Below are 109,648 nucleotides of genomic sequence, written 5' to 3'. Positions count from 1 at the left end.
CCTATCGGCCCGAAGATCTGGATATGCGACGGCCCCGACATCGTGGCCGCGGCGGGATTTCACTATCCGACGCGCATGGTGGTGATCGCCTTAAAGTCGGGCCTGTTCGTCTGGTCCCCCATCGCGCCGACATCGGGGCTGCTGGAAGCGATGCGCGAGCTGGGCGATGTGCGCTACCTGATCGCGCCGAACCATCTGCACCACATGGCGATGCCCGCGTGGGCGCGGGCGTTCCCGGAAGCTGCTGTTTATGGCGCGCCGGGCGTCGGCGCCAAGCGGCCGGAACTCGACATAACGGAAATGACCGACCGACCGGGGCCGTGGCAAAGCGACCTCGCGCAGGTTCTGTTGCCGAACCGGATCAGTGACGAGATTGCCTTCTTCCACCGCGAAAGCGGGACGGTGCTGATCTGCGATCTGCTCCAGCAGATGCCGAAAGGCTGGTTCTCGGGCTGGCGTGCGCTGGTGGCGCGGCTTGATCTGATGACGGCGGACGCGCCGCAGGTGCCGCGCAAATTCCGGCTGGCCCTGGGCCGCGGCGTGGTGATCCGCGAGGCGGTCGGACGGATGTTGGACTGGCCCGCAGAGCGGGTGGTGATGGCCCATGGACCGGTGATCGAGCGCGATGGGCAGGCGTTTCTGAAACGCAGCTTCAAATGGCTGACCGGCTAGGCTAGCCGCGGGCGCGGGGAAAGAATTCGCGCATCTTGGCGTCGTAATAGGCCCTTGTCAGCGTCGCGCGATTGCCGGCGTAGCCGTCGTAATAGCTTTTACCGGAGCCGGTCGGCAGGCCCGCCCAGATACGGGCGAGATTGTCCATGAACCGCGCGCGCGACAGGCGGCCCGCCTGAAACTTGGCAAGGCCCGCATCGGCGAGCAGCAAATCGGCAAGGCGGTCCTGCACCTGCGGCGAGAAGCGCGTGCCTTGCGACAGCTTCGCGCGGCGCATCAGCACTTTCAGGGTGGAGGGGATGAACTGGTAGCGCCCGATGGCATGGGGCTGGCCCGGGGTTGCGCGGATCCATGTCAGGATTTGGCCGAGCGTCAGCTGCGTCGGGCGTCCCGGCGGCTTGATACGTGCGCCGACATGGACCGCGTCGTAGCCTTTGGGTCCTGCCTCGGCCAAGGCGATCAGCGACTTCAGGCGCGCCACCGGGGTCGAGCCGCCAACGCGGGACAGTTCGATCGTGCGCAGCTGGGGGCGTCCGGAACGGGCGCGCTCAATCGGGTCGCCTGTCAGCCAGTCCTTATTGCCAAAGCTGCGCCACTTGGCGCGGTCGGTCAGCGAATTCTCCAGCTCGTAGCGCGCGGATTGCGCGTGCGCGCTTGTGGCGGCCAGAACGCCCAAGAGAAAGGCGCGCCGCTTCATGCCTTGGTGCTGGATTTCTTCTTGAGCGGGGCGGGGCGGACGCGCAGCTCGATCTGATCAAAGAGCATGCCCGCGACATCCTTCTTGGACGCCTTCTCGATTCCCTCCAAACCGGGGGAGGAATTGACCTCAAGCACCTTGGGCCCCTCTGACGATCGCAACAGGTCCACGCCCGCAAGCCCCAGCTTGAACGCCTTGGCGGCGCGGGTAGCGACGTCGCGCTCTTCCTTGGAGATGCGCACGACCTTGGCGGTGCCGCCGCGATGCAGGTTAGAACGGAAGTCGTCACCGTCGGACGTGCGCTTCATCGAGGCCACGACCTTGCCGCCTATGACGAGGCAGCGAATGTCCTCGCCCGCAGCTTCTTTGACGAAATCCTGCACGAGGAAGTTCGCCTTGAGGCCCCGGAAGGCGTCGATCACGGATTCGGCGGCTTTCTTGGTTTCGGCCAGCACGACGCCCTTGCCTTGGGTGGATTCGAGCAGCTTGACGATCAGGGGTGCGGTGCCGACGAGATCCATCAGGTTTTTGGTGTCCTTGGGTGAGGCGGCGAAGGCGGTCGTCGGCATGCCGATGCGGTGGCGGGCGAGCACCTGGTGGGCGTGGAGCTTGTCGCGGGACGCGGCGATGCCGTCGGAGCCGTTGACGCAATAGGTGCCGAGCGTTTCGAACTGGCGCAGGATCGAGCAGCCATAGGTGGTGATCGAGGCGCCGATGCGCGGGATCACGGCATCAAAGCGGGGCAGGCGCTTGCCGTCGTAGTAGACTTCGGGCGCGCGGGCGTTGATCGCCATGTAGCAGCGGGTGGTGTCGATCACCTCGACCACGTGGCCGCGGTTCTCGCCCTCGGAAACCAGCCGCGCGGTGGAATAGCTGCCGGGCTCGCGCGAGAGCACCGCGACCCGCAACGCGCGCGCCCTGGTGACGCGGCGCAGCTTGGCGGCGGTGTAGACGTCATAGCTGAGCTCGGGCTGGCAGAACTTCTCGGCGGGCGAGACAAGCGTGTTCTCGCGCAGGGCCTGACGACCCAGAAGCATCCGGTAGGCCATGGACGAGCGGTCGGTCAGCGTGACCTCGATGGGCCAGCTCTGGCCGCCGACGGCCAGCGTCGTCTCGATCACATAGCGCAGCTCGCTCTCGCCGTTGGACGAGATCACCTCGCGCCGGTCGATGATGTTGGCGGAACAGGGGATGGTCATGTCGTCATTGCCGGGGATCGGGTGCACCGCGAAGCGCACCTTGGGCCGGGAGGCGGAGCCGAAAGGCTCGATATCGAAGGCGTGGAGCGCGGAGGTCTTGGCCCCGGTGTCGATCTTGGCGCGGATCGTGGGCAGCGACAGGTCGGGCAGGCTCAGCCACTCCTCCCATCCCAGGGTCAATTGGGTGTCGTCTGTCATAGGCGTGGCCTCCACTTGATTAGTCCTCTGGTTTAGCCGTATTGCCCGCGACATGACACAGAGATTTGAATTTGAGCTGCACGGGACAGATGATCGTGCGCGCACCGGCACAATCAAGACCCCGCGAGGAGATATTCGCACGCCGGCCTTCATGCCGGTGGGCACGGCGGCCACCGTGAAGGCGATGATGCCCGAAAGCGTGCGCGCGACGGGGGCCGATATTCTGCTGGGCAACACGTATCACCTGATGCTGCGGCCCACGGCGGAGCGGATCGCGAAGCTTGGCGGGTTGCACAAGTTCATGAACTGGGAGCGGCCGATCCTGACGGACAGTGGCGGGTTTCAGGTGATGAGCCTGGCCGATCTGCGCAAGCTGACCGAGGAGGGGGTGACGTTTCGCAGCCATATCGACGGCTCAAAACACATGCTGAGCCCGGAGCGGTCGATGGAGATCCAGCGGCTTCTGGGCTCTGACATCGTGATGTGCTTTGACGAATGCCCCGCGCTACCTGCCGATCGCGCGCGCATCAAGGAAAGCATGGAGCTGTCCATGCGCTGGGCCGCGCGGTCGCGCGAGGCCTTTGGCGACCGTCCAGGCCACGCGCTGTTTGGCATCCAGCAGGGCGGGCTGGAGCAGGATTTCCGCGAAGAGAGCGCCGAGGCGCTGCGCGCCATCGGGTTCGAGGGCTACGCGGTGGGCGGTCTGGCCGTGGGCGAGGGGCAGGAGGCGATGTTTGGCTGTCTCGATTATGCGCCGGAGCAGCTGCCCGTGGACCGCCCGCGCTACCTGATGGGCGTGGGCAAGCCCGACGACATCGTGGGCGCGGTGGAGCGGGGCATCGACATGTTCGACTGCGTGCTGCCGTCGCGGTCGGGGCGCACGGGGCAGGCGTTCACCCGGCGCGGGGTGGTCAACATCAAGAATGCGCGTCACCAGGAAGACCCGCGCCCGCTGGACGAGGCATGCAGCTGCCCGTGCTGTTCGAACTACTCGCGAGCGTATCTGCACCATGTCTTCAAGGCGCAAGAGATGATTTCTGGCATGCTTTTGACCTGGCACAACCTGCATTACTACCAAGAGCTGATGGCCGGGCTGCATGGCGCGATTGCGGCAGGCGATTTGGCGGCGTTCGTGCGGGGCTTTCACGCCACCCGCGCCGACGGGGATATCGAGCCCGTGTAGCGTCGGGCGAGGCGACGCTCCTGTCCCTTACGGGCCAGTTCGCCCCGCCCGCCCTCCCGTATTTTCAGGTCCAGCGCATTTTTGCGCGCGGCAGGTTGGCGGCCATCAGGTCGCGCAGCTCTTCGATTTGCATCGGATCCTGGGCGGCGGATTTGGGAATAACCGAAAAATCGCGGCGGCTGAGAAAGAGGAAGACGTAATTCGGCGTCTCGGCGTAGCTTTGAAACTTCTTCCAAGGCAGCGTGCTTTCGCCCTGAGCGGAGACGGTGTGGACGCCGTCCGGGCTGAAGGTCGCGGTGATCGGCGCGGTGTATTTCACCATTTTCGGGAAGGCGCGTCGCCAGATGCGATTGCGCGCCCATGTGATCGTGGCAAAGATCGCGGCCGCCCCCAGAAACAGCCACCCTGTCCAGAGACCGTTGAGTAACAGCGCGGGGCCTGCGATCAGGCTGAGGCCCACCAGCACCCAGTTTCCGACATCGCCGATGCCGCGATAGGACCAAAGCACGCGGGCGGCGCGCATGAATTCGTCCTCGGTGAAGCTGTAGGTCAGGGTGATCGCCATATCGGCCTTCTAGACCAGATCGCCGATCCGCGCGAGCGGGTCTACTCGGTCGCCAGCATGGACGGTTTGCGCGCGCCGTATTTCTCGCCGTAGAGCGTGTCGAGCTTGTCGACGAGACGGTCGTGCTGGAAGCCCAGAGCATCGTCAAACCAGCGCTCCAACAGGGAGCCGAGGCTGAGACCGCAACGCTCTTCCACGCAGGAGACAAAGCAGCTGTCGCGGTCGAGCACGGTGATGCGCAGCGAGAAGATGCCATCGACGAGTGTGCCGTCGGCCTCATTGCCCTGGAAGAAGAAGCGGCAGGAATTGGGCTGGTCGCGCTCGAGGAAGGTCAGCGTGTAGGCGGCGGCGCGGTCGTTGCGGCCCTTGAAGGTTACATGCACCGTGTCCGGGTCATCGGGATCGACATCGTAGCGTTCCATCATGCCGGTGCAGTGATCGCCGGGCTCTGCGGCGCCAGGGACCACATGACGCCACACCAGCCGGGCGGGGTAGCTCACCTGCCCGGAATAGCGGTCACGCCATGTCGTCTGGTTGCCGATGCGATGCGACATATCGGAGCGCAGGAACATGAAAAGCCCGACGCTGGATGCAACGAATACCACGAGGCCGAGCGCCATGGCGATCAGCCCAGTGCCGGGCATCAGCAAGGCGAAGGTTCCGGCCCAAGCGCCAAGGCCCACGATTTCGAGCAGACCGCGATAGCGCGGCGCGACCTTGTAGAGCGCGAGTGTCAGCGCCGCGAACAGGCCCAAAAGCAACAGGAAGCCGCCGATATAGACCGGCGTGCCGTATTGCAGGCCGGCCTGGGCCACGAGCATTGCGCAAAACAGCGCCAGACCGCCCGCAAAGACGGCTATTCGGCGATAGTGGCGCAAGAGAATGCTGAGCATAAGCGGGGTACCTGCATGCTTGAATTAACGAACTACACGCTAACTCTCACTCAGCAATTGGGCAGCAGTGAGGCTGCATTGGGTGCAATCGGGGGCCTTCTGACGGCCAAAACTGGCTAAAATTGCACTAAAATGCCTGCCCGATCCGCTTGTATCTCAAGGCGCGGAGGGCCAAACTGGAGCCAAGCCACACGGCGGCGCGTTGAAAGAGTCGCGGGCAATGCCCACCTTTCAATTCCAAGCCGGAGATCACCCCATGGTTGCTGCAAATGCGGGACCCGGGCGATCTTGCCAAAAAGGATAAAATATGACCGAGCAACAGACCCTGTCCTACCCTGTGCTGCCGCTGCGAGATATCGTGGTGTTCCCGCACATGATCGTGCCTCTCTTCGTGGGCCGCGAGAAGTCGGTGCGCGCGCTTGAAGAGGTGATGAAGGACGACAAGCAGATCCTGCTGTCCAGCCAGATCGACCCCTCTGTCGACGACCCGTCCTCAGACGGCATCTACGAGGTGGGTGTGCTGGCAAACGTGCTGCAGCTGCTGAAACTGCCTGATGGCACCGTGAAGGTGCTGGTGGAAGGCCGCTCGCGCGTTCAAATCGTCAAATACGTTGAAAACGATAGCTTTTTCGAGGCGCAGGCCATCGAGCTTCACGAGGTCGACGGCGACGACACGACCATCGAGGCGCTTGTGCGCTCCGTGGGTGAAGAATTCGAGCGCTACGCAAAAGTGAAGAAGAACATCCCCGAGGAGGCGCTGGCCTCCGTGGCGGAGACCGAAGTACCCAACAAGCTGGCCGACCTTGTGGGCGGGCATCTGGGCGTCGAGGTGCACCAGAAGCAAGAGCTGCTGGAGACCCTGTCGGTCGCCGAGCGGCTCGAGAAGGTCTACGGCCTGATGCAGGGTGAGATGTCGGTGCTGCAGGTCGAAAAGAAGATCAAGACGCGCGTCAAATCCCAGATGGAGCGCACCCAGCGCGAGTACTATTTGAATGAGCAGATGAAGGCCATTCAGAAGGAGCTGGGGGACGGCGAAGAAGGCCAGAACGAAGTGGCCGAGCTGGAAGCGAAGGTCGCGGAGACCAAGCTGAGCAAGGAGGCGCGCGAGAAGGTCGAGGCCGAGATCAAGAAGCTCAAGAATATGAGCCCGATGTCGGCGGAAGCGACTGTTGTGCGTAACTATCTCGACTGGATTCTCGGCATCCCGTGGGGCGTCAAATCCCGCGTGAAAAAGGACCTGACGCGCGCGCAAAAAGTGCTCGACGATGATCACTATGGCCTTGAAAAGGTTAAGGAACGGATCGTTGAATACCTGGCCGTGCAGCAGCGCTCAAAGAAGCTCAAGGGGCCGATCATGTGCCTTGTGGGCCCGCCGGGCGTGGGCAAGACGTCACTGGGCAAATCCGTCGCCAAGGCCACGGGACGCGAGTTCATTCGCATCTCGCTAGGCGGCGTGCGCGATGAAAGCGAGATTCGCGGCCACCGTCGGACCTATATCGGCTCGATGCCGGGCAAGATCATTCAGGCGCTGAAGAAGGCGAAGACGACCAATCCGCTGATCCTGCTCGATGAAATCGACAAGATGGGGCAGGATTTCCGGGGCGATCCGGCGTCTGCCATGCTTGAAGTGCTTGATCCGGAGCAAAACGGCACCTTCGTCGATCACTATCTGGAGGTCGAATATGACCTCTCGAACGTGATGTTCCTGACGACGGCGAACTCCTACAACATGCCCGGGCCGCTTCTGGACCGCATGGAGATCATCCCGCTGGCGGGCTACACCGAGGATGAGAAGTCCGAGATTGCCAAGCAGCACCTGATCTCCAAGCAGATCAAGAACCATGGCCTGAAGAAGGGCGAGTTCGAGCTGACGGATGAAGCGCTGCTGGAGATGATCCGCACCTATACTCGCGAGGCGGGGGTGCGGAATCTGGAGCGCGAGATTGGCAAGCTGGCCCGTAAGGCGGTGACGAAGATCGTGCGCAAGGAAGATGAGAAAGTCGTGATAACCCCTGATAATCTCGACGATTTCTTGGGCGTGAAGAAGTTCCGCTACGGTCTTGCCGAAGAAGAGGACCAGATCGGTGTGGTCACCGGGCTGGCCTATACCTCTGTCGGTGGGGAGCTCTTGTCGATCGAGGCGCTGCGCCTGCCGGGCAAGGGCCGGATGAAAACGACCGGCAAGCTGGGCGACGTGATGAAGGAGTCGATTGATGCGGCGTCTTCCTATGTGCGCTCAATCTCGCCCGAGATCGGGGTGAAGCCGCCGGCCTTCGACAAGATGGACATCCACGTGCACGTGCCCGATGGCGCGACGCCAAAGGATGGCCCGTCGGCCGGTTTGGCGATGGTAACCTCGATCGTGTCGGTGCTGACCCGCATCCCGGTGCGTCGCGATATCGCCATGACGGGTGAGGTATCGTTGCGCGGCAACGCGATGCCCATTGGTGGGTTGAAGGAGAAACTGCTCGCAGCCCTGCGTGGCGGCATCAAGACGGTGCTGATCCCGCAGGAAAACGAGAAGGATTTGGCCGAGATCCCCGACAACGTCAAAGAGGGGCTGGAGATCATCCCCGTGACCCATGTATCGGAAGTGCTAAAGCACGCGCTGACCTCGACGCCCGAGCCTGTCGAGTGGGACGAGGCGGCTGAAGAGGCCGCCGCAGCTGCTGCATTGGCCGCCAAGAGTGACGGCGGCGATACGGCCACGGCGCACTAAGCCACGCATCATTGCAATTGAAAAAAGGCGGCCTGTTACGGCCGCCTTTTTTATGTGTCGTCCGTGTCGTCGGGCGTGATCAGCGTCATCTCGCCCTTGTCGACCAGATCGCGGATCGCGGCGGTGAGCTTGCCCATCGCGGCTTCGGCGGGCTTGCCCTTGAGGTCCGGGGCCTCTGCCAGTTCTTCACGCATCTGGTCGGCCATGCGTTTGGACAGGTTTTCGAGGATAAACTCGACCACCTCGCCATGTTCCGCCTCGCCCGCCTTGAGCGCCGCGGTCAGCTCCTCGCCGGGCAGGACGCGCACAACATTGGGCAGATCGGTAGGCGCGACGCGGCTGGTGATATCGGCGAAGGTGAAGATCGCCTTGCGCACTTGTGCGGCGAACGCCTCGTCCAGCGTGTCGAGGGCGGCCAGCACCTGATCGCGCTGGGCGCTGCCTGCGGCGTTGAGCAGTTCTGCCGCCCGAGCCGCGGCACCGGTGGAGAATACTGTGCCGGAGCCAGCATCCCCTGCATCCCCGCCCAGCATGGTTTGTGCGATGACATCAACGGTTTCCGACCGGACCGCTTCGGTTTCGGAAATTGCGTAAGTGACCGCGTTGGCGGTGTCTTGATCGAGCAGCTCAAGCACTTCGGAAGCCCGGGCGGAGGGGAGCTTGGACAGAATGATGGCGCCCACGCGCGGGCTTTCCGTCTTGAGCCGCTCCGCGAGGTCTTCGGCGGGCAGGTCGGCGATCGTCTCCCATGTGTTCTTCGGCAGGGAGGGGTTGTGGACCTGTTTCATCCGCTCGAGCAGATCGTCGCTTAGATGGCCTTGCAGCGCCTCCAGCGCGGCGGCGGTGTCGACGGGAAAGCTGAGGCCATGCGCTTCCAGATGGGTCGCGAACTCGTCCAGCACGGAAGATACGGTGGCCTTGTTGATCGGCCCCATCGAGGCATAGACGCGGGCGAGATGGACCTGCGTGGCCTCCGACATGACGGAGAGAGGGATCTTGCCGCCCGCATCGACGATCATCTGCACGATCACCGCGGCCTTCTGGGCGCCCGCAAGCTTCATCGGCGTGTCAGAGCCGTCGAAGCGGAAGGCCGGATCGGCCAGCTTGCCGCCCATGCCAAGCCTCGTCAGCGCGGTCCCGCCGCGCGGCATTGTGCCGGTTTCCATGATGATCCCCATCCCAATTACAGTCTCGCACCCCCGAATAGATGCGCGAGATGTTAAGGAAGCGTAGCAAATGCCCCCGAAAACCGGGGGCATTTTAGGCAGATTCAGTAGTTGAAGGTCGCGCCGGTGGCGATGGCCTTGCTCAAAGAGGCCTCTGCCCAGGTGCCGTCGCCGCCGCGGCTGCGAATTTCGGCCAGTTGCGCGCGGGCGGCACCGATCTGGCCCAGCTGCACCATGGCCTGACCCATGTAGGAGCGCGCGAGGATGTTGTCGGCGTCGGCCTCAAGCGCGGCGGTGTAGTAGGCAAACCCGCCCGCCATGTCGCCTTGTTTGCGGGTGATGAAGCCGTAATAGGTCAGAACGCGGCTCTCGGATTGGTCGCTCATCGACGCGAGCACCTTGAGCGCGCGGTCGTATTGCCCGTCATAGGCCAACTCGCGCACGGCCTCGTAGCGGGCGTCGTCGTCGATCAGGTCGGACTTGCTGTCGAGGCAGCTTTTCGTCCGCTGGTCGAAGACCTGGCCCGCTTTGCAATCCGAGGCGGTCTTGGTCGAGGTGGGCGCGGCGCTGCTGCCGGACCCGGCGGCGAAGGCAAGGGCGGGCAGGCAGATGAGGGCGGTGGCGAAGAGGATCGTTCTGGGCATCGTGTGGCTCCTTTGGGTGTGATGTAGGGGAGATACGCGTCGGGCCCATGGATTATTCACACCCTGATTTGAATTTGCGGAAAAGCATTGCTTTGGCGCGCTATTGATCCGCCGCGCTCCGGTCGAAGAAGAAACCATCCGCTCAACGAAAAACCCCACCGCGAGGGTGTCGCGGCGGGGCTCGAAACTGTCATTATGAGCGAAGGCTCAGCCGGTGGTGGCCACGCATTTGCCTGCATCTGCATCCCAGACGGCGCCCGTGGCGCAGGTCGAGGCTTGCTGTTGTTTGCCGTAGCTGCATTCGGCAGCGGCAAGCGTTGGGGTCAGGGCCAGGGCCGCGACGGCGAGGAGTGTCTTCGTCTTGGTCATAGTCAGGGTCTCCCGTTAATGGATACCGGGGAAGCTAGCATGGCGCGCCGAAAAGGCAAAACGCCCGAGGGGACCCGGGCGCTGGATTAGAGTATTTTGGCCAAAACGAAGCGGGGACGTGCCGGATATTTAGGCACCGAAGACCCGCTTGAAGATCGTGTCCACATGTTTGGTGTGGTAGCCCATGTCGAATTTCTCGTTGATCTCCTCGACCGAGAGAGCCTTGCAGACCTCTTCGTCGGCCAGCAATTCTTCGCGGAAATCGGTGCGGTGCTCCCAGACCTTGAGCGCGTTGCGCTGTACCATCGCGTAGGCATCCTCGCGCGACACGCCCGCTTGCGTGAGCGCCAGCAGGACGCGCTGGCTCATCACCAACCCGGGGAATTTGTTCATGTTGTCGAGCATATTGTCGGGGAAGATCAGCATCTTGCCGATGACGCTGGTCAGGCGGGCCAGCGCGAAGTCCAGCGTGATCGTGGTGTCGGGGCCAATGTTGCGCTCGACCGAGCTGTGGGAGATGTCGCGCTCGTGCCAGAGCGCCACGTTCTCCATCGCGGGGACCACGGCCATGCGCACAAGGCGGGCGAGGCCGGTCAGGTTCTCAGTCAGCACCGGGTTCTTCTTGTGGGGCATGGCCGACGAGCCTTTCTGGCCCATGGAGAAGAATTCCGCGCCTTCCAGCACCTCGGTGCGCTGCATGTGGCGGATTTCCGTCGCGATATTCTCGATCGAGCTGCCGACGACGCCAAGCGCCGCGAAGAAGGCCGCGTGGCGGTCGCGGGGGATGACTTGGGTCGAGATCGGCTCTGGGCTGAGGCCAAGCTTTTCGCAGACATGCTCTTCGACGCGCGGGTCTATATTGGCAAACGTGCCGACCGCTCCGGAAATCGCGCCGGTGGCGATCTCGTCGCGGGCGGTGTGCAGGCGGGCGAGATTGCGGTCCATCTCGGCGTAGAAGCGCGCGAAGGTCAGGCCCATGGTGGTGGGCTCTGCGTGGATGCCGTGGGAGCGGCCAACGCGCAGGGTGTCTTTATGCTCCATCGCGCGGCGCTTGAGGGCGGCGAGCAGGGCTTCGACATCCGCGATCAGGATATCGGCGGCGCGCACGAGCTGCACGTTGAAACAGGTATCCAGCACATCGGAGCTGGTCATGCCCTGATGCACGAAGCGCGCCTCGTCGCTGCCCACATGTTCGGCCAAATGGGTCAGGAAGGCGATGACGTCATGCTTGGTCACGGCTTCGATCTCGTCGATGCGGGCCACGTCAAACTCCACATCTTTGGCCTTCCACACCGCTTGCGCGTTTTCGCGCGGGATCACCCCCAGATCGGCCATGGCATCGCAGGCATGGGCCTCGATCTCGAACCAGATGCGGAACTTGGTCTCGGGCGACCAGATGGCGACCATCTCGGGGCGGGAGTAACGGGGGATCATGAAGCAGCGCTCTTTCGTGAATTGTGTGGGCGTTGAGGGCCTCTTAAACTGCGCCGCTCAAGGGAACAACCAAGGAGCGGGCCATGCGCAGAGGATGGGCTGCCGTTTTTGCCGCAATTGTGCTATGCTGGAGCGCAGAGGCGGAGCAGGAGTGGGTGGCGCTGAGCGGTGCGCAGATCGGCACGGCGCTGACGGATCGCGGCTTGGTCTATGAGCGCGCCCGGCAGCATTTCTACGCGTCGGGGCGCACATCCTACGACAGCGGGCGCACGGAATGGGGCTATTGGCGGGTCGAGGGAAACCGCTATTGCAGCCAGTGGCCGCCCTCAGATACATGGGCCTGCTTCGGTGTGGCCCGGCATGGCGGCAATGGAAGCTTAAAGTTTATCGGCGAGGGTGGCGCCGCAACAGTGGGTGTTTACGCGGAGTAACGGATGCGGCACGTGCGCAAGCTTGAAGAGTTCGAAGGGGCGTGGCAGCTCAGCCGCCAGATCGCCGACCGCCGCAATGGCGAAGAGGGCACGCTGGAGGGGGTCGCCCGGTTCACACCAGATGGCGAAGGCCGGATGCGCTACGAGGAAGAGGGCCAGCTGAGCTACGCGGGGCAGGCGCCGATGACGGCGACCCGCGCCTATATCTGGGAGGCATCAGAGGACGGCATCGCGGTGTCCTTCGCCGACGGGCGGCCGTTCCACCACATCGCGCTGGACCGGTTGATGCCCGACGACAATCACCACTGCGATCCGGATTTCTACCATGTGAGCTATGATTTCAGCGCCTGGCCCGTCTGGCGGGCCGCGTGGCGGGTCGTGGGGCCGGAGAAGGACTACCGGATGATCTCGGAGTACCGCCGCGCGTCAGGCGCGTAGCATCCGCTTGTAAGCGCCCGGCGAGTTGCCGGTCTCGCGCTTGAAGGCGCGGTTGAAGGCGTTGGTGTCAGAATAGCCCGATTTGAACGCGATTTCGTCGATGGTCATCTGGCTTTCCTCGAGCATGGTGCAGGCAAGGCGGATGCGCCAGCGCCGCACGTAATTGATCGGGGTCAGGCCGGTGGCCTCCTTGAAATGCTCGGCGAAGGCGGTGCGCGACTGGCCGTAGACCCGCGCGAGGCTCTCAACGGTCCAGTCCTGCGTCGGGTCCGCATGGATGCTGTCGAGCACGAGCTTGGTGCGCGGATCGGCCAGCGCCTGCAGATGCGTGTCGCGGGCAAGCGCGTCCTCCAGCCAGGTGGAGACCGCTTTGACGCACAGGATTTCCGTCAGACGGTTCAGCACGATATGCGAGCTGGGCCCGCGGGTCAGAAGCTCTTCGCGGATCAGGTCGATTACCATATCGACCTTACTGCGCGCGTCACTGGCGCGCTCAACAATCATATCGGGCAGCCGCGACAGGATGGCGGGCGGTGTACGCTCTGACAGGCGGAAGTAGCCGCACAGCATGTTGGTGCGCCCGGGCTCGCCGCTTGGGGCGTGAAAATAGGGGCCTGCGTCGAAATCCGGCAGGAAACGCGTCTCGGGCGGGGCGGTGTTGCCGGGGTTGCGATACTCGTGAGCCCTGCCCGCGGGGAAGATCGCCAGATCGCCCGGCCCAAGGATCACGCCGTCGTTGCCGCCGGGCAGGCCGATCCAGGTCTCTCCCTCGACCACGAGGTGAAACCGGGCGAGCGCGTCGTGCTCGTCGATCAGGATGCTCCAGGGTTCAGACATGTTCTTGCCCACATATGCGGTGCTGCGCACACGCATCAGATCGAGCAAATCCTTGAACACGTCCTTCATCCCGCAAAGTAAAAGAGGCAAGTTTTTGCCATGCCAAGACAATGGCAGGTAAATTGGACGATCTGCAAGAAAAACCGGGTTTTCGGCCCTGCTGCGCACCCGGCAACTACGTAATTAATTCATGCAGGCCCTTGTAAAATTTGCGTTTTGCAATGGGAGTGTGCCCCGCACAGCTGTTTAAGCCTGTGGTCGGGGTTCTTTACGTAAAGAATTGGAGAGACCAAATGAAGACCATCCTTGCGACCGCTGCGGCCAGCCTTGTCTTCGCTGCCCCCGCTTTTGCCCAATCCGCCGCTGAACTCTTCGCGATGAGCAACAGCTCCGCCGCAGAGACCATCGTGCGCGAGGGCTCCATGGGCAACGTGACCGCCGCCCGCCTGCGTCTTGCCCTGGGCAACATGAGCGCAGCCGAGCGTCAGGCATTCTTCGAAGCTGACACCGTCGGCAAGCAGAAGATCCTCGAAGCACAAGAATTCTTCGACAACAGCGACTCCGCCGCGGAAATGGCAGCAGAGCTGGAAAACATCTCGCGCGGCAACTAAGCCCGTCCGCGACAGGCTTGCGTCTGTGACCATGAAAGGGCCGCCCACCAGCGGCCCTTTTTTTGCGCCCATCCCATTCCCTGTCCCGGAGGACACCGCCATGCCAAGCCCGACATCCGATCAAACGCATCTCAGCCGCCGCGCCTTGCTGGCCTGCGGCGCGGCCTCGGTCTCGACCCTGGGCCTGTCCGCGCCCGCCAAGGCGCGCGTGGCCGCGGGGGCGAATATCGATTACGTCTACGAGGTCACCAAGTCAGACGCGGAATGGCGCGCGCAGCTCAGCGAGCGCGAATACGAGATCCTGCGCGAGGGCTACACCGAGGGCCAGCGGACCGGCACCCTGTGGGAGGAGAAGCGCGAAGGCAGCTACCACTGCAAGGGCTGCGAGCTGAAGGTTTTTGACGGCCGCTGGAAGACCTTCGTCGAGGGCAAGGGCTGGGTGTTCTTCATTCATCCGGAGCCCGCGTCCGTGATGACCAATATCGACGGGCCGACCCCGGAATACGGCGCCATGGGGACCGGCAAGACCCCGTTGACCGAGATTCACTGCCGCCGCTGCGGCTGCCATCTGGGGCATTACCTGCTGGTCGAGGGCAAGATGACCCATTGCATCAACGGCACATCGCTTACATTCCAGCCTGCGTCGGCATAGGCCCATGCTGCGCCTTCTCGCGGGCCATGAGGTCCGCGAGTGACTTGCCCTGCTCGTCGACAAAAAGCTCGGCGAGCGGCTTGAGCGCGCGGATGCGGTCGGTGCGGAACACCCGGAAATCGGCGCGCAGCTCGCACCAGGCGGACACCGTCCAAACCCGCCCCCAATATTCCATCTGCAGCGGACGGATCACCCGGTCCTCCGGCGCGCCTTCGGCGGTGGCGTAGGTGATCTTGAGCTTCTGGCGGGTCCGGATCGCCGTGCGCAGCTGCGGCATGAAGCGGAAGCCCCCCGCGGCGTCCTTGAACGGGTAGACGGCGAAACCCCAGCCCGTGGGCGGGGTCGCGCGGTCCTCGGGCAGCACCGCGTCGATCTTGGCCGACAGGGAGGCCGCGGCGGATTGCAGCTCTTCATCCGCCGCCTCCCCGACGATGGCCATGCCCAGATGCAGCGCCTCCAGCTCGGTCAACGTCAGGTTCAGTGGGGGCAGGGTGATCGGCGCGGTCATCATATAGCCCATACCTCGCTCCCCCTCGACGGGAACCCCGCTGAGCTGCAGGGTTTCCATGTCGCGGTAGATCGTGCGCACCGACACCTCCAGCCGCCGCGCCAGATCCTCGGCGCGGTGCAACCTGCCATCCCTGAGCAACAGGATCAGGTCAAAGAGGCGGTCGGTGCGCCGCACCGACTAGCCCGGGGCCCAGAGCACCTGCTGGTGCTCCATGCGCATCGTGTCGCCGTCAATTGCGCCGACCATGGCGGGGGCGAAATCCTGCGCCATGAAGTCCGCCTGGGCGGCCTTGGCGTCGTCGAGGCTTTGCCAGATCGTGTAGTCGGTCCAGGTGCCGTCCGCCCCCTTGGAGAGCCTGCGTGTCACGAAGCCGCGTGCGTAGCTCACAAAGGCGTGGCTGGGGTGGGTCAGCGCCAGGTAATCGGTGTCGCTGACACCGTCTTTGAGGCGGAAGGTCACGATTTCGGCCACCTGGCCGTCAGATGTGTGCGTGGTCATTCGATTTGATCCTGTGATTCTGTTTCGATATGGCCTTTGTGGCACCCCACAACTGACATAAACCTGTCAGGAGGCTTCCGTAAACCCGGAGCTTTGGCAAAAAATCCCGCCGAATGGTCGCGAATTGGGGTTTCGCGCTTCCTTCCGGCAGGGCGCGCGCCTAGATAGAAGCAAGAGACACCCATTCCCAATCGGAGGCCAATCCCGTGCTCACCCCAATGTTCATCAACAACATGCCGCCGCTCGGCTGGCTGCTGCTTGCCGTCGTCGTTCTTGTCCTGTTTGGCCGGGGCAAGATCTCGTCCATGATGGGCGAGGTTGGTAAGGGCATCAGCTCCTTCAAGAAGGGCGTCAAGGACGGCACCAAGGAGCTCGAAGACCAGGATGCCGAGGTCGCGCGCGACGTGACGCCGGAAACCGAAGACGAAAAAGACAAGACCTGAAGACGCCCCAGCCGCAAGGAGCTCTTTCATGAGTTGGAGCGAAATCCTCATCGTCGCCGTTGTGGCGCTGATTGTCGTGGGTCCCAAGGACCTGCCCGGCATGTTCCGCGAGCTTGGCAAGTTCACCGCCAAGGCCAAGCGCATGGCGCGCGATTTCAGCCGCGCGATGGAAGATGCAGCCGATGGGGCAGGGGTGGCCGATGTGCAGAAGACCTTTCAGGCCGCGGTGAACCCGGCTAAGGCCGCCGCCGACAGCGCCTCCAAGGCGGTGAAGGACGCGGTGGATTTCGATGCCTTCGATGACGACACCGAGACCGGCAAGCTGGCGCAGAAGCGCAAGGCCGAGACAGAGGCCGCCCGCGCCCGTGTCGAAGCCGTGAAGGCCGCCAATGCGGCTGCCGCGGCGCAAGGACAGGCCTTTGCCAAGGCGGCCGAGGAGCCAGCCGCGCCCGAGGCAGATGAGACCGCAGCGCCTGCCGCCGCGCCCGAGCCAGAGACGCCCCCGAAGAAAGCCAGTGACGCATGAGCGACGCGCGCCCCGACGAGATCGAAGACAGCTCCGCCCCGCTCATCGAGCATCTGGCCGAGCTGCGCACCCGCCTGATCCGCTCCGTGCTGGCCTTTGTGGTCGGCATGGTGATCTGCTTCTCCTTCGGCTCGATGCTACTGGACTTCCTGCTGGTGCCGATCGAGACCACGATGCGCGAGCTGGGCAACCCGAACCCGGTGATGCAGTACACCGCGCCGCAGGAATATTTCTTCACCCTTGTGCGTATCTCCATCGTGGGCGGCCTTATGGTTTCCTTCCCGGTGATCGCGCATCAGCTGTGGCGCTTCGTGGCGCCGGGGCTCTACAAGAACGAGAAATCGGCCTTCCTGCCGTTCCTTCTGGCCTCGCCGCTGATGTTCCTGCTTGGCGCGGCCTTTGCGCATTTCATCGTCGTGCCGCTGGCGATGCGCTTCTTCCTAGGCTTTGCCGATATCCCGTCCTTTGTGGCCGCGTTGGTCGCCACGCAGGATGTGGCGCAGGCGACGACGGATACGGGCATCGACATTGTCTTTAACGGCAAGGTGAACGAGAGCCTCGACATCACGTTGAAGATGATCGTGGCCTTCGGGCTGTGCTTCCAGCTTCCGGTTCTTCTGACGCTCATGGGCAAGGCCGGGCTGGTCTCTGCCGAGGGGCTGAAGCATGTGCGCAAATACGCCATCGTTGGCATCCTGGCCGTGGCGGGTCTGGTGACGCCGCCCGATGTACTGACGCAGATCATCCTGTTTGTGGTGGTCTACGGGCTCTACGAGGTGTCGATCTTCCTTGTGCGCCGCGTGGAGAAAGAGCGCGAAGTCAAGCTGCGCGAAGAGGGCCTGTGGGACGACGAGGATGACGATCTGAGCGAGGACCACGTCGAGGATCGTGGTCCGTAAGATGAGCATGATCGACGACCCGATGGACCGCATCGCGGCCGCCTTGGAGCGTATCTCGCCGCCGCCCGGTGCGGCCCCTGATTTCGACGGTGCGTCGGCTTTCCTGTGGCATGTGGAGCCGGACCGGCTGGCCCCGGTGGCCGATGTGAACGGCGTGGCGTTGGAGCTGCTGGTGGGCATTGAGCGCGCGCGCGACACGCTGCACGCCAATACGCTGCAATTTGCCAAGGGTTTTGCGGCGAACAATGCGCTGCTGTGGGGCGCGCGTGGGATGGGCAAGTCGTCGCTGGTGAAGGCCGTGCATGGTGACATCGTCGCCTCAGGCCTGCCGCTGAAACTGGTCGAAGTTCAGCGCGAGGACCTGCCGTCCATCGGGCGGCTGTTGAACCTGCTGCGCGGGGCGGAGCATCGCTTCGTGCTCTATTGCGACGATCTGAGCTTTTCCCATGACGATCAGCATTACAAATCTCTGAAAGCGGTGCTCGATGGTGGGATCGAGGGGCGGCCGGAGAATGTGATCTTCTACGCCACATCGAACCGCCGCCACCTGATGCCGCGTGACATGATCGAGAATGAGCGCGGTTCTGCCATTAACCCATCCGAAGCCGTGGAAGAGAAAGTGTCGCTGTCCGACCGGTTCGGGCTGTGGCTGGGCTTTCATGCCTGTGATCAGGATGAATACCTCGCCATGATCGACGGCTACTGCGCGGCCTACGGCGTCGAGATCGATGCGGACACGCTGCGGGCCGAGGCCATCGAGTGGCAGCAGACCCGCGGCGGCCGCTCGGGCCGCGTGGCGTGGCAGTATTTCACCGATCTGGCCGGGCGGCGCGGCTTGCAAGTCTAGGCGCGGGGAAGGCCGTTCGAACGGCCTTCATGGATGCGAGGTCGACCTCGCGTTCCAAACCGCCTTCGAAGGCGGTTTTTTCCAAGGCGCGTCGACGCGCCTTACGACAGGTGATGCACCTCCTGTAGCCCGTAAACGGGCGTGGGGAGGCCCTCCATCCGGGCCTTCAGCTGCAGCGCGAGAAATTGCGAGTAATGCCGCGACTGGTGCAGGTTGCCACCATGCATCCACAGGTTGGGCACTTGGGTGGGCTTCCACATGTTGCGCTGCTCGCCCTCCCACGGACCGGGATCCTTGGTCGTGTCAGAGCCCAGCCCCCAGACCTTGCCCAGCTTGTCAGCCATGTCCTGGCCCATCAGATCGGCGACCCAGCCGTTCATTGAGTTGTAGCCGGTGGCATAGACCACCAGATCGGCGTCCAGATGCGTTCCGTCATCGAGGATCACCCCCGTCTCGTCCAGCTCGACCACCTGGCCGCGCTTCAGCTTCACCTCGCCGTCGATGATCAACTGGCTCGCGCCCACGTCGATGTAATAGCCCGAGCCGCGGCGCAGGTATTTCATGAACAACCCGCTGTCATCGTCGCCCCAGTCAAGCCAGAAGCCGGCCTTCTCGAGCCCATCATAGAAGTCCTTGTCCTGCTCCTTCATCGCTGCGTAGGCGGGGATCTGAAACTCATGCAGGATCGCGTAGGGCAGGGAGGCAAAGATCAGGTCGGCCTTCTCGGTGGTCATGCCGGATTTCACTGCCCGCTCCGAATACAAATCGCCCAGCCCGATCTCCATCAGCGTGTCTGAGCGCACGATATGGGTGGAGCTGCGCTGCACCATCGTCACATCGGCGTCATGCTCCCAAAGGGCCGCACAGATGTCATGGGCGGAGTTGTTTGAGCCGACGACGACCACCTTCTTGCCGGACCACTGGTCGGGCCCGTCATGCTCGGACGAGTGCTGTTGCACGCCCTTGAACTTGTCCATGCCGGGGAAGTCCGGCATGCGCTTCTTTCCCGACATACCGGTGGCCATGACCAGCTGCTTGGGCTTCAGGACCACCTCTTCGCCGTCGCGGTCGACCACGACCGTCCATTCGCCGCTGGCCGCGTCATACTCCGCCGACTTGGCGGTGGTGCGGGTCCAGTAGTTCAGCTCCATCACCTTGGTGTACATCTCCAGCCAGTCGCCGATCTTGTCCTTGGGCGCGAAGACGGGCCAGGTGTCGGGGAACTTCATGTACGGCAGGTGGTCGTACCAGACCGGGTCATGCAGACAGAGCGACTTGTAGCGGTTGCGCCAGCTGTCGCCGGGGCGCTCGTTCTTCTCGACAATGATCGTAGGCACGCCAAGCTGGCGCAGCCGCGCGCCAAGGGCGATGCCGCCTTGCCCGCCGCCGATGATCAGGCAGTAGGGCTGGGTATCATAGCCCAGCTCGGAGGCTTCCTTCTCCAGCTCTTCCTTCCAGGTCATCCGGGCCTTGCCCGCGCCGTGCTTTGCGCCCAGAGGTCTGGCGAAGCCCGCAGGCTCCTCATGGCCCTTGAGCTCGGCCATGGTGGTCAGCAGGGTCCAGATCTTGCCGTCTTTTAGGCGGATCAGGCCGTAGCCTCGGGCCACATCCGTCTCGAAGCTGATCCAGGCGGTGGTGATGCCACCATCCTCCGTTGGCATTTCGTCCTCGGCGATCTTCCAGTTGCGCGGCTTTGTCGTGGACAGTTGATGCTTGAGCATGTCCTCGACCTGATCCTTGCCCTCTACCGTTTTGATATTCCATGTGAAGGTGACCAGATCGCGCCAATAGCAATCCTCCTGAAACATCTCTTTTGCGGCGGCGATATCGCCCGCCTCAAGGGCCGCGCCGAACGTGTCGAGGAAGGTCTGGGTCTCGTCGGTGACGGTCGTGTCAAGCATGTGTCTCTCCCTGAATTCTTGTCTCTTAGGAGACGGAGCATGCCAGAGGGTTTGCGTTGACGCTAGGTAATCTATTCCTGACGCCAATCGCGCGCAGAAAAAAAGGCGCATCGCTGCGCCTTTTCTGGTGTTTGAATGGCGAGCGGTCTACTTCAGGAATGGCGCCGGATTGACGCTTTCAAAGCCTTCGCGAACCTCGAAATGCAGGAAGCTGGGATCGCCCTTGCCGACCTTGGCGATGGACTTTCCGCGGCTGACCTTGTCGCCCTTCTTCACCGTGATGTCGGAGATATTGGCATAGACCGTCAGCAGATTGCCGGGGTGGCGCAGCACGAGGATCGGTACCTGATCGGTATCGCGGGTGATCGCGGCGACCTCGCCATCGGCGGCGGCCTTCACGGGCGTTCCGGCAGAGGCCGCGATGTCGATGCCCTCATTGCTGCGCTTCTTGTAGGGGCGCAGAACTTCGCCTGACACGGGCGTTAGCAGCTTCGGCGCAGCCGTGGCTTTCGGGGCCGCAGCCGCAGGGGCGGCGGTCTGCTTGGGTTCGATCTTCTCGTCGGGCAGGGGTTTCACGGCAGAGGGCGGAGGCGGCGTGGGCGTGCCCGCGCCCGGTGTGATCACCGCGGCAGTTTCGACCGGGGCGGCCTTGACGGTTTGCGTGCCGTCGAGCGCCACCGGGATCAGCAGATACTGGCCTTCGCGCACCTCAAGATCGGCGCCAAGCCCGTTCCAGTCCGCCAGCGAGCGGGCCGAGACATTGTAGAGCCGGGCGATCGAATAGGCAGTCTCGCCGCGCGCGACCTGATGGCGGATCGGCTCTGGCCCGTCGACCCGCGGCGCGGCGTCGGCGCCCGGCGTCTGGGGCGCGCGACCGATGGCTGTCGTGGCGATCTGAGTGATATCGAGCGGGCGGGTCTCGTCGCCCGGCGCAGGGGCCGCAGTGACCGGGCTGCGCAGCGCGAGCACCTCGCCCTTGTTGAGCTTGTCGGTAGGGCGCAGGCCATTGTAGCTCGCCAGATCCTGCGGGTTCACCCCGATCCGGGTGGCCACATCAGCGACCGTGTCGCCGCGCTCTGCCACCGCCACCTGGTAGTTCGGGTACGAAATGATGCCGCGCGCATCCGGGCGCGGGCGGTTCTGGGTGGCGGTGCGCGCCGCGCTGGAGGTATCAAGCCCCCCGGCGGTGCCGCGCAGGTCCAAATCCAGGTTCGCAAGCCGCGTGCCGACATTGCTGTCACAGGCCGCCAGCCCAAATCCGAGCGCTACCATAGGCAACAACTTGCTGAAACGGGGGTTCCGCATCTTCCTCATCCTCAATCCACGGCCCTTATATCTGGGCTTTTATGGTTTCAGTCCTGCCCCAAACCTTCCAATAAAGGTACAAAGCGGACGGGCATTAGTTCTTCGTAATCAAACCCTTGGGCCGTGCGGCTCACCTTGATAAGGCTCTGCACCGCGTCGGACTGGCCCACGGGCACCACCATGATACCCCCCTCGCGCAATTGCGCCAAGAGGGGACCGGGCGGATCTTCGGCGGCTGCGGTGACCAGGATACGGTCGAACGGAGCCTGCTCGGGCAGCCCGAAGCTGCCGTCGCCGGTGACGATGGTCACATTGGTGATGTCGAGCTCTTGAAAGAGCTTGCGCACCAGGCGCGTCAGGGCCGCGTGGCGGTCGACGGAATAGACCCGGCGGGCGAGGTGGCTGAGCACCGCCGCCTGGTAACCGGAGCCCGTTCCGACCTCCAGCACCTTGTCGCGCGGCTGCACGTCCAGCGCCTGGGTCATCAGGCCGACGACGGAGGGCTGCGAGATCGTCTGCCCGCAGGAGATCGGCAGGGGCATGTCCTCGTAGGCGCGGTCGGCGAAGGTGCCGGTGACGAAGCGGCCGCGGTCGACCTTCTCCATCGCCGTCAACACGCGCGGGTCCATCACACCCTTGGAGCGCAGGGCGTAGAGGAACTGCATCTTGCGCTCCGCCTCTGCGTCGGCCTCGGTCATCCCAAGCTGGCCTCCAGCTCCGCCAGCAGATCGTGGGCGGTCAGGTCGCAGCGCATGGGGGTGACCGAGATCCAGCCCTCGAGGTTGACAGTGGCATCCGTATTCTCGCCCGAGTCCACATTTTGCGGGTTGCCCTTGATCCAGAGGTATTTGCGCCCGTTCGGTGGCAGGTGGCTTTCCACGCCGAACCCGCCCGAAGGCCGCAGGCCCTGCGCCACGACACGGTGGCCTTTGACGTCCGCTCCGGCGACAGGCGGAAAGTTGATATTGTAGAAGGTCTGGTAGGTCTCACCACCCCAGGAGCCGTGATCGAGCAGCTTTTGTATAAGTGCCGCGCCGTGCTGCGCCGCCGCTTCGAACGGGTTGTCGAGGCTCAGGTTGGCGGGCCCGTAGAATTGCGACAGCGCGATCGATTTCACGCCTTGCAGCGCACCCTCCATGGCCGCGCCGATGGTGCCGGAATAGACGGTGTTCTCGGCGGAATTGTTGCCCTTGTTCACGCCCGACAGGATCAGGTCCGGCCGGGCGAGGCCCATGACCTCGTGCACGCCCGCCAGCACGCAATCGGCCGGTGCGCCTTCGGCGGCGAAGCGGCGCTCGTCCATCTGCACGATCATGGTGGGGTGGGCGTAGTTGATGCAATGGGCCACGCCCGATTTCTCGAAAGCGGGGGCCACGACCCAGACCTCGCCACCCGGGCCCGCGACCTCTGCCGCGATGTCTTCGAGGACTTTCAGCCCCGGCGCGTTGATACCGTCGTCATTGGTGATGAGAATGCGCATGGTGCGGACCGCCCTTTTTGGCGCAGTGTTAGGCGGATCGGGGCAAGCCGTAAAGCGTGCTCAGGCCGCCGGGCGCAACTGCCTCAACGTCAGTGCTGCAATCACCACAGCGCCGCCAAGGGCCAGTCCGCCTACCACGCTCATCCCGTTGGCGACAAGAATGCCGATCAGCGCCCATGCAAGCGCCACGCCGTAGGTCCAGATGCCCGATGCGCGCAGCACGGTGACGCCCAGAACGAGGGCGACAAGGATCATGGCGATGGCCCAGCTCTGTGCAGGGCCAAAGCCGTATCCCGCACCCAAAAGCCCGATGGAGACGCAGGAAGCCGCCGTCAGCCAGCCTGCATATAATCCCGTGGGCCAGGAGAATTCCCAGCCGGGGGTGATGGTGCGGCCCGCGATCAGCGCCCAGAGCGCCCCCAGCAGCATGACCCATATCAGCACCGTTGCCCAGATCACCGACAGGGTCGCGACCTTGATCCAGAACGCGCCGACGCACAGCGAGACAATCATCGGCACCCGCGCCGCGTCCCAGGCTGCATCGTCGCGGTGCCGCCACACGCCGACCACGGCAGAGAGAAGCAGCCACACATAGATCACCGACCAGATCGAGAAGGCGTAGCCCGCAGGCTGCACCGGCGCGTCATCCTGGGGGACCGGGAACTGGTCGGGGCGGAAGCCCGCAAAACCTTCGGTCACGAAGGGCGCAATGCCGAAGGCAATGGCGGCGACAAGCAGCAGAATGGCTTTCATGGGGGCAGGGCTCCTTTGACAAGGCCGGGCTGGGTCTGCCAGATTTAAGGCGGGACGGACCTGCTTCAACCGCATCGATCGGAGACAGATATGAAATATCTTCTACTGGCAGGGGTTTGCGCGTGCCTGACGCAAACGGCCCAGGCCGATATCCGCATTCAGATGGCAGAGATCGCGCCGGGCTCATCCGTCACATATCTTGTCTCCGACGGCACGCGGCGCACCCACCATTTCGAAGGAGAGCAGGACGGCGTCTATGTCGTCACGTACTGGAACGGGCGGGGCAAGGGGCTTGATGGCGGGCTCTACGGCACCGCGCGCTATGACAGCGACGGCCGCATGCTGTCGCTCACGCGCCCGGGCGGCAAGGTCACGACCTACACGCCGCATAATTGCTTCCGCGTTGTCGGCGAATGCCGCTACACGGCAAAGAACGAAAAGGGCCGCGTCTGGCAATACGGGCGCCGGATTACTGAGACCGAGACCGGCTTCACCTTCGAGAATTTCCGTCTGACCGCGACGGGGCAGGAAGCATTCGTCACGAAGGGCGCGGTTACGCTCGACGAGATGGGTATGATGGATGAGCTGACGCTCGAGAGAAGCGCCGATGCGAAGCTGAGCGCCATGACCCAGGAGCGCGCTGACTACCGCTGAGCCGACCGCCCTGGTCCATCGACCTTGCGCTTACACCGGGATCAGCGCGGCGCCGATGCGGCGACCCTCGGACAGCAGCACGTTGTAGGTGCGGCAGGCGGTGGGGGTGGCCATGATCTCGACCCCGATGCCGGCACCCTCCAGCGCGTCTCGCAGGGCGGGTGGGATATGCGCGATCTCCGCCCCGGTGCCGATGAAAAGAACGTCGAGCTTTTCGGCACGGCTGATGATCGTCGCGCTGTCCTCAAACCCGGCCCACGAAAAGCGCTCGGATGGCAGCAGCAAAACCCCACCTTCGACCACCTCGCCGCCGATCCGGAAGAAGCCGGGCCCGTAGCCTTCGACGGGCGGCGCGTTGTCATAGCTGATCTCGGTCAGTCGCATGGTCGTCTCTCTTCAGTCCCACAAAGGCAGCCCCGACAGGGCGGAGGCCGCGATGATCACATAGGCCACGCGGCGGTAGAGCACCGCACGGTCGGGGTTGAACATAGCGGCGCCAGCGATGTTTGCCAGCAGGTAGGGGCCCATGACCGCCAGCCCTAGGGCGATGGCGCTGGATCGCAGCTCGCCGGTGAGCGCCAGCAGGCCCAGAACGATCGCATCGGCGCAGACTAGCACCAGCAGCAGGTTGGCGCGGATCACTTTGGTTATCTCCAGCGAGGCCATGTAGAGCATGATCACCGGCGGCCCGGCGAGACCCGTCGCCCCACCAAAGAGCCCACCCACACCGCCCGTGACGTATAGCAGCCGCGGCGTCAGCGCGCCGCGGTAGCGCAGCCCGCCCACCAGCAGCACCAGCAGGCCAAGCGTCACAACGGAGACCGTGTAGCGAAACGCCTCCGGCGGCATGGTGCGCAGCGCATAGAGCCCCACGGGGGTCATCACCAGCATGCCAAGTGCAATCCGTGCGACATCGCGCGGCTTGCCGTCGCGCAGGGCGCGCGGGACATTGGGCAGCGGGCCTATGGCATCCATCACGACCATGGTGGTAACCGCCCAGACCGGCGGCAGCACCTGACCCGCCACGGGCATGTAGACCATCGCGGTGCCGAACCCGGAAAAGCCGCGCACGAGCCCCGCCATGATCGCGGCTGCCATGAGGGCCGCCAGCTCCGGCACAGAGGTCTCGGGGGCGAAGCGGGCGAGAAGCGTTTCCATGGCGCCGAAAGGATCACCTCACGGCGCGTCGCGCAACTGTGCTTTGCGTGTGATCGGCGTCCTGGTGCATCCAGACTCCATGAAACACTTCATTGCTCTGGCCATGTTTGCCACCCTGACCGCTGGTCCCGCTGCTTTCGCGGAGACGGGATCAAATACCCTGACGCTGCAAAACGGCTCCAGCTTTCAGCTGCAAGGCTGGACGCGGCTGAATGGCACGACGGCTTTCAAGTCCGCTGAGACGCCAAAGGTATCGGAGCCCGCTCCCCGCACCGACCTGTCCGAGCGGCAACGCCGCCTGGCGCTTGAAGCGCAATATCAGCGCGAGAAAGCGAAGAAAGCCAAGACCGGCGCCTGGGGCTCCAACTACTAAGTGTCTTCGCGCTCTGCGTCCTTTGCGGCGTCTTTCTCGGCCTGTCGTTCGACGTGGTCGTAGCGCCCGCCGGTGGTGACCGCCTTCTTCGACCAGTCACGCTTCACGCCCAGCCACAGCAGGATGGTCGAGGCCACGAAGATCGACGAGTAGGTGCCGACAATGATGCCCCAGATCATCGCGAAGACGAAGCCGCGGATCACATCGCCGCCAAGAATGAACAGGGCAATCAGCGCCAGCAGGGTCGTGACAGAGGTCATCATCGTCCGCGACAGCGTCTCGTTGATCGAGAGGTTCAGGACCTCTGACAGATCCTTCGTCTTGTACTTGCGCAAGTTCTCGCGGACCCGGTCGAACACCACCACGGTGTCGTTGATCGAGTAGCCCACGATAGTCAGCAGCGCCGCGATAATGGCGAGGTCGAACTTGATCTGCAGCTCCGAGAAGATGCCCAGTGTCAGCACCACGTCATGGACCAGCGCCGCGACGGCGCCGAGTGCGAATTGCCACTCGAAGCGCAGCCAGATGTAGATCAGCACCGCCGCGATGGCGAGGATCACGGCGATGGCCGCGGTCTGGATCAGCTCGCCGGAGACTTTGGGGCCGACGGATTCCACCGATGGAAATTTCATGTCGGGGTCCACGGTGCGCAGCGCGTTTTCGACGGCTTGGATGGTCGCAGGCGTCACCGCTTCGTCACCTTCCTGCGCCTCGATACGGACCATGGCCACGTTTTGCTCCGGCCCGAAGGTCGGATCGAACACCTCGGTGATCGAGATGTCGCCGAGCCCCGCGGGCTCAAGCGCCGCACGGTAAGCGCCGATATCGACGGCTTGCGTGCTTTCCGTGCGGATCGTTGTACCACCACGGAAGTCGATGCCGTAGTTCAGGCCCTGAATGATGAAGGACGCGAAGCCGATCACGATCAGCAGGGCAGAGATACCCAGCCACAGCTTCCATTTCCCGAAGAAGTCGAACGAGGTTTGTTGGGGGACAAGTTTCAAACGCATGTCTCAGACCTCGATCGTTTTGGGGCGTCGGCGCTCGAACCAGATCACGATCATCAACCGCGTCACGTAGAGCGCGGTGAAGACCGAGGTCATGATCCCGAGGCCAAGGGTGATGGAGAAGCCGCGCACCGGGCCGGAGCCCATCACGAACAGGATTACCGCCACGATAAAGGTGGTGATGTTGGCGTCCAGAATGGCTGACAGGGCCTTCTCGTAGCCGAGCTCGATGGCCCGCGCGGGGCCTTTGGAGGTCTTGAGTTCCTCGCGGATACGCTCGAAGACAAGCACGTTGGCGTCCACGGCCATACCCACGGTCAGCACGATGCCCGCGATACCGGGTAGGGTCAGCGTGGCCCCGATGAGCGACAGCAGACCGAAGATCAGCCCGATGTTGATGATCAGCGCCACATTGGCAAACAGCCCGAACGTGCCGTAGCTGAGGAACATGAAGATCAGCACGGCAATGAATGCCACAACAGTGGCGATCTTGCCCGCGTCGATGCTGTCCTGGCCCAGCTCGGGTCCGATGGTGCGTTCTTCAAGGAAGGTCATCTCGGCGGGCAGGGCACCGGCGCGCAGCAGCACGGCAAGGTTCGTCGATTCCGGCACCGTGAAGTTGCCGCTGATCTGGCCGGAGCCACCAAGGATCGGCTCTCGGATCACGGGGGCGGAGATCACTTCGTTATCCAGCACGATCGCGAAAGGCGCGCCGACATTTTCCGCCGTAAACAAGCCGAAGGCGCGCCCGCCCGATGGGTTGAAGCGGAAGGTCACCGCCGGGAAGCCGTTCTGGTCAAACGCAGGCTGCGCGTCGGCCAGATCCTCGCCGGTTACGACCGGGGTCTGCTCGAGAATGTAGAAGGTGCCTTGCTCCTGCGGGTCAATCGACGGGACCAGAAGCTGGCGCCCGGTCGTGCGCTCGTTGGGGTTCTGGGTGCGGCCAATAACAGGATGGAAGGTCAGCTTGGCAGTGGTTCCGATGATCTCTTTCAGCTCGGTGGCAGAGCCGATGCCCGGCACCTGGATCAGGATGCGGCGCTCGCCCTGGCGCTGGATCGTCGGCTCGCGGGTGCCGACCTCGTCGACGCGGCGGCGGATGATCTCCAGCGATTGCTGCATGGTGCGATCATTGGTGGCGAGCTGTTCGGCCTCGCTGAGCCGCACGGTCAGGATGTCGCCCGCGCCCTCGACCTCGATGTCATTGTCAAACGAGCCGGTCAGGTTGACCACCGGCGTCGCAATGGCGCGGACCAGTCGCACGGCCTCTGCCATCCCGGCGGGGTTGGAGATCTTGACCTTCAGCTCGTCACCGGCAGAGGGCTGGCGGCGGATTGTGCCGACCGTGTCGCGTGCATCACGCAGCGCGTCGCGCACCTGCAGCCAGTAGCCGTCCATGCGGCTCTCGTAGACGTCCTCGACCTGCACCTCGGCCAGCAGATGCGCGCCGCCGCGCAGGTCCAGGCCAAGATTGACCAGCGACGAGGGCAGGGCGCCTGGCCACCCGGCGGCATCCGCGGTCAGCTCTGGCGTGGCGGGCGCGCCGCCCTCCATGGCCGCGACGGCGTCATTGTGGCGCTCGACGGTGGTGTAGAACCCGTTGGGCATGGCGAGCGTCAGCCCCACCAGCACCGTCAGCACAACGACGATGCGCTGCCAGGTGGACATCTGGATCATGGTGCTACTTCGCCGGTTCGGTCTTGGACATAACGGTGGCGATGGTGGACTTGATCACGCGGACCTTGACGCCATCGGCGATCTCCACTTCGACCTCGCCGTCTTCCTTCACTTTGACGACTTTGCCCACGATCCCGCCTTGGGTGATGATCTGGTCGCCGCGGCGCACGGCCTCGACCATGGCGGCGTGTTCCTTGAGCTTCTTTTGCTGAGGGCGGATCAGCAGGAAGTACATGATCGCGAAGATCAGGATCAGCGGGATAAACTGTGCGAGCGTGCTGCCCCCGCCACCGGCGGCCTGAGCGTAAGCAGGTGTGACGAACATCTGCGGTCCTTTTCGTTTCTGGGCCTCTGATGGGCCTTTTCGGGTTGCCGCGCACCCTATCCGCGGCCCATGGGGGCCGCAAGGCGGCAAGCGGTCGATTTTAGTGGTTCAATTGGACTTTGTGATGGGGCATATGGGGCCTCACGTTCAACATGTAAACAAGGACACCAGACAGATGCATGACATCCGCATGATCCGCGAGACCCCAGAGGTCTTTGACGCCGCCATGAAAGCGCGGAACGCGGATGTGTCCTCTGCCGATGTGTTGGCTATCGACACCGCCCGGCGCGCCAAGATCCAGGCCGCCGAAGAGGCCAAGGCCGCGCAGAACGCGGCCTCCAAGGAGGTCGGCGCGGCCAAGGCCAAGGGCGATGAGGCCGAGTTTGAGCGCCTGCGCGCCCTTGTGGGCGAGAAGAAGGCCGAGGTGGCGCGGCTGGGCGAAGAGGCCCAGGCCGAAGACGTGCGCCTCAATAACCTGTTGATGTCGCTTCCAAATATTCCGTTCGACGATGTGCCCCCCGGCGCGGATGAGGACGACAATGTCGAGATCCACCGCTGGGGCACGCCCCGGCGCTTCCCCTTTGTGCCCAAGGAGCATTACGAGCTGCCCGGCGTTCAGGCGGGGATGAATTTCGAGCTGGGCGCGAAACTGTCGGGCGCGCGGTTCGTTGTGCTGCAGAGCTCGGTTGCGCGGCTGCACCGGGCCCTGGCGCAGTTCATGCTCGACACCCATATCGCCAATGGCCTGACCGAGACCTGGACCCCGGTGCTGGTACGCGAAGACATGATGTATGGCACGGGGCAGCTGCCGAAATTTGGCGAGGACAGCTATAAGACCACCGACGGGCAGTGGCTGATCCCCACCTCCGAGGTGACGCTGACCAATATCGTCAACGGCGAGACATTGGAGGCGGGGCAACTACCGATGCGTCTGACGGCTCATTCGCAATGCTTCCGCTCGGAGGCAGGCTCGGCCGGGCGCGACACGGCGGGGATGCTGCGCCAGCACCAGTTCGAGAAGGTCGAAATGGTCTCGATCACCCACCCGGACGAGAGCCGGGCCGAGCTGGACCGGATGACCGGCTTTGCGCAGGCGATCCTGGAGGAGCTGTTGCTGCCCTACCGCACCGTTGTGCTTTGCGTGGGCGACATGGGCTTCGGCGCGCGCCGGACCCATGACATCGAAGTCTGGTTACCCGGACAGCAGACATATCGCGAGATCAGCTCTGTCTCTGTCTGCGGCGACTTCCAGGCCCGCCGGATGAACGCGCGCTTCAAGCCCGAGGGCGGCGGCAAGCCGGAGTTTGTGCATACGCTTAACGGTTCCGGCCTTGCGGTGGGGCGCTGCCTGATCGCGGTACTGGAGAACGGCCAGCAGGCCGATGGCTCGGTCGAGCTGCCGGTGGCGTTGCACCCGTATCTCGGCGGCAACACCGTTCTCGACCCGCTTGGCACCCTGATCTGAGGGATTGCGCCGCGGCTTTGCCGCGTCGCCACGCGGGGGCTCCGCCCCCGCACCCCCGATTTGTCGGTGGGGGCGCTGCCCCCACACCCCCACCGTATTTGCGGAACAAAGAAAGAGCCTAGTCGAGCTGGCCCACGACGAGACCCTCCAGTTCGCGCAGCAGCTTGCGCTCCATCGCGCGGGCGTAGTCGGCGAAGCCCAGTGCGACTTCGATGAAGGCGCCGGGGCCGTGGATTACGCGGCGACGGTAATAGGCTGACAGCTCCATCAGCTCCATCTGCCGCTCGTCGCGACCGCGCGAGACATCGGAGCCGATCACCAGGCCGTTGATTGTGATATTGTTGAAGCGGGGCTGCTGGCGCACCAGCTCCGGGAAATTGCCGTCGTTGTTTTTGCCGTCGCCGGACAGATCCAGCGTGCGGGTCCAACAATCGGGGCCCTGGCGGAACTGGTATTCGGCGTAGTCCATCGCCCGGCCAATGGCGGTGGCCCCCTTGCGGGAGATGCGCCGGGTGCTCAGCAGCGTGTTGGCGATCCTATCGATCGCGGCCTCAGACGTCAGTGGCGTCCAGTCGACGAGCACGCGTTGCAGGCTGACGCCCGACCACTCGAAGACCAGCAGGTGCACCGGGACCTCGGGCGCGGCCAGCGCCATCTCCTTGACTGCAGGCGAGGTCAGCGCGGAGGCGAGGCCGTGCAGCTGCAGGTTATATTCCGCGCCATCCACAGAGCCCGAAATATCGAGCCCGAGGATCAGCGCCTGCCGGCAGACGGCCTGCGCCGCGCCGGCCGTCATGGCCAGCGCGAGCGCGGCGGCGCGGATCACCAATGTCCGGTGTTCTCCATCGACGCCCAGGGCTCTTGCGGCGGCAGGGCGTCGCCCATCTGCAAGAGCTCCACCGAGATGTTGTCGGGCGAGCGCACGAAAGCCATGTGGCCGTCGCGCGGCGGGCGGTTGATCGTCACGCCCGCATCCATCAGCTGCTGGCACATCTCGTAGATATTCTCGACCCGGTAGGCGAGGTGGCCGAAATGGCGGCTGTCGGACGGCAGGCCGTCATCGCCGTCCCAATTATACGTCAGCTCCACATCGGCGTGGCCGTCGGCCTGATCGGGCGGGCAGAGGAACACCAGGGTAAACCGCCCGCCCTCATTCTCGCTGCGGCGGCGCTCGACGAGGCCCAGCATCTTGTAGAACGCGATGGATTTCTCCAGGTCCTTCACGCGGACCATCGTGTGCAGATATTCGACTTTCATGGGGGCTCCTGAGTTGCTGTCCCTTCTAGTCTAGCGTCCCGGGCGCGGAAGGCGAGGGGCGCGGGCCCGGTTTGAGCGCCGCGCGCGACAGGGCGCCGCGCGACACCAGCGTGACCGTCACGAAGGCGACCCAGAGCAGCAGGTACCACGACCCCATCTTGGCGAAGCTCACCATCTCCAGCGCCGATTGGCCCGCGTAGATCCAGGTGCCGGTCATGGTGCCGACATTCTCGGCGATCCAGACGACGAAGGCCGCCAGCAACGCGGCCAGCGGCATCGGCATCCAGCGCGGCGTGCGGCCCACGTAGAACCAGATGCGCGTGCGCCCGAACAGGATCAGCGTGCCCGCGAACAGCGCCAGCCTGATGTCGGGGAGGAAGTGGTGGGCGAAGAAGTTGACGTAGATCGCCGCCCCGAAGGCAAAGGTCAGCCAGAGCGGCGGGTAGGGCGCGAAGCGCATATCGAAGATGCGGATCACCCGCGCGATGTAGCTGCCGATGGAGGCGTACATAAACCCTGAAAACAGCGGCACCCCGCCGATCACGAAGAGCCCCGGCTCCGGGTAGGACCACGAGCCCATGTGGATCTTGAACAGCTCCATCGCCGTGCCGGTGATGTGGAACAGCAAGATCACCCGCGCCTCGTCCCAGGTCTCCAGCTTGAACCACAGCATCGCGGCTTGCGTGGTGACGGCGAAGATGAACAGCCCGTCATACCTTTGCAGCGTCCAGTCGTCCTGCCATACCAGCTTGGTCGCGATCAGCGCCACGATGAACAGCAGCCCGAACAGCGCGGCCCATCCCTGTTTGAGGAAGAACATCAACAGCTCGCCCGGCCATCCAGTAAGCCGCGCGCGGACCCCGTCGCCCAGCCGCCGCTCGATCCCGCGGGTGGAGAAGCGGGGCATCAGAAGGCGCTGACGAAGCTCAATCCGACCCCCGTGGTCGAGCGTTCGAACCGGCTGACATTGGATTGCGTGCGGTTATGCGCGATGTTGATTTGCGGCACGAACCCAAGATAGCCGGTCTCGCTCAGAGTCAGGTCGAGGCTGAGCCGCGTGGTCTTGTCGACGCGGCCTCCGGGGACGCGGAAGAAGCCGAGCGTGTAGTTGTCATATCGGGTCTCGCCATAACCAATCGTGGCCGCGACCGAGACCGGCCCGATCGGCTCGCCCAGCTCGTATCCAAGCGACGCGTAGACCGCCTCGTAGCGATCGTTTTGGGTGTCCGAATTGGAGCGGCTGAGCGACAGGTTGAAGCTTAACAGGTCGCCCTCGCGCACGCGGCGGGTCATTCCGGCCCGCAGGGTCGAGATGTCACGGGTTGAACGCCCGTCCTCATAAAACTGCCGGGTGTTTTCCGCGCCCACCCGCACGATCGCATCTTGCCCCACGCGGAACTGGCGCCCGAGACCAAGCGTCAGATAGGTATAGTAACTCTCGCCGCCGAACCATGTTTGCCCGACGCCCAAAGAATACGTGTCGGGGATCGGTTTGCGTCCGGGGGCGATCTGGTGGCGCAAGGACACGCCCAGCTGCGTATCGCCAAGATCGCGGCTCGAGATGTCTGGGGCGAGGGCCTTCGCCTCGCCCGACAGATCGACCCGCGAAATACTGCCGGACACGCTCAGCGTCGTTTTGCGGGTAGTGGCTTCCGACAGGGTGTAGGTGAGTTGTCCGCGAACGGTTGCGCGGGTTCCGCTGAGTGCCTGTGCCGAGCCGCTGAGCACGCCCACCGGGTAGATCCCGTCGATCGTCAGGAACTGCGAATCCGCTCCGCCATTCAGGTTCGAGCTTGGCGCCACGGTCGCCGAAAAGAACAGCCGGACAGGGCTTATCTGCCGGTACTTGCGGTATTGTGCGGAGATGTTGGATCGCTGCTGCTCTGTCTCGCTGTGCTGGTAGGCGCGGCGCAGCCAGAGCTGGGTCAGGAGGGGGCGTTTCTCTTGTGCCGATGCAACGGCGGCGAAGGTCGCTGCGCTGCGCTTTTGCGCGGGGCTTTCGGCTGAAAGATACGCTTTGCGGGCGTCCAACCGTCCATCCTTCGCTCGTCCGACATAGGGTGCGCTGGCGGCGGACAGCAATAAGGCCGGGACATCCTTCGGCTTCGCCTGCAGGATTTGCTGTGCGATGAGATGCGCAAGGGCGTAGTTCTGCTGGGCGAAGGCCCGCCGCGCGATCTGAAAGCCCTGATCAAGGGAGACTTCGACTGGCTGTGCGGCAGCGGTGCCTGACAACAGCAGGCAAGTCGCCAAGGTTCGGGCCAGAGACCGGCCCGATCGTCTTAGGATGCCAAGTCCGGCTCTGATGTGGCCTGCTCCCGGCACGCGGGGCGACCGATTACGGGTTGGAGCCCGCGCACAGCGCCGCATCTTCGTTCGCTGTTCCGCACCGCTCAAGCACGAAGATGCCATATTCGGCTTCGTTATCCAGATCGTCCGAGAAGTCGGAGATGCTGGTCACGCCCGCGAGCGCCGTGCCATCCTCCCCGCCAAGGGTGCCGCCAAATGCGCCATTACGCCGCTCAACCTCGATCTCGGTGTCGCCCAGGAACGAGCCGTCCGCGTTCAGGACGCCTTCGACCAGGCGGATATCGGGCAGGGTGATCGCCGGATATTCGGAGAATTCACGATTGAAGATCTGCCCGTTCACACCGTTGTCGCTGAAGCTGAGGTTGATGAAGATATCGCCTTCGATCGTCGCGGGCTCGCGCGGGGGCGGGGGGCTGCCCGGAGGTTGGGGCAGCAGGTTGGCACCGGTCGCGTTCAGGTTGGTCGTCGCCGCGTAGCGCCCTGCGTAGGAAACGAGGCCCGTGGTCCGAGGCGCGCTGTACGATCCGTCTTGCTCATAGAACCCGCCGCCGAAGAAGCGGTTGAACTGACCGCCATCGGTCACGGCGACGGCGCGGACTTCGCCGCCCGCGCTTACGCCGTTGATGGCAAGAAAGAAGCGATCATTGGGGTCGTCCTGGCGCGTGTAGGCTTGATAGCCATTGATCGCGCTGTCGATCGCCGGGTTGCGCACGTAGATCCCGCTCTCGCCCGGCGCATCAAAGGATTGCAATTCAAGAAGCAGGTTGCCCGAGCCCGGGTCGAACGTCACCGCAAGCAGGTTGTTGGCAAGTTCCGTCGGGATGCCGTTGATGGTCGGTGCCGTCGGATCGACCGGGTCGACCGGGTCGATCGCGGCGTTCGGGCCGCCAGTTACGGGGTTGGAGCCACCCGCGCCGCCGCCGCCGCAGGCCATCAGGGCCGAAATCGAGAGAATACCAATGGCCTTGGTCGCGTAGTTCAGGTTCATATCTGTGTCTCACTGCCCGGAGTGACGCATTAAGCATCTTGGGCGAGAAAATCCGCCGGGTCGGCGCAAAAGTCAACGGCGGTGACGGGGGATTTGGGGGCTAATTGTGGAGTGTTGCCAAACAATCGCCCGGGGCGGGGGCATTTTGGGCCTCTTCTGTGGATAACTCTCACAGTATCTTGATGTGATGGGGGCCGGTGCCGCAAGATGTGGTCTCACCCCGACGATTCTCTTGCAGGCCGGAGGCCGTTCCATGCCCATCTCCCCAGACCAAGCCACCGAAATCGCAGAGCTGCGCGCCAACACCCAGCCCACGCTGCGCGCCACCGTGCCGGGGATGGAGGCGCATCTCTACACCGCCCACGAGGTGCTCGACCACGGCTTCATCCGGGTGATCGATTACATGGGCGACGATTCAGCGATCTGTCAGGCGGCGCGGGTCAGCTACGGGCGCGGCACCAAGTCGGTGCAGAACGACGAGGGGCTGATCCGCTACCTGATGCGCCACTGGCACTCGACGCCCTTCGAGATGTGCGAGATCAAGCTGCACGTGAAGCTGCCGGTCTTCGTCGCGCGGCAGTGGATCCGGCACCGCACCGCCAATGTCAACGAGTACTCCGCGCGCTACTCGATCCTCGACCGGGAGTTCTACATCCCCGCGCCCGAGGACCTCGCCGCGCAATCCGTGGTCAACAATCAGGGCCGGGGCGAGGCCTTGAGCGGCGAGGAGGCCGACCGCGTCCTGCGCTACCTCAAGGATGACAGCACGCGCGCCTATGATCACTACGAGGAGATGATCAGCCAGGATGACCAGCAGGGCCTCGCGCGGGAGCTGGCGCGGATGAACCTGCCCGCCAACATCTACACCCAATGGTACTGGAAGGTGGACCTGCACAACCTGTTCCACTTCCTGCGCCTGCGGGCCGACAGCCACGCGCAGTATGAAATCCGGGTCTATGCCGATGCGATCTGCGAGGTGGTTAAGGACTGGGTCCCCGCCGCCTACGGCGCGTTCGAGGACTACCGCTTGGGCGGCGCCCAGCTGTCCGGCAAGGCGCTGGACTGCGTGCGGCGGATGCTGGCGGGCGAGAAGGTCACGCAGGAGACTTCTGGGATGTCAAAGGGTGAGTGGCGGGAGTTTGAGCACTTATTCTAGATGTAATAGTTCTAACCTGTTTTTCGCCTATTTGCGCTTAGGTTTGCTTTGGAGTTTTTGAGAGTTGGTTAACCCCAGTTCTTTCCAGAGAGAGCGGTGCACACACATTACGTCGTGCGCATTGAAAGTCGTCAATCCAGTGTAAAGGTAGGAAGGATAGCTACCGCCTTTTTTGGACTTCAAAATATTGCCTAGGATGCCAACCTTGTACAAGTCTTCAAGGAAGACGTCCAAATTTCGATCATTAAAAAATTGTTTTGCTCTCGGATCAGAGCCGGAGATTTGGATAACCCGAGTTTCAAACTGGCTCCTTGAAAAAGTTCCGTCGAAATTATGCAGAAACCGCTTTATTGTTTCTATTGCCGACTGAGGGTATTTAGCATTCAATTCATCGTGCTTTTCATCCCAGCAACTTTTCGAATAGCTTTTAGCGCCGAACGCAAACGACCGACCCCCAAACCTTTCATGGTCTTCGAGGTGCGGCGTGACGCTTTTAAAAAGTCGTACCAAATCTCGTGGCCGACCCCAAGTTTCAAATAGTAGAAAGTTCTGAAACGGAATATTCCCAACTTTTGGATCGAAATATAAGTTCCATTCAATTTCATTTGGAATTTCACTCAAGCCTAATTGCCTGTGTTCGTTCGCGGCGATTCGTCGATTGAGTAGGCCTAGTATGGGTTGTTCATTATAGTCTGTTCTTGGTGTGTACCAATCGACGAATTCGGCTTGATCGTCAATCCATTTTTTTAACTCACGAACACTGCTTTCGACCGAGTCTGCCACTTCGCTTCGAATGGCTGTATAAATAAAGATTGGCAGACTATGTTCTGAAAACTTGGAGTTAAGTGTTCCGCAGGCTGAAACTAGATCACGAATTAAAACTGCATTTTGCCTAAAATCCAGCCCAGAAACAAAACTAATATTGAGCTCGTCAAAGAATATATTTATTCTAGGATCACTAAGCTCAGCATTGAAGTCTAAGTTGGTCACAATGCCATTGCAGTACCGCACAAATTCGGAGACATCTATGTTGCCGTGTCTGTCAATGAACTCGGCCTCTGCCTCAAAACCTTGACCGAATCCAGATATTTTAATTCTTCCCTTTGTAATGCTTTGTAAAATTTTCTTAAAAACGCCCGTGCGATACTGTGAAAAGAAAGAGTTCAATAGCTTGATGTAGCCAAGAACATCAGGTGTTTTAGCGCAAAAATCATGGCTCCTACTAATTATGTCTGCAATTTCTCTATGAATGAATAATTGCCAGGCGCTTAGGCAGTCCATGGCCAGTGGATCATGCTCATCGCTTTCGTCGTCGGGCTGTGTCTCGTATAATCGAATCTTCGACAAGCCAATTATTTTTTCTCGATCTTGTGTTGTCACATCATCTCTGAATACGATAAATTTTGATTTGGAGTTTTTGTTTTTATCGAGTTGATTTTGCAGATACCTTAGGCAGGCGGTCTTCCCGCTTCCCTTTGGTCCGCAGACTAGAAACCGTTCACCGTTTCTTAGTTTGTCGATGTTCAGAGAGGGAGGCAGAAAAAAAGAGTCCAGAAATAATTGTTGCTTTCGCTCGTCTCGAGCGAGAATCTCATGGCGTGCATCAATGTCGCCGAAGCTGATATCTTTCGAATAAATTCTCTTCTTCATTGTGTCGCCTCTCGATTGCGCCCTGGAGTATATGTGAGTAGTATGGAATGAAAGATAATTATTGAAGCAGCGGACTGAAAAGTATTAGTGATGTAGTCAAATTTTTTCTTGAGATGGGAACAAAGGATACCAAGGGCGTTGTGTACCTAGCCTGCAGAAAGCGCAATTGTTTCATCCCGTCCGCGCTAGGGTTTCGACGAAAGACTGAGCTAGATGGGTCAGGCGCCCTGAGTCCAAGTTACAAGAAGCCCGCCTCCCTCGCGGGAGCGAGCTTCTTCAAACTCGAATGAAAGCGCAGTTAATCCAGCGCGACCAGGTCGCCAGCCGATTGACGGCCGTCGCGGCCCTCGATCATCTCGTACTGGATTTTCTGGTCGTCGCGCAGGCCGGTGAGGCCAGCCCGCTCGACGGCGGAGATGTGCACAAACACGTCCTTGCCGCCATCGTCGGGCGCGATGAAGCCGAAGCCTTTGGTGGTGTTGAACCATTTTACGGTGCCAGTGGCCATATCCGTATCTCCTTCTAAAGATCCGCCCGCGGTATGCGGCGGGATGGTGCAGCAGCGTCTTATGCTTGCCATCTGATCCGTAGAAGAGGGCCGTGCAGTCAAGTCTGTCTCACAAAAGTAAGGATAGAGTCCGATTCTGAAACTTCAATGACAGAAATTGAGACTCCGGGCCTCGGCAAGGTGACGCTAGGGAAGCCTTTTGTCGTCAAGGACTTAGAGGCGGCGAAATCTGGACAATTTTTGTGTCATTCGCCATAGATTGCTCCGAAATCACGCGAGGACCCCATGAGACTCTACGGCATCAAGAGCTGCGACACCTGCCGCAAGGCCCTGAAAGCCCTGCCGAACGCCGCGTTCGTGGACGTGCGGGAGACCCCGCTGCCGCGGCCCGCGTTGGAGCGGTTTCACGCGGCCTTCGGCGACGCGCTGCTCAACACCCGCTCGACCACATGGCGGGGGCTGGACGCGGCCGAGCGCGCCCGCGACCCGCTCGACCTGCTGGAGGCGCATCCGACCCTGATGAAGCGCCCCGTCATCGACGACGACGGCACGCTGCATCTGGGCTGGGGCAAGGACGTGCAGGCAGCGCTACTTTAGATCGGGCGCCAGCGCGTCGTCCGCCAGCTGCGGGACCAGCTCGTCCAGCGCCACCACGGAGGTCTGCTTCTCGCCCAGCCGGCGAACGGTGACGGTGCCGTCCTCGACCTCTTTCTTGCCCACGGCCAGGATCACCGGGACCTTGCCCACCGAGTGCTCGCGCACCTTGTAGTTGATCTTCTCGTTGCGGATGTCGGCCTCGGCCCGCACGCCCGCGGCGCGCAGCGTCTCGACGGCCTGCGTCACGTACTCATCCGCGTCCGAGACGATCGAGGCCACGACCACCTGCCGCGGCGCCAGCCAGAAGGGCAGCTTGCCCGCGTGCTCCTCGATCAGGATGCCGATGAAGCGCTCGAAACTGCCCAGCGTCGCGCGGTGCAGCATCACGGGGCGGTGCTTGTTGCCATCCTCGCCAATGTAGGTCGCGTCCAGCCGCTCGGGCAGCACGAAATCCACCTGGTGCGTGCCGCATTGCCAATCCCGCCCGATGGCGTCGGTCAGCACGAACTCCAGCTTCGGGCCGTAGAACGCCCCTTCGCCCGGGTTCATCTCCGGCTCGATCCCGGCGGCGCGGGTGGCCGAGAGAAGCGCGTGCTCCGCCTTGTCCCATACCTCGTCCGAGCCCGCGCGGGTCTCGGGCCGGTCGGAGAACTTCACCCGGAAATTCTCGAACCCCAGATCGCGATAGATCGAGGACAGGAAGTCGATATAGACCGCCGTCTCGCTCTCGATCTGGTCCTCGCGGCAGAAGATGTGGCCGTCATCCTGCGTGAAGCCGCGCACCCGCATGATGCCATGCAGCGCGCCTGACGGCTCGTAGCGCGCGCAGGAGCCGAACTCGGCCATGCGCAGCGGCAGGTCGCGGTAGGATTTCAACCCCTGGTTGTAGACCTGCACGTGGCAGGGGCAGTTCATCGGCTTGAGCGCGTTAATCGCCTTTTCGCGGGCGTGCTCCTCGTCCACCTCGACGATGAACATGTGCTCTTGGTACTTCTCCCAGTGGCCCGAGGCTTCCCACAGGCGGCGGTCCACGACTTGCGGGGTGTTGACCTCGACGTAGCCGCCCGCGCGCTGCTTGCGGCGCATGTAGTCCTGCAGGGTCGTGTAGATTGTCCAGCCATTGGGGTGCCAGAAGACCTGACCGGGGGCCTCTTCCTGCATGTGGTAGAGGTCCATCTCGCGGCCCAGCTTGCGGTGGTCGCGCTTGGCGGCCTCCTCGAGCATGTGCAGATGGGCCTTCAGCTGCTCCTTGTTCTGGAACGCGACACCGTAGATGCGCTGCAACTGGGCGCGGTCGCTGTCGCCGCGCCAATAGGCGCCCGCAATCGACATCAGCTTCCAGCTGTCGCCGGGCACCTGGCCCGTGTGCTGCAAATGCGGCCCGCGGCACAGGTCCTGCCAGTCGCCATGCCAATACATGCGCAACGGCTCGTCGCCTGGGATGCTGTCGATCAGCTCGACCTTGTAGGGCTCGCCATTGTCTTTGTAGTGCTGGATGGCGCGCTCGCGCTCCCAGACCTCGGTGCGCACAGGCTCGCGCTTATTGATGATCTCGCGCATCTTCTTCTCGATCAGCGCGAGGTCTTCGGGCACGAACGGCTCCGCGCGGTCGAAGTCGTAATACCAGCCATCCTTGATGACCGGGCCGATGGTGACTTGCGTGTCGGGCCAGATCTCCTGCACGGCGCGGGCCATGATATGGGCCAGGTCGTGCCGGATCAGCTCCAGCGCGGGCTCTTCATCCTTCATCGTGTTGATCGCGATGGAAGCGTCCGCCTCAATCGGCCATTGCAGGTCGTGATGCGCGCCGTTGACCGTGGCGGAGATCGCCTTTTTGGCCAGCGAGGATGCGATCGAGGCGGCGACTTCGGCAGGCGTCACGCCCGCGTCATAGTCGCGCGAATTGCCGTCAGGAAATGTCAGGGAAATAGAGGCCATCAGCTTGGCTCCTCGTCGGTTTGGCGCCCACGGAACGCCCGGTTGCGGGTTATGTCTGCGCCCTACATGGCCGGGGCTGCCCGGCGCGTCAAGCGAGGCTTTGGCGAAAATCGGACCCCGTGTTAGCCTTGCCCCATTGATTGAGACAATTTGAGGTGAGGGTATGGGCCGGCATTTGGTGCTTACGGTTCACGGTATCGGTGAACAACGCCCCGGCGAGACGGTGGATGCCATCGTCGGTGCGGCGACGACACAGTTCAAGGATGGAGATGTCATCAAGGCGGCAGAGCCGGTGGAGGTCCACCGCGACCTGATCGAGCTGGCGGAGGCCCGGTTTGACGGCACCCCGCGCAACGCGCAGCTGTTTCCGGTGCATCTGCGCCGCGTGCGGCGCGCGGGCGAAGATGACAGCGGCGATGATGCGGTGTTCGCGGAAGTCTACTGGGCCGACAAATCCCCGGCGCCCAATGGTCCGCTCTGGACCGCGTTCGATCTGATGAAGGTCGTGCTGGGCCTCGGCTACATCGCGATGGACAATGTCGAGAACACGCGGAAATGGCCCGCCGTGGGCCTCGTGCATCTGTTCACATGGGTGTTCTACGGCGTGATCGCGCCGCTGAACGCGTTGCTCTTCGCAGGCGCGGCGGCTTTGCTGCTGGACCTCACGGCGGTCAAGATCGGCCCGGTCGTGCCGGTCTGGGCGCTGTTGCTGATCGTGTGGGGCCTGACACTCGCGCTCGGGCTCTGGCTGCATGAGCGCATCGCGCGCACCTATCTGGTGCGCATTTTCGCCAAAGGCATGATCGGCTTCAGCGGGGTTCTTGCGGCCATCGTCGTGATCTCGCCCGGTATCTGGTCCGGGGAGGCGCAGCAGGCCCTCGACAGTTTTTTGCTCTGGAGCCTGCGCCTGCTCGATGCAGGCTGGATTGCCGCCGTGGCGCTTGCGGCGCTCACCTATGCGACATCTCTTTTCTTCCGCAAACCAAGCGCATCCCACGACAAAACGCTTTTCCCGGCGGTCTGCTCGGCCATGGTGCTGCTTTGGATGGTGCTGTCGGCGTCGCTTTGGCTGTTGTTCAAGGAGATCACCGGCCAACTCAGCACGCCGCGCGGCGCGACAGAGCCGGACGGATTGCTTTACAACCTGCTCGACACGCATCTCGAAGACGTGCTCAGCACGCTGACCCTGTCTGTCGTCTTCCTTGGTGCGCTGCTGGTCGCCGCGGTTGTGCTGGTCTGGGTGCGCGGCCAGCATCGCGAATACATCTTTTCAAGGCGCGATCTGATCCGCCGGGTGATCCTGAACAAGGGGCTACGCGTCGTGTTGGGGGCATTCCTGATCGCCTGTGTGGTGGCAGTCGCCTCGCAATTTGCGGTTTTTCTCGGTCTGCTCGAGCGGCCGATCTTCGTGCCGGAGCAGGGCGGGGCGATCAGCACCTTGATCCTTGCCGCGATCGCGGGGCTAGGCCTGTTCATCTACAACGCGCCGGGACTTGTCGCGGGCGGGCTTGGCGTCGGGCGCGACATCGTCACCTATGCCGTGCAGGCCGAATGCCAGTGGACCGAGGACGATCTGGAGACCCACAAAAAGAACTTCCCGCTGCGCCGCGAGATCAACGCGCGGTTCAAACGGGTGCTGCAATACGCGCTGCCTGCCTACCGGCCGACCCGGCTTACCGTGATCTCCCATTCCCAAGGCACCGTGATCGCGACCCAGATGTTGCAGGACCCGTCCGTGCACCGGCTGCTCGCCAAGCACGGCGTGGCGGACATTTTGCTGATTACCATGGGAAGCCCGGTGACCCATATCTACCGCCACTACTTCCCGGAGCATTTTCAGGTGTCATGGACGGGGCTGCCGCCGGGCTCCAAATGGGTCAATATCCACCGGGCGGACGATTTTGTGGGCACGACAATCGATGACGCGCTGGAGTCGGTTCAATGGAACCTGCGCGTCGACGCGGGGGGCCACACCGGTTATTTCACCGACCATCAGGTCTGGCGGGAGCTTTACGGCGACGAGGTCGAGTTTTCGCTGTTTCCTACGCCGCGAAGATCACCAGAGAGCGCGGATCCCAGCTGACCCGCGTTTTCGTGCCACGCTCCAGCACGGGGCGCGAGATCAGATTTTTCATGGATATCGTCACCGGCTTGGTCGCGCCGTCCAGCACCACGTCGTAATAGGTCATGTCGCCGTAATAGGCGAGGTCATGCACCGTCGCCTCGACCACGTGGCCCGCGCCGTCCTGCCCTTCGTACAGGATCGAAAGCGCTTCGGGCCGCAGCCCCACAACATCGGCCACGGCGCGGGCGCCTTCGGGCATCTGGTCCTCGTCGACGGCGGCTCGGCCGAGCCCCTCGACTTCGAAAAAGACTTCCCGCTTCTCGGCCCCGACCTGTTGCGCCTTAAGAAAATTCATCACCCCGATGAACTCCCCCACGCGCCGGGTCGCGGGGCGGCGGTAGAGCTCTTGCGGGCTGGCCATCTGGGCGATCTCGCCCTCGAACATCACCGCGATCCGGTCCGACATGATCAGCGCCTCTTCCTGATCATGGGTGACCAGAATGAAGGTGATGCCCACTTGTCGCTGCAGCCGCCGCAGCTCGGTCTGCATCTGCTCGCGCATCTTCTTGTCGAGCGCCGAGAGCGGCTCGTCCAGCAGCAGCACCTTCGGCTTCAGGATTAACGCGCGCGCCAACGCCACGCGCTGCCGCTGTCCGCCCGACAACGCATGGGCCGCGCGGGTGCCGTAGCCTGCAAGGCCCACCATTTCCAACGCCTCATCGACCAGATTGGCGGTCTCGTCCTTGCCAAGGCCCCGCTTGCGCAGCCCAAACGCCACGTTCTGGCCCACGCTGAGATGCGGGAAGATCGCGTAGCTCTGGAACACCATGTTCGTGGGCCGCCGGTTCGCGGGAACGCCCGCCATATTCGCGCCGTCCAGCAGTACGACCCCATCGGAGACCTCTTCGAACCCTGCGATCACCCGCAAAAGCGTGGTCTTGCCACAACCCGAGGGCCCGAGCAGCGAGAAGAACTCGCCTTGCCGGATCTCCAGGTCGATGCCCCGCAGCGCGTGATAGTCGCCGTAGAATTTCTCGATATTCGAGAGCGAGATGATGGAGCTCACAGGAACCCTCCACTGTCTTTGGCGCCGGTGCGGCGCAGCCCGCGGCGGCGGAAATACTCGGCTAGCATCAACAGCGCCAGCGAGGCCAGGATCAGAAGCGTGCCGAGCGCCATGACCGAAGGGAGCCGCTTGGGGAAGCGTAGTTGCGACCAGATGTAGACGGGCAGAGTGGGCTCCGCGCCAGTCAGGAAGAAGGCGATGATGAACTCGTCCATCGAGATGGTGAAGGCGATCAGGAAGGACGCCACGATCCCGGGGGTCACCAGCGGCAGGATGATCTTGCGAAATGCGCCCCAGCGGCTCTCGCCCAGATCGATCGCGGCTTCCTCCATCGACAGATCTAGCCCCTGGAAACTGGAACTCAGGATCGCGATGGCGAAGGGCGTGCAAATCAGCGTATGGCCCATGATCACCGTCCAGGCGGTCAGCGAGAAGCCCAGCTGCAGCAGCACCACCAACAGTGACACCGCCACGATGATCTCGGGCAGCACAAGCGGCAGCATGATCGCCCCCATGATCGGTGCCTTTCCCGGGAAACGGTAGCGGGTCGAGGCGCGCGCAGCGCAGATGCCAAGGATCGTCGACAGGGTCGCCGTCACGAGCGCGATGAAGATCGAGTTCTGAAGCGCGCCGTGCAGCGCGCCGATGCCCGCAAGTTCGGTGAACCACTGGGTCGTGAAGCCCTGCAGCGGGAAGGCGATGACCGTGGCGTCGTTGAACGAAAAGATCGGCAGCAGGATGACCGGAAGGTACAGGAATACCAGATACGCGATGGCGTAGACCCGCAGCCAGCTCATTTCAGATACCTGCGGTTGGCAAACAGGAACACCAGCGAGATCAGCGTCACCGACGCCATCGCCAGCACCGACAGCGCGGCCCCCATCGGCGCGTTATTGAGCTTCAGGAACTGGGTCTGGATCATATTGGCGATCATCAGCCCGTCCGGCCCGCCCACCAGCCGCGGGGTCACGTAGTCCCCGATCGTGGGGATGAACACGATCAGCGTGGCGGCCACGACCCCCGGCATCGCCAGAGGCAGCGTGACCCGGGTGAAGGTGCGGATCGTGCCCTCGCCCAGATCCTTGGAGGCCTCCAGCAGCGAGCGGTCGATCTTCTCGAGCGCGACGTAGATCGGCAGGATCGTGAAGGGCGCAAAGGCATGGGCCAGCGTGATCACCACCGCGTTGGTGTTGTACAGGATGAAGGTCAGCGGCTCATCAATGATCCCAAGCCCCAGTAGCCCCGAGTTCAGCACCCCGTTGAAGCCCAAGATCACCTTCCACAGGAACGCGCGCAGCAGGTACGAGGTCCAGAAGGGGATGGTGATCAGGAAGATCCAAAGCGCCTTGCGCTCGGCCGGTACGTGGAACGAGACGAAATAGGCAATCGGGAAGGCCAGAACCACGGTGATCACGGTGACGATCCCCGACACCCAAAGCGAGCGCAGCAGGATCGTGCGGTAGATCGGATCGCTGAAGGCCTCGATGTAGTTGGCCAGCGTCAGCGTCCGGTCGATCTCAAGGAAATCCTGCGTCCAGAAACTGAAGGCCACGATGGTGGCCAGCGGCACAGCCAGCAGCATCAGCACATAGATGGCGGTGGGGCTCACCAGGGCCAGGCCGCGTTTGGCGTCAGTGTCGAAGGTGTTTGCTATCGGTTTCTGGCCCCTGTTTGGCCTCATAGATTAGGCAAACAGGGGCGCGGGGCAAGGGCTTATGCGCTCAGGATGGCCCAGCCGATCACAAGGCAGCAGACCCAGCCTGCGGTGAAAATCAGCGGGCGCAGCGGCAGTCGCGCCCAGCCGGAGATCATGCCCACCGCGTGGGCCACGCGCAGCCAGAAGAAGCATGCCGCTGCCAGCGCGGTTGCAGGGGTCGATACGCCCAGATGCGCGGCCAGCAGGACCAGCACCGCGAAGGGGGCCGATTGTTCGATCAGGTTCAGATGCGCCCGGTTCGCGCGCTGCACCCAGGGCTGCATTTGTGTCAGATCCGGCGGGGTCGCGAAACTGGTGAAGTCCTTGTTGGGGGCAAGGTTCACGCCGACGATGAACGGGATCCACATGGATGCCGCCAGCAGGGCCACGAGGGTCAGGTAGAAAAGTTCGGTGCTCATGCGTCGACCTCCGCCTGCGCGAAATTGGTCTGCTTGCCGGTCTCAAGGTAGCTTTTCAGCCCCGACAACACCCGCGCCCAGCCTTCGGCAACGCCCTCTTGCCCAGCCGGGATGGAGAAATGCTCCAGTCGCAATTTGCACGGTATGCCATCCGCGCCCGCGCCGGGGGTGATCAGAAAACTGCACCGCGACGCTTCCATATTCGGCTCGACCCAATGGGGCTCGAACGTCACATCCAGCCGCGTCTTCGGCGTGGCTTTCACCAGCTTGTGGCGCAGGATCAGGTTGTCATCGGGGGCCACCATGTCCAGCGTGTCGCCTGCTTCGCTCAGCGTGCCGCGGCCGACGAAGCCAGGGAAGTGATAAAGCGGCACCTGTTCGCCCTCGGTCAAGGCGGCCCATAGCGCGTCCTGGCCACAGTTGATAAAGGTTTCCATAACAAAATCAGGGGTTTCAGTGTCGGTCTCGGGCATGGCAGTGCCTCCTTCCAGTTTGGTTTTCAGGTCAATCATCGCCCGCGCGGCGGGCTTGGCCAGCAGCGGCTCAATCCAGCGGTCGATGGCTTCTTGCAGGGGCAGGGCGTTGAGGTGGTGGTGTTTGAACCGGCCCTGTTTGCGGGTCACGATCAGCCCTGCCTGTTCCAGCACACCAAGGTGTTTCATGACCCCGAAGCGGGTCATTTCCAGCTGCGGTTCCAGCTCCGACAGGGTCTGTCCGTCTTTGGCCCGCAAGCTATCGAGGATCAGGCGGCGGGCAGGGTCGCCCAAGGCTTTGAAGATCATATCCATGGGAATGATTATAGGTGACTAACTAGTTACGTGACAAGATGGTAACTTAATTTATCGGGAACCTATGTGGGATCAGACAGTTAATCCGGGTCCCACCGTCATCCGAGAGCGTCTCATGTCTGAGCAAACCGTCGAAGAAGCCGCCTTCGCGCGCCTGGTCGAGAACCCCGATTCGAGCCAGGGTTTGACCGAAGCCGCCAATGCCGACGAGCCCCACAATGCGCTGCGTCACGTGGCCTCCCTGACGGCGAGCAAGGTGGCGGATGGGCTGGTCGACCCGAAGCTGGTCCTGAGCTGGCTTTTGACGTCGCTGGGCAGCCCCGCTTTCTATGTGGGCCTCTTGGTGCCGATCCGTGAGGCGGGCGCACTGCTGCCGCAACTCGCGCTTGCGCCCTGGATCGAAGCGATGGCGCAGCGCAAATGGGCGTGGGTCGCGGGGGCTGCGGGGCAGGCCCTTGGCGCGTTCGGTATTCTGATTTCAGCCTTGACCCTGTCCGGCGCGGCGGCGGGCGCGGCGATCTGCGCCTGCCTTGCCGTTCTGGCCCTGTCTCGCAGCGTGTGCAGCGTGTCCTACAAGGATGTACTTGGCAAGACGGTGGCCGAGCAGCACCGTGGCTCGATCACCGGCACCGCCAGTACGATCGCCTCTGCCGGAGTGATTGTCTTCGCGCTGCTGTTGATGAGTGGCCTGCTGGGCCGGGAGCTCTTGGTGTTCTGCGCCATCGGGCTTGCGGCCTGTCTCTGGGCGATAGGCTCTACCATGTTCGCGACCCTGCGCGAGCAGGATAGCGAGGGCGCGTCCGACGATTTCGAGCCGCTCAAGCAGTTCCATCTGCTCAAGAGCGACCCGCAGCTCACGCGCTTCATCGCCGTGCGCGGCCTGCTGGTCGCCACCGCGCTTGCGCCACCTTACATGTTGCTTTTCGCAGGGTCAGAAGGTGCCTTTTCGCAGTTGGGCGCGCTCGTGCTGGCCTCTTCGCTGGCGTCTTTCGCAAGTTCTTACGTCTGGGGCCGCTTATCGGACCGCAGCTCGCGGCGGGTCCTGCAATATTCGGGCCTTGCGGGCGGTGCGTCGCTGCTTTTGACCCTCGCGCTTGGCGCGGCGGGCTTGCTGTCGACCATCTGGGCGCTTCCGCTGTCGATCTTCGCGCTGATGATCGCCTATCACGGGGTGCGGCAGGGGCGGTCGACCTACTTGGTGGACATGGCCCCCGAAGACAAACGTTCCGCCTACACCGCCGTATCGAACACAGTGATCGGGGTTCTACTGCTGATTTCCGGCGGCTTTGGTGCGCTGGCGGGGCTGGTCGGGGCCGGGGCCACGCTGGCGGCGTTCGCGCTGATGTCATTCGCCGCCGCCGCCCTGACGTTGGGCCTCGACGAGGTCGAAGGGGCGTAGCGTTTAGGTTGCGCTGCGCGGCGGTTTCGCTAGCCTCCCCGAAAGAGCTTCAGGGGAGGGGCCATGCCCAAATATCTCGACACGGCGCAGGGCCGCCGGATCGCCTATCACCGCACCGAGGGCCGCGGCCCGGGGCTGGTCTTTCTGGGCGGGTTCAAATCCGACATGGAGGGCACAAAGGCTGTGCATCTCGAAGCGTGGGCGCGCGCGCAGGGCCGCGCTTTCTTGCGGTTTGACTATTCCGGCCATGGCGAAAGCTCCGGCGCATTTACCGACGGCGCGATTGGCGATTGGGCCGAGGACGCCGAAGCCGCGATCACCGCCCTGACGGATGGGCCACAGATCCTTGTCGGCTCCAGCATGGGCGGCTGGATTTCGCTGTTGATGACCAAGCGCATCGCGGCGTGCATCGCCGGGCTGGTGACCATCGCCGCGGCACCGGATTTTACCGAAGACAGCATGTGGGCGGGCTTCTCTGACGCCCAGAAGGCGGAGCTTGCCGCGGGGCAGGTCGCGCTGCCCTCGGATTACGGCGAGCCCTACATCATCACCAAGCGGCTGATTGAGGACGGGCGCGCCCATCTGGTGCTGCGCGACCCGCTGCCGCTGCCCTTCCCGACGCGCTTCCTGCAGGGCACCGATGATGCGGATGTCGGCATGTCCGTCGCCCTGCGCCTGCTCGACCATGCCGAGGGGCCGGATATGCGGCTTGTCCTGCTCAAGGGTGGCGATCACCGGTTCTCCGACGCGGCCGCGCTGGAGTTGATCGAGAACGCCATCGACAACGTCCTGGGGGCGCTGTGATGCGCCGGTTTGGCAGAATTATGGGCCGCGTCCTGCTGGTTCTGGTGCTGGTCTGTCTGGCAATCTGGACCTTCGTGCCGCGAGAGCCTGTAGATACAGAAATTTCTTTTGATTCCAGTGTTCTGGGCGATGATCTTGATGCGTACTTGGCCCGGACTGAGGCGCAGTTCGACGACATCACCGAAGGTGTCGAGAAGCGCGTGATCTGGCATGGCTCACCTGGCACCCGGACGCCGCTGTCCATCGTCTATATCCACGGGTTCTCCGCGACCTCCGAAGAAATCCGCCCGGTCCCCGACCGGCTCGCCGAGGAGCTTGGTGCTAACCTCTTCTACGCGCGGCTCAAGGGACACGGGCGCGGTGGGCTTGCCATGGCAGAGCCTGTCGCGGGCGACTGGATCGAGGATACCGCTGAGGCGCTCGCCATCGGACGGCGGATCGGCGAAGAGGTGGTGGTGATCGCGACTTCCACCGGCGGCACCGTCGCCGCCATTGCGGCCACCAATCCTGCCCTGATGGAGCGGGTGAAGGGCATCGCGATGGTCTCGCCCAATTTCCGCGTCCGCTCGCCCGCCGCCGTGATCCTCGAATGGCCGATGGTGCGCAGCTGGGCCGCGCTGGTTGCGGGCGCGGAGCGCAGCTTTGCGCCGATCAACGAGGACCACGGCAAATACTGGACGACGCTTTACCCGACCACGGCGTTGATCCCGATGGCGGCGGTCGTGAAATACGCCCGCGAGCTGGATTATTCCGAGGTCTCCACACCCGCACTGTTCGTGTTCTCCGACGAGGACGGCGTGGTGTCGTCCGAGACCACGCGCGCCGTGTCCACCAAATGGGGTGGCCCGGTCGAACTGGCCCCGCGTGTCATGGGCGAGGGGGACGATCCGTTTCATCACGTGATCGCGGGCGATATCCTGTCGCCCGGACAGACCGACGAGACTGTGGCCTTGCTGAAAGACTGGGTGGAAGGGTTGTGAGCGTCGCGCATTGTCCCGCGCGGCGTCGTTATAAAGCCGTCGTGCAAGGCTCCGGTGGGAATATGTCCGCAAAGATGAAACAGGGATCATGAAGCGGCGACCGGCCTCCATGTGGTCACTGGAGACGCTGGGGCGCGAGCGGCTGTCGAAGTATTTCTTCATGCGCGAGTTTCTGTATTCCGAGATCAGCAATTTTCACGCGCGCCCGAACATCCCGCGCGATGTCGAGCGGACACTGGAAGTCGGCCGCGCCTTCTGCACGACCCTGCTGGACCCGCTGCACGAGACTTTCGGCTGCGTCACGGTCCGCTCCGGCTACCGCTCGCCCGAGCTCAACCGCTATGGCAACGAGAACAAGCTCAACTGCGCGCGCAACGACTATCCCGGCGAATGCCACATCTGGGACCGGCCCGGCACGCCCATTGGCGGGGCCAGCATCGTGATCCCGTGGTTTGCCGATCAATATGCGCGGGGGCGGGACTGGCGCGATCTGGCCTATTGGATTCACGACCATCTGCCCTATTCCGAGCAGTGGTATTTCCCCAAGCTTGCGGCGTTCAACCTGACATGGGAGCCTGCGCCGCGGCGCACGATTTCGAGCTACATCGCCCCGCGCGGCAAGCTGGTCCGCGCGCACGAAGAGCCGCCGGAGGACGCGAAGACGCGCGCCGCGCGCTACGCCGATTTTCCGCCCTTCCGCGGGCTTGCCCAACCCGCTATCCCTGAGCCATGGCAAGGAGATTGACGCTATGACACTTCCCCGGACCCCTTCGATGCGGCTTGATGGCAAGCGGGCATTCGTGCCCGGCGGCTCGCGCGGGATCGGACTTGGCTGCGCCGTCGCACTGGCCGAGGCCGGGGCAGAGGTCGTGATCGCGGCACGTAGCGCTGATCAGGTGGCGCAAAGTGTGGCCGAGATGACTGAGGCCGGGCTCAACGCCTCCGGCTTCGCGCTTGATGTCACCGATCTGGACGCCGTCACGGCGGGCATGGACGCACATGGGCCGTTCGACATCCTGTGCAATTCGGCAGGGCTCGCCCGGCACAGCGCGGCCTCCGACACAAGTGTCGCGGATTTCGACGCGGTCACCGGCATCAACATCAAGGCCGCGTATTTTCTGGCGCAGAAAGCCGCCGCGCAGATGCGCAGCCGCGGCGGTGGCTCGATCATCCAGATCTCATCGCAGATGGGCCATGTCGGCGGGCAGGACCGGGCGGTCTATTGCGCGACGAAACACGCGGTCGAAGGGTTCAACAAGGCGATGGCGATCGAATGGGGGCCCGACAACATCCGGGTGAACTCAATCTGCCCGACCTTCATCAAAACGCCCTTGACCGAGCCGACCTTTGCCGATCCAGAGAAGCGCGCCTGGATCGACGCCAAGATCAAGCTGCCCCGGATCGGGCTGGTCGAGGATATCATGGGCGCGACCCTGTTCCTGGCATCTGACGCTTCCGCAATGGTCACCGGCACCTCGATCCTTGTCGATGGCGGCTGGACGGCGGGCTAGTTGCATCCGCTCCCGCTTTCGGGAACAACGAGGCAAACGAGGGAGACGGCCATGAGCATCAAGACAACCCACACCGGCAGCCTGCCGCGCACGCAGGACGTGGTGGACTACATCTTCGCCCGCGAGAACGGCGAAAGCTACGACCGCAACGGGTTCAACGCGACCATGGCCGCTGCCTGCTCCGAGACGGTGCGCAGGCAGACAGAGGTGGGGATCGACGTGGTTTCTGACGGCGAGACCTCCAAGATCAGCTACGCCACCTATGTCAAAGACCGCTACACCGGCTTTTCCGGCGACAGCCCGCGCAACGCGCCGGGGGATCTGAAGCTCTTCCCGACCTTCCTGAAACGTCTGGCCGAGGCGGGCGGCACCCCGCAATACGCGCGCCCAATGTGCACCGGCGAAGTGAAGTCGAAAGGCCAGGACGAGCTGCTGGCCGATATCGCCAATCTCAAGGCCGGTATGGCGACCCATGGCGCGTCCGAGGGGTTCATGAACGCGGCCTCACCGGGGGTGATCTCGCTGTTTCTGCAGAACGATTTCTACGCCAGCCGCGACGAATACCTCGCCGCCTTGGCCGACGCGATGGCGGAGGAGTACCGCACGATTGTCGATGCCGGGCTGTACCTGCAGCTCGATTGCCCCGACCTGGCTCTGTCGCGCCACATGCTCTTTGGCGATCTGTCCGATGACGAGTTCCTGAAGATCGCGGCTACCCATGTCGAGGCGCTGAATGGCGCGCTTGCCGGCATCGACCCGTCCCGGGTGCGAGTCCATATCTGCTGGGGCAACTACGAAGGGCCGCATGTCTGCGATATCGACATGGCCAAGGTCTTTTCGACCTTCATGTCGGTCAACGCGTCGGGGCTGTTGTTCGAGACTTCCAACCCCCGCCACGCCCATGAATGGACCGTCTTCCGCGACCGCGCGTCCGAGATCCCCGAGGACAAGATCCTGATCCCCGGCGTTGTGGACACGACGACGAATTTCGTCGAACACCCCGAGGTTGTCGCCCAGCGGCTTGACCATTTCACCCCGATTGTGGGTCAGCAGCGCGTTATCGCGGGCTCCGATTGCGGTTTCGGGACCTTCGCAGGCTTCGGCGCCGTGGACCCCGAGATCGCCTATGCCAAGCTCGGCGCGATGGTCCAGGGCGCGAAGATCGCGAGCGCGCGCTGATGCCTGAGCCACTGGTGCTGCTGCCGGGCATGATGTGCGACGCTCGGCTGTTCGGGCCGCAGATCAAGGCGTTCGGGGCGGATCGCGCGATCCATCTGGCCCCGATCACGGGCCACGACACGGTAGAGGCGCTGGCCGAAGAGGTGCTCGCCTCCGCGCCGCAGCGCTTTGCCCTGGCGGGGCTTTCGATGGGCGGGATCGTCGCGATGGAGATGCTGCGTCAGGCGCCGGGCCGCATCACTCGCATCGCGTTGCTCGACACCAATTCCATGGCAGAGCCCCCCGCCAAGGCCGCCGAGCGCGAGCCGCAGATCGCCCGCGTGATGGCGGGCTCGCTGGTCGAGGTGATGCGCGACGAGATGAAGCCGAACTATCTGGCCCCCGGTCCAGGCCGTCAGGCGGTGCTCGATCTGGTGCTCGACATGGCGCTCGACATGGGGGAGGGGGTCTTCCTGCGCCAATCGCGTGCCCTGCAGCGCCGCCGTGATCAGCAAGATGTGCTGCGCAAGGCGCGGCTGCCGGCGCTGGTGCTGTGCGGTGAGCACGACGCGCTTTGCCCGGTCAAGCGCCACCAATTCATGGCGGACCTGATCTTTGGCGCGCAGCTGCGTGTTATCCCCGATGCAGGGCATTTGTCCACGTTGGAGCAGCCCGAGGCGGTCAATGCCGCCCTTGCGGAGTGGCTCGCGGCCTAGGCTTTCAGCTTGGTGACGTTGCTGCGGCGTTTCTTCTTCGGCGTCGCGTCCGTCGCGTTGGCGTCGATGAAATCAAGCACCAGCGGGCGGATGTTGTTGCGCCAGCTGCGGCCCGCGAAGATGCCGTAATGCCCGGCGCCGGGCTCCACGTGGGACGCTTTCTTCTCGTCCGGCAGTCCGGTTAGCAGGTCCAGTGCGGCGATGCACTGCCCCGGCGCGGAGATGTCGTCATTGGACCCTTCGACGGTCTTGACCGCCACGGTCGTGATCTTACCGATATCGACGCGGCGTCCTTCGACGACGAACTCGTTCTTGGCAATCTCCAGACCTTTGAAAATGCGCTCCACCGTCGAGAGGTAAAACTCTGACGTCATGTCCATGACCGCCAAATATTCGTCGTAGAACTTGTTGTGCTTGTCGTGCTCGCCCGCCTCGTCCTGCGCCACGCGCAGGATTTGCTCGCCAAAGGCGCGGCTGTGCTTTTCGGCGTTCATCGACATGAAAGAGGCCAGCTGCAGCAGGCCCGGATATACCATCCGGCCAACGCCCGGATATTTGAAGCCCACGCGCTGGATCGCGCTCTCTTCAAGCTGGCCCATCGTTACACGGCGGCCAAAGTCGGTCACGTCCGTCGCGGCGGCATCGGGATCGATCGGCCCGCCGATCAGGGTCAGCGAACGCGGCTGGGCGTCGGGCTCGTCCTCGGCCAGATAGGCGGTCGCGGCCAGCGCCAGCGGTGCGGGTTGGCAGACGGCAATGACATGGGTGTCGGGGCCGAGATGACGCATGAACTCGACAAGGTAGAGGGTGTAATCCTCGATATCGAACTTGCCTTCGCTCACAGGGATGTCGCGGGCATTGTGCCAGTCGGTGATATAGACCTCTGCGTCGGGCAGCAGGCTGACCACGGTCGAGCGCAGCAGCGTTGCGTAGTGACCCGACATCGGGGCGACAAGCATGATCTTGCGCGGCTTTTCCGGGCGGTCCGTCACTTTGAAGTGGATCAGGTCGCCAAAGGCTTTGGTCACGACCGGCTCAACGACGACCAAGTGGTCGCGCCCGTCTTCCCCCACGACGGAGGCGATGTTCCAGTCGGGCTTGGCCACCATGCGCGAGAAGGCCCGTTCCGTCACTTCGCCCCAGGCGCCGAGCATCTTGAACCAGGGGTTGGGGGTCATCTGTACAGCCGGAAAGGCGCCCATGGCCTGGGCGGTCGCGCCCATCCACTGGTTTGTGACCCGCATCGTTTCCATCAGGTCGTATGTGAGCATATACTTCACAGGAGGTTCCTTTCAGGCGTAAGCTACATCTCTGTTGCCCTACGTCAAAACGTCGCTTTGCCTCCCGGTCGGGCGGACGGTATCTCGCAGTTGCAGCATCAAGGTATTGTGGAATGGACCCGATGACAACCGAAACTGACACCGAGACCGACATTGATGCTGCAGTGAAGCTAGAACGCCTCAATGCGAATCTGGCGAAGATGGACGAGTTGTCCAAGCGTCTTGTGGCCGCCATGGGGCAGAAAAAAAGTGCCGATCCCGGGCTGCAGGCCCCCGGTCACGACGTCTACGTGCAGGCCGCCGCCGCTTATATGGCGGAAATGATGAAGAACCCGTCAAAGATCATCGAACAACAGGTCAGCTACTGGGGAAAGTCGCTCAAACATTATGTCGAGGCGCAGTCACAGCTGGCCCACGGCAAGCTCGCCCCGCCCGAGGATACCGGCCCCAAGGATCGCCGATTCAAGTCAGAGCTGTGGGACACGCACCCCTATTTCAACTTCATCAAGCAGCAATACCTCTATTCGGCTGAGGCCATCACCGATGCGATGGATGGGCTCGAGGGGCTCGACGAGCATGAAAAGCGCCGGGTGTCGTTCTTCGCCCAGCAGATCGTGGATCTGTTCTCGCCCACCAATTTCCTTGCCACCAACCCCGAAGCGCTGTCGCGCGCGGTCGAAACCGATGGCGAGTCGCTGGTCAAGGGGCTCGAGAACCTCGTCCATGATATCGAGGCCAACGAAGGCGACCTGCTTGTCAGCCTCGCCGACGAGACCGCTTTCAAGGTGGGCGAGAATATCGCCGCCACCCCCGGCAAGGTCGTATTCCGCAACCACATGTTCGAGTTGATCCAGTACACTCCCACGACCGAGAAGGTGCACGCGACCCCGGTCGTGATCTTCCCGCCCTGGATCAACAAGTTCTACATCATGGACCTGAAGCCCGAGAACTCGCTGATCAAATGGATCGTCGATCAGGGCCACACGCTGTTTATCGTTAGCTGGATCAACCCCGACGCGGCCTACAAGGAAGTCGGCATCGAGGATTACGTCGAGGACGGCTACCTGACCGCGATCAACACGGTCAAGAAGATCACCAAGCAAAAGCAGGTCAACGCGGTGGGCTACTGCATCGCCGGCACCATGCTGACCCTCACGCTGGGCCTGATGAAGAAGCGGGGCGACAAGTCGATCAAGTCGGCCACGTTCTTCACCATGCTGTCCGACTTCGAGGACCCGGGCGAGATGGGCGTCTTCCTCGATGATGACTTCGTCGACGGGATCGAGCGGCAGGTGTCCGAGAAGGGCTATCTGCACTCCTTTTTCATGTCGCGCACCTTCTCGTATCTGCGCGCCAATGATCTGGTCTATGGCCCCGCGATCCGCTCTTACATGTTGGGGGAGGCGCCGCCCGCCTTCGATCTGCTTTACTGGAACGGCGACAGCACGAACCTGCCCGGGCGCTTCGTGGTCGATTACCTGCGTGAGCTGTGCCAGGACAACAAGCTGGCCAAAGGCGAGTTCCAGCTTCTTGGCGAGACCCTGTCGCTGGCCGATGTCACCGTGCCGGTCTGCGCGATCGCCTGCGAGACTGATCACATCGCGGCGTGGCGCGGCTCGTACACCGGGGTCCAGAAGATGGGCTCGGACGACAAGACCTTCATCGTGTCCGAATCCGGCCATGTGGCGGGCATCATCAATCCGCCATCGAAGAAGAAATACGGCCATTACACCAATGACGATCTGTCCGGCACGCAGGACGAATGGATGGAAGGCGCGACCCGTAACGAGGGCTCGTGGTGGCCGCGTTGGGATACGTGGTTGAGCCGGGATGACGACAAGATGGTGCAGGCGCGGCAACCGGGATCCAAGGAATTTCAACCACTTGGGGATGCCCCGGGCACATACGTGCTGTCCAAGCCGAACGCCTGATTTAGAAGGGTTTCACCTCTGCGTTTGACATGCAGGGGGCATCCGGTGCCCCTGCGTCAAATTGTGCATGCTGCAGCGCAGAAAAAGCTTGCAATGCCGCACTGCAGCATATACATTCAGCTCAATCGAAACGAATACCCGGCTCTGGCGGACGATCCGATCAGGCCGAAAACTGGAGATAGATATCATGGCTGCTAAGACCCAAGACTACACCAAAGTGTTCACCGATATGGCTGCTGCCTTCCCCGTGGACATGTCCGCATTCAACGAGATGGCGAAAACCTCCGCTGCTCTGGGCGAGAAAATGTCCAAAGTTGCTCTGGACGCCGCTGCAACCACGACCGACCTGTCCGCCAAATGGACCAAAGAGTCGCTGGCCAAAATGACCGCAGTGACCAAGGCGCAGGCCGAGCCCGCCGACTACACCAAAGCCGTGACCGACTTTGCATCCGCACAAGCCGAGTCCTCGGCAGAGCACATGGCCGCCTTCGCTGAAGTCGCCAAGAAAGTGCAGATGGAAACCGTCGAGCTGCTGATGGCCGCTGGCAAAGACATGCAGGAAGAAACCACTTCCGCAGTGAAGAAAGCCACCGACGAGCTGGCCGCTTCCGCAAAGAAAGCCGCAAAAGCTGCCTAAGCTCTAGCGCTTCAAAAATACTGCCGCTTATCCTCCCTTAGGCGCGCAGATTTATAGGGTGGGCCTCGTGCCCGCCCTTTTTTTGTTCCGGGGGCTGTTGCGCCCCAACCCCTTTCCTTTCATTCCGGGCTGCGCTAGCGTTTTCTGCACCGCAGTGATTGAGGGAGATGATCCGTGGCCAAAGCAGAAAATTCGCCGTTGCTGATCAAGCGTTACGCGTCCCGCAGGCTCTACAACACCGAGACCAGCGATTACGTCACCCTCGACGACATTTCCGGCTTCATCAAGGAAGGCCGCGATGTGCAGATCGTGGACCTAAAATCCGGCGACGACCTGACCCGACAATACCTGCTGCAGATCATTGCCGACAATGAAAGCCGCGGCGAATCCGTGTTGCCGATCAACGTGTTGACCGATCTCGTGCGCAGCTACACGGCGGGCGCGGGGACCATGGTGCCCGACTTCCTGTCGGCCAGTTTCGAGATGCTGCGCGAAGGCCAGTCCAAGATGGTCGAACAGATGTCCAAGCCCATGAGCGGCGTGCCCGGCTTTGACCAGATCAAGGCCCAGCAAGAGGCGTTCATGAAGACCATGATGGGGGGGTGGACCGGCGGCAAGATGCCCGGTGCGGACGACGATGCGGATGCAGAATCCCCCAAGCCCGAGAGCTCCGACGAGCTGGACGCGATCAAGAAACAACTGGCCGAAATGCAGGCGGCACTGGCCAAGATGGGCAAGTAGATCGCATGACGTCGCGGCAGAGAATGCCTGGCTGTCATCGAAATCTTAATCAATCGGTGTAAGTAAGGGGTATGGACACGCCCGAAGACCGCTATCCCGACTACTCCCGCGCCGAAAAATGGGCCGACGGGCTAATCCATCTTCTGGGCCTCGGCGCGTCGCTGATCGCCATCGCTATTTTCCTTGCTTACCAATCCGATCACCTCAGCACCGGCCAACTTGGCGCGTTGAGCATCTATTGGGCCGGACTGGTGGCGATGTTCACCGTGTCCGGCGCATATCACATGACCCCGTGGGAGCGCTTTCGCACCCGTCTGCGTCGCGCTGATCATGCAACCATTTTCCTCAAGATCGCAGGGACGTACACGCCCTTCGTCGTGGCGCTCGGGTCTGCTGTCAGCTACGTCGTCTTGGGTCTGGTCTGGGCGCTGGCCCTTCTGGGCGCGGGCACCAAGCTGTTTCGGTGGAGCACGCCCGGCCGCTTCAACGCGGCGCTCTACCTTGGTCTCGGCTGGATCAGCGTCGCGCTGATCTGGGGCATCTTCCAGCTTTCCACCGCCGCGGGCTGGTGCGCTGTCGCGGGTGGATTGCTTTATTCCAGCGGGGTGATCTTCTTTCACTGGGACAGCCTGCGCTTTGCAAACGCGATCTGGCACGGTTTTGTCGTCGTGGCCTCCGGCTGCTTCTTCGCCGCCGTGACGCTCGCGGTGCTTGCGGCCTAGTCCTTCAAGCCCACTTGCGGCGACGGGCGGATGGTCCGGAAGCCAGCGGTTGCAAGCCTGATCCGTCCAAAGACCTCTGGCCTGCGCGCAATCTTGCCCGCAGCCTCACGCTCTGCAATTTCCAAGAGCGCGTGGGCGGGTTTGTTGAATGGCACGCCCGCGAGCACATTCGCATCGAACTCCCACCATTTGACCTTCAGCATCGCCTCGATCACCTTCTCGGAAAAGCGGTAGCGCAGCACCTTGGCCGGAACGCCGGCCACGATCGCGTAGGGCGGCACGTCCTTGGTCACAAACGCGCCACCGCCCACAACGGCGCCGGTGCCGATCTTGACCCCGCGCCGCACGACCACATCCGTGCCGATCCATACGTCATGGCCAATCTCGACCTCGCCGGTCGCGCTGTCATTTTCAACCTCGTCCATCGGCATGACCCGCGCGGGCGCGGCCTTGTCTTCGGGCGGGTAGAAGAAGAACTGATCCGTGCGGTGGAAGGCGGGCGAGCTCGACATCCAATCGGTCATATGCTCGCTCTCGCCCAGGGTCACGTTCGGCGCGATGGAGCAGTACCGGCCAATGCTTTTTACATGCCGAATGGTGCCCGTGCGCAGGTAGGAATAGGCGCCGATCTGCAGGTCCTGATAGTAGAAGGCGGCGCCATTGTTGAGCTGCGCCGGGGCTTCGTAGTCAAGCAAGAACAGCCGTCCTCGGGTGTTGAATCCCTCCGCAACCCGCAGGCCGATTTTGCGCAGGTAGCCAAAATTTGCATTCAGACGCTTCATGGCAATGCCTCAGGCGACCTCCGCGAAGACCTGTTTCAACGCGGCTTCGAGCTTTTCGAACATCTCATCCATCTGCGCGGGCGTCATCACGAAGGCCGGGCAGAGCACCACGGCCTGACCGAGCGGGCGGCAGATCAGCCCGTGATCGGTGCAGGTGTTCGCGATCCGCTCGGAGACCGAGAGCGCGCCGTCGAACGGCGTCTTCGTCGCCTTGTCCTTTACCGCTTCCAGCGCGCCCATCAGCCCTTTGCCGCGGGCCTCGCCGATATGCGGATGCTCGGCCAATCGCGCGAGCCCCGCCTCGAATTGCGGTGTGAGCGCGCGCACATTGTCGATCAGTGGCGCAGCCCCGTCAGAGCCTTCAAGGATCACCTCGATCGCCTTCAGCGCGACCGCGCAGCCGACGGGGTGGCCGGAGGCGGTGAAGCCGTGGGGAAACTCCTCGATCGCGTCGGACGCCGCTTGCAACCGGTCGGTCAACTCCGGGCCGAGGATCACCGCGCCCATGGGGAAATAGCCTGCGGTCAGGTTTTTTGAGCTGATGATCGCATCCGGCAGAAAATCGTAGGCCTGACAGCCCCAATCCGTGCCGCAGCGCCCGAAGCCGCAGATCACCTCGTCGGCGATCAGGGGAATACCGTGTTTCTTCAGGATCGGTGCGATGGTCTGGAAGTAGCCTTCCGATGGCGGGATCACCCCGCCTGCGCCCATCACCGGCTCCGCCACGAAGCCCGCGATCGTATCCGCGCCTTCCCGCGCGATGACCTCTTCCAGCTCCGCGCCCATGCGCGCTGTGAACGCTGCCTCGCTCTCGCCCGGCAACCCTTCGCGCCAGTAATGCGGGCAGGTGAGATGGATGAAGCCATCAAGCGGCAGGCCGAAGACCGAGTTGTAGGGCTTGCCGGTCATCGAGGCCGAGACCGCCGTCACCCCGTGATAGCCGTTCTTGCGGGTCAGGATTTTGCGCCGTTCGGGCTTGCCCTGCGCGCCGCCCAGAAACCACAACATCTTGACCAGCGTGTCATTCGCCTCCGAGCCCGAGTTCGTGTAGAACACCTTGCCGCGCGAAAACGGCGACACCGCGATCAGCTTCTCCGACAGCATCACCGTCTGGTCGGACATGCGCCCAAAAAACGCGTGGTAGCCAGGGAAGCGGTCGTATTGCGCCTTGGCCGCCGCGGCGAGCCCTGCATGATCGAACCCGGCCACCATGTTCCAAAGCCCCGAATTGGCATCAAGGTATTTTTGGCCATGCACATCAAAGACATAAGGCCCCTCGCCATGGGTCAGGACGACCGCGCCGCGCTGCTCGATCGAGGGCAGGTCCGTGAAGCCGTAGAAGGAGTGGGCGTCCGCACGGGCCTCCCAGCTGTTGGGGCTGTCGTCGCGCATATCTCTGGTCTCCGCTTTCAGTTGCGGCTAGCTTACGCCTCAAATTTGGGCGCAGCAATTGGCGAGATGATGGTCGACACTCCGGGAAAGATTACGCTGTGGCAGGTCGAGATTTTTGTCGCCGCAGCCGAAGAGCCTTCGATCACAGCCGCGGCGCAGCGGCTGGGGGCGAGCCCGTCCGCGGTCAGCCAGCAATTGTCGAACCTCGAGGCGGCGTTGGGGGTGAAGCTGCTCAACCGCGCCGAGCGTCCGATGCCATTGACCCAAGCCGGCGATCTGTTTTTGCGCCGCGCGCAGGCGATCCTGCACGAGGCCGCCATGGCGACGTCCGAGTTGACGTTGAAGGACCTGAGCGCCCGGATGCGCCTGCGCCTTGGCGTGATCGAGGATTTCGACGCCGACGTGACGCCCGCGCTGCTGATGCAACTGGCAAGCGCGATGCCGAAGGCGCAATTCCTGCTTGATACCGGCGCGTCGCACCGGCTTCTCGACCATCTTGAGGCGCGTGCGCTCGACATGGTCGTGGCCGCCGACCCGGGCAACTTGCCGCCGGGCTATGAGGTCCATCCACTGATGGAAGACCCGTTTGTGGTGGTGACCCCCAAACGCATGGTGCGCCCGGGCCAAGATCTGATGGAGCAGCTGCGCGCCACCCCCCTGATTTCCTACACGACCCGCCATGTCATGGGCCGCCAGATCGCGGCGCATCTGGCGCGGGTGCGGCTGAAGGCCACCAACCGGTTCGAGCTCGACAGCTATCACGCGATCATGGCGATGGTCGCGCGGGGCGAGGGCTGGACGGTGCTGACCCCGCTGGGCGTGATGCGGGCCAAGCGGTTCATGGACCGGGTGGACGTGTATGAGCCGCCGTTTGCCGCATTATCTCGCCGCATCTCGCTGGTGGCGCGCGAAGGGGCCATCCAGGATATGCCCGCGCAGGTCGCAGCCGAGCTGCGGCCGCTGGTCGAGCGGGACATCGTGGGATTTTGCACGCAACGCATGCCGTGGCTCAAGGAACAGATGCGGGTCTTGACCTAAAGGAGCGCGCGATGCGCGCCCGCCATTATTGATTTGGCGCGCCGTCCGTCCCGCGCACCTCGTGACCCGCGTCGATGATCGCGTCGGCGATGAAATCCAGCTCCGATTGTGTCAGCCGCGCGGGCAGCCGCGTGTCGCAGGCGCGCGCCAGCATGGCGCGGGTCTTGGGCAGCTCCGGCAACTCGCCGGGGATGAACTGCCAGTTCCAGAAGGCGCGTGCGTTGTCCTGCGACAGGCCGAAGACCTGCGTGCCGACGCCGCGCCGTGTGGTGGCCGCCATGAAGGCCTCTGCCTGCGCATCGGTGAACCCACGCAGATTGAACTGCAGCGAGTCCGGCGCGCGCAGCTCGGGGGCGAGCGGGGCAGGGACCTCGAACATGTCTGAGGCCAACAGTTTCGCCGCGACATAGTCATGGTTGGCGCGGCCATCGCGCACGCGGCGCTCCAACTCACCCAATTGCGGGCGGATCACGCAGGCCGACAGGTTCTGCATGCGCAGGTTGTAGAGCGGCAGCCGGTTCTGCCACCGCGCTGCGATCTCGCCCACAATCGCGTGCTTCTTCCAATTGTGCTCATAGGCCCCTGACATGATCACGGCGCGCGCGATCAGCTCCGGGTCGTCGCTGACCATGATACCGCCTTCGCCCGCGTTGATCATCTTATAGCTTTGAAACGAGAAGCAGCCGACATGGCCCAACGTGCCGATATTCTGACCGTTCCAGGTCGTGCCCAGCGAATGGGCCGCGTCCTCGATCACCGGCACGTCATAGACGAAGGCCAGTGCCTTGATCGCGTCCATGTCGGAGGTGTGCCCGCGCATGTGGCTGATCAGAACGGCGTCGCAGTCGGCGATCTTCGCTTCAAAATCCTGCAGGTCGATGCGGTAGGTGGCGTCGACCTCGACCAGCACGGGCTGGCACTCGGCGTGCACCACGGCGGAGGGCACGGCGGCGAAGGTGAAGGCCGGGATCAGCACCCGCGCGCCCTTCGGCAGGTCCAGCGCCTTGAGCGAGAGGAACAATGCGGCGGAACACGAAGACACCGCCAGCGCGTATTTCGAGCCCAAGAGCTGCGCGAATTCTTCTTCGAGCAGCGCTACGGGCGCGCGCTCCGACGTGTAGCGAAACAAATCGCCCGAGCTCAAAAGCGCGTCGATGGCGGTCTTCGCCTCGTCCGGGATCGGCTCTGCGGCGTAGGTGTCCGGTGCATCTTGGATAAAGTCACGCATATCGAAGCTCTCCCGATTATTCGGAAAACCTGTAGCTAATTTTCGGGATTCGAGAAAGTATTAAATCCCCAACTTGTCCCGCAGAGCGTACCACGTCATCGCGAGAACCAGAATCGGACTGCGCAAGGCGGCTCCGCCGGGGAAGCGCGGGGTGGGAAGGCGTGCGAGCAATTCCGCGCCGTCCACCTCGCCCGATACGGCCTCGGCGAGGATCTTGCCGGTGAGCCCGGCCAAGGCGACCCCGTGGCCCGAATAGCCTGCCGCGCTCCACACACCGGGGGCGACCTGGGCGATATGGGGCAGGCGCGACATGGTGATCGCGAGCGTGCCGCCCCAGGCGTAGTCAATCTTGACGCCGCTCAATTGCGGGAAGACCTGTTCCAGCGGTTTTCGCACCACCGCGGTGATGTCGGCGGGGAAGGTGTAGCTGTAGTTCTCGCCGCCGCCAAACAGCAGCCGCCGATCCTCTGACAGGCGGAAGTAGTTCACCACGAATTTGTCGTCGCTGACCGCGATGTCCCGGCGCAACACCTCCTCGGCCCGCGCACCCAGCGGTTCGGTTGCGACGATGAAATTGTTGATCGGCATCACCCGGGCGGCGGTGGGGCGGGACAGACCTGTGCCATAGCCATTCGTCGCCTGGATCACGTGATCCGCCACGACCCGGCCGTGATCGCAACGCACGGTCGTGCCGTCGATTGCGTGGGCGCGGGTGGTCTCGAAGATGCGCACCCCGGCTTCTGTGCAGGCGCGCGCCAGACCGAAGGCGTAGCGCAGCGGGTGCAGATGACCCGCCCCGTGATCGAGCGTGCCACCATGGTAGCCCGGCGCGCGCAGGATGTCGTAGAGCGCGTCGCGCGACAGGGGTTCAAGACTGGTATAGCCGTAATTCGCGGCGAGGTAGTCGGCATATTCCTGTTCTTGGCGCGCGCTATTTGCGGACCAATGTCCGTGCGCGATCCCCGGTCGGAAGCGCGCGTCGGGCGCATGGGTCTCGCACAGGGTCCGGGTCAGGGCGACCGCCTCTTGCGACAGGTCCCAAACCTTGCGCGCATCAGAGTTTCCGAGCGTCTTTTCAAGGGCTTGCTGGTTGGCGTTAAACCCCGATTGCACCTGCCCGCCATTGCGGCCGGACGCGCCAAAGCCGACCCGTTGCGCGTCGATCAAAACGACGTCCAGCCCGGCCTTGGCCGCATGCAGGGCTGCCGACAGCCCGGTGTAGCCGCCGCCGATCACACAAAGATCGGCGCGAACTTCGCCCCGCAGTGGATTGAACGGGGAAAGCGGGCGCGCGGTCGCGGTGTACCAGCTGTTCGGGTAGGTGCCGGGCCGGTCGTTTTTGTCCAGCAGGCTCATACGTTCAAAAGCAGATGCTCACGCTCCCACGGAGAGATGACCTGCAGGAATTCCTCGTATTCGGCGGCCTTCACGATGGAATACACCCGGGCGAAGTCGGGGTGCAGGATCTCGTGGAGATCCTTGGCGTTGTCGAACAGATCCAGCGCCGAGTGCAGGCCGCGGGGGATCTCCGTCTCCCCATCATAGGCGTCGCCCTTGAATTCCTTGGACGGCTTTTGCCCGGCCTTCAGCCCCAGATAGCCGCAGGCAAGCGAGGCCGCGATCCCGAGATAGGGGTTGCAATCCATGCCTGCCAGCCGGTTTTCGACCCGGCGGGCGATCGGCTCTGACACGGGCACACGCAGCCCCGTGGTGCGATTGTCGCGGCCCCATTCAAGATTGATCGGGGCCGCGTGGTCTTTCACGTAACGTCGGTAGCTGTTCACGTAAGGCGCGAGCAGCGCGATGACCGAGGGCAGGTGGGTCTGAAGCCCCGCGATGAAATGCATGAACTGATCGGTCTCCGCCCCGCGCGGCCCGGAGAAGATGTTGCGCCCGGTCTCGCGGTCCACGATCGAGTGGTGGATATGCATCGCACTGCCCGGCTCGCCCTCGATCGGCTTGGCCATGAAGGTCGCAAAACAGTCGTGCCGCAGAGCGGCCTCGCGGATCAGCCGCTTGAAGTAGAAAATCTCGTCGGCGAGCTTGACCGGGTTGCCGTGGCGCAGGTTGATCTCGAGCTGCCCCGCTCCGCCTTCCTGGGTGATGCCGTCGATCTCGAATCCCTGGGCCTCGGCGAAGTCGTAGATGTCGTCGATGACCGGGCCGAACTCGTCCACGGCGGACATGGAATAAGCCTGCCGCGCAGCGGCAGGGCGGCCGGAGCGGCCCATCATCGGCGCGATGGCCTCTGCCGGGTTGATGTTGCGCGCAACGAGGAAAAATTCCATTTCGGGGGCGACGACCGGCTCCCAGCCTTCCTTACGGTATAATTCCACCACGCGTTTGAGCACGTTGCGCGGGGCGAAGGGCACCGGCGCGCCGTCCTGCTGGAAGGCGTCGTGGATCACTTGCAGCGTCCAGTCGCCGGTCCACGGCGCGACGGTGGCGGTGCTCATGTCGGGCTTCAGAACCATGTCAGGCTCTGTAAAGCCGCCTTCGCCTGCAGCCTCGCCCCAGCCGCCGGTAATGGTCTGGAAGTAGATCGAATTGGGCAGAAAAAACTCACTTTGGCGCGCAAATTTCGTCGCAGGCACCGCCTTGCCGCGGGCGATGCCGGGCAGATCGGCGATGACGCATTCCACCTCGTCGAGCCGGTTCGCCCCAAGATACGAAATCACCGCCGGCGGCAGATTGTCTGTCCAGTCAGCTGGCACGGGCCACCTCGCGCTGTTGCTTGAAAAAGCCCGCGATATGCGCGGCGAGGTGCGTATTGTCATTGGCCTCGCGGCTCAGCGCGGCGGCGCGGTCCATCCTGTCGTCCTCGTAATCCGCCGTGCCTTTGCGCAGGGCGACGTAGTCGGCGATGATCTCGCCGCTGAATTCCGGGTGGGCCTGCACGGTCCAGATGCGGTCGTCATAGACCAGCGCCGCGTTCTCGCAGAACGCGTTGGTGCCGATGGCGCGCGCGCCCGGCGGCAGCGCGGTCACCTGATCCTGATGCCACGCATTAAGCTTAATGGGCCCGAGCCCGTCGAATGCATATTCGGTCAGCCCAAGCGCCCAGCCACCGCCGAATTTCTCGACCTTGCCGCCGAGCGCTTGCGCGATGATCTGATGGCCAAAGCAGATGCCGACCATCGGCACATGATGCTCGAACGCCTGCCGGATGAAAGTCTCGAGCGGCGGAATAAAGGCGTGCTCCTCATAGGCGCCATGCTTCGATCCGGTGAGCAGCCAGCCGTCGCAGGCGTTGATCTTGCTGGGAAACTCCATGTGCTCTACGTCAAAATCGGTGAAGCTGAAACCTTGCCCGTCCAGCAGACGCCGAAACATGTCAGGGAAGTCGCCATGCTTGCCCTCCACCTCTGGCATGGTGTGACCGCAGGACAGTATTCCGATATGCATGGGGGCCTCTTGACGCGTTTGTGCCTTGATACCCGAGCGGCGGGCGCGTGGATAGAGGGGAGCCTTCGGCGAGAGTATTTTCTCCAAAACGAAGCCAGATCGCACTTTTTTCGAGGCGCGCGTTAACCTTAATGGTGGGTTAAACCGTGTCGAGGTAGAGGTCGATCCGTTCCGCCTCGGACAGCTCTTGGTAATACTGTGCCTCTTGTTTCTTGGTCAGCACGAAGTTCCGGATCAGCGACTTGGGCAAAATGCGCGCGATGTGCTCCGATGTCTCGAACGCCGCGATGGCGTCCGCCCAGGTGGTCGGCAACTGCGCCAGCTCGGCGTCATAGGCCGATCCGGTGATCGGCGCGGGCGGCGCTTCGGCGTCCTCGATCCCGTTCAGCGCCGCGCCAAGGACGACGGCCAGCATCAGGTAGGGGTTGATGTCGCCGCCTGCGACGCGGTGCTCGATCCGGCGCGCCTTGGGACTGCCCGCGGGCACCCGGATCGCCGCCGTGCGGTTCTCATAGGCCCAGGCGATCCCCGTCGGGGCATGGGCGCCGGGGGTGAAACGCTCGTAGGAATTGCCATGGGGCGCGAAGATCAGGGTCGAGGCAGGCATCGCGGCAAGGCAGCCCGCGATGGCGTGGCGCAACGTGTCGGTGCCCGCCTCGCCACCATCGTCGAAGACGTTCGCACCGTCCTTGTCCAGCACCGAGAAATGCGTGTGCATCCCGGTACCCGAGTGCTCCGCATAGGGTTTGGCCATGAAACTTGCCGCAAAGCCATGTTTGCGCGCGAGCCCGCGGATCAGCAGCTTGAACAACCACGCATCATCGGCAGCCTTCAGGGCGTCATCGGTGTGGACAAGGTTAATCTCGTACTGGCCCATACCGGCTTCCGAGATCGCGGTCTCGGCGGGGATATCCATCGCCTCGCAGGCGTCATAGACCTCCGTGAAGAAGGCGTCGAACGCGTCAAGCGCGCGCATCGACAACACCTCGCCGCCCAGACGGCGCTTGCCGGAGCGGGGGGAAGGCGGCGGTTGCAAATCCTCACCGCTGTCGTCGATCAGGTAGAATTCCAGCTCGGTTGCCACCACCGGCGTCAAGCCACGGGCGCGGTAGCGTTCCAGCACGGCGGCCAGCGCGTGGCGCGGATCACCCGCGAAGGGCGTGCCGTCTTCAAGAAACATCCACATTGGCAGCAGGGCCGACGCGCTCGACAGCCACGGCATCGGCACGAAGCCGCGCTCGGTGGGTTTCAAGACCCCGTCGCGGTCGCCGGTGGCAAAGACCAGCGGGCTGTCTTCGATGTCGTCGCCCCAGATATCGACATTGAGCACGGACATGGGCATGCGCGAGCCCTCGTCCAGCAGCTTCGCCCCAAACCGCGCGGGCAGCCGCTTGCCGCGGGCCTGTCCGTTCAGATCGGCCACCGCGGCGCGGATGTTGCGGATCTCCGGGTGATCTCTGAGCCAGCTGTCCATCTTAGCGGATCAGCTGTGGTCGGTAGCGCAGGCGGCGCCGGGCCTCTTGCGGCAGGTGGCGGTTGAGGCGCCGGTTGACCAACCCGAAGGCCCCGATGATCGCCAGTGTCAGGATGATGAAATAGACCGCCACGATTGGGTAGGGGATGAACGGGTTGAAGGTCTTGTCGGCGAAATAGTTTGCGTAGTAGAGCGCGTCGCCCTTCTGTTGGAAGGCCGGGAAGGACGAAAAGAACACCAGCGTCGTGGCGTGGAACAGGAAGATCGCCTCGTTCGTGTAGGCGGGCCAGGCGAGGCGCAGCATTGTGGGCCACACCACGCGGCTGAACTTGGTCCAGCCGGTCATGCCGTAAGCGTCTGCCGCCTCGACCTCGCCTTTTGGTACTGATCGCAGCGCACCGTACAGAATCTCGGCTGAATAGGCGGCGGTGTTCAGGAACAGCACCACCAGCGCCCCCGCCCAGGCCGATGTCATCACGTCGAAGAACGGCGAGACCTGCTTGAGCTGCAGGAAGATGTAGTAGGCGAGGAAGAACTGGATGAAGAGCGGCGAGCCGCGGAAGATCAGGATGAACCATTCGGCGGGCTTGCGGATCACCGGATTTGCCGCTGCTTTGCCAAGCGCCAGTGCATTGGCCAGAAAGAAGCCGAACAGCAGGGCCAACAGGCCGTAATAGACGTTCCAGATCATGCCAGACCCGATCAGCGTCACCTGCTGGCAGATGGTGAAATCCTCGCGCGGCAGCAACCTCTCGCCATAGCCAAGGCTGCGGAAGGCGTACATCTGAACCGTCTCCCAGCAGCTCATGACGTGCCCCCCAGCGTCGCTTGGCCGTGGGTCAGGCGCTTCATGATCCGCTCCAGCACGACCTCCGAGACCTTGGTGAAGGCCAGATAGAATACCAGCAGCGCCAAGAAGTACCACATCCGCCAATCCCCGTGGGGGTAGTCGGTAAAGCGCGGCGTTTTGGAGCCGCCCAGCTCGCGGGCCCAATAGACGATATCTTCCACGCCCAGAAGGAACAGCAGCGGCGTCGCCTTGATCAGCACCATCCACAGGTTCGACAGGCCGGGCAGGGCGTAGACCCACATCTGCGGCACGATCACCCGGGTGAAGGTCTGGCGCGGGCTCATGCCATAGGCCTGCGCCGTCTCGACCTGCGCCTTGGGCACCGCATTCATCGCGCCGAACAGCACATTGGCCGCAAAGGCGCCGAAGACGATGGCAAAGGTCACCACCGCGGTCATAAACCCGTAGACCTCGTGCACCCATTGCGGGGCGGAACCCAGCGGCAGCTTGGCCTGATCGCAGACCCGGAAATCATTGCCGCGGTAAATCGGCTCGGTCCAGCCGGGGCAGAGATAGACGTGGCGCAGATATTCCAGTCCTTGATCCAACGCGATCACGAAGAACAGGAAGAAGACGATATCCGGCACGCCCCGCACGATCGAGATGTAGGTCTTGCCGAACCAGCGCAGCGGGGCCACCCGCGACCGCGCAGCCATCGCGCCGCCAAAGCCGAATGCCAGCGCCGTCGGCGCGGTGATCGCCAGCAGCAACAGCACCGTGCCGAAGGCCCAATAGATGCCCATGTGCTTGCCCGTCGTCAGGTAGCAGCTGAGCCAGGTCAGGCCCTCGAGCGTGGTTGGGTCGGCGCAGTAGGAGAACATGAAACCGCTCTACACCTCCGCGCGCAGATAGGCGAGGGCCAGCGATGCCGTTGCCTCGGGCGCCTCCAGCTGAGGCAGGTGCTCGCAGCCTTTCATGGGGGTGAAGTCGCAACCGATGGCCTTGGCCAGCGCTTCGCCGCGCGCCAGTGGGATCCAAGGATCGTCTTCGCCCCAAATTACACGTACCGGCTGCGCGATTTTGCCAAAATCGCCTTCGATCTCGGCAGTGTAGTGTTCGTCGGCCTGTGCGAACTGGCGGTAGAAGCTGAGCTGGCCCTCCTCCGACAGCCAAGGTGCGACGAGCGCCTCTTGATCCTCGTCGGGCAGCGGACGCGCCAGTGCCCCGCGAATATAGGCGTCGACCACGGCGCGGTGGATATGGGGCGGCAGGCCCATGAATGCTTCCACATGGCGGCCCACATGTTCGAAGAACTCCGACCCCCACGGCCGCATCGCCACGACATTCATCAACAAGTAGCGGTGGTAGCGCCGCCCGCCCAAAAGCTGCGCGCGCAGGGTGATCGCGCCGCCGAAATCGTGTGCCCAGACAGACGGGGCGTCGAGACCCCAATGATCCAACATCTCGGCGAAGACCTCGCCCTGCACATCCAGCGACGTTGCCTGACCTGCGCGCATCTCGGATCGGCCAAAGCCGGGCATGTCGTACCAGTACACGTGGAAATAGGGGGCCAAGGCCGGGATCACACGGTGCCACGCGTAGGACGACCAGGGCCAGCCATGGGCCAAAACAAGCGGTGGCCCGTCGCCCGAATGGCCCCAGGCCACACGGCCTGCGCGCGTGTGCGCGCTTTGGTCTAGGTTCCAGCCCATCGCGTGACAGAAAGCCCGGGGCGCGCGCGCGCGCGGACGCCCCGGGCTGACAGTGTTTAGAACGTGGCCGAGCCGGGCAGGTGCTTCTCGATCAGCGCGTTGAGCGAGCCGTCGGCCTTCATCGACTGGATCGCCGCGTTGAACTTCTCGCGCAGCTCGCCGTCGCTTTCGCGCACGCCCAGCCCGATGCCGCCGCCCAGCAGCACGTCCTCGCCGACGATCTCCAGATCAGCCTCGGCCTCTGCGATGGGCTCGAGATAGGCCTTGTCAGCCAGCACCGCGTCGGCTTCGCCATTCTTGACCGCCGCAATGGTTTCTTCGGGGGTGGCGAATTCCACCAGCGTCACGCCGTTCATCGAGGCGATGTGGCTGGCCTGAATGGTGGAGGCCTGCGCCGCGATCACGCCGTCGGTCAGGACCACACCGCCGGTTTTGGCGAGGTAGGCGGAGGGGTCGGGCTGGGTGTAGGGATCGGTGAAGTCGATAACCTCGTCGCGCTCGGCGGTGATCGACATGCCCGCGATGATCGTGTCGTAGTTGCCGGAGACCAGGTTGGGGATGATGCTGTCCCACTCATTGGTGACCCACTCGCAGGTCAGCTCGGCGCGCTTGCACAGCTCGTCGCCCAGCTCGCGCTCGAAGCCGTCGACCTCGCCGGCATCGTTGATGAAGTTATACGGAGGGTAGGCGCCTTCTGTGCCCATACGGATGGTCTTGGCGTGGCCGTCGGCCAGCGCGAAGCCTGCGGACAGGGCCAGGGCGGTTGTCGCGAGGATCAGCTTTTTCATGTTGTATTCTCCCAGGTTATGAGCGGTCATTAAGGTTAATTCAGGCGGGAACAGTCGCGCTCAGGAACTGTTTCAGCCGTTCGGTCTTCGGCGCGCCGAAAACCTGATCCGGGTGGCCTTCTTCTTCGATCAGGCCCTTGTGCAGAAAAATGACATGGTCCGAGACGTCGCCCGCCAGCCGCATGTCATGGGTCACGATCAGCATCGTGCGCCCCTCGGTGGCGAGATCCTTGATGACCTTCACCACCTCCTGCTCCAGCTCGGGGTCGAGCGCGGAGGTCGGCTCGTCGAACAGCAACGCCTTCGGCTCCATGCACAACGCCCGCGCGATGGCAGCGCGCTGCTGCTGGCCGCCCGACATCTGGGCGGGAAAGACATCGCATTTGTCGCCAATCCCCACCTTGTCCAGAAGCGCCCGGGCGCGGGGTTCCACCACGTCGCGCGGCTCGCCCAGAACGGTCAGCGGGGCCTCCATGACGTTTTGCAGCACCGACATGTGGGACCACAGGTTGAATTGCTGGAACACCATCGAAAGGTTTGTGCGGATGCGGGTCACCTGCTTGGCGTCGGCGGGGCGGCGGGCATGGCCTGCACCTTTCCACGTGACGCCTTCGCCGCAAAACAGCACCTCACCCTGCTGGCTGTCTTCCAGCAGGTTCGCGCAGCGCAGCAGCGTGGATTTGCCCGAGCCCGACGAGCCGATGAGCGAGACCACCTGTCCCGCCTCCGCACGCAGGGAGACGCCTTTGAGTACCTCCAAGGCGCCATAGGCCTTGTGAAGATCGCGAATTTCTAAAACGGGGGGCGTGTTGGCAGACACGGGCACTCGCATGCAGTTCGACAAGATCGCAGTAGGGCCGAAAATTGCAGGGTTTGCAATGGCTTTCGGGGCGGGGTTACGCGGCGGGAGCCGCCGGGGGCGGCGGCATCTCAAGGTAGCGCTCGGCCGGGATGTCGGTCAGGCCGATCACCCCCAGGGCCGCACGGTGCTCGGGCTCGATGGCGCGCAGGGCGCCGGCAAGCGCCTCGCGGATTTCCGCCGCATCAAGACCCTTGGCGCAGATATAGGGCAGGGCCGGCTGTGGCGAGGTCGTGCCCACGACCTTCAGCGAGCGGGTGTAGCCGTCCCAGGTCTTGGCCTGATGCCAGCTCAGCGCGTCGATGGCGGCGATATCGGCGCGCCCGAGCGCGACGCCCCGGGCGGAGGCCTGATGCGAGCCGGTCTTGAGCGTCTTGGCCCAGGTCAGGCCTTGGCTTTCGCGGTATTCCTCCAGCGCGGCCCAGCCGCTTTGGCTGTCGGCGGAGTTATACGCGGCCCGCATGCCGCCTTCGCGCGGCGGCGCGCCTTTGCGCTCGACGATGATCGAATTGTAGAAACCGGGGTCGTAATCGAGCGCCAGAACCGGCGTGGCCACCAGCTGTACGGCATCCGACAGGCCGGTGCGGAAGGGCAGCGAGCAGGTCTGCGAGATGACAAGCCCCGGGTCGCACCAATGTGCGTCGAGATCGTCGATGTCGCGCGTGAGCCGCTGCGGCAGGCCCATTTCCATCGGCAGGCGGTCGCGCATCAGCTTCCAGAGCCTGTCATAGGCGTCCGCCGTCTCGCGGCGGTCATACATGGGGAAGCTGGCGATCACATCTTGTCCAATCTAGCTTTTGAGCCGCGCTTCGACGCGCTGGCGGGCGAGCGCGCTGTCGCGGTCGTTGACGCCCAGGAGAGGCGCGATCAGGCGCAGGATACCTTCTTCCTCGGCGTCGCGAACACCATCGGCGAGCACCAGCTCCCACATCGCCTCAATGACCTGTTCGCGGTCCTCGAACTCGACGTTGTCCTTGATGGCGCGGGTGAATTGCACGGTATCATTGGCCTGCGCCTCGACCGCTTCGGCGTCATGGCGCAGATCGGCAGCCGCATTGGCATCCAATCCGTAGCGGCGCTCGAGGATGCGGTCGATGGTGTCGACCTCGGTGGTGGCGTAGTCCCAGTTCGAGCGTGCGATCCGCACCAGCAATGCGGTCAGCGCCAGTCGCTCGTCCTCGGCGGTTTTCGGGGTTTCGGGCTTCCCCGCCAGTCTATTGAGAAAATCGTTCAGCATCGGCTACAACTAGGCGCTTTGTCCGGATTTGAAAGGTTAGGGCTCATAGCCTTCGACGATAACTAGATCACCATCAGAGGCGTCTTCGCGCAAGGCACGGGCGGCGCGGTAGCCGGGGCTGTCATAGCAGGCTTGCGCGGCCTCAAGGCTGGAGAATTCCAAGACCACCGTGCGGGCGCGCACCTCGCCTTCGCGCACCTCTTGGTTGCCGCCGCGCACCAGAAAGCGCGCGCCGAACTCGGCGAACGGGGCCGCATTCGCGGCGCGGTACTTCTCGTAGGCGTCCGGGTCCGAGACGCTGACATGGGCGACCCAATAGGCTTTGGGCATAGGCGATACGCTCCGCTCTGAAGGCTGCCGCAGACGCTAAGGCCGCCGCTATCCCTCGGTCAAGACAGGGAAAATTCGTTCCCGAAGAAGGCTGTCTTTTGCACAACGGTCACGCTATCGCGCGCCGACCTCCAACTCGGCTGCCAGCCGGGTCAGAAGCGTGCTTTCCTCGCGCCGGTCGACGCCATCGGCGCGCGCGACGTCCACGAGGGCCTTGATCAGTGCGCGGCGCGTCTCGACGGAGATATTGTCATGCACCAGCTTGGCGAATTGGTCGGTGTCGGGCGCGTCATGCTCCAGCCGCTCGCAGGTGGCGCGCATCTTCGCAGCCTCCACCGGGTTGAGGTCGAACTGCGCGGCCAGCACCTTGTCCATCACGCCGATCTCGGCGGCGTTGTAGTCGTGATCCGCCTTGGCCATGCGCACCATCAGCGCGCCAAGGGCCAACTCTGGCGTGACCTCCGGCAGCGGCTCTGCCTCGGGCCGGCGACGGAACCAGCTTGCAAATGCCATCAGACGAGCCTTGAGTTTTCTTTGGCCGCCCGCACGAAATCGCGAAACAGCGGGTGAGGCTCGAAGGGCTTCGATTTCAGCTCCGGGTGGAACTGCACGCCGATGAACCACGGATGGTCCTTGACCTCGACGATCTCGGGAAGGCGTCCGTCCGGGCTCATGCCGGAGAAGATCAGCCCCTTGTCCTCAAGCTCGTCACGGTAGGCGATGTCGACCTCGTAGCGGTGGCGGTGGCGCTCTTCGATGGCGGTTGTGCCGTAGACTTCGGCCACTTTGGACCCTTCGGCCAGCGTCGCATTATAGGCACCGAGGCGCATCGTGCCGCCCTTGTCGTCGGTTTCCTTGCGCTTGACCTTGTGGTTGCCCTGCACCCATTCCTTCAGGTGATAGACCACCGGCGTGAAGCGTTTCTTGCCCGCCTCGTGGTCGAATTCCTCCGACCCGGCATCCTTCAGCCCGGCCAGATTACGCGCGGCTTCGATCACCGCCATCTGCATGCCGAGGCAGATGCCAAGGTAGGGGATCTTTTTCTCGCGCGCGAATTGCGCGGCTTTGATTTTTCCTTCCGTGCCGCGCTCGCCAAAGCCGCCGGGCACCAGGATCGCGTGAAAACCTTCGAGATGCGGGGCCGCGTCTTCGCGGTCGAATACTTCGGCGTCGACCCATTCCACATGGACCTTCACCCGGTTCGACATGCCGCCATGCATCAAGGCTTCCTTGATCGACTTATAGGCGTCCTCCAGCTGGGTGTACTTGCCCACGATGGCGATGCGCACCTCGCCCTCGGGATTGTGCACCCGGTCAGAGACGTCTTCCCAGACCGCCAATTTCGGCTGCGGGGCGGGGGAGATGCCGAACGCATCCAGCACCGCCTGATCGAGCCCTTCCTTGTGGTAGGCCAGCGGCGCGTCATAGATCGACGGCAAATCATACGCCGCCACGACGCTCTCGGGGCGCACATTGCAGAACAGCGCGAGCTTGGCGCGCTCTTTCTCGGGGATCGGCTGCTCCGACCGGCAGACCAGAATGTCCGGCGCGATGCCGATGCTTTGCAGCTCTTTGACCGAGTGCTGCGTCGGCTTGGTCTTCAACTCGCCCGAGGCCGCCAGATAGGGCAGCAGGGTGAGATGCATGAAAATGCAGTCGCCGCGCGGTCGCCCGTGGGCAAACTGGCGGATCGCTTCGAAAAACGGCAGGCCCTCGATGTCACCCACGGTGCCGCCGATCTCGCAGAGCATGAAATCGACCTCATCGTCGCCGATGGCGATGAAGTCCTTGATCTCGTTGGTGACGTGCGGGACCACCTGGATGGTCTTGCCCAGATAGTCGCCGCGGCGCTCTTTCTCGAGCACCGTCGAATAAATCCGCCCCGACGACACGGAATCAGTGTTGCGCGCGGCAACCCCGGTGAAGCGCTCGTAGTGGCCAAGGTCCAGGTCCGTCTCCGCCCCGTCATCGGTCACGAACACTTCGCCATGCTCGAACGGGCTCATCGTGCCGGGGTCGACGTTCAGATAGGGGTCCAGCTTGCGCAACCGCACGGAATAGCCCCGGGCCTGCAACAGCGCGCCAAGGGCGGCCGAGGCCAGCCCCTTGCCAAGGGAAGATACCACACCGCCGGTGATGAAAATATATCGTGCCATGTGTGGATCGGTCCCCGTGATTTTCTTGGTCTTGTGCGAAGAAATGGGCGCTCAGATGCCCATACTCACGGGATTTAAGCCATAAAGGATTCGGGGCCGTCCCGCAACCGCGACCCGCAACATTATGTGGGCCTTCCCTAGGGAAGGCCCAGAATTAGTAGTGTATTGAGCGGTTTACTCGTCCGCGCGCGGCGGCGTCAGCGGTGCCGTGCCAGAGGCCGCGGGCGGAGGCAGCAATGCGTCACCCGCGGGTGCCTCGACCGCGGCCGGCGGCAGCAGGTCCGCGTCATCGACGACAGAGCCCGGCCCGCCTTGTGCCAGAATGGTCAGCGTGATCGAGGTGATCACGAAGGCAATACCAAAAAGCCAGGTCAGCTTGCCCAAAGGCGAAATCGCCGGGCGGCCCGTCATGGCCCCGCCGCCACCGCCGCCGCCAATGCCCAGGCCACCGCCTTCGGAGCGCTGGATAAGCACGATCAGGATCAGGCACAGGGCGATGATCAGATGCACGGTGAGAACGATGTTTTCCATGAGGCGTGGGGGCCTTTTGCTGACTGCTTCGCCGCTATGTAATGGCGCAAGCACCCTCGCGCAACCCGCCAAATCGGGGTTTCCCCCGCGAGGGTGCCCGGCTATACGGGCGCGGGTTTCACTCCGTCAAAGGGATAAGAGCATATGGCCAATGTGGTGGTTGTCGGCGCGCAATGGGGCGACGAGGGCAAGGGCAAGATCGTCGATTGGCTATCCGAGCGCGCCGATGTGATCGCGCGCTTTCAGGGCGGGCATAACGCAGGCCATACGCTTGTCATCGACGGCAAGGTCTACAAATTGAACGCGCTGCCCTCCGGCGTGGTGCGCGGTGGCAAACTGTCGGTCATCGGCAATGGCGTGGTGCTGGACCCGTGGCACCTGGTGGGCGAGATCGCCACGATCCGCGAGCAGGGCGTCGAGATCACGCCCGAGACGCTGATGATCGCAGAGAACACACCGCTCATCCTTCCCATCCACGGCGAGCTGGACCGCGCCCGCGAAGACGCGGCCTCCAAGGGCACGAAGATCGGCACGACCGGGCGCGGAATCGGTCCCGCCTACGAGGACAAGGTTGGTCGCCGCTCGGTCCGCGTGGCCGATCTGGCCGATGCGGCGACGCTGGAGGCACGCGTGGATCGCGCGCTTCAGCACCACGATCCGCTGCGCAAGGGGCTGGGGATCGAGCCCATCGACCGCGACGCGCTGATCGCAAAGCTGCGCGAGATCGCGCCTGAGATTCTGAAATATGCGGCCCCCGTCTGGAAAGTGCTGGGCGAGCGCAAGAAGCGCGGCGAGCGTATCCTGTTCGAAGGCGCGCAAGGCGCTCTCTTGGATATCGATTTCGGCACCTACCCCTTTGTCACCTCATCGAACGTGATCGCGGGGCAGGCGGCGACCGGCGTGGGCATGGGCCCCGGCTCGATTGATTACGTGCTGGGCATCGTGAAGGCCTACACCACCCGCGTGGGCGAGGGACCTTTCCCGACCGAGCTTGACGATGCCGACGGACAGCGCCTGGGCGAGCGCGGCCACGAGTTCGGCACCGTCACCGGCCGCAAGCGCCGCTGCGGCTGGTTCGACGCGGTTCTGGTGCGCCAGACCTGTGCGACTTCCGGGGTGACAGGGATTTCCCTGACCAAGCTCGATGTGCTTGACGGGTTCGAAGAGCTGAAGATTTGCGTGGGCTATGAGCTGGACGGCGCACGGCTGGATTACCTGCCGACGGCCGCAGATCAACAGGCCCGCTGCACACCGATCTACGAGACCATGCCCGGTTGGTCGCAATCGACCGAAGGCGCGCGCAGCTGGGCGGACCTGCCGGCGGAGGCGATCAAATACGTCCGCCGCGTCGAGGAGTTGATCGACTGTCCCGTGGCCCTACTTTCCACCTCACCGGAGCGCGAGGACACGATCCTCGTGACCGACCCATTCGCGGATTGATGAGGTGAAGACATGGCGCTGGGCTACAAGGCACGCAAACGCTGGGCATTGGTGATCCTTGTGGTGGGGCTGCCGCTCTATGTCGTGGTGGCGTTGAACGTGGTGGCGCTCTTCGACCGCCCCAGTTTCTTGGTCGAGCTCGCGGTCTATATTGGCCTAGGCTTTTGCTGGATCCTGCCGTTCAAATTCATCTTCAAGGGTGTTGGGCAGGCGGATCCCGACGCGCGGGATTGAGCCACTTGCCTTGAGGCAGGGCCAAAATTTTTGAAGGAAAATTTTGAGCAAAACTATTTTGCAATAGTTTTGCACCCAGCATCGCGTGGCGCACTGTGGTGTCAGACACGGTTAAGAAATTTTCGGTATACCCCACCGCGACGTCAAATTCTGGGTTTGCAGGCTCTCCGCGCCGGGTGGCATCCGGCACAATGCGAGGGCAATCCGTGCAACACCGGTACGCTTCAGGATTGCGGGGATAAGATCCCGTTCGGCATACGCACGATCGGCGGCGCCGCCACCATAACGAACAACATCAGTACCGAGCACCTCTGACTTCGCCGGTTCCAGACCGCGCGGAGGGTTTTCTGCTGTGAAAAAACGCGAAATGGGGGAGGCCTTTCGGTCTCCCCCATCCCGTGGTTGGTGCCCAGCCAGGAGCAACTCCGGCTAGTGGGCCTCGTCGACAAACCGCGAGCCCTTGGCGAGCACGAATTTGCCATTGTCGGTCTTGACGATCTTGCCGGTGCGCAGGAGCGAGCCGAAGGCGCGCAGACCGTCTTCACGGGACGGCGAGTCCGGCCCCTGGATCGTCGCCAGCTTGCGCATCAGCATCGGCCGGGTGAAATGCTCGGCACCCTCCACAACCATGTAATGCGCGGCGGCGGCTTCCAGCAGGTCGGGAAGCTCGAGGGCGCCCATCTTCGCAGCGAACTCGGGGTAGGTCAGCTGACCCTCCGCGTCCTCGAAGATGGTTTCCTCGGTCTCGTATTCCTCTTCCTCCTGCAAGGCGAGGTTGCCTGCGGTCACGCGGCGCGGACGCACGTCGACACTGGCCGCGGCGGCCTCTTTCGGGGCCTCCTCGGGGCGATCGATGCGCTGCTCGCTGACCAGAACCAGCGGCGAGGGACGGTCGGTGCCGCGCTCGGAGCTGGCGCTGGGACGAGTCGGCTTGACCACGCGGGCCAGATCGTCACGATACTGGTCCATCTCTTCCTCTTCGCGTTTGTCGGCGGCCTCGGCGATGCTGGCATCGGCCTTGGTCGCGGCGACAGCCGCCTTGAGGTGTGCGATGGAAGCGCGGCGCACCGAACTTTCGTCGTGATCGATACGCGAGCTGGTCGTGCTCATCAGGCGCTCGATCGCGTCATCCTCGGCCTCGGCCCCAAGCGTCTTGCGCGTCGGAGTGTCCGCTTCCGCGACCTCGTCGGTCTCGCTTGACGTCTCGGCCTCGGCCACTTCGTCATCGGTGTCGGCATCCGACTGCGCATTCAGAAGGCTCTTGAGCACATCGTCAGAGCTGTCGTCTTGCGCCGGTGCTTCCGCCGCTTCGACCGGATCGGAGGTATCTTCGGATACGGTGTCCGACAGGCTGCCGTTTAGGCGGGCGAGGATATCGTCCTCGTCGTCCTTGGACAGTTCGCTGTCATCCTCAGCGTCCGGCACGATGTCCGTTTCGGCTTCCGCTTCGGTGGTTTCCGTTTCCGAAACCTCTTCAGCTACGTCGGTTGAGGCTTCGACTTCAGCGGTCTCTTCGGTCACATCAGCGACATCCGTTTCCGCGTCGGCCTCGGCTGCCACCTCGACTTCGGCTTCCACTTCGACCTCGGCTTCAATCTCAGCCTCCACCGACTCCTCAGCTTCCGCTTCGACCTCGGCCAGTTCGGCCATCAATTCTGCTTCCAGTTCGGGCGGCAGTTCGGCTTCCTTGGCGGCCTTCGCGGCTTCCATATCGGCGCGCGAGATTTTCTGGACCACGATCCGGCGGCGCGGCTTGGTGCGCAGCGTCGGAGCCTCATCCAGTGCGTCGGCTTCGCGATCTTCGGCGCCGATCTCGGCATCCGCGTCAGAGCTTTCGTCCTCTGCGGTCTCAACCTCGGACATGTCGTCCTCAGTCTCGACCTCAGCCTCTTGCGCGGTGCTGTCGTCCTCGGCCATCTCTGCCTCGGGCGTATCTTCGGCACACTCTTCGACGACGTCGTCGTCTTTGGCTTTCACCTCGTCCTCGACCTGCGTTTCGTCGGAGGTGGGGTCGACGGCGTCACCGTCCATCACCGGGGCCTCGACCGCGTCACTGACATCGGCGCTTTCGTCCTCGGCTTCAGCTTGGGCGTCCTCGGTCACATCTTCGATTGTGTCCTCGGACGTGTCGACGAGGGTCTCTTCCGCGTCCACACTCTCCGCTTCCGCTTCCGCTTCGACGTGGGGCGTCTCAATGACGTCCTCCTCGGGATTGTCCGTCTCGAAGCCGGAACCGCTCGTGTCGAAGAACGCGCTCGGCGCATCCTCTTCGATTTCGGGATCATCGGTCGGGGCGAAAGCCACGGCGTGCTGATCCTCGCTGTAGGCGGTCGTTGCGTTCTCGCGGGCCACCACGGCGCGGATGCGCTGCAGCTTCTCAGCCACGGTGTTGCCACCGCCAAGACCGGGCGAGGCGATCTCTGCCGCGCGGGCCGGCATCTGTTGCGGGGCCACGTCGCCAGCCTCAGGGGCCGGGGGCGTTGCAACCGGTGCCGCCACGGGGGCAGCAACGGGCGTGTCGGATGTCAATGCAGGGGCGCTTGTTCCAGAAGCTTCGGTCTGGCGCAGGATCACGCCATTTTCCGCCAGTTCGGCGGCGACACGGCGCTGGATCGTACGCTCTGCGATCTGATGCAGCATCTCGGTGTCCGGCTGCGGCGGCTCTGCGCCGAAGTAGCGGTCATCGGCAGCCAGGTCGCGGAAATACTCCGCGATCGCCTTCATCGTCGAAAACGGTTCATCAAACCCTTCAAGGGTGCATGAAAAGGTCCCATACGAGACCGTTAAAATCTTGCTCTCACCAACCACGGTGTACTCACTTTCTCCCCAACCCACGGTGGAAAACTAGCATCCAGTATTTCCGTAACAAAAACAAAAACCGTTAAAATCCCCGGAATTATGCTTAGAATTGTTGCCAGTTGTTTCCACTGTGTCCATTAATACACGCAGTATGGCAGGAATTGTTCAGACCCCCTTAATGTTGACACTTTTGGGTGGCGGTCCGACACATTTTCGCCATCTGAATCAATCGCTTAAGAGGGCCCCGATTCTCGTCTGCGCTGATGGCGGGGCGGACGTGGCGCTGTCTCAGGGGTTAACGCCCGCGGCGGTGATCGGCGATCTTGACAGCCTGAGTGCCGAGGGACGCGCCGCGATCCCCGCAGAAAACCTTCACCATATCGCCGAGCAGGACAGCACGGATTTCGAAAAGTGCCTGCGCTCGGTCGAGGCACGGGCGATTCTTGCACACGGGTTTCTGGGCGGGCGGCTGGATCATCAGCTTGCGGCGCTCTCCGCGCTGGCACGGTTTCCTGAGCAGCGCTGCGTCCTGATCGGGGCCGAGGATATCTGCTTTCTCGCACCGCCGACGATCGATCTGGACCTGCCACGGGGCACACGCCTGTCGCTCTATCCGCTTGCGCCTGTCACGGGACGCTCGGACGGTCTGGAATATCCGATCGAGGGGCTCGAATTCGCCCCAGGCTCCCAGATCGGCACCTCCAACACGTCCATCGGACCGGTGCGCCTGCGATTTGACGCGCCGGCGATGCTTGTCATTGTGCCGGTCGCGCAATTGTCGGCGGTCCTGGGCGGCCTTGTCCGCGATCATTAAAAATCGCGACAAAGGCGATGCGCTTTTTCCTTCAAACTTAATGGGAGCGAAACGGCCAACCCGCTAGCCCGGCACGCGAGGCGCAGTCCGCCCGCGCAACAGACCGAGGCAATGGCCGATTACAGCTTCCATACCTATGCGCCCGACATATTGCAGTATGATGGTGGCTCGAACACCTTCGTGCTGGCCTCGTCCTATGATCCGTCGACCGACCGGAACTTCGTCGAATACACCGACGATGATGCCGTCTTTAACGGTTTTCAGGAAGAGGGAGAGGACATCTCCGACCCCAACCAGGTTGGCACCGCTTATGATGATCAGGGGAACGTCATTGCGAGCGGGCAGGTCTACGCTGCCGCCTTTGCGGTCCTGGAAGATGCGGGCGGCAACCAGATCACCATCGACCGGATCGAGATCAATGGCGTGCATGTGGGTTATGTGCCGTCCGCGCCGCTCACCCCCGGCACCAGCTACACGGTCGTGTCCTCGGGGGCGGTGAATGACAACGACGGCACCACGTTGAACCATAGCTATTACGAGGCCAATTCCGTGCCGTGCTTTGATGTCGAGACATTGATCGAGACGCCCTTCGGGCTGCGCCGTGCCGGAAATATCAGACCGGGGGAACTGGTCCAGACCTTGGATGCAAATCCGCAACCTGTCGTGTGGGTGTGCAAGCGCCTTGTGGAATTGTCGCCCGCGCGCCCGCACGACTTGCCAGTCTTGATCCCGGCGGGTGCGCTTGGCCTGGCACGCCCCGCACGGGCGCTTGTCGTCTCCGGCCAGCACCGCGTGCTGTTGGGCCATCCGGGGCAGGGGGCGGGGCTGTTGCCTGCCCAAACACTCGTCCCGGCGAAAGCGCTCGTAGGACGGCTGCCGGGCGTGCGGCTGATGCGAGGTCGCACGCGGGCGCGATGGGTCCATCTCGTGCTGAAAGACCACGCGATCCTGACGGCCAACGGGGCCTACGCCGAAAGCCTGCTGATGGGACCACAAGCATTGAAGTCGATTTCGCCTGCACGCCAGGTGCGGCTTCGCCTGCTGGCGGCAAGCGGGCTGCTGTCGCTGACACCGCGCCCGGCGCGCCCGCTTTTACCGGCCGCGCAGGCGCATCGGGCACTTGCGCAAAAAGAGCTCCTTTAGACCTCGCCCCGCGCGGCCAAACTGCGTATAAGCGCGGGCGACGACCAGTTTGAGGACACACTTTCATGTCAGGCACCCTTTCCCCCATCGACAAAGCCAAGTTCGTCGCCGCCAAGCGCGCGGTTGATTATGTGGAGGACGGGATGAAGGTCGGGCTTGGCACCGGCTCCACCGCGGCGTGGATGGTCAAATGCCTCGGCGAGATGGTGCGCAATGACGGGCTGAAGATCACCGGGGTCGCGACCTCGACCCGCACGGCGGAGTTGGCGCGGCAGGTGGGCGTGCCAATCGTCACGCTGGACGAGGCGAAGTGGCTGGACCTGACCATCGACGGGGCGGACGAGTATGACCACAACCTTAACCTGATCAAGGGCGGAGGGGCCGCGCTGCTGCAGGAGAAGATTGTGGCCACCGCCTCCGACCAGATGATCGTCATTGCGGACCTGTCCAAACAGGTCGAGGCGCTGGGCGCCTTCCCGCTGCCGATCGAGGTGATCCCCTTCGGCTGGCAGACCACCAAGGCGCTGGTCGAAGAGACCCTCGTCAACCTCGATGTGCTGGGCCGCACGGCGTCGCTGCGGATGAACGGCGATGCGCCGTGCCGCACCGACGAGAACAACTATATTCTCGACCTGCACCTGCGCCGCATCGGCAACCCTCGGCAGCTGAGCCTCGTGCTCAACCAAATCCCCGGGGTGGTGGAGAACGGGCTGTTCATCGACATCTGTGACGTGGTTGTGATTGGCAATGGCGACGGCTCTGTGGAAGTGCGCGACATCAACAACGGCACGGTGGAACATGAGACCATCGAGGTGGTTGAGACGGACAACCTGTTCGTGGATATCGCCGACTGATCGACCGCGCCCGCGAGACGACACTCTATTCAAGACAAAGACAAGGACCGCGCCCCATGGCTGATTTCGACTACGACCTCTTTGTGATTGGCGGTGGCTCGGGCGGGGTGCGCGCTGCGCGCGTTGCGGCATCCGAGGGCGCGAAGGTGGCATTGGCCGAGGACAGCCGCCTGGGCGGCACCTGCGTGATCCGCGGCTGTGTGCCCAAGAAGCTGATGGTGTTTGCGTCGAGCTACCGCGAGACGATGCAGGAGGCGGCCGATTACGGGTGGGACTGCACCTATGGCGAATTCAGCTGGCCGCCGTTCCAGAAGAAGCTCAACTCGGAGCTCGACCGGCTCGAACAGGTCTATCGCGGCCTGCTGGAAGGCTCCGATGTCGACATCTTCGATGCCCGCGCAGAGCTCAGCGACCCGCACACGATCGAGCTGTCGAGCGGTGAGATCAAGACCGCCAAGCACATCCTGATCGCCACCGGCGGCCACCCGGTGCGACCGCAGATGGAGAACGCGCATCTGGGTATGGTCTCCGACGACATCTTTAAGATGGAACAGCTACCCAAGAGCATCCTGATCATCGGCGGCGGCTATATCGCCTGCGAGTTCGCCTGCGTGCTCCACAACATGGGCGTCGAGGTGGAGATGTTCATCCGCAAGTCCGGCATCCTGCGCGGCTTCGATGAAGAGGCCGCAGGCCTGGTGTCGGAGATGATGCAGCAAAAGGGCATCAAGATCCGTTTCGGCACGACCATTGTCGAGATGAAGCGCGCCGCGGATGCCGAAGACGACGAACGCAAAGGCACCAACAGCGACGCCGCGATGGGCGCGCCCGCGCGCGAGGACATGAAGGTCAAGGAAGAGGCCGACGAGGGCGAGGGCGGCCCGATCTGGGTCAAGGCCGCCAATGGCGAGACACGGGTCTTCGATCAGGTGCTGTTCGCCACGGGTCGCAAGCCCAACACGTCCGATCTTGGGCTTGAGAACACCGATGTGAAGCTGGGCCGCGCGGGCGAGATCGAGGTCGATGAGTATAGCCAGACGGCCCAGCCCTCGATCTATGCAATCGGCGATGTGACCGACCGGGTCGCGCTGACGCCGGTGGCGATCCGCGAGGGCATGGCTTTCGTCGAGACGGTCTTCAAAAGCAATCCCACCCCCGTCGATCACGAGCTGATCCCGTCGGCGGTCTTCACCCAGCCCGAGATGGGCACCATCGGCATGACCGAGGAAGAGGCGATGGAGCAGGAGCCGGTCGACGTCTACTGCACCTCTTTCCGGCCGATGCAGCAGGCCTTCCTCGACCGACCGGACCGAGTGCTGATGAAACTGGTGGTCAGCCAGGAAACCGACCGCGTGCTGGGCTGCCACATCGTCGCACCGGCGGCGGGCGAGATGATCCAGATGGCGGGCATCGCGGTAAAGATGGGGGCGACCAAGGCGCAGTTCGATCAGGTCTGCGCGGTGCACCCGACCATGTCCGAAGAGCTGGTGACTATGAAAACACCCATGCGCAGCGGCTGACAAAGCCGCGCAAAGTGCTTGATTTCCGGGCGGGAACGCCCACTTACAACGCAGACAAGATTGTACAGACATCACAAGGGGAAGAACCTGAATGGCCGGTAATAGTGGCGGACCCTGGGGCGGCGGCGGTGGTAACCGTGGCGGCGGGGACGATAGGCGCGGATCGAACGGCTCCGGCAATGGCAGTGGCGGAGGCGGCGGTGGTCGCGGCTCCGGTGGCGACGGCCCGCAGATCCCCGAGATCGACGAGCTGATGAAAAAGGGCCAGGAGCAGCTGCGCGTCCTGATGGGCGGCCGCGGCGGCGGCAACAATTCCAACGGCACCGGTGGTGGTGGCGGCGGGGGCTTCTCCAAGGGGACCCTGGGCCTTGCCGCGCTGGTGGCTGTCGGGATGTGGCTGTTTTCTTCGTTCTACACGGTGCGCCCGGAAGAGCAGTCCGTTGAGCTGTTCCTTGGCGAGTATTACGCCACCGGCAACCCGGGTCTGAACTTCGCGCCCTGGCCTGTGGTGAGTGCCGAAGTGCTTCCCGTAACGCGAGAGCAGACCGAAGATATCGGTGTGGGCGGGCGCGGTGAAAGCGGCCTGATGCTGACCACGGACGAGAACATCGTCGACGTGGACTTCCAGGTCGTCTGGAACATCAACGATCCGGCCAAGTTCCTGTTCAACCTGGCCGAGCCCCGCGAAACCATCCGCGCGGTGTCTGAATCGGCCATGCGCGAGGTGATCGCGCGCTCCGAACTGGCCCCGATCCTCAACCGCGATCGTCAGGCCATCGCCGACACCACGCAGCAGCTGATCCAGAACACGATGGACCAGTATGATGCGGGCGTGAACATTGTGCGTCTCAACCTCGACAAGGCTGACCCGCCGCGCGAGGTGATCGACAGCTTCCGCGAAGTGCAGGCCGCCGAGCAGGAGCGCGACCGCCTGCAGCGTCTCGCCGACGCCTATGCCAACCGCGTGTTGGCCGGTGCCCGTGGTGAAGCCGCCCAGTTGCTGGAGCAGGCCGAAGCCTACCGCGCCCAGCAGGTCAATCAGGCCGAAGGTGAGGCCTCGCGCTTCACGGCCATTCTGGAAGAATACGAAAAGGCACCCGATGTGACCCGCAAGCGCCTGTGGCTGGAGACGGTCGAGCGCGTCTATGGCGGTGCCGACAAGATCATCCTCGACAGCAGTGGCGAGAGCGGCGGCCAGGGGGTCGTGCCGTACCTGCCGCTCAACGAGCTGCGCCGGGCCACGCCCAATGCTTCCACCTCGACCGGAGGAACGAACTGATGACCAAAGGAACCATATCCCTGATCGCCCTTGTGGGCGTTGTGTTCGCAATCCTGTCGTCGGTATTCATCGTCGATGAACGCCAGAAGGCGCTGGTGCTGCAATTCGGCCAGATCGTGAAAGTGCAGGAAGAGCCGGGCCTTGGCTTCAAGATCCCGTTCATCCAGGAAGTCGTGCGCTACGACGACCGGATCCTCGCGCTTGATACGCCTGCCACAGAGGTCACGCCGTCCGACGACCGCCGGCTCGTTGTGGACGCCTTCGCGCGGTACCGCATCTCCGACGTGGTGCAGTTCCGCCAGGCCGTTGGCGTCGGCGGGCTTCGGGCCGCCGAGGATCGTCTGGAAGGCATTCTGAACCCGGTGATCCGGGAGGTGCTAGGCTCTGACGGTGTAACCTCGAACACCATCCTGTCGGCCGATCGTGCCTCGCTCATGCAGCGCATCACGACGCAGGCCCGCGCCCGGGCGTTGCCGTTGGGGCTCGAAGTGGTCGATGTGCGCCTGAAACAGACGAACCTGCCCGAGCAGAACCTCGAGGCGACCTTCGCCCGGATGCGCGCCGAGCGGGAACGCGAGGCCGCCGACGAGATCGCCCGTGGTGAAGAGGCGGCCCTGCGCGTTCGTGCGCAAGCCGACCGGACCGTGGTCGAGCTGGTGTCAGAAGCGCAAAAGACCGCCGACATCACCCGCGGTGAGGCGGATGCGCAGCGAAACGCGATCTTCGCGGACGCCTACGGCGCGGACGAGGAATTCTTTGAATTCCGCCGCTCGCTTGACGCCTACGAGAAGTCGATCCGGGGCGAGAACTCCACGCTGGTGATCAACCCGAACGACGCCTTCTTCGACTATCTGAAGTCGCCTGAAGGCGTTGCGGAACGCCGGTAGTGAGCGTCATATTACTAGCCATTGGCCTCGTGCTGGTGGTGGAGGGGCTGGTGCTTGCACTGGCCCCTTCTCGCATGGAGGACATCCTCAAGGCGCTGTCGGAGATCCCGTTTGAAACCCGCCGGATGCTCGGTCTTGCCGCGGTCGGGCTGGGCACCGTACTGGTCTGGCTCGCCAAAGGGGTTTTCGGGGCGTAAGCCGCGTCGACGCGGCTTGTGCCACGCGCCTTGCAAGGCGCGTGAAAAGCGATTTTCAAATTGCTTCCAACACGCCCGTTCGAACGGGCGTGCGCGCGCCAAGAGTTGACGTAGCCGCCATCCGCGCGCTTAGATCGCGCCTATGACCCAGATCGACGAGCATAATCAACCGCGCGACCGGCGCGGCGAGTGGCGGCCCAACCGGGCGGTGCGCTTCATGCCGCTTTTCGACTGGCCGACGACCCCCAGGACATTGGCGAAATGGTTCTTCGGCATCCCCGGCTTTCTGGTGCCGTGGTACGCAATCTACCTCGGCTTCACGCTCGTGGCCTATCTTTGGTTCACGCCGGAGATCGCGCGGATGCAAAGCCTGAGCCCCGGCTGGGCGCTGGAAATCCTCGCGCGCAACGTGGTCATGGTGACGCTCTTCACTGGCGGGCTGCACCTTTGGCTCTACCGCCTGCGCGGTCAGGGGCGGTGGGCGAAGTATAATGGCAGCTGGCCCGCCGAGCGCGACAAGCGCTTCCTGTTCAACAACCAGGTCTATGACAATGTCTTCTGGTCGATAGTCGGCGTGGTGATCTGGACCGGCTTCGAGGTGGGGTTGTGGTGGGGCTACGCCAACGGCGCCCTGCCATTCTCGGGGGTCGCAGAAAACCCGGTCTGGTTTGTGCTCTGGATGCTGCTCATGCCGTTCTGGCGCAACTTCCATTTCTACTGGATCCACCGGCTGATCCACTGGCCGCCGCTTTACCGCAGCGTGCATTACCTGCACCACAAGAACGTCAATGTGGGGCCGTGGTCGGGGCTGGCCATGCATCCGGTGGAACATCTGCTCTATTTCAGCTGCCTGCTGATCCATCTCGTCGTGCCCTCGCACCCTTTGCATATGATGTTCAACGGCATGGCGACGGCGCTGGGGCCGGGCGCGAGCCACTCGGGCTTTGACGAGATCGTCTTCGGGGACGAGATGGCGGTGCAGAATGACAAGCTGATGCACTACCTGCACCACCGCTATCACAGCGTGAATTTCGGCGAGAACGCGGTGCCGCTGGACAAGTGGTTCGGCAGTTTCCACGACGGCACGCCCGAGGCGGATGCGCGGTTTCGGGCGGCGCGCACCGCCCGCTGAGATCAGCGGGCGGCAGAGTTTCCGCGAAACTCTGCGCCAAAGTCTTTACAAGACTTTGCCACCGTCGCAATCGGACCTTTGGAACTTTGCTGCAATGTCCTATCTTAAGTGAGTGACACATCTCTCACGGCGAGTTGACGCCCTGCGACGGGGCAGAGTGTTGATGTCTCCCGTACAAGCGCACAGATTGTGTGCATCCCGCGTCCGCACATCGAAGGGCGCACACTAGGCAGAATTCGCAAGAGGAGCGAAGACGTGAAAGCAGCAATAATGACATATGCAGACAGGCGGCAGGGCCCGGCGCGCGCGCTGGCGGCGTTGGTGTTGGGGCTGGCACTGGTGATGGCCCAGGCCATCGCGGCCAATGCCAAGATGCCCGAAAGCTTCGCCGATCTGGCCGATCAGGTCAGCCCGGCGGTGGTCAATATCACCACCTCCACCACCGTGGCCGGTGCCGGCAATGACGGCCCGCGGCCAATCGTGCCCGAGGGCTCGCCGCTGGAGGATTTCTTCAACGACTTCATGGATCGCCAGCAGCAGGGGCAGCGCCCGCGCCGCTCCAGCGCTCTGGGCTCGGGCTTCGTGATCTCCGAGGATGGCTTCATCGTCACCAACAACCACGTGATCGACAAGGCCGACGAGATCGAGATCGAGTTCTTCTCGGGCGAAAAGCTCGATGCAACCCTGATCGGCACCGACCCCAAGACCGACATCGCCCTTCTGAAGGTCGAGAGCGACGAGCCGCTGCCTTTCGTGGCGTTCGGTGACAGCGACGCCGCCCGCGTGGGCGACTGGGTCGTGGCCGTGGGCAACCCGCTGGGCCAGGGCTTCTCGGTTTCCGCAGGTATCGTGTCGCAGCGCGGCCGGGCCCTGTCGGGCGCCTATGACGACTTCATCCAGACCGACGCGGCCATCAACCGCGGCAACTCGGGTGGTCCGCTCTTCAACGTGGAAGGCGAGGTCATCGGCGTGAATACCGCGATCCTGTCTCCGTCGGGCGGCTCCATCGGCATCGGCTTCTCCATGGCCTCCAACGTGGTGACCAAGGTGGTCGACCAGCTCAAGGAGTTCGGCGAGACCCGCCGCGGTTGGCTCGGTGTCCGCATTCAGGACGTGACCGAAGACGTGGCCGAGGCGCTTGAGCTGGCAGATGCCAAGGGCGCGCTGGTCACTGACGTGCCAGAAGGCCCCGGCAAGGACGCAGGCATTGAGGCCGGTGACGTGATCACCACCTTCGACGGCTCCGACGTAACCGACACCCGCGAGCTGGTGCGCCTGGTGGGCAACACCACCGTCGGCAAAGCTGTCCGCGTGGTCGTGATCCGCGATGGCAAGTCCGAGACACTTAAGGTCACCCTTGGTCGCCGCGAAGAGGCGGAAGCCACCGCGGTGCCGGTCGCGCTCGACAAGCAAAACGTCGAAGAGAAGACCATTTTGGGTGTCACCGTGGCCGTGCTGAACGACGAGCTGCGCACGCAGCTGGGCCTTGATGAAGGGCTTGAGGGTCTGGTCGTCAAGGAAGTGGCCGAGGACAGCGATGCCTACGAGAAGGGCCTGCGCGCAGGCGACCTGATCGTGGAAGCTGGCCAGCGCAAGGTCGACGCCATCTCCGATCTGGAGGAGCGCATCGAGGAGGCCCGCGACGCAGGTCGCAAATCCTTTCTGATGCTGATCCGCCGCGAAGGTGACCCGCGCTTCGTGGCCCTGAGCCTCGACGACGAGTAAGCACACCGCTCCAAACAAATCGAAGGGCGCCCCGACCGGGCGCCCTTTTTTGTGTTTTGGGATTGGCACTCCTCCGCTGCGCGGTTGATGCAGGTCAAGCACTGGTCCGCCCGCGGCGCTACGCTTGTCGCCACACCAACAAGCAAAGGATTACCCCCATGTATTCCCGCATTCTGGTGCCCGTCGACCTCGACAATGTCGACAAGCTTGGCAAGGCGCTCGAGACCGCCGCCGAGATCGCGAAGCGAGACGGCGCGACTGTCGTCTATGCGGGGGTGGTCGACACGGTTCCGACCCCCTCCGCCCGACCCGAAGCCGCGGTCGCGAAAGAGCGGCTGGACCGCTTCGCCGCCGAGCAGGCAGAGGCCCACGGGATCGAGACCGCCGATCAGGTGGCGATGCGGCGCGATCTGCATCTCAATGTCGGATCGGAGCTGATCGGGCTTGCCAAGAAGACAGATTGCGATCTGATCGTCATGGCAAGCCATATGCCAGGGCTCAAGGATCACGTTTTCTCCTCCAACGCGGGCTATGTCGCAACCCACGCCCCGGTCTCGGTCTACGTGGTGCGTTAGCGACACACGACTGCGCGGCGGCGGGAAATCGCCATCGCCGGGATCAGCTGGCAAAAGGCATTTTGATTTTTGCGGAAGGGCGCGCTAGCCAGCGGGGCAGAAATTGTATCCCTCGCCCAAAGGATCGCCCGCATGCACAGGCCCGTCGCGCGCAGACATGTCATCTCGTCCCTGTGGACCATGGTCGCGCTCAATATCGCGTTTGCGGATATTCTTGGGCTCTACACGCCCGGCACGCTGCCCGAGGTCATGAGCGGGGTCATCGAAGGCGTCGCGCTGTCAGACAACCTGATGCTGATCGCAGCCGTCTTCATCCAGATCCCCATCGCGATGATCGTGGCCACGCAACTGCTCGCCGCGCGCACCCTGCGGCTGGTCTCTTTGGTGGCGGTCCTCGTCACGGCGCTGTTCATCATCGGCGGCGGGTCGCTGAAGCCGCATTACATCTTCTTTGCACTCTGCGAGATCGCGGCGCTGGCGGCGATTGCAGTGCTGGTGTGGGGCGAGGCTAATGCGGAGCCGCGCCGCGCGGATTAAGCGCGGCGCTTGCGGAACGCGGCCTTGCCGAGCGCAGTCGCGCTCTGGAACACGGTCTGCCAGGCGGACATCCCCGGCTTCGGATCACGACCCTGGGCCATGCGGCGGATTTGCGATTCGTAATACGAGATCGCGATCATGAACATCAGATCAAGCGCGCGGATCCCGGTGCTGGGTCGACCGACGTCGCAGGTGTAGTCCGGGTCTGCCGCGGCGCGCTTCGGTAGGTCGGGATCAAGGGTCAGGGCGCGGGCGATGCCGATGAAATCGGTCGCGCCGGAGGCCAGCGCCGCCTCCATCGCGCGCACCGAGCGGAAGCCGCCGGTCACCGCCAGGGCCACGTCGCTGCGCTTGCGCGCCTCGGCCGCGAAGTCGATGAAATACGCCTCGCGCGCGCTGGTCGACTGGCGCGCGCCGGTCATGGCCGGGCTTTCGTAATTGCCGCCGGAAATCTCGATCAAGTCGATCCCCGCCTCCGACAGGGCGGCGATCAGGTCATGGGCCTCCTCGCCGCCGAAGCCGCCCTTCTGGAAATCGGCGCTGTTCATCTTGATCGAGACGGGGAAGTCTGGGCCGACGGCTTCACGCACCGCGCGGTAGACCTCAAGCGCGAAGCGGCGGCGGTTCTCGGGCGAGCCGCCCCACGCGTCGGTACGCCGGTTGTGATGCGGCGACAGGAACTGGCTGATCAGGTAGCCGTGTGCACCGTGGATCTGCACCCCGTCAAAGCCTGCCTCGCGCGCGCGGCGCGCGGTGGTCGCGAACCGGGTGATAAGCCCCTCGATCTCACCGGCTTCGAGCGCGCGGGGAGGGGTGAAGGCGGCCTCCAGCACGGGGCCCAGCGGAACGGCACTGGGGGCGACTGGGTGTGGGGTCAGGAACTTTGGGCTCTGCTTGCCGGGGTGGTTGATCTGCATCCACAGCTGCGTCTCGGGGCTGGTCTCATGGACCGCACGCACCCATTCGGCGAAGGGCGCGAGCGGGGTGTCGTCCTCCAGCACCACATTGCCGGGCTCGCCCAGAGCGCGCCCGTCGATCATCACGTTGCCGGTCAGCAGAATGCCGGTCCCGCCCGCGGCCCAGCGTCGGTAGACCCGGAAATGCTCTTGCGTGGGCAGGTCTTCGCCCTGCTTGGCCAGAACCTCGCTCATGGCGGATTTCAGGAACCGGTTCGGGGCCTTCACCCGGCCCACGTAGGGGCTATAGAGCAGCGGGGCGTGGTCGGGTGGTGTCATAGGGGCTGTCTCTGGTTGCAGATAGGGGCGCTTTGCTGCCCCTTGAGACGGCAAACGGGCGCAGAGATCAAGGGTTGCCCCGCGCATGCGTGGCGTCACGCGGAGGACGCAGCGCCGTATTCAAGCCAACGGCGGTCACCGGGGCCAAGCTGGGCGTCCATCATGGCATCATATTGTGCCAGCTCCGCTTCGCTCAGCTGGCCCCGCCATTTGCCGCTCGTGCCGCTGTGGAAGAACTCTGTGTCGGAGGTGAAGAACCCTTTGCCGCCCGACGGCGCATAGCGCTCGGCATGGGCCTTCATGTGATCGAAACTGGCGGCGGCGATCAGCTGCTCCATCAGCCCGGGCGGATGGGTGATACCCAGCAGCCCCGCGACCCGCGCGAAAGTGCCGGGCAGATCGCGGCTCATGTCTGCATAGTGGAACAGGCTGACATTGGGCCGCTCGGCCAGCGCCGCCGCGGCGGTGTAGTGGCGTAGGATCACGGCGAGCGGCATGGCGTCGGTGTCGAACCCCTCCGGCCCGCCATCAAGAAAGCGGCGGAAGGTGAGGCCGTCCGTGTCATCCTCCGGATACCACATGTCCAACAGGCGAAGCGGCGTGTTGCGCAGGTGCCTGCGATAGGAGAAATGCGCATCGAGCGGGTGGCGGAACACGCACAGGTATTGCGCGCGGTCGTCCATCGGCAGCCCGTCCATCGGCGTGTGGCTCTTCATGCTGCGCCGGGTGGTCAACTGCTCCATCCGGGCGGCGACCTCGTCGATCTCGCGCAGGCGGATATCGACCCAGGGCATCTTGACCGACAGTTCCGTGTCGACCTCCGGGTCGCCGGATATCAGCAGGGCCACGATGGTCTGCATCCATGTGGTGCCGCATTTCGGCGGGGTGACGACGAGGACATCATCGGGACGGATGGTGATCCGGTCCCAGCGGCGATTGTCCGTCAGAGGACCAAGGTAGAGCTTGCGATGCGCCATGTGCGGGCAGTCGAGCACGCGGGCGCGGGCGTGGTCAAGGGGGCGGGGCTCAGCCTTCCGGCAGGTCCAGCTCCACCGCGATCAGGCCCAGCTGTTGCGCGGCGGTCTGGCTCAGGACCGCGCTGTCGAGCCCCTGTGGCGTCTGGTAATCGCGGATCGCACGGCGCGTACGGGCGTCCATCTCGCCGGTGACGGGGCCGCGGTAGAGACCCCGAACCTGTAGCGCGCGCTGCAACGTCATCACGAAGTCGGGGGTCAGGTCTGCGTCGCAGGTACGGGTGAACCAGCGGCCGTCGCCCTCGTTGAAGGTCTGGGGGCGGGTCACCTTTCGGTAGATGGCGGGCGACAGCTCGCGACCGAACTCGTCCACCGTCGCGGGGGTCGCCAGCACGATGTCGGAGACGATTTCGGTGATTTGCGGACCAGGGATATGGCCCCAGCAGACGCCGGGCATATTGGCGGGGGGCTTCATGTCGACGGAGGTGATCTCTGTCTGGGTCGAGGTGATCAGCTTGGTGACATCGGGCCCGGGCAGGGGCGCGCAGGCGACCAGCGCCGCAAGGGCGCCGAGGGGGATCAGGCGGGTCATGTCGGGCCTCAATGCTCGGTCTCAACGGGGGCGGTCTGCTGCCGCTTTGCGCGCAGTGTAGCGCAAGCCGGGGTGTGCGGCCAAGCGGGGCCGGGCGCGCGGGCTAGCCGGTGCGGCTTTCGCGCCGCAATGGCAGGGCGGGGTGCTGCTCCGCCTCGGGCTTAAGCAGGTCGTCGAGCATGTAGGAGATGTCTTCGATATCCTCCGCGATGACATGGCAGACGCCGCCCTCGCGCTGCAGCTTGCCGGTCACCCTGAGCAGGCGACCCGCGATGACCGCCCGGCGGAAGCGCTTGAACACCTTCTTCCACACGATGACATTGCATACGCCGGTCTCGTCCTCGAGCGTGATGAAGACCACGCCATGGGCCGTGCCGGGGCGCTGGCGCACCAGCACCAGCCCGGCCACACAGACCCGCGCGCCATTGGACGGCTCGGCCAGCCGGCCATGGGGCAGGCAGGCAGGCGGGCGCGGCCAGCTGTTGGGGACGGGGGTCAACGGGATCATGGGAACGAATGTAGAACATGCACGCGGAGATGCAAGCTCTGGCAAAAGCGCGCCGTCTGCACTAAATGGCTTGGGAACCGATGGTAACGACGGAAGCACAAAGACATGGCCAAGATCACCTATATCGAGCATGGCGGCAAGGAACACGTGGTGGAGGTCGCCAACGGCCTGACCGTGATGGAAGGCGCCCGCGACAACAACATCCCCGGCATCGAGGCCGATTGCGGCGGCGCCTGCGCCTGCTCCACCTGCCATGTCTACGTGGACGAGGCTTGGGTGGGCAAACTGCCCGCCAAGGAAGCCATGGAAGAGGACATGCTGGACTTCGCCTATGAGCCGGATCCCGAGAAGTCGCGCCTGACCTGCCAGCTGAAAGTCACCGACGCTCTGGACGGGCTGGTCGTGCAGATGCCCGAGAAGCAGATCTGAGCATGGCGGCGCGGCGTCTGTCGTGGCGCATATGGGGCGGTCTCGCCCGCCGCGTCTTGCTGGCGTCGAGCCTGTTTCTGGGCGGGGCTGCCGCGGCCGGGACCATCGTTGAGGCGACCTATGGCGATCCGACGGATCGCTATGCCCATGGAGTTCTGGGGGACGCGATCGAGTGGGGCGCGCTGGAGATCGTGGTCGAGGACTGGGCGCACCGCACCAAGATGCGCTTCGTGCTGCCCGAGGACCGCGTGTTCGAGGACGTCGCCCCGCGGCTGGTGGATGTCACCGGCGACGGTAAGCCCGAAGTGGTCGTCGTCGAAAGCCAGCAGTCCAGCGGCGCGCAGCTGGCAATTTATGACGCCACTGGCAAGCTCGCCGCGACACCGCATATTGGCACGCGCAACCGCTGGCTGGCGCCCATTGGGGCGGCGGATATGGATGGGGACGGCTTCGTCGAGATCGCCTATATCGACCGGCCGCATCTGGCCAAGACCCTGCGGGTCTGGCGGTTCCGCGACGGCGCCTTGCGCGAGGTCGCGTCCCTGCCGGGGCTGACGAACCACCGCATCGGCGAGCGCGATATCGGTGGCGGGCTGCGGGTATGCGGCGATAAGATCGAGATGATCACGGCCTCGGCCAACTGGTCGCGGGTTATTGCCACCTCATTTGAAAATGGCAGCCTCAGCACCCGGGATGTGGGACCTCACACCGGGCGCGCCTCGCTCAACGCCGCGATGGAGTGCAACTGAGGGATTGTGAGTATTTTTGCCAAAACGAAGCCGGAAGCGCGCGGCTTCGGGACTTAGTCGAGGGCGCGCCAGCCGATATCACGGCGCACGAACCCGTCCGGCCAGTTGATCTGATCCACCATCGCATAGGCCCGCGTACGCGCCTCGGCCAAGGATGCGCCGCGGGCGGTGACGTTGAGCACCCGGCCGCCCGAAGCCGTAATCTGCTCGCCCTGGGCACGGGTGCCCGCGTGGAACACCATGTTCATGCTATCCTCGGGCAGGGCATCGAGCCCGCCGATCACGGAGCCTTTTTCGTAGGCGCCGGGATAGCCCTTGGTCGCCATCACCACGGTGATCGCATGATCATCGGCCCATTGCGCGCGGGCCTCGTCCAGGCGGCCCTCGGCGCAGGCCATCAGCAGGTCGAGCGCCTGCGCGCCGAGGCGCATCATCAGCACCTGGCATTCGGGATCGCCGAAGCGCACGTTGTATTCCACCAGCCGGGGTTGACCGTCCTTGATCATCAGCCCGGCATAGAGCACGCCTTGGTAGGGCGTGCCGCGCCGCGCCATCTCGTCCACGCAGGGCTGCACGATCTCGGCCACGGCTTTCGCGGCGATCTCATCGGACAGGACGGGTGCCGGGGAATAGGCCCCCATGCCGCCGGTATTGGGGCCTTCGTCGCCCTCATAGGCGCGCTTGTGATCCTGCGCGGTGCCGATGGGCAACACGGTTTTCCCGTCGGAGAGTAGGAAATAGGAGGCTTCCTCGCCCTCCATGAATTCCTCGATCACCACTTCGGCGCCCGCGTCGCCGAATGCGCCGCCCAGCATGTCGTCGAGCGCGGCCAAGGCCTGATCCAGCTCCATCGCGACGACCACGCCTTTGCCCGCGGCCAGACCGTCGGCCTTGATCACGATCGGGGCGCCTTGCGCCTCGACATAGGCGCGGGCTTTGGCCAGATCGGTGAAATGGGCGTAGGCTGCGGTGGGCGCGTTCGCGGCGGCGCAGATTTCCTTGGTGAAAGCCTTGGAGGCCTCGAGCCTCGCGGCCTCTGCCGACGGGCCAAAGCACAGCACGCCAGCGGCGCGCAGCGCGTCGGCCACGCCTGCGGCCAGCGGGTCCTCGGGGCCGACGATGACGAAGTCGATGGACTGCGCCAGGGCGAAGTCGACCACCAAGTCCACGTTCATAATGTCGAGCGCCGCGCATTCCGCCACGCCCGCGATCCCCGCATTGCCCGGGGCCACGATCAGCCGGTCGCATTTGGGGTTCTGCTTGACCGCCCAGGCCAGCGCATGCTCGCGCCCGCCGCTTCCAAGGATCAAGATGTTCATGCGCGCTTCCCCTCCGGTTTTGGGCGTTCTAAGCTGGGCCACCCGCCACCACAAGAGGCCTCCCCCCGTGGACTTGCTCGAAGACGACACGCCCGGCGACAACGCCCCCGAATTCACCGTCTCGGAGATCTCCGGCGCGGTGAAGAAGACGCTCGAGCAGGCCTTTGGCAGGGTGCGGGTGCGCGGTGAGATCGGGCGGGTGATGAAGGCGGGCTCGGGGCATATGTATTATGACCTGAAGGACGACCGGAACGTCATCTCCTGCAACACCTGGAAGGGGCAGGTGGCCGGGCTGTCTGTGCTGCCGGAAGAGGGGCTGGAGGTCATCGTCACCGGCAAGGTGTCCAGCTTCGGCGGGCAGTCGCGCTACAACATCAATGTCGACAGCATCGAAGTGGCGGGCGAGGGCGCGCTGATGGCACTGCTGGAGAAGCGCAAGAAGGCGCTGGCCGCCGAAGGGCTGTTTGACGTCGCGCGCAAGAAACCCATCCCGTATTTGCCGGAGATCATCGGGGTCGTGACCTCGCCGCAGGGGGCTGTGATCCGCGACATCCTGCACCGGCTGCGCGACCGCTTCCCGCGCAAGGTGCTGATCTGGCCCGTCGCGGTGCAGGGCAAGGCCTGCGCGCCACAGGTGGCCGCAGCGATCGAGGGCTTCAATGCGATGACCCCGGGAGGCGCGCTGCCGCGCCCTGACCTGCTGATCGTGGCCCGCGGCGGCGGCTCGATCGAGGATTTATGGGGCTTCAACGAGGAAATCGTGGCCCGTGCCGCGGCGGCGTCCGACATCCCGCTGATCTCTGCCGTGGGGCATGAGACGGACACGACGCTGATCGACTTCGTCTCCGACCAGCGCGCGCCCACGCCCACGGCGGCAGCCGAGATGGCCGTGCCGGTGCGGCTGGATCTGATGGCCGCGGTGGACCAGTTCGGCGCGCGCATGGCGCAGTCGCTGAGCCGTGGCGTCGCGCAGCGCCGCCAGCGGGTGGATGATCTTGGCCGCGCCTTGGGGCGGATGGACGGGCTGACCAGCAACCCGCGCCAACGGCTCGACATGGTGGGCGGACGACTGGAGACGGCACTGTCAGGCGGTGTCGCGGCCAAGCGCCTGCGTTTTGAGAAGACCGCGCAGCCCTTGAAGCCCGCGATCCTCGCGCGCCAGACAGAGCGGATGGAGGCGCGGCTGACCCAAGCCACGAGCCGTCTTGGCACTGCGCTGGAGCGTCGGACTGAGCGTGCCCGCGCGCAGTTCCAGCGCGCCGCCGATCAGCTGACCCCGAAGGGCCTGACCCGTGAGCTGCGCTTGCAGCAGGACCGCCTTGCGCGCGCGACCCGGGCCGCGTCCCAGGCGGGCCAAGCCCAGACGCGCGGCTGGCGCGACAGTATCGACAAGCTCGACCGCCTGCGCGAAACGCTGGGCTATCAGGCCACGCTCGCCCGTGGCTACGCGGTGGTGTGGGACGGCGAGACGGTCGTCACCGACAGCAAGCAGGCCAAAAAGGCCACGTCGCTAGAGGTCCAATTCAAAGATGCCCGCATTCCGCTTGGTGCTGCGACCAAGGCGCCCAGCAAGCCGAAGCCCCCAAAGCCGGGCCAGCCCAGCCTTTTCGACGACTAACCCTTTCTTTGTTCTCAAAATACGGCGGGGGGTCGTCATTGTCGCGCCATTGGTCCGAGAGACAATGGCGACGGTCGGAGCCCCCGCGTGGCGACGCGGCAAAGCCGCGGCGCAAAACCTCTATTCGACAGGCGTGTAGCTGACGCCTACATCCGGTCCGGGACAGTCCAGAAGCTGGTTGTCCTGACCCACGACCACCAGATCATCTTCGGGCGGGTCGCCGACGAGGCGCGCACGGCGGGTGTCGCCGTCCTCGATAAAGTGCCAGCATTGCGCGTCGGGCAGGCCGTCATACAGGAAGCAAATCTCGTCGCGCTCGGCAAACCAGGTGCCGCGCTGGCATTGGCCGTCGAGAAAGGTCCAGATGACCTCGCGGGTGGAGCGATATTGCTCGGCGCCATAGGGCTGGCCGCGGCGTTCGAAATAGACGGTTGTGCCTGTGACGAAATCCGAGAACTCTTTTGCGGTCATGATCCGCTCGGCGAGGGCGGGCGCGGGCAGGGCGAGCGCTGCGGCGAGAGCGAGATACTTCATGGGGCTATAGATGGGGCGCGCCACGGGCAGGGTCAAGCGGCCCGCCAGGCTTCGGCATGGGGGTTCATCACCTTCTTCCACAGCTTCGGGTAAAGCGCGATGAAGGCCATCACCGGCAGTGCGTGGGGCAGCATCGGGGCCTCGCCCCGCACCGGGTTCTCAAGCGCCGTAAACCGCTTGCCCGGATGAGCGTGGTGGTCGGAATGGCGCGGCGCGCCGAGCATCCACAGCGATGACAGCCAGTGGGGCGCGTTCCACGAATGCTTGGCGGTGACAGGCTCGAACCGCGCGCCATCGGCGGCGCGCTCCAGCCCGTAATGTTGCACGTAATCCGACAGCATCAGTTGGGTCTGCGCGAAGGCGGCAAGGCACAGGTGCACGCCGACGCCCTTGAGGCCCCCGATCAGGAAGGACACGAACAGCAGCGCAATCGCGCCGCCGACATAGAGCACGTAAGGATGGCGGTAGTCCCATTGGGCGCGTTCCAGCTGGGCGCGACGGGCGGTCTCCGCCGCGAGGCCCTTCTTGAAGGACCCCACCCAAGCCCTTCGCACGAAACGATAAAAGCTCTCGTTCATCCGCGACGTGTTGGGGTCGTTTGGCGTGCCCACATGGACATGGTGCACCAGTGGATGGGCGGAGGCGTGGTGGCCGAACAGCAGCGAGATATAGACCCATGTTCCCGCACGCCGCAGGCCCCGCGCACCGCGATGGATGAGCTCGTGGGCGTTCGAGTTGCTCACCTGGCCCATGAACAGCCCCGTGGCCGCGAAGAGCGCGACGCCGTCGAGCGAGAATAGCCCGATGCCTTTGCCCGACAGCGACCAGACCATCAGCGCCAGCAGGACGAAATGCACGAGCACCAGCATCAGGGAGAGCTGGTCGGCCTCTTCATCATCGGCGGCCTCGCCATCACTTGCGAAGACCGGGCCGAACTCGTCCACGGCGGCCACGAACAGCGTGATGTAAAGCAATGCAATCCAGCAGGCCCAGCCCCCAAACAACGCGCCCGCCACAAGGAACGGGATCGGCGCAAGGGTTGCGAGCGTGAAGGCCAGAAAGGACCGTGGCATGGATTGAGTGCCCCCTCAAAATCTGCGTTGCGTTTCCCAAACACTACAAATGTGCCCAAATGATGGAAACGCGGTGAAACATCGCGCGCAACTTGGCGCGAAGGCGTCGCTTTTGCATATGTTGGGCGCACCGCTCGGCCCTATGGTCGCCGCAAGCGAGATGGAGAGTTGGCCATGGCCTTGGACGAGCGCAAAGGGGTTTGGAAATCCGGCAAGGGCCGGGGGCGGACGCACACGAAAGGCCGCCAGCTGGACGACCGGGCCTGGGACGAGGTGCGCGCGCTTTTGGGCGATGCCCCGCGCGACCGCGACATGCTGATCGAGTTTCTGCATCTGATCCAGGACGCATACGGCCACTTGTCCGCCGCGCATTTGCGCGCGCTCGCCGAAGAGATGCGCCTGTCGATGGCCGAGGTCTACGAGGTCGCGAGCTTCTACGCCCATTTCGACGTGGTGAAGGAAGGCGAGACCCCGCCGCCTGCGCTGACGATCCGGGTCTGCGACTCGCTGTCCTGCGAGCTGGCGGGCGCGCAGGCGCTGAAAGCCGCGTTGGAAGACGGGTTGGATGCCAGCCAGGTGCGCGTGCTGCGCGCGCCCTGCATGGGACGCTGCGACACCGCACCGGTGCTGGAGCTGGGGCATAATCATATCGACAATGCGACGGTGGAGAAGGTCGAGGCGGCGATTGCGGCGGATGACACCCATGCGCATGTACCTGACTATGAGGTCTTGGAGACCTATAAGAAATCAAGCGGTTACGATGCGCTGTTGAAGCTACGAGACGGCGGCGATTGGGAGGCTGTGCAGGCCCAAATCACGGACAGCGGGCTGCGCGGGCTTGGCGGCGCAGGCTTCCCGTCGGGCACCAAATGGAGCTTCGTGCGCGGCAATGCGGGTCCGCGCTATCTGGCCGTGAATGGCGACGAGGGCGAGCCGGGGACGTTCAAGGACCGCTACTACCTGGAGCGCACGCCGCATCTGTTCTTCGAGGGCATGTTGATCGCCGCCTGGGCCGTTGAGGCCGCGCGCTGCTACATCTACATGCGCGACGAATACCCCGCCGTGCTGGAGATCCTGCGCCGCGAGATCGCTGCGTTGGAGCAGGCCGGGATCGTGGAGCCGGGCTATGTCGAGCTGCGCCGCGGCGCGGGCGCCTATATCTGCGGCGAAGAGAGCGCGATGATCGAATCGATCGAAGGCAAGCGCGGCCTGCCGCGCCACCGCCCGCCCTATGTGGCGCAGGTGGGCCTATTTGGGCAGCCGACGCTGGTGCACAATGTCGAGACCCTGCACTGGATCGCGCGCATCTGCCGCGAGGGGCCTGAGGTTCTGAATGCGACCGAGAAGAACGGGCGCAAGGGCCTGCGCAGCTACTCAGTTTCCGGGCGTGTCGCGCAGCCGGGGGTGTATCTGCTGCCCGCGGGATCGACCATCACGGATATTATTGAGGCCGCTGGGGGCATGGCGGAAGGCCATGTGTTCAAGGCCTATCAGCCCGGCGGGCCGTCCTCTGGCCTGTTGCCTGCGTCGATCAACGATGTGCCGCTGGATTTCGACACGTTGCAGCCGCTGGGCACGTTTATCGGCTCTGCCGCCGTGGTGGTGCTGTCCGATCAGGACCGCGCGCGGGATGCGGCGCTCAACATGTTGCGCTTCTTCGAGGATGAAAGCTGCGGGCAATGCACGCCCTGCCGGGTTGGCTGCGAGAAGGCGGTGAAGCTGATGCAGCAGGACAGCTGGGATCAGCCGCTGCTGGAAGAGCTGTGCACTGCGATGGCGGACGCGTCGATCTGCGGGCTGGGGCAGGCTGCGCCGAACCCGATCAAGCTGGTGATAGAGCACTTCAAAGACGAAGTGTAACTAGTTGTTTTTATAGACTGCACAGGCGCAGCCTTGTCGGCGCAGCGTGTTGCAGAGCTTTTGGGCGGCGTTGCGGGAGTTGCGGCTGACCCGGGCCATGTACCACCCTTTCAGTTTCGCGACCCGGTGCTTTTTGTAGATCACGTCGAGCTTTTCGCCCCGCAAAGCCGTGCGGCAAGCGGCGGAGCGTCGTTCGAACTGCGCCCGCGCGCCTGATTTCGTCCGATCCGCCGCCAGCTGCACGCCCCAAGGCTTGTAGCGGGGGGCTTTCCGGAGCGGCGTCAGTTGCCGCTTCGCGGCCAGCGCATGGCAGGCGGGGCGGAAGCTTTTGGTCTTGGACAGGCGCATGTCATGCGTGTCCGGCTTGGCGTCGCGCCATTGCTCCGCCGTGAGGCCGGTGATGATCGGCACGTAGTCGATGGTCTCTTGCGCCAGCCCGCGGCCTTGCAGGAAACCGTCCGCCCGCGCCTCGCCGCCATTATAAGCCACTGCCGCCATCCCTTCGGAGCCGTAGCGCGTGACCAGCTCGGCCAGGTACTGCGCCGAATGATCCAGCGCGTCGGCGGGATTATAGGGGTCGCGCAGCCCGCGCCGATCGGCGGTCGAGCGGATGAACTGCGCGATCCCCATCGCATTCGCCGGGCTCAGCGCGTTAGGGTTGAAGCGGCTTTCCTGCCAAATCAACCGGGCGAAGAAATGCGGGTTCAGACCGTGGGTCGCCGCGCTGACCTCCAGCATCTGGCACAGGTCATGGACGAAATGCGCGTCCCGGATGCACTGGACCTGACCCCGTGTGCCCGCGCTGCAGGCGGGGTCCGGCTCGGCTTGGGCGGGGCTGATAAACAGCATCAGGGCAAGGAGATACCGCATGCACGCGATCCTAGCGCCTTCCATCTGCCCCGGCGAGAGGTTAGGTGAAGCAGCAGCGATCACCTGAGGCCCCGCGCATGTCCTTCTTCAAGAAACTCAAAAGCAAACTGTTCAAGTCATCCTCCAAGCTCGAAGAGGGGTTGGACGCCATCGTCGAAGATGGCGGCGTCGAAGAGCAGGTCGAGACACCCGAGGTTGATCACGCCGCAGAGGACGCCAGGCGCGCGGAAGAGGCCCGGGAAGCAGAAGAGGCTCGATTGGCCGAGGACGCCCGGCTGGCTGAGGACGCGCGTTTGGCTGAAGAAAAGCGTTTGGCTGAAGAAGCGCGTTTGGCCGAAGAGGCGCGGCTCGCGGAGGAGGCAAGGCGCGCCGAAGCCGCGCGTTTGGAAGAAGAACGCGCTGCCGCCGAGGCCGAGCGCATCGCGCAGGCCGAAGCGCAGGCAGAAGCGGCTGCGCAAGCGGCCCGCGACGCTCAAGAAGCCGCAGCGGCTGCGGCCGCGCAGGAAGCGGCCCGATTGGAGCGCGAAGCGGAAGCCGCCCGTCAGGCCGAAGCACAGCGCGCCGCCGAGCAAGAAGCGGCCCGACTGGCTGCCGAACACCAAGCCGAAGAGGAACGGCTGGCAGCCGAGCGCGCCGCGCAAGAGGCGCGGATGGCCGAAGACGCCGCCCGCCGTGCCGCGGAGCAAGCTGCAGAAGAAGCACGCTTGGCGCAAGAGGCGGCTGAGCGGGCTGCGGAGCAGGCTGCCCAGGAAGACGCGCGCAGGGCAGCCGAGGCGGCACTGAACGAGCCCGCGCCCGAGCCTGCGGCAAAGCCCGGCCTCTTCGGACGCCTTCTGGGGCGCGGTGAGAAAAAGACCGTCATCCGGCGCGAGCTGGACGACGACATGCTGGAGGCGCTCGAAGAGCTGCTGATCGCATCGGATATGGGCGTCGACACCGCGCTTCGGGTGACCGCCAACATGGCAGAGGGGCGCTTTGGAAAGCGCCTTTCAACACAAGAAATCAAAGAGTTACTCGCCGCCGAGATTTCCAAGATCATGGAGCCCGTGGCCAAGCCGATGCCGATCTATCCCAAGCGCCCGCAGGTGGTGCTGGTTGTCGGCGTCAATGGCTCTGGCAAGACGACGACCATCGGCAAGCTGGCGCTGCAATTCTCCAATGCGGGCAAGAAGGTGGTGATCGCGGCGGGCGACACGTTCCGCGCGGCGGCGGTGGAGCAGTTGCAGGTTTGGGGCGAGCGGGCGGGCGTGCCGGTCTTAACCGCGCCAGAGGGATCGGACCCGGCATCACTGGCTTTTGACGCCATGACCAAGGCGGAGGCCGACGGCGCGGACCTGCTGATGATTGACACCGCGGGGCGGCTGCAGAACCGCGCCGACCTGATGGAAGAGCTTGCCAAGATCGTGCGCGTGATCCGCAAGAAGGACGAAAGCGCGCCGCACAATACGCTCTTGGTGCTGGATGCGACGACGGGCCAAAACGCGCTCAATCAGGTCGACGTGTTCCGGCAAATCTCGGACGTTTCGGGTCTGGTGATGACCAAGCTCGACGGGACTGCCAAGGGCGGCGTGCTGGTGGCGCTGGCGGACAAGTTCGGCCTGCCGATCCATGCCATCGGCGTGGGGGAACAGATCGACGATCTGGCGCCGTTCGACCCGGAAGAATTCGCCCAGGCGCTCACCGGGGTGGCTCCCGAATAACCCCACATTAAGGTTAACGCGCCCATGGCTTCGTTTTGGCAAAAAATACTCTCGCCGAAGGCGTCCCTCGGTATGAGCCAATGGATCACCAGCCTGGAAGGCACGGAGGCCGGCCACACGACCGCCCTGATCCTCGCCATCATGGCGGCCTTCCTGCACGCGTTGTTCGGGGCGCTGCAAAAGGGTCGTCACGACCCTTGGCTGTCGCGGGGGGCGATTGATCTCAGCTACGGGCTGATCGCGGCCCCGTTTGCGCTGTTCGTTGTCCCGTGGCCCGAGCCCCATATGTGGCCGATCTTCGCGACGGTCTTTGTGATCCATGTGGGCTATAAGCTGTTGCAGGGCTTCACGTATTCTCGCGGAGCCTACACGGTCGTCTACCCGATCGTGCGCGGCACTGGGCCGCTGTTTACGGTGATCGGCGCGTATTTCCTGTTCGGCGAGACGTTTAACGGTGTGCAGTGGGCCGGGCTCGCGACTTTGCTGGCGGGCATCTACGGGCTGGCGATTTACAATTTGCGCACGATCACCGCGCAGCGCGACACGATGGTCTCCGCCATGCTTCTGGCCATTGCGACGGGGCTCTTCGTGGCGCTCTACACGACCTACGACGCCTATGGCATTCGCGCGACGGCGGACCCGTTTACCTTTCTGGCGTGGTTTTTCTTTATCGACGGGCTGTTTTTCATGCCGCCCGTCGCGGGCTACCTTTGGTGGCGCAACCCGGATCGACCCGACCTTGGCCCGCTCATGGCGCGGGGCGTGTTGGGGGCGTTTGTCGCGTTTTTCTCCTTTGGGGCGATCATGCTGGCGACCCGGTTGGACAGTGTGGGCGAGGCGGCGGTGCTGCGGGAGACCTCGACCGTATTTGCGGCCTTGATCGGTTGGGCCGTTCTGGGCGAGAAGGTGGGACCGCGCCGCCTGACCTTGATGGCGCTGATCGCGCTCGGCGCGGTCATCGTGGAAATGGGAGGCTGAATGGCCGAAGAAAAGAAGATATCGCAAGGCCTGAAGTCGGCGCTGGAACTGGGCCCGGTCTTGCTGTTTTTCATCGCCTACACGCGGTTGAAGGACGAGACCTATGTCTTTGGTGGCACGGAATATTCCGGCTTCATCGTGGTCACTGTGCTGTTCATTCCGCTGCTGCTGCTGTCCACCGCGATCCTGTGGAAGCTGACGGGCAAGCTCAGCCGGATGCAGATCCTGACGGCGGTGCTGGTGATCGTCTTTGGCGGGCTGACCGCGTATTTCAACGACGAGAAGTTCTTCAAGATCAAGACCACGATCGTCTATGGCCTGTTCGCGGGGCTGCTCGGCATCGGGTTGCTGCTGAAGCGGTCCTGGCTGGAACTGGTGATGGACGATTTCCTCCCGCTCAAGCCCGAAGGCTGGATGATCCTGACCCGCCGCCTGACGGCGATGTTCGCCGCACTTGCCATCGGCAACGAGATCGTCTGGCGCACCATGTCCACCGACGCCTGGGTCAAGATCGAAACCTTCGGCTTCCCCATCGCCCTGTTCGCCTTCTTCATGTCCCAGAGCTTCCTGTTCCAGAAATACGCCGATGAGCCGGACGAGGAAGAGGCCTAAACCTTCTTCTGGTTCACCCGTTTTGACAGGGCGGCGTGGCTCTCCTTGCGCTCGGAATAGCGGTCGGTAAGCTGCTCTTTCAGGTCGCGGGTAAGCCAGGTGAAGCGGACGAGTTCTTCCATCACGTCGACCATGCGGTCGTAGAAGGGCGACGGCGTCATGCGGCCTTTCTCGAACTCCAGAAACGCCTTCGGGACCGAAGATTGGTTCGGGATCGTCAGCAGGCGCATCCAGCGGCCGAGGATGCGCAACTGGTTGACCGTGTTGAAGCTCTGCGAGCCGCCATTGACCTGCATCACCGCCAGCGTTTTGCCCTGGGTCGGGCGCACGCCGCCCAGCGACAGCGGGATCCAGTCGATCTGGGCTTTCATGATGCCGGTCATGGCCCCGTGGCGCTCGGGGGAGCACCAGACCATGCCCTCAGACCACGTCACCAGTTCGCGCAGTTCGGCGACCTTCTCGTGGCTGGCATCCTCCGCATCGGGAAGAGGCAGGCCGCGGGGATCGAAACTCTTGGTCTCCGCGCCGAGCTTGGTCAGCACGCGCGCGGCCTCTTCGCACATCAGGCGCGAATAGCTGGTCCCGCGCAGCGATCCGTAGAGCAGCAGGATGCGCGGGGCGTGGGTACTGGTCGCGGTTGCGGGCGGCGCCGGGACCTGAAACTGAGCGTCGTCGAGCTGGGGTGTGTCGGTCATCGGTCAGGCTTTCGTCAGGTGCCAGGCAAGCTCAAGGGCGGGGGAAACGCCCTTCAGCCCATCAACGCGGGTTTTTTCGAGCAGGCGGGCGGTGTGCTTGGGATAGCGGCGCGCGACCTCATCGCCCGGGACGGGAAAGGGCGGGCCGGAGACGGTACTGGCGTCGTATTCGAACGTGATCAGCAGCTGCGGCGCGCATGCCGTCAGGCGGTCGATATGGGGGGCATAGTCAGCGCGCATCTCAGCTGGCAGCGCCACGAGCGCGGCACGGTCATACACCGCGTCGACAGGGCCAAGCATGTCGGAGTCCAGCTCGAAAATATCGCCGACGAAAATATCGAGGCCGGGCGCGCTGAACTGCGTCAATGACCCGGCGTCTCGGGTCTCTGGCGTGATTTGCATGTCTTCGAACAGTTGCTCGATGGCGGAGCGGTTCAGCTCTGCGCCTGCGACGCGGAAGCCTTGGGCCATCAGCCAGGGGATATCGACCGTCTTGCCGCAGAGCGGGACGAAGATCCGCGCGCCGGGGTCGAGGGTCAGCGCGCCCAGATGGGCCACAAGCTTGGAGTGGGGCTGATCGTTGTGGAAGCCGATTTGCCCGGACTCCCATTTGGCGTGCCAGAAGTCGTGATCCATGTCGGCCTCGTCGTGGTGCAGCAATGGGGTGCAGAGGGCCAAATGCGCGACGGGGCGTCAAGCGACAAACCGCCCGCCTTCCGCGCCAGCCCTTGCTAAATGGCCCGCGCCCCTCTATGTGAAGCCTGCGACGTTACCACTATCGGCACTACTGCTCCTTACGGCCCAGTCTTTACGATCTTGATCTGACAGAGCCGAGCTGCCGCACGATGCGGGCAGCATTATTCAAGGAGACAGACGATGGCTAATGGCACCGTCAAATGGTTCAACTCTACCAAAGGCTTCGGCTTTATCGCGCCCGAGAGCGGCGGCAAGGACGTGTTCGTGCACATCTCCGCCGTTGAGCGCGCAGGCCTGACTGGCCTCGCCGATGACCAGAAGGTCACGTATGACGTGGAAGCTGGCCGTGATGGCCGCGAAAGCGCAGTGAACATCGTCCTGGCCTAAACGCCCGGCGAAACGACTTCGAAGGGACGCGGTTTCGCGTCCCTTTTTTGTGCTGGATGAGTGGATCATGGGCATGGTTGAAGGGGTGTCGTCGAAAGCGATGAATGCCCGGACGGCGTGGCCGAAGAGTTGGCCTGCCTTGAGCCCAATTACGATACTCAATCTCGACATTGCCGAAGGACGCCACTTTGACCCCTGAAATTCGTTTTACCCGGTTGTCGGACATCGAACAGGCCGAGATATTGGTACACATGTCTGACCCTCGCGTGGCGGAGCATATGCCGCTTTTGAGGTTTGACTGGGATGCTGCGACCGTGGCGGGGTTTGTTGCCAAGAAGGAAGAGTGTTGGGCGCGCGATGGGCTTGGGCACTGGGCGTTTTTATCCGATGACCGATATGTCGGTTGGGGCGGCTTCCAGAAAGAAGGGGACGAATGGGACTTCGGACTTGTCTTGCGGCCCGACGCCTTTGGCCTTGGGGTCCGCATCGCAAGACAGGCAATCGATCTCGCGATGACCGATGAGCGCATCCCATACGTGACTTTCCTTTTACCACCATCCCGAACAAACCTGCGCGCACTTGAAAGGCTTGGTGCGAGGCAGGTTGGCGAGATTGAATATGATGGAGAAACCTTCCTGAAATTCCGACTTGAGACGGACTGACAGTTTTGTCCCGCACAACCGCCGACGGATAGGCAACGTTTTAGTGTCGGACCGAAACCGGCCAACAGTGCCGCCGGCTCAAGCCGCCCGGATCCGGGGGAGACACCTGAACTGAATAAACGTGCCGCGGCTCGGGTTGAACGGTTGATGGTGTTGGACAATCTCGGGCCATACCTGCCGAACCTAATCGCGACAATCGCGGGCAACCTTTCCGAACTGAAGCCTTTCTCTGGCCTTCAATCGCTGGATGTCCGCCTGCCACCTTTCTTTGCGGCAGCCTATCCCGGGCCGAAATTCGGCATGAAGGGGACGCGCGCACTGACCGGCGTCGAAGGGCGCCCCTTTGGGGCCGGGCTTGTCGGAATCCGTTGACACGACGTTTGCCAGAGTCTTGAAAGACGCCAAGGATGAGGCCGCGCGCCGGGGTATTCCCTATCAGGCGGCAGAGGACT

At 63.6% G+C, this 109,648-nt stretch carries 116 protein-coding genes (2 of these 116 only partly in view); 52 read left to right on the top strand and 64 right to left on the bottom strand.

From position 1 onward, the window contains the following. Window positions 1-672, top strand: the 3' portion of a protein-coding gene (locus C8N43_RS05850) for a DUF4336 domain-containing protein (RefSeq protein WP_107844706.1). 9 nt of this gene lie to the left of the window's left edge; only the last 672 of its 681 coding nucleotides appear in the window; its start codon lies off the left edge, out of view; the stop codon is at window positions 670-672. Between the two features lies 1 nt (window position 673). Here the strand turns inward: C8N43_RS05850 and C8N43_RS05845 are convergent, their stop codons facing one another. Both C8N43_RS05845 and rimK read right to left on the bottom strand, forming a co-directional pair. Continuing rightward, window positions 674-1,369 carry a lysozyme family protein gene (locus C8N43_RS05845; RefSeq protein WP_107844705.1) on the bottom strand — a complete coding sequence of 232 codons (696 nt, stop codon included), beginning with the start codon at window positions 1,367-1,369 and terminating at the stop codon, window positions 674-676. Then, window positions 1,366-2,766: a 30S ribosomal protein S6--L-glutamate ligase gene (gene rimK, locus C8N43_RS05840; protein WP_107844704.1), complete on the bottom strand. Its 1,401-nt coding sequence runs from the start codon at window positions 2,764-2,766 to the stop codon at window positions 1,366-1,368. Before rimK ends, C8N43_RS05845 begins: the two co-directional genes overlap by 4 nt. Window positions 2,767-2,818: 52 nt before the next feature. On the opposite strand from rimK, the gene tgt reads away from it, so the two are divergent. Beyond that, on the top strand, window positions 2,819-3,949 hold the full coding sequence (gene tgt / locus C8N43_RS05835; RefSeq protein WP_107844703.1) for a tRNA guanosine(34) transglycosylase Tgt: 1,131 nt from the start codon (window positions 2,819-2,821) through the stop codon (window positions 3,947-3,949). 64 nt (window positions 3,950-4,013) lie between these two features. On the opposite strand, the gene C8N43_RS05830 is transcribed toward tgt, so the two are convergent. Together C8N43_RS05830 and C8N43_RS05825 are read right to left on the bottom strand one after the other, a co-directional pair. Next, window positions 4,014-4,514 carry a YcxB family protein gene (locus tag C8N43_RS05830; RefSeq protein WP_107844702.1) on the bottom strand — a complete coding sequence of 167 codons (501 nt, stop codon included), beginning with the start codon at window positions 4,512-4,514 and terminating at the stop codon, window positions 4,014-4,016. Between the two features lie 41 nt (window positions 4,515-4,555). Then, a complete protein-coding gene (locus tag C8N43_RS05825; protein ID WP_107844701.1) occupies window positions 4,556-5,407 on the bottom strand; it encodes a hypothetical protein in 852 nt (283 codons plus the stop codon). Window positions 5,408-5,714: 307 nt separating this feature from the next. On the opposite strand from C8N43_RS05825, the gene lon reads away from it, so the two are divergent. After that, a complete protein-coding gene (gene lon, locus C8N43_RS05820) occupies window positions 5,715-8,126 on the top strand; it encodes an endopeptidase La (RefSeq protein ID WP_107844700.1) in 2,412 nt (803 codons plus the stop codon). A 50-nt stretch (window positions 8,127-8,176) separates the two neighbouring features. Here the strand turns inward: lon and C8N43_RS05815 are convergent, their stop codons facing one another. The 4 genes from C8N43_RS05815 to purB form a co-directional block, all read right to left on the bottom strand. Beyond that, window positions 8,177-9,292 carry a FliG C-terminal domain-containing protein gene (locus tag C8N43_RS05815; RefSeq protein WP_158269920.1) on the bottom strand — a complete coding sequence of 372 codons (1,116 nt, stop codon included), beginning with the start codon at window positions 9,290-9,292 and terminating at the stop codon, window positions 8,177-8,179. Between the two features lie 104 nt (window positions 9,293-9,396). Then, window positions 9,397-9,936, bottom strand: a complete 540-nt coding sequence (locus tag C8N43_RS05810) for a tetratricopeptide repeat protein (RefSeq protein WP_107844698.1) — start codon at window positions 9,934-9,936, stop codon at window positions 9,397-9,399. A gap of 207 nt (window positions 9,937-10,143) precedes the next feature. Beyond that, complete coding sequence (locus C8N43_RS19715) at window positions 10,144-10,305, bottom strand: hypothetical protein (protein WP_170114412.1); 162 nt, start codon at window positions 10,303-10,305, stop codon at window positions 10,144-10,146. Window positions 10,306-10,434: 129 nt separating this feature from the next. Continuing rightward, window positions 10,435-11,739 carry an adenylosuccinate lyase gene (gene purB, locus C8N43_RS05805; RefSeq protein WP_107844697.1) on the bottom strand — a complete coding sequence of 435 codons (1,305 nt, stop codon included), beginning with the start codon at window positions 11,737-11,739 and terminating at the stop codon, window positions 10,435-10,437. An 83-nt stretch (window positions 11,740-11,822) separates the two neighbouring features. Here purB and C8N43_RS05800 point away from each other — a divergent pair, with 83 nt between their 5' ends. Then, window positions 11,823-12,170 (top strand): hypothetical protein, encoded by a 348-nt coding sequence (locus C8N43_RS05800; protein WP_245912915.1) that lies wholly within the window; start codon window positions 11,823-11,825, stop codon window positions 12,168-12,170. Between the two features lie 12 nt (window positions 12,171-12,182). Further along, window positions 12,183-12,608, top strand: coding sequence for a DUF6314 family protein (locus C8N43_RS05795; RefSeq protein WP_107846256.1), 426 nt, complete (start codon window positions 12,183-12,185; stop codon window positions 12,606-12,608). Here the strand turns inward: C8N43_RS05795 and C8N43_RS05790 are convergent. Further along, entirely contained in the window at window positions 12,597-13,514 is a 918-nt protein-coding gene (locus tag C8N43_RS05790; RefSeq protein ID WP_107844696.1) for an AraC family transcriptional regulator, read from the bottom strand. The genes C8N43_RS05795 and C8N43_RS05790 overlap by 12 nt on opposite strands. 224 nt (window positions 13,515-13,738) lie before the next feature. On the opposite strand from C8N43_RS05790, the gene C8N43_RS05785 reads away from it, so the two are divergent. Continuing rightward, window positions 13,739-14,056: a hypothetical protein gene (locus tag C8N43_RS05785; RefSeq protein WP_107844695.1), complete on the top strand. Its 318-nt coding sequence runs from the start codon at window positions 13,739-13,741 to the stop codon at window positions 14,054-14,056. 100 nt (window positions 14,057-14,156) lie between these two features. Then, on the top strand, window positions 14,157-14,708 hold the full coding sequence (locus tag C8N43_RS05780) for a peptide-methionine (R)-S-oxide reductase (protein WP_158269919.1): 552 nt from the start codon (window positions 14,157-14,159) through the stop codon (window positions 14,706-14,708). Here C8N43_RS05780 and C8N43_RS05775 read toward each other — a convergent pair. Both C8N43_RS05775 and C8N43_RS05770 read right to left on the bottom strand, forming a co-directional pair. Further along, a complete protein-coding gene (locus C8N43_RS05775) occupies window positions 14,683-15,393 on the bottom strand; it encodes a helix-turn-helix transcriptional regulator (protein ID WP_107844693.1) in 711 nt (236 codons plus the stop codon). The two genes, C8N43_RS05780 and C8N43_RS05775, sit on opposite strands and share 26 nt — an antisense overlap. A 3-nt stretch (window positions 15,394-15,396) precedes the next feature. Next, on the bottom strand, window positions 15,397-15,717 hold the full coding sequence (locus C8N43_RS05770; RefSeq protein ID WP_107844692.1) for a hypothetical protein: 321 nt from the start codon (window positions 15,715-15,717) through the stop codon (window positions 15,397-15,399). Between the two features lie 218 nt (window positions 15,718-15,935). Here C8N43_RS05770 and C8N43_RS05765 point away from each other — a divergent pair, with 218 nt between their 5' ends. From C8N43_RS05765 to C8N43_RS05750, 4 genes are read left to right on the top strand one after another with little or no spacing between them, the layout of a single operon-like run. Next, entirely contained in the window at window positions 15,936-16,160 is a 225-nt protein-coding gene (locus C8N43_RS05765) for a twin-arginine translocase TatA/TatE family subunit (protein ID WP_107844691.1), read from the top strand. 28 nt (window positions 16,161-16,188) lie between these two features. Beyond that, window positions 16,189-16,686, top strand: a complete 498-nt coding sequence (tatB, locus tag C8N43_RS05760; protein WP_107844690.1) for a Sec-independent protein translocase protein TatB — start codon at window positions 16,189-16,191, stop codon at window positions 16,684-16,686. Then, complete coding sequence (tatC, locus tag C8N43_RS05755; RefSeq protein ID WP_107844689.1) at window positions 16,683-17,585, top strand: twin-arginine translocase subunit TatC; 903 nt, start codon at window positions 16,683-16,685, stop codon at window positions 17,583-17,585. The genes tatB and tatC overlap by 4 nt, the downstream gene beginning before the upstream one ends. 7 nt (window positions 17,586-17,592) lie before the next feature. Beyond that, complete coding sequence (locus tag C8N43_RS05750; protein WP_107846255.1) at window positions 17,593-18,432, top strand: ATP-binding protein; 840 nt, start codon at window positions 17,593-17,595, stop codon at window positions 18,430-18,432. 101 nt (window positions 18,433-18,533) lie between these two features. Here C8N43_RS05750 and C8N43_RS05745 read toward each other — a convergent pair whose 3' ends face one another. The 5 genes from C8N43_RS05745 to C8N43_RS05725 form a co-directional block, all read right to left on the bottom strand. Beyond that, the gene (locus tag C8N43_RS05745; protein WP_107844688.1) at window positions 18,534-20,333 is read right to left on the bottom strand and encodes an NAD(P)/FAD-dependent oxidoreductase; all 1,800 of its coding nucleotides are present in this window, start codon (window positions 20,331-20,333) and stop codon (window positions 18,534-18,536) included. 147 nt (window positions 20,334-20,480) lie between these two features. Beyond that, on the bottom strand, window positions 20,481-21,605 hold the full coding sequence (locus tag C8N43_RS05740; protein WP_245912914.1) for a peptidoglycan DD-metalloendopeptidase family protein: 1,125 nt from the start codon (window positions 21,603-21,605) through the stop codon (window positions 20,481-20,483). 80 nt (window positions 21,606-21,685) lie between these two features. Further along, a complete protein-coding gene (locus tag C8N43_RS05735; RefSeq protein ID WP_107844686.1) occupies window positions 21,686-22,336 on the bottom strand; it encodes a protein-L-isoaspartate(D-aspartate) O-methyltransferase in 651 nt (216 codons plus the stop codon). Next, window positions 22,333-23,118 carry a 5'/3'-nucleotidase SurE gene (gene surE / locus C8N43_RS05730; RefSeq protein WP_107844685.1) on the bottom strand — a complete coding sequence of 262 codons (786 nt, stop codon included), beginning with the start codon at window positions 23,116-23,118 and terminating at the stop codon, window positions 22,333-22,335. The genes C8N43_RS05735 and surE overlap by 4 nt, the downstream gene beginning before the upstream one ends. A gap of 60 nt (window positions 23,119-23,178) precedes the next feature. Continuing rightward, on the bottom strand, window positions 23,179-23,871 hold the full coding sequence (locus C8N43_RS05725) for a hypothetical protein (RefSeq protein WP_107844684.1): 693 nt from the start codon (window positions 23,869-23,871) through the stop codon (window positions 23,179-23,181). Between the two features lie 90 nt (window positions 23,872-23,961). Here C8N43_RS05725 and C8N43_RS05720 point away from each other — a divergent pair, with 90 nt between their 5' ends. Further along, a complete protein-coding gene (locus C8N43_RS05720; RefSeq protein ID WP_107844683.1) occupies window positions 23,962-24,525 on the top strand; it encodes a hypothetical protein in 564 nt (187 codons plus the stop codon). 30 nt (window positions 24,526-24,555) lie between these two features. Here C8N43_RS05720 and C8N43_RS05715 read toward each other — a convergent pair whose 3' ends face one another. Together C8N43_RS05715 and C8N43_RS05710 are read right to left on the bottom strand one after the other, a co-directional pair. Then, a complete protein-coding gene (locus C8N43_RS05715) occupies window positions 24,556-24,909 on the bottom strand; it encodes an Mth938-like domain-containing protein (RefSeq protein WP_107844682.1) in 354 nt (117 codons plus the stop codon). A gap of 12 nt (window positions 24,910-24,921) precedes the next feature. Beyond that, complete coding sequence (locus C8N43_RS05710) at window positions 24,922-25,683, bottom strand: sulfite exporter TauE/SafE family protein (RefSeq protein ID WP_245912913.1); 762 nt, start codon at window positions 25,681-25,683, stop codon at window positions 24,922-24,924. Window positions 25,684-25,786: 103 nt separating this feature from the next. On the opposite strand from C8N43_RS05710, the gene C8N43_RS05705 reads away from it, so the two are divergent. Continuing rightward, window positions 25,787-26,056 (top strand): hypothetical protein, encoded by a 270-nt coding sequence (locus C8N43_RS05705; protein ID WP_158269918.1) that lies wholly within the window; start codon window positions 25,787-25,789, stop codon window positions 26,054-26,056. Here C8N43_RS05705 and secF read toward each other — a convergent pair. Genes secF through yajC form a run of 3 tightly spaced genes read right to left on the bottom strand, consistent with a single transcriptional unit; the run spans window position 26,053 to window position 29,065 of the window. Then, window positions 26,053-27,066 carry a protein translocase subunit SecF gene (gene secF, locus C8N43_RS05700; protein WP_107844680.1) on the bottom strand — a complete coding sequence of 338 codons (1,014 nt, stop codon included), beginning with the start codon at window positions 27,064-27,066 and terminating at the stop codon, window positions 26,053-26,055. The two genes, C8N43_RS05705 and secF, sit on opposite strands and share 4 nt — an antisense overlap. Before the next feature lie 3 nt (window positions 27,067-27,069). Further along, on the bottom strand, window positions 27,070-28,740 hold the full coding sequence (secD, locus tag C8N43_RS05695) for a protein translocase subunit SecD (protein ID WP_107844679.1): 1,671 nt from the start codon (window positions 28,738-28,740) through the stop codon (window positions 27,070-27,072). 4 nt (window positions 28,741-28,744) lie between these two features. Next, complete coding sequence (yajC, locus tag C8N43_RS05690) at window positions 28,745-29,065, bottom strand: preprotein translocase subunit YajC (protein WP_107844678.1); 321 nt, start codon at window positions 29,063-29,065, stop codon at window positions 28,745-28,747. Between the two features lie 175 nt (window positions 29,066-29,240). On the opposite strand from yajC, the gene serS reads away from it, so the two are divergent. Beyond that, window positions 29,241-30,530, top strand: coding sequence for a serine--tRNA ligase (gene serS, locus C8N43_RS05685; protein WP_107844677.1), 1,290 nt, complete (start codon window positions 29,241-29,243; stop codon window positions 30,528-30,530). A 118-nt stretch (window positions 30,531-30,648) separates the two neighbouring features. Here serS and C8N43_RS05680 read toward each other — a convergent pair whose 3' ends face one another. The 5 genes from C8N43_RS05680 to C8N43_RS05660 form a co-directional block, all read right to left on the bottom strand. After that, on the bottom strand, window positions 30,649-31,326 hold the full coding sequence (locus C8N43_RS05680; protein ID WP_107846253.1) for a DUF1194 domain-containing protein: 678 nt from the start codon (window positions 31,324-31,326) through the stop codon (window positions 30,649-30,651). A 26-nt stretch (window positions 31,327-31,352) separates the two neighbouring features. Next, on the bottom strand, window positions 31,353-31,787 hold the full coding sequence (locus C8N43_RS05675; RefSeq protein WP_107844676.1) for a VOC family protein: 435 nt from the start codon (window positions 31,785-31,787) through the stop codon (window positions 31,353-31,355). A gap of 25 nt (window positions 31,788-31,812) precedes the next feature. After that, window positions 31,813-32,694 (bottom strand): DUF817 domain-containing protein, encoded by an 882-nt coding sequence (locus C8N43_RS05670; protein WP_107844675.1) that lies wholly within the window; start codon window positions 32,692-32,694, stop codon window positions 31,813-31,815. Then, window positions 32,694-34,022: a surface lipoprotein assembly modifier gene (locus C8N43_RS05665; RefSeq protein ID WP_158269917.1), complete on the bottom strand. Its 1,329-nt coding sequence runs from the start codon at window positions 34,020-34,022 to the stop codon at window positions 32,694-32,696. The genes C8N43_RS05670 and C8N43_RS05665 overlap by 1 nt, the downstream gene beginning before the upstream one ends. Before the next feature lie 103 nt (window positions 34,023-34,125). Continuing rightward, a complete protein-coding gene (locus C8N43_RS05660) occupies window positions 34,126-35,085 on the bottom strand; it encodes a hypothetical protein (protein ID WP_107844673.1) in 960 nt (319 codons plus the stop codon). Window positions 35,086-35,338: 253 nt separating this feature from the next. Between C8N43_RS05660 and thyX the strand changes: the two genes are divergently transcribed. Beyond that, window positions 35,339-36,241, top strand: a complete 903-nt coding sequence (gene thyX, locus C8N43_RS05655) for an FAD-dependent thymidylate synthase (protein WP_107844672.1) — start codon at window positions 35,339-35,341, stop codon at window positions 36,239-36,241. Window positions 36,242-36,268: 27 nt separating this feature from the next. Here the strand turns inward: thyX and C8N43_RS19430 are convergent, their stop codons facing one another. Further along, a complete protein-coding gene (locus tag C8N43_RS19430) occupies window positions 36,269-37,891 on the bottom strand; it encodes a P-loop ATPase, Sll1717 family (RefSeq protein ID WP_146174163.1) in 1,623 nt (540 codons plus the stop codon). A gap of 298 nt (window positions 37,892-38,189) precedes the next feature. Beyond that, entirely contained in the window at window positions 38,190-38,399 is a 210-nt protein-coding gene (locus C8N43_RS05650) for a cold-shock protein (protein ID WP_107844671.1), read from the bottom strand. Between the two features lie 285 nt (window positions 38,400-38,684). Here C8N43_RS05650 and C8N43_RS05645 point away from each other — a divergent pair, with 285 nt between their 5' ends. Further along, window positions 38,685-38,996, top strand: a complete 312-nt coding sequence (locus tag C8N43_RS05645; RefSeq protein ID WP_107844670.1) for an arsenate reductase family protein — start codon at window positions 38,685-38,687, stop codon at window positions 38,994-38,996. Here C8N43_RS05645 and thrS read toward each other — a convergent pair. Beyond that, window positions 38,988-40,934 carry a threonine--tRNA ligase gene (thrS, locus tag C8N43_RS05640; protein ID WP_107844669.1) on the bottom strand — a complete coding sequence of 649 codons (1,947 nt, stop codon included), beginning with the start codon at window positions 40,932-40,934 and terminating at the stop codon, window positions 38,988-38,990. The genes C8N43_RS05645 and thrS overlap by 9 nt on opposite strands. A 163-nt stretch (window positions 40,935-41,097) precedes the next feature. Here thrS and C8N43_RS05635 point away from each other — a divergent pair, with 163 nt between their 5' ends. Then, window positions 41,098-43,017, top strand: coding sequence for a hypothetical protein (locus tag C8N43_RS05635; RefSeq protein ID WP_107844668.1), 1,920 nt, complete (start codon window positions 41,098-41,100; stop codon window positions 43,015-43,017). On the opposite strand, the gene C8N43_RS05630 is transcribed toward C8N43_RS05635, so the two are convergent. The 5 genes from C8N43_RS05630 to C8N43_RS05610 are packed head-to-tail and all read right to left on the bottom strand — an operon-like array spanning window position 42,977 to window position 46,968. Then, window positions 42,977-44,065 carry an ABC transporter ATP-binding protein gene (locus C8N43_RS05630; RefSeq protein ID WP_107844667.1) on the bottom strand — a complete coding sequence of 363 codons (1,089 nt, stop codon included), beginning with the start codon at window positions 44,063-44,065 and terminating at the stop codon, window positions 42,977-42,979. The two genes, C8N43_RS05635 and C8N43_RS05630, sit on opposite strands and share 41 nt — an antisense overlap. Next, entirely contained in the window at window positions 44,062-44,862 is an 801-nt protein-coding gene (locus C8N43_RS05625; RefSeq protein ID WP_107844666.1) for an ABC transporter permease, read from the bottom strand. The genes C8N43_RS05630 and C8N43_RS05625 overlap by 4 nt, the downstream gene beginning before the upstream one ends. Further along, window positions 44,859-45,746 carry an ABC transporter permease gene (locus C8N43_RS05620; protein WP_107844665.1) on the bottom strand — a complete coding sequence of 296 codons (888 nt, stop codon included), beginning with the start codon at window positions 45,744-45,746 and terminating at the stop codon, window positions 44,859-44,861. Before C8N43_RS05620 ends, C8N43_RS05625 begins: the two co-directional genes overlap by 4 nt. A gap of 32 nt (window positions 45,747-45,778) precedes the next feature. After that, complete coding sequence (locus C8N43_RS05615; protein ID WP_107844664.1) at window positions 45,779-46,180, bottom strand: MAPEG family protein; 402 nt, start codon at window positions 46,178-46,180, stop codon at window positions 45,779-45,781. After that, on the bottom strand, window positions 46,177-46,968 hold the full coding sequence (locus C8N43_RS05610) for an ArsR/SmtB family transcription factor (RefSeq protein ID WP_107844663.1): 792 nt from the start codon (window positions 46,966-46,968) through the stop codon (window positions 46,177-46,179). The genes C8N43_RS05615 and C8N43_RS05610 overlap by 4 nt, the downstream gene beginning before the upstream one ends. Before the next feature lie 115 nt (window positions 46,969-47,083). Between C8N43_RS05610 and C8N43_RS05605 the strand changes: the two genes are divergently transcribed. From C8N43_RS05605 to C8N43_RS05575, 7 genes are all read left to right on the top strand, one after another. Beyond that, window positions 47,084-48,367 carry an MFS transporter gene (locus tag C8N43_RS05605; protein WP_170114411.1) on the top strand — a complete coding sequence of 428 codons (1,284 nt, stop codon included), beginning with the start codon at window positions 47,084-47,086 and terminating at the stop codon, window positions 48,365-48,367. Window positions 48,368-48,430: 63 nt separating this feature from the next. Continuing rightward, window positions 48,431-49,171, top strand: coding sequence for an alpha/beta fold hydrolase (locus tag C8N43_RS05600; protein ID WP_107844662.1), 741 nt, complete (start codon window positions 48,431-48,433; stop codon window positions 49,169-49,171). Further along, on the top strand, window positions 49,171-50,151 hold the full coding sequence (locus tag C8N43_RS05595) for an alpha/beta hydrolase (RefSeq protein WP_107844661.1): 981 nt from the start codon (window positions 49,171-49,173) through the stop codon (window positions 50,149-50,151). The genes C8N43_RS05600 and C8N43_RS05595 overlap by 1 nt, the downstream gene beginning before the upstream one ends. A gap of 109 nt (window positions 50,152-50,260) precedes the next feature. Further along, entirely contained in the window at window positions 50,261-50,896 is a 636-nt protein-coding gene (locus C8N43_RS05590; protein ID WP_107844660.1) for a hypothetical protein, read from the top strand. Between the two features lie 4 nt (window positions 50,897-50,900). Continuing rightward, on the top strand, window positions 50,901-51,662 hold the full coding sequence (locus tag C8N43_RS05585; RefSeq protein WP_107844659.1) for an SDR family NAD(P)-dependent oxidoreductase: 762 nt from the start codon (window positions 50,901-50,903) through the stop codon (window positions 51,660-51,662). A 51-nt stretch (window positions 51,663-51,713) separates the two neighbouring features. Next, window positions 51,714-52,841, top strand: a complete 1,128-nt coding sequence (locus C8N43_RS05580) for a cobalamin-independent methionine synthase II family protein (protein WP_107844658.1) — start codon at window positions 51,714-51,716, stop codon at window positions 52,839-52,841. Then, window positions 52,841-53,536 (top strand): alpha/beta fold hydrolase, encoded by a 696-nt coding sequence (locus tag C8N43_RS05575; RefSeq protein WP_107844657.1) that lies wholly within the window; start codon window positions 52,841-52,843, stop codon window positions 53,534-53,536. The genes C8N43_RS05580 and C8N43_RS05575 overlap by 1 nt, the downstream gene beginning before the upstream one ends. Here the strand turns inward: C8N43_RS05575 and phaZ are convergent. Next, complete coding sequence (gene phaZ, locus C8N43_RS05570) at window positions 53,533-54,816, bottom strand: polyhydroxyalkanoate depolymerase (RefSeq protein ID WP_107844656.1); 1,284 nt, start codon at window positions 54,814-54,816, stop codon at window positions 53,533-53,535. The two genes, C8N43_RS05575 and phaZ, sit on opposite strands and share 4 nt — an antisense overlap. Window positions 54,817-54,938: 122 nt before the next feature. Here phaZ and C8N43_RS05565 point away from each other — a divergent pair, with 122 nt between their 5' ends. The 4 genes from C8N43_RS05565 (at window position 54,939) to trhA (ending at window position 58,847) form a co-directional block, all read left to right on the top strand. Beyond that, a complete protein-coding gene (locus C8N43_RS05565) occupies window positions 54,939-56,747 on the top strand; it encodes a PHA/PHB synthase family protein (protein WP_107846251.1) in 1,809 nt (602 codons plus the stop codon). A gap of 187 nt (window positions 56,748-56,934) precedes the next feature. Continuing rightward, the gene (locus tag C8N43_RS05560; RefSeq protein WP_107844655.1) at window positions 56,935-57,384 is read left to right on the top strand and encodes a phasin, PhaP; all 450 of its coding nucleotides are present in this window, start codon (window positions 56,935-56,937) and stop codon (window positions 57,382-57,384) included. 174 nt (window positions 57,385-57,558) lie between these two features. Beyond that, a complete protein-coding gene (gene phaR / locus C8N43_RS05555) occupies window positions 57,559-58,125 on the top strand; it encodes a polyhydroxyalkanoate synthesis repressor PhaR (RefSeq protein WP_107844654.1) in 567 nt (188 codons plus the stop codon). Window positions 58,126-58,196: 71 nt separating this feature from the next. Then, a complete protein-coding gene (gene trhA, locus C8N43_RS05550; RefSeq protein WP_107844653.1) occupies window positions 58,197-58,847 on the top strand; it encodes a PAQR family membrane homeostasis protein TrhA in 651 nt (216 codons plus the stop codon). Here the strand turns inward: trhA and C8N43_RS05545 are convergent. Then, complete coding sequence (locus C8N43_RS05545; protein WP_107844652.1) at window positions 58,844-59,629, bottom strand: CatB-related O-acetyltransferase; 786 nt, start codon at window positions 59,627-59,629, stop codon at window positions 58,844-58,846. The two genes, trhA and C8N43_RS05545, sit on opposite strands and share 4 nt — an antisense overlap. A gap of 9 nt (window positions 59,630-59,638) precedes the next feature. Beyond that, window positions 59,639-61,021, bottom strand: coding sequence for an aminotransferase (locus C8N43_RS05540; protein WP_107844651.1), 1,383 nt, complete (start codon window positions 61,019-61,021; stop codon window positions 59,639-59,641). Window positions 61,022-61,087: 66 nt separating this feature from the next. Between C8N43_RS05540 and C8N43_RS05535 the strand changes: the two genes are divergently transcribed. Next, window positions 61,088-62,059 (top strand): LysR family transcriptional regulator, encoded by a 972-nt coding sequence (locus C8N43_RS05535; RefSeq protein WP_245912912.1) that lies wholly within the window; start codon window positions 61,088-61,090, stop codon window positions 62,057-62,059. Window positions 62,060-62,084: 25 nt separating this feature from the next. Here C8N43_RS05535 and C8N43_RS05530 read toward each other — a convergent pair whose 3' ends face one another. The 16 genes from C8N43_RS05530 to secG form a co-directional block, all read right to left on the bottom strand. Continuing rightward, window positions 62,085-63,287: a DegT/DnrJ/EryC1/StrS family aminotransferase gene (locus C8N43_RS05530; RefSeq protein ID WP_245912910.1), complete on the bottom strand. Its 1,203-nt coding sequence runs from the start codon at window positions 63,285-63,287 to the stop codon at window positions 62,085-62,087. Between the two features lie 60 nt (window positions 63,288-63,347). After that, entirely contained in the window at window positions 63,348-64,643 is a 1,296-nt protein-coding gene (locus C8N43_RS05525) for an NAD(P)/FAD-dependent oxidoreductase (protein ID WP_107844650.1), read from the bottom strand. Beyond that, window positions 64,640-66,001 carry a glutamine synthetase family protein gene (locus C8N43_RS05520; RefSeq protein WP_245912908.1) on the bottom strand — a complete coding sequence of 454 codons (1,362 nt, stop codon included), beginning with the start codon at window positions 65,999-66,001 and terminating at the stop codon, window positions 64,640-64,642. Before C8N43_RS05520 ends, C8N43_RS05525 begins: the two co-directional genes overlap by 4 nt. Continuing rightward, on the bottom strand, window positions 65,991-66,692 hold the full coding sequence (locus tag C8N43_RS05515; protein ID WP_107844648.1) for a type 1 glutamine amidotransferase: 702 nt from the start codon (window positions 66,690-66,692) through the stop codon (window positions 65,991-65,993). The genes C8N43_RS05520 and C8N43_RS05515 overlap by 11 nt, the downstream gene beginning before the upstream one ends. 139 nt (window positions 66,693-66,831) lie before the next feature. Next, a complete protein-coding gene (locus C8N43_RS05510; RefSeq protein ID WP_107844647.1) occupies window positions 66,832-68,166 on the bottom strand; it encodes a glutamine synthetase family protein in 1,335 nt (444 codons plus the stop codon). A 1-nt stretch (window position 68,167) separates the two neighbouring features. After that, entirely contained in the window at window positions 68,168-68,974 is an 807-nt protein-coding gene (locus tag C8N43_RS05505) for an ABC transporter permease (protein ID WP_107844646.1), read from the bottom strand. After that, window positions 68,971-69,837, bottom strand: coding sequence for an ABC transporter permease (locus tag C8N43_RS05500; protein WP_107844645.1), 867 nt, complete (start codon window positions 69,835-69,837; stop codon window positions 68,971-68,973). Before C8N43_RS05500 ends, C8N43_RS05505 begins: the two co-directional genes overlap by 4 nt. Window positions 69,838-69,846: 9 nt before the next feature. Continuing rightward, window positions 69,847-70,668, bottom strand: a complete 822-nt coding sequence (locus C8N43_RS05495) for an alpha/beta fold hydrolase (protein WP_107844644.1) — start codon at window positions 70,666-70,668, stop codon at window positions 69,847-69,849. Window positions 70,669-70,724: 56 nt separating this feature from the next. Continuing rightward, on the bottom strand, window positions 70,725-71,456 hold the full coding sequence (locus tag C8N43_RS05490) for a transporter substrate-binding domain-containing protein (protein ID WP_107844643.1): 732 nt from the start codon (window positions 71,454-71,456) through the stop codon (window positions 70,725-70,727). A gap of 40 nt (window positions 71,457-71,496) precedes the next feature. Further along, window positions 71,497-72,288, bottom strand: coding sequence for an ABC transporter ATP-binding protein (locus C8N43_RS05485; RefSeq protein ID WP_107844642.1), 792 nt, complete (start codon window positions 72,286-72,288; stop codon window positions 71,497-71,499). Window positions 72,289-72,352: 64 nt separating this feature from the next. Then, the gene (locus C8N43_RS05480) at window positions 72,353-73,093 is read right to left on the bottom strand and encodes a phosphate/phosphite/phosphonate ABC transporter substrate-binding protein (RefSeq protein ID WP_146174162.1); all 741 of its coding nucleotides are present in this window, start codon (window positions 73,091-73,093) and stop codon (window positions 72,353-72,355) included. Window positions 73,094-73,105: 12 nt separating this feature from the next. Next, a complete protein-coding gene (locus C8N43_RS05475) occupies window positions 73,106-73,552 on the bottom strand; it encodes a tellurite resistance TerB family protein (RefSeq protein ID WP_107844640.1) in 447 nt (148 codons plus the stop codon). A 36-nt stretch (window positions 73,553-73,588) separates the two neighbouring features. Next, window positions 73,589-73,882: a DUF1330 domain-containing protein gene (locus tag C8N43_RS05470; RefSeq protein ID WP_107844639.1), complete on the bottom strand. Its 294-nt coding sequence runs from the start codon at window positions 73,880-73,882 to the stop codon at window positions 73,589-73,591. Window positions 73,883-73,996: 114 nt separating this feature from the next. Beyond that, window positions 73,997-74,395, bottom strand: coding sequence for a tellurite resistance TerB family protein (locus tag C8N43_RS05465; protein WP_107844638.1), 399 nt, complete (start codon window positions 74,393-74,395; stop codon window positions 73,997-73,999). Continuing rightward, on the bottom strand, window positions 74,395-76,038 hold the full coding sequence (locus tag C8N43_RS05460) for a CTP synthase (RefSeq protein WP_107844637.1): 1,644 nt from the start codon (window positions 76,036-76,038) through the stop codon (window positions 74,395-74,397). Before C8N43_RS05460 ends, C8N43_RS05465 begins: the two co-directional genes overlap by 1 nt. A gap of 174 nt (window positions 76,039-76,212) precedes the next feature. Continuing rightward, window positions 76,213-76,569 (bottom strand): preprotein translocase subunit SecG, encoded by a 357-nt coding sequence (gene secG / locus C8N43_RS05455; RefSeq protein ID WP_107844636.1) that lies wholly within the window; start codon window positions 76,567-76,569, stop codon window positions 76,213-76,215. A 144-nt stretch (window positions 76,570-76,713) separates the two neighbouring features. Here secG and C8N43_RS05450 point away from each other — a divergent pair, with 144 nt between their 5' ends. Then, window positions 76,714-78,009, top strand: coding sequence for an adenylosuccinate synthase (locus C8N43_RS05450; RefSeq protein ID WP_107844635.1), 1,296 nt, complete (start codon window positions 76,714-76,716; stop codon window positions 78,007-78,009). 12 nt (window positions 78,010-78,021) lie between these two features. Continuing rightward, window positions 78,022-78,243, top strand: a complete 222-nt coding sequence (locus C8N43_RS05445; RefSeq protein ID WP_107844634.1) for a DUF2842 domain-containing protein — start codon at window positions 78,022-78,024, stop codon at window positions 78,241-78,243. Between the two features lie 429 nt (window positions 78,244-78,672). On the opposite strand, the gene C8N43_RS05440 is transcribed toward C8N43_RS05445, so the two are convergent. After that, the gene (locus tag C8N43_RS05440; RefSeq protein ID WP_107844633.1) at window positions 78,673-80,967 is read right to left on the bottom strand and encodes a midas domain-containing protein; all 2,295 of its coding nucleotides are present in this window, start codon (window positions 80,965-80,967) and stop codon (window positions 78,673-78,675) included. A gap of 226 nt (window positions 80,968-81,193) precedes the next feature. On the opposite strand from C8N43_RS05440, the gene C8N43_RS05435 reads away from it, so the two are divergent. The 11 genes from C8N43_RS05435 to C8N43_RS05385 all read left to right on the top strand — a co-directional run bounded on the left by C8N43_RS05435 (window position 81,194) and on the right by C8N43_RS05385 (window position 91,705). Beyond that, a complete protein-coding gene (locus C8N43_RS05435; RefSeq protein WP_107844632.1) occupies window positions 81,194-81,856 on the top strand; it encodes a thiamine diphosphokinase in 663 nt (220 codons plus the stop codon). Between the two features lie 111 nt (window positions 81,857-81,967). Then, window positions 81,968-82,999 carry a Hint domain-containing protein gene (locus tag C8N43_RS05430; RefSeq protein WP_107844631.1) on the top strand — a complete coding sequence of 344 codons (1,032 nt, stop codon included), beginning with the start codon at window positions 81,968-81,970 and terminating at the stop codon, window positions 82,997-82,999. 65 nt (window positions 83,000-83,064) lie between these two features. Next, window positions 83,065-83,853 (top strand): ribose-5-phosphate isomerase RpiA, encoded by a 789-nt coding sequence (gene rpiA / locus C8N43_RS05425; RefSeq protein ID WP_107844630.1) that lies wholly within the window; start codon window positions 83,065-83,067, stop codon window positions 83,851-83,853. A 56-nt stretch (window positions 83,854-83,909) separates the two neighbouring features. Next, on the top strand, window positions 83,910-85,373 hold the full coding sequence (locus C8N43_RS05420) for an FAD-dependent oxidoreductase (protein WP_107844629.1): 1,464 nt from the start codon (window positions 83,910-83,912) through the stop codon (window positions 85,371-85,373). 91 nt (window positions 85,374-85,464) lie between these two features. Beyond that, window positions 85,465-86,652, top strand: coding sequence for an FtsH protease activity modulator HflK (hflK, locus tag C8N43_RS05415; RefSeq protein ID WP_107844628.1), 1,188 nt, complete (start codon window positions 85,465-85,467; stop codon window positions 86,650-86,652). Continuing rightward, window positions 86,652-87,539 carry a protease modulator HflC gene (gene hflC, locus C8N43_RS05410; RefSeq protein ID WP_107844627.1) on the top strand — a complete coding sequence of 296 codons (888 nt, stop codon included), beginning with the start codon at window positions 86,652-86,654 and terminating at the stop codon, window positions 87,537-87,539. The genes hflK and hflC overlap by 1 nt, the downstream gene beginning before the upstream one ends. Beyond that, entirely contained in the window at window positions 87,539-87,736 is a 198-nt protein-coding gene (locus C8N43_RS05405; RefSeq protein ID WP_107844626.1) for a DUF2065 family protein, read from the top strand. The genes hflC and C8N43_RS05405 overlap by 1 nt, the downstream gene beginning before the upstream one ends. Before the next feature lie 142 nt (window positions 87,737-87,878). Further along, window positions 87,879-88,868 (top strand): sterol desaturase family protein, encoded by a 990-nt coding sequence (locus tag C8N43_RS05400; protein ID WP_107844625.1) that lies wholly within the window; start codon window positions 87,879-87,881, stop codon window positions 88,866-88,868. 270 nt (window positions 88,869-89,138) lie between these two features. Continuing rightward, window positions 89,139-90,593 carry a Do family serine endopeptidase gene (locus tag C8N43_RS05395; RefSeq protein ID WP_107844624.1) on the top strand — a complete coding sequence of 485 codons (1,455 nt, stop codon included), beginning with the start codon at window positions 89,139-89,141 and terminating at the stop codon, window positions 90,591-90,593. 158 nt (window positions 90,594-90,751) lie between these two features. After that, the gene (locus C8N43_RS05390) at window positions 90,752-91,168 is read left to right on the top strand and encodes a universal stress protein (RefSeq protein WP_107844623.1); all 417 of its coding nucleotides are present in this window, start codon (window positions 90,752-90,754) and stop codon (window positions 91,166-91,168) included. A 132-nt stretch (window positions 91,169-91,300) separates the two neighbouring features. Further along, window positions 91,301-91,705 carry a DUF6326 family protein gene (locus C8N43_RS05385; protein WP_107844622.1) on the top strand — a complete coding sequence of 135 codons (405 nt, stop codon included), beginning with the start codon at window positions 91,301-91,303 and terminating at the stop codon, window positions 91,703-91,705. Here C8N43_RS05385 and C8N43_RS05380 read toward each other — a convergent pair. From C8N43_RS05380 to C8N43_RS05365, 4 genes are all read right to left on the bottom strand, one after another. Further along, window positions 91,702-92,940 (bottom strand): NADH:flavin oxidoreductase/NADH oxidase family protein, encoded by a 1,239-nt coding sequence (locus C8N43_RS05380; RefSeq protein WP_107844621.1) that lies wholly within the window; start codon window positions 92,938-92,940, stop codon window positions 91,702-91,704. The two genes, C8N43_RS05385 and C8N43_RS05380, sit on opposite strands and share 4 nt — an antisense overlap. A 95-nt stretch (window positions 92,941-93,035) precedes the next feature. Continuing rightward, a complete protein-coding gene (locus C8N43_RS05375; RefSeq protein ID WP_146174161.1) occupies window positions 93,036-93,917 on the bottom strand; it encodes a sulfotransferase domain-containing protein in 882 nt (293 codons plus the stop codon). 49 nt (window positions 93,918-93,966) lie between these two features. Further along, complete coding sequence (locus C8N43_RS05370) at window positions 93,967-94,506, bottom strand: peptidoglycan-binding domain-containing protein (RefSeq protein WP_107844619.1); 540 nt, start codon at window positions 94,504-94,506, stop codon at window positions 93,967-93,969. A gap of 103 nt (window positions 94,507-94,609) precedes the next feature. After that, window positions 94,610-95,014 (bottom strand): OB-fold nucleic acid binding domain-containing protein, encoded by a 405-nt coding sequence (locus C8N43_RS05365; RefSeq protein ID WP_107844618.1) that lies wholly within the window; start codon window positions 95,012-95,014, stop codon window positions 94,610-94,612. Between the two features lie 105 nt (window positions 95,015-95,119). Here C8N43_RS05365 and C8N43_RS05360 point away from each other — a divergent pair, with 105 nt between their 5' ends. After that, window positions 95,120-95,443, top strand: a complete 324-nt coding sequence (locus C8N43_RS05360) for a 2Fe-2S iron-sulfur cluster-binding protein (protein WP_107844617.1) — start codon at window positions 95,120-95,122, stop codon at window positions 95,441-95,443. 2 nt (window positions 95,444-95,445) lie between these two features. Beyond that, window positions 95,446-96,192, top strand: coding sequence for an FG-GAP repeat domain-containing protein (locus tag C8N43_RS05355; protein WP_107844616.1), 747 nt, complete (start codon window positions 95,446-95,448; stop codon window positions 96,190-96,192). 53 nt (window positions 96,193-96,245) lie between these two features. Here C8N43_RS05355 and purD read toward each other — a convergent pair whose 3' ends face one another. Next, the gene (gene purD, locus C8N43_RS05350) at window positions 96,246-97,511 is read right to left on the bottom strand and encodes a phosphoribosylamine--glycine ligase (RefSeq protein WP_107844615.1); all 1,266 of its coding nucleotides are present in this window, start codon (window positions 97,509-97,511) and stop codon (window positions 96,246-96,248) included. 67 nt (window positions 97,512-97,578) lie between these two features. On the opposite strand from purD, the gene xseA reads away from it, so the two are divergent. Continuing rightward, a complete protein-coding gene (xseA, locus tag C8N43_RS05345; protein ID WP_107844614.1) occupies window positions 97,579-99,129 on the top strand; it encodes an exodeoxyribonuclease VII large subunit in 1,551 nt (516 codons plus the stop codon). A 120-nt stretch (window positions 99,130-99,249) separates the two neighbouring features. Here xseA and C8N43_RS05340 read toward each other — a convergent pair whose 3' ends face one another. Together C8N43_RS05340 and C8N43_RS05335 are read right to left on the bottom strand one after the other, a co-directional pair. Further along, window positions 99,250-99,663, bottom strand: coding sequence for a hypothetical protein (locus C8N43_RS05340; protein ID WP_146174160.1), 414 nt, complete (start codon window positions 99,661-99,663; stop codon window positions 99,250-99,252). 32 nt (window positions 99,664-99,695) lie between these two features. After that, entirely contained in the window at window positions 99,696-100,736 is a 1,041-nt protein-coding gene (locus tag C8N43_RS05335) for an alkane 1-monooxygenase (protein ID WP_107844612.1), read from the bottom strand. Window positions 100,737-100,910: 174 nt separating this feature from the next. Between C8N43_RS05335 and C8N43_RS05330 the strand changes: the two genes are divergently transcribed. Continuing rightward, a complete protein-coding gene (locus tag C8N43_RS05330; protein ID WP_107844611.1) occupies window positions 100,911-102,596 on the top strand; it encodes an NAD(P)H-dependent oxidoreductase subunit E in 1,686 nt (561 codons plus the stop codon). Here C8N43_RS05330 and C8N43_RS05325 read toward each other — a convergent pair whose 3' ends face one another. Further along, window positions 102,597-103,466, bottom strand: a complete 870-nt coding sequence (locus C8N43_RS05325) for a lytic transglycosylase domain-containing protein (RefSeq protein ID WP_107844610.1) — start codon at window positions 103,464-103,466, stop codon at window positions 102,597-102,599. A 311-nt stretch (window positions 103,467-103,777) separates the two neighbouring features. Between C8N43_RS05325 and ftsY the strand changes: the two genes are divergently transcribed. The 3 genes from ftsY (at window position 103,778) to C8N43_RS05310 (ending at window position 106,756) form a co-directional block, all read left to right on the top strand. Further along, the gene (gene ftsY, locus C8N43_RS05320) at window positions 103,778-105,166 is read left to right on the top strand and encodes a signal recognition particle-docking protein FtsY (protein ID WP_425437076.1); all 1,389 of its coding nucleotides are present in this window, start codon (window positions 103,778-103,780) and stop codon (window positions 105,164-105,166) included. 72 nt (window positions 105,167-105,238) lie between these two features. Further along, the gene (locus tag C8N43_RS05315; protein WP_107844609.1) at window positions 105,239-106,144 is read left to right on the top strand and encodes an EamA family transporter; all 906 of its coding nucleotides are present in this window, start codon (window positions 105,239-105,241) and stop codon (window positions 106,142-106,144) included. Continuing rightward, the gene (locus tag C8N43_RS05310) at window positions 106,145-106,756 is read left to right on the top strand and encodes an inner membrane-spanning protein YciB (protein ID WP_107844608.1); all 612 of its coding nucleotides are present in this window, start codon (window positions 106,145-106,147) and stop codon (window positions 106,754-106,756) included. It abuts the gene before it with no gap. Here C8N43_RS05310 and arsH read toward each other — a convergent pair. Further along, entirely contained in the window at window positions 106,753-107,451 is a 699-nt protein-coding gene (gene arsH / locus C8N43_RS05305) for an arsenical resistance protein ArsH (RefSeq protein WP_107844607.1), read from the bottom strand. The genes C8N43_RS05310 and arsH overlap by 4 nt on opposite strands. A 3-nt stretch (window positions 107,452-107,454) precedes the next feature. Next, a complete protein-coding gene (tmpT, locus tag C8N43_RS05300; protein ID WP_245912907.1) occupies window positions 107,455-108,129 on the bottom strand; it encodes a thiopurine S-methyltransferase in 675 nt (224 codons plus the stop codon). Between the two features lie 198 nt (window positions 108,130-108,327). Between tmpT and C8N43_RS05295 the strand changes: the two genes are divergently transcribed. From C8N43_RS05295 to C8N43_RS05280, 3 genes are all read left to right on the top strand, one after another. After that, window positions 108,328-108,534 (top strand): cold-shock protein, encoded by a 207-nt coding sequence (locus tag C8N43_RS05295; protein ID WP_107844606.1) that lies wholly within the window; start codon window positions 108,328-108,330, stop codon window positions 108,532-108,534. 251 nt (window positions 108,535-108,785) lie between these two features. Continuing rightward, on the top strand, window positions 108,786-109,196 hold the full coding sequence (locus C8N43_RS05290; protein ID WP_245913010.1) for a GNAT family N-acetyltransferase: 411 nt from the start codon (window positions 108,786-108,788) through the stop codon (window positions 109,194-109,196). A 355-nt stretch (window positions 109,197-109,551) separates the two neighbouring features. Further along, a protein-coding gene (locus C8N43_RS05280) for a phosphogluconate dehydrogenase C-terminal domain-containing protein (protein ID WP_158269916.1) crosses the window boundary here: on the top strand, window positions 109,552-109,648 show its 5' end (the start). The gene runs 134 nt beyond the window's last position; 97 of the gene's 231 nt are visible here — the first part of the coding sequence; its start codon is at window positions 109,552-109,554; the stop codon falls past the right edge of the window.

Source organism: Litoreibacter ponti, from assembly GCF_003054285.1.
Classification (GTDB): Bacteria; Pseudomonadota; Alphaproteobacteria; order Rhodobacterales; family Rhodobacteraceae; genus Litoreibacter; species Litoreibacter ponti.
This window is presented reverse-complemented; position numbering and strand designations above follow the sequence as displayed.

Excerpts from the sequence above, each read along its gene's own strand:
- tgt (WP_107844703.1), top strand. The coding sequence starts at position 2,819 with ATGACACAGAGATTTGAATTTGAGCTGCACGGGACAGATGATCGTGCG.
- C8N43_RS05535 (WP_245912912.1), top strand. The coding sequence starts at position 61,088 with ATGATGGTCGACACTCCGGGAAAGATTACGCTGTGGCAGGTCGAGATT.
- C8N43_RS05460 (WP_107844637.1), bottom strand. The coding sequence starts at position 76,038 with ATGGCACGATATATTTTCATCACCGGCGGTGTGGTATCTTCCCTTGGC.
- C8N43_RS05735 (WP_107844686.1), bottom strand. The coding sequence starts at position 22,336 with ATGACCGAGGCCGACGCAGAGGCGGAGCGCAAGATGCAGTTCCTCTAC.
- C8N43_RS05740 (WP_245912914.1), bottom strand. The coding sequence starts at position 21,605 with ATGGTAGCGCTCGGATTTGGGCTGGCGGCCTGTGACAGCAATGTCGGC.
- C8N43_RS05845 (WP_107844705.1), bottom strand. The coding sequence starts at position 1,369 with ATGAAGCGGCGCGCCTTTCTCTTGGGCGTTCTGGCCGCCACAAGCGCG.
- C8N43_RS05335 (WP_107844612.1), bottom strand. The coding sequence starts at position 100,736 with ATGCCACGGTCCTTTCTGGCCTTCACGCTCGCAACCCTTGCGCCGATC.
- C8N43_RS05510 (WP_107844647.1), bottom strand. The coding sequence starts at position 68,166 with ATGGACAGCTGGCTCAGAGATCACCCGGAGATCCGCAACATCCGCGCC.
- C8N43_RS05750 (WP_107846255.1), top strand. The coding sequence starts at position 17,593 with ATGATCGACGACCCGATGGACCGCATCGCGGCCGCCTTGGAGCGTATC.
- C8N43_RS05635 (WP_107844668.1), top strand. The coding sequence starts at position 41,098 with ATGGGCCGGCATTTGGTGCTTACGGTTCACGGTATCGGTGAACAACGC.
- hflC (WP_107844627.1), top strand. The coding sequence starts at position 86,652 with ATGACCAAAGGAACCATATCCCTGATCGCCCTTGTGGGCGTTGTGTTC.
- C8N43_RS05495 (WP_107844644.1), bottom strand. The coding sequence starts at position 70,668 with ATGGGCTGGAACCTAGACCAAAGCGCGCACACGCGCGCAGGCCGTGTG.
- purD (WP_107844615.1), bottom strand. The coding sequence starts at position 97,511 with ATGAACATCTTGATCCTTGGAAGCGGCGGGCGCGAGCATGCGCTGGCC.
- C8N43_RS05430 (WP_107844631.1), top strand. The coding sequence starts at position 81,968 with ATGGCCGATTACAGCTTCCATACCTATGCGCCCGACATATTGCAGTAT.
- C8N43_RS05785 (WP_107844695.1), top strand. The coding sequence starts at position 13,739 with ATGAAGACCATCCTTGCGACCGCTGCGGCCAGCCTTGTCTTCGCTGCC.
- C8N43_RS05670 (WP_107844675.1), bottom strand. The coding sequence starts at position 32,694 with ATGCCCCGCTTCTCCACCCGCGGGATCGAGCGGCGGCTGGGCGACGGG.
- C8N43_RS05380 (WP_107844621.1), bottom strand. The coding sequence starts at position 92,940 with ATGACACCACCCGACCACGCCCCGCTGCTCTATAGCCCCTACGTGGGC.
- C8N43_RS05720 (WP_107844683.1), top strand. The coding sequence starts at position 23,962 with ATGAAATATCTTCTACTGGCAGGGGTTTGCGCGTGCCTGACGCAAACG.
- lon (WP_107844700.1), top strand. The coding sequence starts at position 5,715 with ATGACCGAGCAACAGACCCTGTCCTACCCTGTGCTGCCGCTGCGAGAT.
- C8N43_RS05445 (WP_107844634.1), top strand. The coding sequence starts at position 78,022 with ATGGCGCTGGGCTACAAGGCACGCAAACGCTGGGCATTGGTGATCCTT.
- C8N43_RS05325 (WP_107844610.1), bottom strand. The coding sequence starts at position 103,466 with ATGCGGTATCTCCTTGCCCTGATGCTGTTTATCAGCCCCGCCCAAGCC.
- arsH (WP_107844607.1), bottom strand. The coding sequence starts at position 107,451 with ATGACCGACACACCCCAGCTCGACGACGCTCAGTTTCAGGTCCCGGCG.
- C8N43_RS05355 (WP_107844616.1), top strand. The coding sequence starts at position 95,446 with ATGGCGGCGCGGCGTCTGTCGTGGCGCATATGGGGCGGTCTCGCCCGC.
- C8N43_RS05505 (WP_107844646.1), bottom strand. The coding sequence starts at position 68,974 with ATGAGCTGCTGGGAGACGGTTCAGATGTACGCCTTCCGCAGCCTTGGC.
- C8N43_RS05390 (WP_107844623.1), top strand. The coding sequence starts at position 90,752 with ATGTATTCCCGCATTCTGGTGCCCGTCGACCTCGACAATGTCGACAAG.
- C8N43_RS05680 (WP_107846253.1), bottom strand. The coding sequence starts at position 31,326 with ATGACGGCCGGCGCGGCGCAGGCCGTCTGCCGGCAGGCGCTGATCCTC.
- C8N43_RS05365 (WP_107844618.1), bottom strand. The coding sequence starts at position 95,014 with ATGATCCCGTTGACCCCCGTCCCCAACAGCTGGCCGCGCCCGCCTGCC.
- C8N43_RS05515 (WP_107844648.1), bottom strand. The coding sequence starts at position 66,692 with ATGCATATCGGAATACTGTCCTGCGGTCACACCATGCCAGAGGTGGAG.
- C8N43_RS05810 (WP_107844698.1), bottom strand. The coding sequence starts at position 9,936 with ATGCCCAGAACGATCCTCTTCGCCACCGCCCTCATCTGCCTGCCCGCC.
- C8N43_RS05450 (WP_107844635.1), top strand. The coding sequence starts at position 76,714 with ATGGCCAATGTGGTGGTTGTCGGCGCGCAATGGGGCGACGAGGGCAAG.
- thrS (WP_107844669.1), bottom strand. The coding sequence starts at position 40,934 with ATGGCCTCTATTTCCCTGACATTTCCTGACGGCAATTCGCGCGACTAT.
- C8N43_RS05540 (WP_107844651.1), bottom strand. The coding sequence starts at position 61,021 with ATGCGCGACGACAGCCCCAACAGCTGGGAGGCCCGTGCGGACGCCCAC.
- C8N43_RS05650 (WP_107844671.1), bottom strand. The coding sequence starts at position 38,399 with ATGGCCACTGGCACCGTAAAATGGTTCAACACCACCAAAGGCTTCGGC.
- yajC (WP_107844678.1), bottom strand. The coding sequence starts at position 29,065 with ATGTTCGTCACACCTGCTTACGCTCAGGCCGCCGGTGGCGGGGGCAGC.
- C8N43_RS05475 (WP_107844640.1), bottom strand. The coding sequence starts at position 73,552 with ATGCTGAACGATTTTCTCAATAGACTGGCGGGGAAGCCCGAAACCCCG.
- C8N43_RS05745 (WP_107844688.1), bottom strand. The coding sequence starts at position 20,333 with ATGCTTGACACGACCGTCACCGACGAGACCCAGACCTTCCTCGACACG.
- C8N43_RS05675 (WP_107844676.1), bottom strand. The coding sequence starts at position 31,787 with ATGAAAGTCGAATATCTGCACACGATGGTCCGCGTGAAGGACCTGGAG.
- C8N43_RS05600 (WP_107844662.1), top strand. The coding sequence starts at position 48,431 with ATGCCCAAATATCTCGACACGGCGCAGGGCCGCCGGATCGCCTATCAC.
- C8N43_RS05710 (WP_245912913.1), bottom strand. The coding sequence starts at position 25,683 with ATGGAAACGCTTCTCGCCCGCTTCGCCCCCGAGACCTCTGTGCCGGAG.
- C8N43_RS19715 (WP_170114412.1), bottom strand. The coding sequence starts at position 10,305 with ATGACCAAGACGAAGACACTCCTCGCCGTCGCGGCCCTGGCCCTGACC.
- C8N43_RS05815 (WP_158269920.1), bottom strand. The coding sequence starts at position 9,292 with ATGGAAACCGGCACAATGCCGCGCGGCGGGACCGCGCTGACGAGGCTT.
- C8N43_RS05310 (WP_107844608.1), top strand. The coding sequence starts at position 106,145 with ATGGCCGAAGAAAAGAAGATATCGCAAGGCCTGAAGTCGGCGCTGGAA.
- thyX (WP_107844672.1), top strand. The coding sequence starts at position 35,339 with ATGCCCATCTCCCCAGACCAAGCCACCGAAATCGCAGAGCTGCGCGCC.
- secD (WP_107844679.1), bottom strand. The coding sequence starts at position 28,740 with ATGATCCAGATGTCCACCTGGCAGCGCATCGTCGTTGTGCTGACGGTG.
- rimK (WP_107844704.1), bottom strand. The coding sequence starts at position 2,766 with ATGACAGACGACACCCAATTGACCCTGGGATGGGAGGAGTGGCTGAGC.
- C8N43_RS05360 (WP_107844617.1), top strand. The coding sequence starts at position 95,120 with ATGGCCAAGATCACCTATATCGAGCATGGCGGCAAGGAACACGTGGTG.
- surE (WP_107844685.1), bottom strand. The coding sequence starts at position 23,118 with ATGCGCATTCTCATCACCAATGACGACGGTATCAACGCGCCGGGGCTG.
- C8N43_RS05370 (WP_107844619.1), bottom strand. The coding sequence starts at position 94,506 with ATGACCCGCCTGATCCCCCTCGGCGCCCTTGCGGCGCTGGTCGCCTGC.
- C8N43_RS05580 (WP_107844658.1), top strand. The coding sequence starts at position 51,714 with ATGAGCATCAAGACAACCCACACCGGCAGCCTGCCGCGCACGCAGGAC.
- C8N43_RS05645 (WP_107844670.1), top strand. The coding sequence starts at position 38,685 with ATGAGACTCTACGGCATCAAGAGCTGCGACACCTGCCGCAAGGCCCTG.
- C8N43_RS05660 (WP_107844673.1), bottom strand. The coding sequence starts at position 35,085 with ATGAACCTGAACTACGCGACCAAGGCCATTGGTATTCTCTCGATTTCG.
- C8N43_RS05560 (WP_107844655.1), top strand. The coding sequence starts at position 56,935 with ATGGCTGCTAAGACCCAAGACTACACCAAAGTGTTCACCGATATGGCT.
- C8N43_RS05765 (WP_107844691.1), top strand. The coding sequence starts at position 15,936 with ATGTTCATCAACAACATGCCGCCGCTCGGCTGGCTGCTGCTTGCCGTC.
- C8N43_RS05790 (WP_107844696.1), bottom strand. The coding sequence starts at position 13,514 with ATGAAGGACGTGTTCAAGGATTTGCTCGATCTGATGCGTGTGCGCAGC.
- C8N43_RS05800 (WP_245912915.1), top strand. The coding sequence starts at position 11,823 with ATGCGCAGAGGATGGGCTGCCGTTTTTGCCGCAATTGTGCTATGCTGG.
- C8N43_RS05715 (WP_107844682.1), bottom strand. The coding sequence starts at position 24,909 with ATGCGACTGACCGAGATCAGCTATGACAACGCGCCGCCCGTCGAAGGC.
- C8N43_RS05395 (WP_107844624.1), top strand. The coding sequence starts at position 89,139 with ATGACATATGCAGACAGGCGGCAGGGCCCGGCGCGCGCGCTGGCGGCG.
- C8N43_RS05770 (WP_107844692.1), bottom strand. The coding sequence starts at position 15,717 with ATGACCACGCACACATCTGACGGCCAGGTGGCCGAAATCGTGACCTTC.
- secF (WP_107844680.1), bottom strand. The coding sequence starts at position 27,066 with ATGCGTTTGAAACTTGTCCCCCAACAAACCTCGTTCGACTTCTTCGGG.
- C8N43_RS05780 (WP_158269919.1), top strand. The coding sequence starts at position 14,157 with ATGCCAAGCCCGACATCCGATCAAACGCATCTCAGCCGCCGCGCCTTG.
- C8N43_RS19430 (WP_146174163.1), bottom strand. The coding sequence starts at position 37,891 with ATGAAGAAGAGAATTTATTCGAAAGATATCAGCTTCGGCGACATTGAT.
- C8N43_RS05525 (WP_107844650.1), bottom strand. The coding sequence starts at position 64,643 with ATGAGCCTGCTGGACAAAAACGACCGGCCCGGCACCTACCCGAACAGC.
- C8N43_RS05375 (WP_146174161.1), bottom strand. The coding sequence starts at position 93,917 with ATGGCGCATCGCAAGCTCTACCTTGGTCCTCTGACGGACAATCGCCGC.
- C8N43_RS05440 (WP_107844633.1), bottom strand. The coding sequence starts at position 80,967 with ATGAAGGCGATCGCGGAGTATTTCCGCGACCTGGCTGCCGATGACCGC.
- rpiA (WP_107844630.1), top strand. The coding sequence starts at position 83,065 with ATGTCAGGCACCCTTTCCCCCATCGACAAAGCCAAGTTCGTCGCCGCC.
- C8N43_RS05590 (WP_107844660.1), top strand. The coding sequence starts at position 50,261 with ATGTGGTCACTGGAGACGCTGGGGCGCGAGCGGCTGTCGAAGTATTTC.
- C8N43_RS05830 (WP_107844702.1), bottom strand. The coding sequence starts at position 4,514 with ATGGCGATCACCCTGACCTACAGCTTCACCGAGGACGAATTCATGCGC.
- C8N43_RS05595 (WP_107844661.1), top strand. The coding sequence starts at position 49,171 with ATGCGCCGGTTTGGCAGAATTATGGGCCGCGTCCTGCTGGTTCTGGTG.
- tatB (WP_107844690.1), top strand. The coding sequence starts at position 16,189 with ATGAGTTGGAGCGAAATCCTCATCGTCGCCGTTGTGGCGCTGATTGTC.
- purB (WP_107844697.1), bottom strand. The coding sequence starts at position 11,739 with ATGATCCCCCGTTACTCCCGCCCCGAGATGGTCGCCATCTGGTCGCCC.
- C8N43_RS05625 (WP_107844666.1), bottom strand. The coding sequence starts at position 44,862 with ATGAGCTGGCTGCGGGTCTACGCCATCGCGTATCTGGTATTCCTGTAC.
- C8N43_RS05295 (WP_107844606.1), top strand. The coding sequence starts at position 108,328 with ATGGCTAATGGCACCGTCAAATGGTTCAACTCTACCAAAGGCTTCGGC.
- serS (WP_107844677.1), top strand. The coding sequence starts at position 29,241 with ATGCATGACATCCGCATGATCCGCGAGACCCCAGAGGTCTTTGACGCC.
- trhA (WP_107844653.1), top strand. The coding sequence starts at position 58,197 with ATGGACACGCCCGAAGACCGCTATCCCGACTACTCCCGCGCCGAAAAA.
- C8N43_RS05530 (WP_245912910.1), bottom strand. The coding sequence starts at position 63,287 with ATGCGTGACTTTATCCAAGATGCACCGGACACCTACGCCGCAGAGCCG.
- C8N43_RS05485 (WP_107844642.1), bottom strand. The coding sequence starts at position 72,288 with ATGCGAGTGCCCGTGTCTGCCAACACGCCCCCCGTTTTAGAAATTCGC.
- C8N43_RS05420 (WP_107844629.1), top strand. The coding sequence starts at position 83,910 with ATGGCTGATTTCGACTACGACCTCTTTGTGATTGGCGGTGGCTCGGGC.
- C8N43_RS05315 (WP_107844609.1), top strand. The coding sequence starts at position 105,239 with ATGAGCCAATGGATCACCAGCCTGGAAGGCACGGAGGCCGGCCACACG.
- C8N43_RS05465 (WP_107844638.1), bottom strand. The coding sequence starts at position 74,395 with ATGGCATTTGCAAGCTGGTTCCGTCGCCGGCCCGAGGCAGAGCCGCTG.
- hflK (WP_107844628.1), top strand. The coding sequence starts at position 85,465 with ATGGCCGGTAATAGTGGCGGACCCTGGGGCGGCGGCGGTGGTAACCGT.
- C8N43_RS05620 (WP_107844665.1), bottom strand. The coding sequence starts at position 45,746 with ATGAGGCCAAACAGGGGCCAGAAACCGATAGCAAACACCTTCGACACT.
- C8N43_RS05725 (WP_107844684.1), bottom strand. The coding sequence starts at position 23,871 with ATGAAAGCCATTCTGCTGCTTGTCGCCGCCATTGCCTTCGGCATTGCG.
- C8N43_RS05585 (WP_107844659.1), top strand. The coding sequence starts at position 50,901 with ATGACACTTCCCCGGACCCCTTCGATGCGGCTTGATGGCAAGCGGGCA.
- C8N43_RS05705 (WP_158269918.1), top strand. The coding sequence starts at position 25,787 with ATGTTTGCCACCCTGACCGCTGGTCCCGCTGCTTTCGCGGAGACGGGA.
- C8N43_RS05545 (WP_107844652.1), bottom strand. The coding sequence starts at position 59,629 with ATGAAGCGTCTGAATGCAAATTTTGGCTACCTGCGCAAAATCGGCCTG.
- C8N43_RS05330 (WP_107844611.1), top strand. The coding sequence starts at position 100,911 with ATGGCCTTGGACGAGCGCAAAGGGGTTTGGAAATCCGGCAAGGGCCGG.
- C8N43_RS05605 (WP_170114411.1), top strand. The coding sequence starts at position 47,084 with ATGTCTGAGCAAACCGTCGAAGAAGCCGCCTTCGCGCGCCTGGTCGAG.
- C8N43_RS05565 (WP_107846251.1), top strand. The coding sequence starts at position 54,939 with ATGACAACCGAAACTGACACCGAGACCGACATTGATGCTGCAGTGAAG.
- C8N43_RS05615 (WP_107844664.1), bottom strand. The coding sequence starts at position 46,180 with ATGAGCACCGAACTTTTCTACCTGACCCTCGTGGCCCTGCTGGCGGCA.
- C8N43_RS05610 (WP_107844663.1), bottom strand. The coding sequence starts at position 46,968 with ATGGATATGATCTTCAAAGCCTTGGGCGACCCTGCCCGCCGCCTGATC.
- tatC (WP_107844689.1), top strand. The coding sequence starts at position 16,683 with ATGAGCGACGCGCGCCCCGACGAGATCGAAGACAGCTCCGCCCCGCTC.
- C8N43_RS05385 (WP_107844622.1), top strand. The coding sequence starts at position 91,301 with ATGCACAGGCCCGTCGCGCGCAGACATGTCATCTCGTCCCTGTGGACC.
- C8N43_RS05575 (WP_107844657.1), top strand. The coding sequence starts at position 52,841 with ATGCCTGAGCCACTGGTGCTGCTGCCGGGCATGATGTGCGACGCTCGG.
- C8N43_RS05290 (WP_245913010.1), top strand. The coding sequence starts at position 108,786 with ATGTCTGACCCTCGCGTGGCGGAGCATATGCCGCTTTTGAGGTTTGAC.
- secG (WP_107844636.1), bottom strand. The coding sequence starts at position 76,569 with ATGGAAAACATCGTTCTCACCGTGCATCTGATCATCGCCCTGTGCCTG.
- C8N43_RS05435 (WP_107844632.1), top strand. The coding sequence starts at position 81,194 with ATGGCAGGAATTGTTCAGACCCCCTTAATGTTGACACTTTTGGGTGGC.
- C8N43_RS05400 (WP_107844625.1), top strand. The coding sequence starts at position 87,879 with ATGACCCAGATCGACGAGCATAATCAACCGCGCGACCGGCGCGGCGAG.
- C8N43_RS05490 (WP_107844643.1), bottom strand. The coding sequence starts at position 71,456 with ATGAAAAAGCTGATCCTCGCGACAACCGCCCTGGCCCTGTCCGCAGGC.
- C8N43_RS05500 (WP_107844645.1), bottom strand. The coding sequence starts at position 69,837 with ATGTTCTCCTACTGCGCCGACCCAACCACGCTCGAGGGCCTGACCTGG.
- C8N43_RS05825 (WP_107844701.1), bottom strand. The coding sequence starts at position 5,407 with ATGCTCAGCATTCTCTTGCGCCACTATCGCCGAATAGCCGTCTTTGCG.
- C8N43_RS05340 (WP_146174160.1), bottom strand. The coding sequence starts at position 99,663 with ATGAAGTATCTCGCTCTCGCCGCAGCGCTCGCCCTGCCCGCGCCCGCC.
- C8N43_RS05470 (WP_107844639.1), bottom strand. The coding sequence starts at position 73,882 with ATGCCCAAAGCCTATTGGGTCGCCCATGTCAGCGTCTCGGACCCGGAC.